Genomic DNA, 115,343 nt, shown 5'->3' with positions numbered 1-115,343 from the left:
AGTCGCAAAGGCATCAAGCAGTGGTGCCGGTGGTGCGGAAGCTCAGCTCAGCACCATTGGCCTTGCGCTGGCGCGCGTTGGACTTGATGTACACTTCATCGTTGCCGACTGTGGCCAGGCCGAGCAGGTGGAGGTAGGCGGCGTGACAGCCCATCGCGCCACTTTTCGGTATATGGGGGGAAGCAAAAAATATGTTCTGCCCGATTGGCTGCGATTGTGGCGGATTCTCCGCAGGATCAGGGCGGATTACCATCTCATCAAGGTGCCGCGGCATTTGTTGTTCCTCCTGGGATTATTTTGTCGCGTGCATGGGGGTCATTTGATTCTTATCGGACAGAAGGATTCTGACCTCGTTGAGAGCATTATCCGATCGAATGAAGGGGCAAAGGGTTGGTGGTTGTACGTGGTCGGGATGCGGTTTGTCAGCGCGGTTGCCGCGCAGACCGAGGTCCAGCGCTTGGGTTTCCAGAAAATGTTCGGGAAGGATGCGGTGGTCATTCGGAATGTGTTGACGCTCCCTGATGATAATGACATCAGAAAAGAAAATTACGTCCTGTGGGCGGGTAACAGCAGTGATGACAAGCAGCCCCATCTGGTGCTGGAGTTGGCGCGGGCTCTACCAGACGTTCAGTTCCGCATGATCATGACACTGACTTTGCGGCGTAACGATGACTCATTTATACGGGATCAATTGAGCACACTGCCCAATCTCGAGTACCTGGGTGCCGTGCCGTTTGGCGAGATTGCCGGGCATTACAAGCATGCGCGGTTGTTCATCAGCACATCGAAATGCGAAGGGTTTCCCAATACGTTCCTGCAATCCTGGCAATACCGGACGCCCGTGGTCAGCCTGCTGGTGGATCCCGATGGCGTGATTGAGCGCCATAATCTCGGCCGGCTTTCCGGGAGCCTCGAAAATATGGTGGCCCATATCCGTGAGTTGTATGACGCTGCCGCCCTGTGTGACAAGCTGGGTGACAACTCCCATCGCTATGCGTACGAGTACCATTCGCTGGAATCCGCGGTGAATGGCTACCGCAACCTGTTGGCAGGGCTGGACAGGCAGCGTTAGCCGAAATGTATATGGGGTTGTTGTCGTTTATTGCTTGATATGCCAGAGGGGCGCGAAAAGTGCTTAATAGAATCGTCAGGTCTTTGATTAACTCGCTCGGCTACGATTTCCACAAAATAAAGAAACAGGAGCCCAAACATCCATTCAGTGTACTCAAGTACATCATTTTTGAGCGGATGCAAAACAACCCTGATTTTTATTTCGTACAGATAGGTGCAAACGATGGGTTGGCAAACGATCCCATTCGCCCTTTGGTCAAGCAGTTCCACATGAAGGGCTTGCTGGTGGAGCCTATGCCGGACTTCTTCGCCAAGTTGACGAAGAATTACGCGGATGAGCCGCAACTTGGTTTTGAGAATTGTGCCATCGGGGCCAGGGATGGGGAGGTGAGCCTGTTCCGTTTCAAGCCGGATGCGCCGTTGCCGAATAATTTTTTCCATGGGATGGCGAGATTCGACAAGAGCTATATGTTCGCCAGAGCCAGGAGTATGGGGCTGAATGATGCGATTGAAGAGATCAAGGTTCCGGCGCTGACATTCCAGACGCTTGTGCGCAAGCACAATATTCGGAAAATAGATTTCCTGCAGATTGACACGGAAGGCTTTGACTTTGAAATTATCAAGATGGCGTTTTCCTTGAGCGTGTTGCCGGAAATCATCAACTACGAGTGGACCGAGCTGTCTGCGGAAGATCGTTATGCATGCAAGACGTTGCTTGTAGAGAAGGGGTACAGTTTTGTGGATATCGGCCCAGATGTCTTATGCGTCCTGAATCCATAGGTCATGTCAAATTCATCGACTTTTCCGCGCTATGGGATGCCAGGCAGTGCGTGAATCTTTTCAGAACCGAAATCAAGGCCGGGCTGATTCTCCTCAGGTGAAGTGTGGTCTGGGTCTGAGTGTGGGCATGACCTGATGCGCATCTTGCAGTCGCAGTTCGTGCACCATGTGGCGACGCTCTTGTCAGGCAAGGTGCTGGCCCAAGTGGTGTCGATAAGCATGGTGCCCATTGTCGCCCGGTTGTTCGATCCCGACGACTTCGGTGTGGTTGCCATTTTCATGGCGGTGGCGCAGGGCCTGGCTGTTGTGGCACCGCTGCGTTATTTCCGTGCTTCCCTGCTGATGGGCAACGATCAGCGTGCGAATATGATGTTGTCCATGTCGGCATGGCTGCTGGTGTTTTTTTGCGTGCTGGTTTTCGGAGTGGTGGCGGTTGTCGCACCGGGCGGCTTCAGTGCGGGGTTTCTGGAGCCTCTAGGCGTCTGGATATGGCTACTACCCGTGCAGGTATTCCTGCTCGCGCTGAGCCAGATTATGACAACAGCCCATACCCGCAATAAGACGTTTCGTCCGGTCGCGACCGCGGATGTCGGAGAGGCTCTGCTCATGAGTGGCGGCCGGATACTGACCGGTCTTGGCGGTTCCTCTGTATGGGGGCTCCTTGTGGGGCAATTCATCGGCAATGCGGGACGTGTGCTGCTGATGGCCCGTGAGAATGTAAGCGTGGCCAAGCTCTTCCGGCTGCGAATGTCCTGGCAAGAGGCCAAGTCACTGGCGATCGAGTACCGGGATTTCCCACTGCACGACACGCCCGCCGGGATGGTGACATTCATGGCGGAAAAGGTGCCGCTTCTGGCCATGGGCATCATGTTTGCTCCGGCCACTGTCGGGCTCTTTGCAATGGCGGACCGGTTGATTCGTATGCCGGTGCTCAGTGCCGGAATATCGATCCGCGAAGTGTTCCACAGAAGAATCGTGGGCGGCGACATGGGGCGGGAGTTACGCAAGCCGCTGACGGCACTGACACTCTGGATGCTGCTTCTGGGGGCTGTACCGTTTGGAGTCCTAGGTATCTTCGGGACCGAACTCTTGTCGTTTGTCCTGGGCGAGAAGTGGATCGATGCGGGCGTTTTCGTTCAGATACTGGCCCCCTGGTATTATGCGTCGTGGGTGAACACCGGTGTGCATCCGGTTTTAATGACAATTCGGCGGCAGGGATTGTGGCTGCGGATTCAATTCGGAACGTTGTTGGGACGAGTGATTATTTTTGGGATAGGTTACCTCACCGCGGCCGATGTGGTGACGACGCTGAAGTGGTATTCGGGCATCAGCGTGTTGGGTGCGTTAGCCGTGCTCGCTCGGGTTTACCATCTGCTGGGCACGCAACACAGGACGACACCTCGCCCTGGCGGGGGGGCGGATGGCGTGGCGTGAGTGCCGTAACTGCGTCGCTCGCCGTTACCGGGTATCAAGGAAATCCCGATGCCATAGCTCGACAATGGTGAGCAAGTGCAACAGCGTGTTCAGCGAATGCCGCCCGCGCGCGTGTTCATCGAGCAGGCTGGAGATCCCACGGGGATTGAAGTATCCCCGATCCAGTGTCATGGGGTCCTGAAGGATGCTGCGGAAGAAGTTCGTGTCCGCATTGGCCGCGAAGTAATGTTCAGGCACATCACGTTTGAACAGCCCCAAGCGTGTGGCGAGCTTATAGGGCAGGCCGCGGAACAGACGTTCCGCAGCGCTTGGGAAGGGTCGCATGCGAGTTTCACTGAGTACGATCTCCAGCAACTCGGGGCGATATCTCTTGATGATGTACCGGTGGATTTTGTAGCCGGTCCGTAGGCTCAAAGGTGTTGTAACAACAGTCGCCAGGAAGTCGTCGTCATAAAACGGAACGCGTATTTCGACGCGTGCACGTTGTACCGCAAGAGCATACACCGCCCGCTTGCGGAACAACTCATTCAGAAACAGAAATGATACGAGTTGCTCGGGGGGCAGGTTGGCATCGACCTGCTCGATGATGGTCTGTAAGTGGTGTCTGGGCGCATCCGCAAAGACTTGCGCGAGTCCACCGCTGTAGAGGCTCGGCGTGTTGAAACGCGGTGCGTTTGGCCGGAATAGCCTGTTGTAGGTCCAATCGACCGGCTGTGTTCTGATCCGGTGCAGGTCATCCGGTGTGTTGATCGCGAAATTGTAGGCCTCGTCAAGCTTGGCGATCTCGCCGCCGTGCCCGGTGATCATGACATCCAGACCGAGGCGGCGGTTTTGCCGGGCGGAATAGGCAGTCAACGCGCTGGAGGCGGTGCCGCGCATGCCGTCGGTGAGGGCGACAGCCTCTCGAACCAGATCCATATGTTCCGATTCCGACTGCGTGAACTGCGATTCGTCAAACGCATGAAAGGAATGCTCGACACCAATAGTGGCCGCGACGGCGGATGTTACCTTGCGCTCATAACCGCCCTTAAAGCCGAGGGTGATGGCTTTCACGGTGGCGTTCGGGGTGCTGTTTATCACAGAGGCAATGGTGCGTGAGTCCATTCCCGCGGAAAGGGACAGCCAATTGACATGGGATGGTGAGAGCCTGCGCTCGACAGCGGTGCTGAAGGTTTCGGTCAGGCGGTCAAGGAGGACGGCTTCGGACTCCGCGGAGGGCTGGAGGTGGAGTCTCAGATCCCAGTAACGGCTAGTGGCCAGCTCCCCGGAACGGAGGTCGAATTCCAGCAACCCGGCAGGCGGCAGCATTTGAACCTGGCGCAGCAACGTTCTTTCACCCGGAATGAGCCCGAAGGTCAGAACATCGGCAAGGGCTTCTGGATCGACATCGGGGCGGATGGCGCCCGATGCCAGGAGCGCCTTGATCTCGGAGGAGAAGACAAGTTGACCGTCATGGGTCGAGTAATAGACGGGACGCCGACCGTAGCGGTCATTGGCCAGGATGAGACGGTGTTGCCCGTGGTCGAGGATAACCAGAAAGAATTCGCCCACGAGATCGTTGAGGAAGGCCGGACCCTTGTCGCGGTAGGCTTTCGCAAGCACGGCTAGGGTAGTCGCTGGGTCGGTCCGTGGTGAGTAGATATCTCCGTATAGGCAGACGGTGACAGACCGGTCGGGAGTCGAGTACGGATGGATTCCACGGTCGACGATGCCGAGGTCGGCACATCCCAGGGCAATCGTCCCGGACTCATCGGCGTACTGACCGACCTTGTACCCGGGGCGGGACAATGCATTCAGCATCGGCTGCAGCGGTATAGGCGGTGAAGGGTGATTGGCGTGTCTCGCCCATCCGGCTATTCCGGGCATCGGTTGGCCTCGCAACTGATTAGATCGTTACCGGGGTCATCCTGCAGTCCGACAGGATGCCGTGGTCACAATGATGATTTTATTAACTGCTTCAGGCTGACAGATGAACATCCAAGCGACGTTGCGACGGGACGCAGCGCAGCGCAAGAGGAGCAAACACAATGACGGCACCACCATGCGCGAGCCTGCTATTACGCCTGAATATCCTGTAACGACGAGGCAGGACCGATGGCCAAGGCCCTTGGATTACACGTCAAACCTGGGCTAGTATACACCACGTATGCGGTCGCCAGGCATCAGTCTGCATCGCCGCGGTCGATACAGATTCTGCTGGCCTCATCACTTCGCAATATTTATGAGAATGATGATGGGGCGTCCTACCGTGACGGCATGGCTGGGGCGCCCGGATCATCCAAACCTTTGGGAACTTCTGAAAAACGCCCTCTCCCCCATTTTCGGGGGAGAGGGTTGGGGAGAGGGGGAAAGTAAGGCGCTGATCTTTATCCCCTCTCCCAGAGGGAGAGGGGATTTGTTTTGCCGTACTGGATTTGACCCGCGGAACGCCGTATGAAATTCGTGATTCGCGATGACGACGCCTGCGGGTTCACTTCTCCGGAGGAGATACGAGCCTGCTACGAGCGTATTTGGCCGGATATCCCCGTCAGTTTGTCCATGACGCCGTTTCGTGTGCCGGGGCGTGACAGGAATGTGCCAAGCCGCTATCAGGGCAGTATGGACGTGTTGCCTCTGGAGCGGAATAGGGAAATGGTTCAGTTCGTCCGTGAGGGCGTACAGGGCGGGCGGCTTGACGTCACGCTGCATGGTTACCATCACTGGTGCTGCGAGGGGCTCCCGGAATTCATCGCCGGGGATGGGCTTGCGGAGAAGGCCCGTGAAGGTAAGGCCTACCTGGAAAACCTGCTCGGCGTCGACATTCGGACTTTCGTGCCGCCCAATAATGGTATCAGTCGTGATGGGTTGACCGCGATTATTGACGCCGGCATGAATCTGGCCGGCATGCCGCGATTGTGGTTACCCAAGGCACGGCGCGTCACCCTCAAATCACTTTCCCTTTATCCTCAAGTGATGTGGCATCAAAAGATCCGGGGCAGACATTACCCCTTCATGCTCGACCTCGGGGATCACAAAGAAATCTCCTGTCATACGGTTGGGCCGCGCTCGAACTTTGCAAAGCTGCGTCAGGAACTGAACTACTGTCATGACGCCGGTGGCATATTCGTGCTGGCCACCCATTATCATGCGTTCGAAAGACAGACCGAGGACGGGTTCAAGGTCAGCAGGGTTGTCCACGAGCTGGTCGACAGGGCCGCTGCACTTCCCGGTACCGAGTTCGTCGGTTTCAACGCGATATGGTAATGCCGCTCAAAGTAGGCCTGCTCATCAACGCGATGATCGGTCCCGATATCGGCACTGGTCCAGGACAGGAGGGGTATGAGGTAGCGAAAGGCCTTCTTAAAAGGAATGCGCTGGGCAAGGTCTTCTGTTTCAGCGTGACGGATGATTGTGATTTGCCTGCGGACAAGGTGGTGCCGTTCTGTCGTACATGGATGAAGTCTCGTGCATTGGGGCTCCTTAACCGCGTCCACAGGCGCTATCCGGCAGTCAGGGGGCGGCGAAGAATCGAGCAGTGGATGGATGCGGCGTTCGCGCGCATGCTCACCCGAGAGGCCGGCGATGTTTTGTACTGCCCCAAGCCGCTTTATCCCCGGACGATTCGCCGCGCCAGGGAATTGGGGATGATGGTCGTGGTTGAAACCTCCGTGCTCCATCCCCGCTTTAATCTTGAAGTCGTCAGCGCGGAGCGGGAGCGCCTTGGGATACGTGGTGCCGCAGGGTACACGGATGAACAGAGAGTGCGGAACATTGAAGCGGCGCTCGAAGGATGCGACAGGATCTTCGCCTGGAACGCATTTGTGCGCGACAGCTATGTAAAATATGGCGTTCCGGAAAGCAAGTTTCTTGGGGGAGGTGAATTTGCCCCGCCAGGCATTGATACAGACAGATTCAGTCCCGGTGCCAGCCAGCAGGACGCTATATTCACGGTGCTGCATGTTTCGTCGATTAGCGTCATAAAAGGTGTTCAGTACCTGCTCGATGCATGGGAAAGTCTGGCGGATGAGATCGAAGGGCGTCTGCTCATCGTTGGGCCGGCGGATCGCGATATGCGACGTCTGTTGGCGAAACGCAAAATCAAGAACTCGGAATGGGTGGGCAGAGCGCGCGATCCGGTGGCCTATTACCGGCAGGCGTCGGTATTCGTGAGTCCCTCGATCTCCGACGCGGGTCCGCGCACGGTCCTGGAATCCATGGCTTGCGGTGTGCCGGCAGTCGTATCGGATCATTGCGGCGTATCCAGGTCGATTACGCAGGGCGATAACGGCTTTGTATACCATTACAATGACGTGGCGAAACTGGCGTCACTTCTCAAGTGGTCCTGCCAGAATCGCGAACAACTGCGGAGCATGGGTCAGAGGGCGCGCGAAATGGTTCAAGGCTATAGCGTAACGAACTACAGTGGCGAGATCGAGCAGCGGATTGCCGCTGTGGCGGCAGCGGTGAAAGGCCCATGACGACGCCGGTGATAATTGCCGGATCGGGTCGCAGTGGCACGACATGGGTTCTGGATTCCTTGGCCGAGGCGAACCGGATGCGCACGGTGTTCGAGCCGCTGCATCCTGTTGGCGTGCCTGCGGCTAGCCGCTTCGCGCATCGGTACATCAGACCCGAGGCGCAAGAGCCGGAGCTCAGGGCGTTCATGGATCGGGTGTTTTCAGGAAACATGCGCAGCCTCTGGGCGAATTACCGGATTCGGCCCGATCGCTTCAATCCGTTGCGTCATGGACCCATTCCCATCTACCTCCATATACGGAAATCCATGCAGCTTCTGAGAAAGTATGTATTCCGGAGAGACCTGTCCGGCCTGATCGTCAAATTTATCCGCGCAAACCTGATGCTGCCCTGGTTGGCCAGGCAATACGGTTTTCCGATTATCCTGGTGGTTCGCCACCCGTGCGCGGTGGTGGCATCTCGACTCAATTTATCGCCCGCCGATTGGAGCGCAGAGAAAGCGTTAGCCCGCTACAGGGATGACAAGTCTGTTTATGAGTTGATCGGGGAAAGGTTCGGTGTGGATCTGGCCATGCCGATGTCAGCGGCGTCGGCGTTGAGCTGTGTGTGGTGCATAGAGAATGTATTGCCGCTGGAGTGGGCCGCACGGGAGAATTATGGAGTTGTGGCTTACGAAAGTCTGTTGATGCATCCGGAAACGGAATGGTGGAGGGTGGCCCGTCACCTGGGGTTGGAAAAGATTCCGACAACAGAGCTGCTTGCTGCGCCCTCGCAGCAGTCCGCGCTGGATATGCGTGGTCGTGAATTCACGCCTGAACATATAGAGCGGTGGAGGACGCAACTGAGGCCTGACGCGATCGATGCGGTTGCCGATATGATGGCACGGTTTGGCAGCGATCTGTATTCGGTTGACAGCGCGATGCCGGCGAGAAGCGTTGCTGTGGCAGGAGGCTGACACCGTGATATATGTCGTGCTGGGTATGCACAAATCAGGTACCACGCTCGTCGCGCGCGCGCTGCATGAATCGGGCATCGTGATGGGGCAGGAATTTCCCCGGGATGCGGATTACGCGAAGGTCAAGTACGAGGCGCGTTGGGCGCAGGAGATCACCGATGAAATCCTGGAGCTATCCCGCAAGTGCTTGAGCCTCGATGTGACGTCGCGGTCGCTCCCGCAAGATGGGGTCGGCGATGCGTTGCTGCAACGCATGCGGCGTATGGCAACGGAGTTGGATAACCGCTATGGGGACTGGGGGTTCAAGGACCCGAGGGCCGCCCTGACGTATCGTTACTGGAAACAGGCGTTGCCTCCGCATCGGGTGATAATGATCTATCGTGATCCCGTAGAGGTTTGGCGGCGCTATGCGCGCGTCAATCACAAATGGTGGTCCCGGAAGGCGTTCCGGGTCTGGTGCGATTACAACAAGAGTATCCTGTCATCCGTTCCGGCATCCGGGGATCCAAACGTTCTGGTCCTGAAGTTTGAAGACTTACTTTCTGGCGCTGAAGAATGGCAGCGTCTGGAGAAATTCACCGGGAGGAAACTTGCCGATGTCCGGGATCCCGGGCAATCGAGGTACCGGGTCGGCGCCGACCAACGCGGAATGGCACGTTACAGGTTTCTGCGTAGCGTTTCGGGTGCGGAGGTGCAGAAAGTCTACCGCCAGTTGGAGTCTCTGCATGCCGGGTGATGGAAATGTAATGCGGTGGTGCAGGCAATGAATATCTGCATGTTCGGATCCAGCTTTCTCCCGCGACGCGGGGGGATGGAGTTCGTGATCCATCACTTGGCGAATGCGCTGGTTCAGGAGGGGCACGATGTGACGGTGATCGCGGAGCGCACCGCATGGCGGGGCATCGGTGTGGCTCACGATTACGACTTGGTCCGGTACGGTGTTCCCACTCGTGGGTTAAGGAGTCTTGGGCTGTCCGGCCCCGGGTCGTTGTGGGCGATATGGCGCAGGCACCGGCATGTGCCATTCGATATCCTACATAGTCATGGTGTGTCGTATGCCGGCTGCAGAGCGGTGCGCGCCAAGCGGCTGCTGGGGATTCCCGTGGTCATGACACCGCATGGCGAGGATATCCAGCGCGTACCGGAAATCGGCTACGGACTGCGGCTCGACAGCCGGTGGGATGCGAAGATTCGCCGGAATCTGCGCTATGCGGACGCCGTGACGGCCATCAGTTTGTCGGTACAGAATGAACTGGATGGCGTGGATCCGTCGAAGATTGTAAGGATCCCGAACGGTATCCATATCGGAGAGTACGGGAAGCGGCGCAGCCGGTATCTTCGGGATCGCTTGGGGTTGGGTGATGATACCGTCTTGATCTTGTCGGTCGGGCGGAACCATGTAAAGAAGGGATACAACTACGGCATCAGGGCGATGGCCGCGCTGCGCGACAAACACAGCGTGAACAACGTGCGTTATGTCATCGTCGGAAAACAGGTATCGGCGCACGCGGGTCTGGTATCGCAACTGTCGCTCGACGACAGGGTTACGCTGATCGAGGAGCTCAAGCCCGGGGAAGTGACAGAGTGTTATCACTCGGCGGATATTTTCTTCTCGCCCTCGATCATCGAGGGTCTCAGCCTGGTCAGCATAGAAGCGCTGGCGTGCGGATTGCCGCTGGTGGTGACCGATGTGCCGGGTAATGAAGACGTAGTGCGCGACACAAACGCAGGGGTGATCGTTCGTTCGAAAAATCCGGAGCAGATGGCACAGGGCCTGAGCGAACTGGTCAACGACGCCGGGAGACGCGAGACATTGAGCGCTATTGCGCTAGCGAAGTCGGTTGATTATGACTGGCGTGCCGTGGCGAGGCGCTATGCGAAGGTGTATCGCAACGTTCTGGCTGGGCGCCCTGCTGCCTCCGGTCTCGAATCCGCGTAATTGAACATCGCCGCATCCCGCACCAGAAGATTCCTGGTCTCCAGGACAGATGGTGTTCTGGCTGTTCATCTTTAAAGTGTCCGCGCAGGTAGGCCAGGCTGAGCTGGTTTGCTGGTGTGTCTATTGAGAATATTCGACCGCGCCAGCATCCCGCGCTGTTCCTGCAGGTGCGGCGCCCGTGAAATCATGCAGGTGGGGGCCGTTGAACTCCCACGCGTACAGTTCCTGAATGGTTGTTTCGGCATCCGCGAGGGTGCCTTTGGACAGGCGGAGAAAATCGAGTCTGCCGCGGAAATATCCCGCAGCGGATCTGCCGACCAGAAAGTCGCCATCGTTGGACAGACTGTAACCGATTTTGGCCGGACTGGCTTCCACAGTGGCGTCCTGTTTTCCATCTATATAGAAAGTGATCCTGTTCCGCTGCCGGCGGTCCACTTCCACAATAATATGATGCCAGTTGCCATCATTGATCCGCGCATGGCTCTTGGCCTGGAAGCGTGCGGTTCCATTGTTCAGGGACAAGAGCAGGGTACCGGTCTGATCGACATCGAGGCTGTAGCCCCGGTTGAGATGTTTGGCGAGGATGCCAAAGGCGGAGGCGCGCGGTTCGGTTGCAAGTACCGCTTCGATCAGGAAACTTTCTGTGCCGATATCGACCGTGTCCCGGTCGCTGCCATTGAATGAGCCCGATTCCTTTGTTTCCGTGTCATGCCAGGTAAAGCCCGCCATAAGACGGGCATTGTCGATTTTGCAGTATTGAGTCCGGCCATCGAAGCTTAATGCCCCGGGTATCCAGTTTTCGAGTTCGCCCCGGACGTAGTCGGATTTTCCGGTCTGCGGGCATTTCAGGTCGTGTCTTGGAATATCCTGGAACATGGAACGCCTGACCCAGGTCGCGTTCATGTTCAGGCTTTCGTCCCGCACCCGATCGGGTGCCGGTGACCTATAGAAATGCCATTCTCCAACGACTCTCGCCAATGCCCAGGGCACGAAAACCTTGACGCCGTTGTCGATGGCCAGGGAGTCGCGAGCCAGCCGGAAATCCAGGGCGCCTGTATTCCGGATAACAGGCGAGGTGCTGACTGTGCCTGTGCCGGATGCCAAAACGTTCTTTCTACCCAGAAACGCGCGCCATTCGGCTAGGGAATGTGATGGGCGCTCCTTGCGGCCGAGTTGGCCGAAGGACTCGGGTTTGCCGTGGAATATATTGTTGGCGTAGGCGAGGGATTCATATTCGATGTACTTGTCGCGTGGTTCCTGCAGGATGAAGCTGTGCCCCATGTCCAGCAGCAGGTTGCCCAGATAGTAGCTGCGGTTGTGCTGGTCCATCCCCTTGTGCAGGCCGACGCCAAAGCGCATGAAGGTGTTGTTGAACACGGTGTTCAGGAACCCCGTGGCCTCATTGAAGGCGGCGGCGTTGTATCTTCCCGAGCGGACGTCGTTGTTGTAGCCCCAGACAATATTGTTAAAAACGTAACTCTTGTACTGGCCGTCAAGATAGATGCCGACCCCGTAGCTGCCATTCCTGAATGAGCCTCTGTTTTCGTTGCGCTTGTAAAGGCCATGCCCGTATCCAAGGGGGTTGATCGAGATATTGTCGTAGATGTACATCGGTCCGCCCAGCCATGATTCGATACCGCCAAAGTCCTGAACCCCAAGCAGGCTGTTGCTGACCTTATTATGATGAATCTTGCCGCGCAGGAAGGGATGTGGGATTCCACTTTTGCCGGAGGCGCTGCCCAAGTACACGTTGATACCCGCGCCGCCGACATCCTTTACATGGTTGTAGGCGACTTCGGTGACCTCGGCGCCGGTGATGTCAATGCCATGGCCTAAGGCCCCTTGTCCCCAGTGGGTCAGCGGAAGTTCTCCTGTTGAGAGAACGCGGTTTCGCAGCACGGTGGCGTGTATCAGCCGCCCCTTGCCGCTGTAGCCAACGCGATCCTGGCCGCTGCCGAGTATGATTGCCGATCCATCAATGTTGCTGAACTCGTTGTCTGTCACGATGAGGTGATCGAGAACCTCGCCGACACGCTTCCCGGTCGGGTAGGCCACAATCCCACTTTCAAGGTGTTCGAAGCGGCAATGATGCATGTTGATGTGCGCGGCGTTGCCGCGTATCTGGATTGCCGCTGAGTAGAGTGCGGCATTCCGTGCTTCTACCGTGCCTGGTACCGGCAGGGCGGTAAATCGGAAAGCCAGCCCGGAAATTTCAATGTGCCGCTGATGTTCTATCTCGATGATTGAAGATCGTGCGGGTACCTCCAGTGCTACGCTGTTGGGGTCGCGATCTCCAGGTAGGCGCAGGTAGAGCAGATCCCTCCCGTGTGCGTCCGGGGTGCGGGCGAATTCGCCAGGCTGGTCGAGAAACCGGGGCAGACCTTCAAGATAATAGCGATCGTATTCGCGCGGGCCCTGCCCCGGCGCGAGTCGCAGATCAGCGCGGAGAAAGCCGTGGCGTGAATTATTGCCGAGCACTATCCCGGTGGCGATTTGCTGTGTGTACGGCACTTCAATACGGATTACGGCGCCGGTCAGGTCACCCAGATCCTGCTTGCTCAAGATATCTTTGTCATACAGGCGGCGTATCAGCGAGTGGGTTCCCGAAGTACGGGTAACGGAAGCTGTGACCGCGCCATTGGTCAGTTGGGTACCGTTTTTTAGACCACCACTTGGCCAATCGGATGTCAGCACGGTTGCCTGGTTCCTGGCAACGTGATGCACAATCCATCGGAATCTATTGTCCGTTCGTTTGAGCAAGGTGGCTGCTCCGGGGCTTTCTTGCAGCGGCATCAATGGATCACCGGGTTTTATCCCTGCGGTGCTGGAAAGGCCGATTTCCATCTCCATCTCGGCTCCGTCTATCTCAAGCCATTGGGCTCGCTGATCGGTCGAGACGCCGGGTGACCAGTTGGGAAATCGTGCGGGGTGGATGGGGGTGATCGACTCGCCGGTCAGCCATAAACGCGAGAGATGTTTTGAGTCCGGAGTCTGTGCGCAGAAGGCTGTTTGTCGAGACGGCGCCGGGAGCGCTGTGGCCTCTTTTGCGGTACAGGGTCGCCATTGCGCCTGAAGCGCATCGGCCCCGGTCAGAATGGCCTCGCCGTCTCCCCAGGTTGGGTCAACGGTCAGGCGAATAGGTCTTTGTGTTGTCCCAGACTCCCTGGCTTTCAATTGTCCACGATATACGACACCGCGTTTGAAAACGTATGTGACTACTCCCTGTGTCGCCGTGGCGCGGCCCTCGGCATTGTCGTCCCAGGGATGGTGTTGCCATGGCTGATTGCGTGTTCCGGGATTCGAGTCCTTGCCGTTGCGATAGTCGATGTAGCGCACCGGCTCCTGGAGGTTGGAGTTAAACGGGACCGGACTCCATGTCAGGTCCGGAATCTGGGTTGGTGCAGGCGCTGATGTTTCCTGGGTGGCCTGCGGGGTGGCGGGCGGCGACAGCGTGAGCAGCAGGGCAGAGAGAAGTAAGAATGGTCTTTTGGGTGTATTTGCCATGCAGTGAGGCCTGTAAGATATGTATAATCAGCAAGTTACTATTACTTGGCCTGCGTGTTCAGGAATCTTATACCAGCGTCTATCAATATTCAGCTACCGGCTGCTTCTGCCGATGAACCCGTGTCTATGATAAAAGACGGGCCTGATTATCCCGGGATATGGCAGGGGGCGTTTCTTCCGCCTGTAGCAGCTCCTAAATAAAAATTATTTGGTATCCATTAACGATGCAAAAGGTGACTCATTCATCGGCCAGGCTTCCAATCTGGCACAAGATTTATCAGTTCTATCTGCTGCTGTGTGCGCAATTTCGACGGGTTAAGGGCGCTGAGTATGCAGAAAGCCTGTTCAAAGACATCGATGAATACCGTCATCTGTATCTTAAGTACACGGGTTCGCCGCTGGAAACGGCGAAAATATTCGAGATAGGGTACGGGGCCCGTCCCTATCGTTTAATGGCATTAATAAGCCTGGGTTACGAGGCATCGGGAATCGATCTCGACTCTCCCATCCTCCGGTTCCGTCTCAAGGAGTTCTTCAATATATATAGAAGGAATGGCATTGAGCGGGCCGTGAAATCGGCCATCAGGTATATTTTGTTTGATGGAACGGACAGGCGCCGCCTGACGGCAGAGTTATCGAAGCGGGGTCGGGGTCTTCAGATTGCTGAAAGCAGGTTCCTGGTTGGAGATACCGCAGACGTGGCGCTTGGGGAGAATTCCCTGGACGTGGTTCTTTCTGAAGATGTATTTGAGCACATTCCTGTTGAGTCGTTGCAGATTTTGACCAAAAAGATGGCAAAAGCAGTAAAGCCGGGGGGTTTGTGCCTGATACGCCCGAATGTATTTACCGGGATCACCGGTAGCCACCTGGTGGAATGGTATCCGCAGAATTTGCACAACCCCGGTATCCGGAGAAAAAGCGAGCCATGGGAGCATCTCAGGAAGAAACGGTATGCAGCAGATACGTATTTGAATGAGATGAAACGTTCAGATTATCGGGCAATGTTCCTGGAGGACTTCGATATACTGGAAGAGCGGGTTAAATTACCCACGTTGGGCCATGAATATCTGGCTCCGCAGATAAAGGAAGAGCTGAAGGATTTCGATGATGCCGAGCTGTTCAGCAATCAGGTTATGTTTGTATTAAGAAAGAAAAAAGTCATTCAAGCCGATCCAGACAATTGATCTTCCGCATAATAATTTCTGCCAGAATATAATTTCTTTGATTATCGCCAATAATGGTCTCAAGAAAACCATGAGACCGACAACCTGCGTGGGGCATAGAGAATGAATAGATGGAACATGCTGAAACCCAAGTTGCTCAAGCAGCTGCTGCCCAAGCCGGTCAAGGCTGAGCAGGTGGAAGTATCCATGGTCGCCTCCATGCACGATGAGCCCGCGGTGCCCACGGCATGGCTGCTCGATGCATGTCTCCATGCCGCCGAAGCGGCCAGAACGGCCAATCTGGGCGAAGTGTCACAGCGGATAAAAGACGGGCCTGATTATCCCGGGATATGGCCGGGGGAACATTACAAGTTGCTGGCCGGGTTTGTGAAATACCTGAAACCGAAGGTTGTCATCGAGATCGGCACTTTCCGCGGCATCGGTACCCTCGCTCTCGCCAAATATCTGCCGGAAACGGGGATGATCGCGACCTTCGACCCGGTTTCCTGGGACAAGGTGACGACCACCGCTCTCAGACAATCCGATTTTGGCGACCGATTCGTTCAATTCAACGATGATCTGGCGGACATGCGTGTTGTTGAAAAATACCAATCGTTGCTCAGAAGTGCTGACCTTTTCTTTATCGATGCCGCAAAAGACGGTGTAATGGAGAGGGATTTCATCCGGAATCTGAAAACAATCGGCTTGAAGCCGAACGCGCTCGTGCTTTTTGACGATATCCGCCTGTGGAACATGCTGGATATATGGCGCTCCATTGATTTCCCGAAGCTCGATCTTACCTCCTTCGGGCACTGGTCCGGCACCGGGGTTGTCCAGTGGAACCCGACCTAGTCCATGCTTGCGACATCACTTTCGCTGCATGTCGAACATAACGCGAGCTTGTCTGGATCGCTCTGGTCGGAGATATGATGCAGGCTGACGGGCGTACGCGTGTGTTGAGTCTCTTCTGGAACTTTATCGTGGGTGGTGTCGCCCAGTATGCCACCCTGCTGGAAGGCGTGGCGGCTTGCGCGCCGATTTCGATACGCTCCTTCTGTGTGTTGGGCCCCAAGCACCATGTTAACCAAGCCTTGCTCGGTCAGCTTGGAGACAGGGTGGTCGTTCATCGCGCCACCCCTTGGGACATGGGGTGGGTTCACCGCTTGCGCGAGGAATTGCGTGTCTGGACGCCGGATATCGTCATGAGCCACGGGTTCAACAGTCATTTCATGGCGCGAATCGCCGCCACGCTGTCAAATACGCCGTTTCGGACTGTCTGTTCGTACCACGGCCTGTATCATGCGCCAACACCGGCACACCGCATGATCGGAGCTATCTACAACCGGTTCACGGAACATTACATCCGTCGCCGGGCATGCTCGACCGTCGCCGTGGCGGAGTACTCTCGACGCTATCTGATCGAGAAAGGAACGGATCCGGCGCGTGTTGAGGTGATCCATAACGGTATTTCCGATCTTGAGCAAAATCTTTTAGCGCGTGAACGTCTGCGCGAAGAATGGGGCATCCGTTCTGGAGAGGTTCTCGTCGGTATTGCCTCGCGGTTCGATCCCATCAAGGGTATTGCCTGCCTGGTAGATGCGTTCGGCCGTGTCGCAGGCAACTATCCGCAAGCCAAACTTGTCTTGATCGGGGCGGGATCGCTCGACGATGCGCTGCGTACGCAGGTAAATGCCCTCGGCCTCTCCGACCGCGTGGTTTTCACCGGATTTCGCACGGATATTGCCGCCTGTCTCGAGGCCATGGACGTCTTCGCGCTCCCATCGCTCGCCGAATCCCATTCGATCAGCCTGCTGGAGGCGATGCGTGCAACAAAGGCGATCATTGCCACCGATGTCGGGGGCAATACCGAATCGGCGCGTCACGAGCAGGAGGCGCTGATCGTTCCTCCCGCCGACGCCGCCGCGCTCGCCGCCGCGCTGGAACGGCTCTTCGATGATCCGGTGTTGCGCAACCGGCTTGGCCAAGGGGCGCGTGAAAGATTCCTCGCGGAATTCACGGTTGGCCGGATGGTAGGGCGCACCGCCAAATGGCTGGAGCGTATCGCGGCGCAGCCGGTTCCGTGCCGTTGACGGTTACGTCAAATAACAGGCTATTGGTCGGCGCAGGATATTGACAGATGAGAGTGATGTTCTGTGTCTATGGATATAGTCCAGAGGTAGAGCGCTTGCAGCCATGGCTCACCGTGCATCAGGTCGCGTCGGTCCTGATCGCCTCCGGGTGGGAGGTGCATCTGCTCACCGACGTGGACAAACGCCCGACCCTCGCGGGCATGCAGCATCACTATGTGCGGACCATGCGCCCCTCGAACGCGGCGGCAGTGCGCGCGGTCCTGGATGCAGTCGCTCCGGATCGCGTCATCGTGCTGACGACGCCGCTGAACCTTATGTTTTCCAGCTGGTATCAGTTTGTCCGGTGCGAACTGATCGCCTTCCTCACCTATCCGTTTTATACGCACGCCGAACTGGTCAGGGCATTGCCGCATCTGCGCCGCGAGGATTTCGTCACCTATGGGCGGCATGCGTTGGTGCCGAAGTTTCTCTGGGCGCGAACGCTCAGAAAATACTATTCCGCCGTGATTGCGCAATCGCATAGAACGGCAACGCGCGTGGCTTGCGCAGCAGGCCCGATGATCAAAGCGCACAGTCTTCATGCCGGGCTGGATCTGGATTTCTGGGCGCCGGCGAAGGTCGGTACAACTCCCACAAGATCCGTCGTTCGCTTTCTGTATGTCGGCTCGGCCAAGACGATCCGAGGATTCAATGTGCTGCTGGATGCGTTCAGCCGTCTTGGCGACCACGACATTGAACTCAGAATCCTGGCAAGGGGCAGCCCCCCCGATGAAGTGGGTGAACTGCGGCGCAGGATCGATGCCCGTGTGGTTGGCATGCGTGATCGTGTCGAGATTATCGGCGGCTGGATGGAGCGGGAAACTTATCGGGAGGAACTGCGCGCGGCCGATGTGGCGGTGCTGCCGTTCGTGCTGGTGCCGTCGGAACTGCCGGTCTCGGTTATCGAGTGCATAGCCTGCGGCACCCCGGTGATTGCCACCGATATAGACGGCCTGCCCGATGCTGTCGGTGACGCAGGCGTTATTGTGCGTTCCGGGAGCGCGGACGCCCTTGCCGCGGCCATGCGCGATCTGGCCATGGACCCGGCGCGGATCGAGCAGTTGCGTGCGTATTGCATCGAGGCCAGGAAGAGCATGCTGGACTGGCCCGGTGTCGGACGCGAATGGCTGCGGGTGTTGTCCGCTTGAACAGGTCGTCCGCCGTGCCAAGGATTATTGCCGTTACCGGTGTCGATGGCAGCGGCAAGACTACCTTGACGGACTGGCTGCGGCAGGAACTGCGTGCCAGAGGCCATGCGCCGGAATTTATCTGGTCGCGGTTCAACAACTACGTTTCCCTGCCGTTCCTGGCCGCCACGCGGCTGAGTGGGCACAATGTCTATCGTGTTCATGCCGGCGTCCGCATGGGTTTTCACGAGTTCGAGCGCCTCCCGCTGCCGCTGCGCTATCTGTTCGTCGGCTTGCAGGCCGTGGATGTGAATATCGCCACGCTGCTCAAGATACGCCTCCCCAGCCGTCATGCTCCCGTGACCATCTGTGAGCGCGGTCCCTGGGATACGCTGGTGGATATCGCCGCCGATACCGCGCTCGATGCATTGGCCGGGTCGTTTTTCGCCGGGGTGTTCTGCGGTCAGGTGGCGAAACGTACCGATATGGTGCTGGTCGAACGTGACGCCGGTCTTATCGAGAGTTCGCGTCCCGAGCTGGAATTCGACGGCAAACTGCGCCGGCGCCAGCGGCTTTATCGCCGCCTCGCGGACATCGGGGGCTGGAAGATTCTCGACAACAATGGCGATCTGAACGAAACCAAGCGGAACTTTTCGGCATGGCTGACCGCTCGAGGTTATTGAAGGTGATGAAATGATCCTGAGCTCGCCCTTGCCGGTGCTGCTGCGCTACTGGCTGGTCCAGGGCGTTCTGTACATGAATTGGATGGAGCGTCTGCACCGTTTTGCGCTGGAGGCGTTGCTGATTGTGCCGCTTGCCTGGCTGTTCGGCTTGCTGGGCGGCGGAATGTGGGCATGGATTGCCGCCTTTCTGGTCGGCCATACCCTGAGCGCGATATTCAATGGACATCCTTTCGCAGTGCTGGTGCATGATGCTGGCGTCCGGAGCGTTTGTTATTACCGGGACCGAGGCCGTTTCCTCGCCTACGTGGAAGACATGCAGGCGCGGTTGGAGCGCGGCCGGCCGGACTGTCTGGCGGGTGCGCTGGTGTTTGGCAGCATCGTGCGTGGTGTGTTTCGGCCGACCTCGGATCTGGATGCACGTTATATCCCCATGCCCGGCGCATGGAACGCCCTGAGGACGGCACATCTGGTGTTTGTTGAACGTCTGCTTGCCACCCTGAAAGGTTTTCCCATGGATATCTATATGTTCAGGGGGGCGCGGGAGACGGCCGCCAAAATGAATGTATCGGATGAACCACCACTCGTGCTTTATTCGCGTGGCAGCCTCATGGCGGAAAAGTTCGGCAAGGTCTTGTCGTTCGACGACATGAAGGACATGCTGGCGAGAAATGTGCCAGAGGTGGAGGATGTCAAGCCGCCGCGCGCCATCGTGGTCGCCTCCGGCGGCGGCCATCTAGCCGAGGCGCTGCTGGCGATCGAGGGCGTTCCCCTGCGGGCGATCATCGTGACTTTGCGGCTGCCGCATACCGAAAAGACCTTGCAGGGTGTCGGCTGGAAACGCGATTATCTGATCAACCCGCACGGTGATCCCATCAAGTATCTTATAAATATGTGGCAGAGTTTCTGGCTGGTGGTGAAGAACCGGCCCGAGCTGGTCATCAGCACCGGTGCCGGTATGGTGGTACCCACCTGCCTGATCGCCAAGTTTTTCGGCGCCAAGCTGGTGTTCATTGAAACCGCTGCGCGGGTAACCACACCCTCACGCACCGGCAAGTTCCTCTATCGGTTCGCCGATGAGTTCTACGTACAATGGGAGCCCCTGCTGAAGGTGTATCCCAGGGCGAAGTACGGGGGGGTGCTACTATGATTGTGGCGCTGGTTGGAACCGGGCCGGATTCCTTCGACAGACTGGTTCGCCCCCTGGACGCGCTGGCGGGAAAGAACGGATTGGATGTTTTCATTCAGCTTGGACATACCCGTTATGAGCCGAGTCACTGCCGCTTCGAGCGTTTCGTGGAGCGGGATGAATTGCTGAGACTGATTGAAGGCGCGGAAATTGTTATCACCCAGGGTGGCTATGGCGGTATTCGTGATGCCCTGTCGTTCGACAAGCCGATTCTGGCGGTCCCGCGGTATCCCGCCCTGGACGAGTCCCCCGACTATCAGGATGAAATGGTGCGGGCGATGGAAGAGAAGGATTACCTGATCGGCGTCTACGACATCGGGCAACTGGAGGGGGCAATCCGGCGGGCGAGAGGGTTTGTCCCGGCGGTCAGAAGCCCCAGCAAAATCCCCGCGATGCTGGCCGAGTATGTTGCGAAATACGATACCTGATATTGTCCGATGATCCAGAGAAAGCAATGAACCGGCAACGTGTCGCGATTATCGTCCCCACTTTGAATGCGGCGTCGTTGTGGAACCGTTGGGTGGAAGGGATGCGGATACAGACCTTCATGCCGGACGTGGTCCTGATCGTTGATTCTGCTTCCGATGACGGGACCGCGGAACTGGCGTTGGCGGAAGGCTATCGGGTGCACCGCATCGCCAGAATGGATTTCAACCATGGCGGCACGCGACAATTGGCGGTGGATCTCCTGGGCGACATCGATATCGCGGTTTTCCTGACGCAAGACGCGATACTGGTGCACAAGGATTCGATCAGGAATATCGTCGCATCGTTCGATACGGGCGACGTGGGCATGGCTTATGGGCGGCAGTTGCCGCGCAAGTCGGCCGGCCACATCGAGGCGCATGCCCGGTTGTTCAACTACCCGGAACAATCGAGGCAGAGGACGGCAGCCGATATACCGGCGTTGGGAGTGAAGACGGTCTTCACCTCCAATTCCTTTTCGGCCTACCGGGTGGCGGCACTCAAGGCGGTGGGAGGATTCCCGGACAACGTGATCGTTTCGGAGGACATGTACGTTGCCGCGCGGATGATCCTGGCGGGGTGGAGGGTCCACTATAATGCCGAGGCTGTGGTGGAACACTCGCACGGCTATACGTTCCTGCAGGAGTTCCGGCGCTATTTCGATATAGGCGCCTTTCATGCCCGTGAGCAATGGGTGCCGCGCCGTTTCGGCACGCTCAGTGGAGAAGGGCTCAGATTCGTGCTGTCGGAATGGCGCTATCTGGGGGCGAGGCGTTTTTATCTGTATCTGTCCTCCATCGTAAGGACGGCCATGAAGCTGCTCGGGTTCCGCCTGGGCCTGCTGGAATCGAAACTGCCCCTTTCGTTCAAGCGCGCCGTGAGCATGCAAAAGGCATACTGGAAGTAACATGGCTGAACTGCAAGTGTCGGCATCTGCCGCGGAATCAGCCGTTACCGATGAGGCTTGATTTCGGAGTTATCTATATAATTATGATAATGCTGATTGCCGGCCCGGCGGAACGTAAGAACCGAGGCGGGCAGGAAATATGCCAGGGCGTATTGGAGCCCGGAAGGGATTTTGCAGCAGGTTTTCGTAACATGGACAGTTTGATCGTGAAACGGTTGTTACAGAGGTTAATTGCATGACTTCGACTGTAGGAGAGAAGCTGACAGTGTGGAAAGAAACCCCATGGATATGGGGCTCGTTCATATTCATGGCCGCACTGCTTGGGTTTGTCTATTTCGACGGGCTGAAGGATCTCGTGCGGATGTGGAATACCAAGGAAGAATACAGCTACGGTTACCTTATCCCGGTTATCACGCTCTTCCTGATATGGCAGAGGAAAGATAGCCTCGAACGAATACCCTTTTCGGGTTCGTGGGCCGGGGCGTTCATTACCCTGCTCGGCATCGGACTTTTTGTCATTGGAAATCTGAGCACCATCTATCTGGTCATCCAATATTCTTTCCTGACTGTGATCGCCGGCCTTGTGCTGGCCTTCACGGGCTGGCGGGGGTTCCGGCTGGTTCGGGTGCCGTTGCTGTTTCTGTTGTTCATGATACCCCTGCCGCCATTCCTCCTGACCGAACTCTCCGCGCAGTTGCAGTTGATCTCATCTGAGATTGGGGTCTGGGTGATCCGGTTATTCGGCATCAGTGTTTTTCTGGAAGGCAACGTTATCGACCTGGGAATTTATAAATTACAAGTCGTCGAGGCCTGCAGCGGGCTGCGTTACTTGTTTCCTCTCATGACGCTTGGGTTCATATCCGCCTATTTCTTCAAGGCGGCGTTCTGGAAGCGCGCTGTACTGTTTCTGTCAACGATTCCCATCACTGTTCTGATGAACAGTTTTCGCATCGGCGTCATCGGTGTCTTGGTGGAGTATTGGGGCCCAAAGATGGCCGAGGGATTCCTCCACGATTTCGAGGGGTGGGTGGTGTTTATGGCCTGCACCGCGGTGCTTGTCGTTGAAATGTGGGTTCTGATCAGGATAGGGAAAGACCATCGCCCTCTGCAGGAAGTTTTCGGTCTGGAGTTTCCCGCACCGACACCGAAGGATGCCCAGGCTCAATATCGCCCAATCCCCAAGCCTTATGTGGGCGCCGCGCTCCTGATGGTCGTCGCAGCAATAACATCGGTTGCCATGCCGCAGCGGGTCGAGATCTCGCCGCCAAGGCAGGATTTCTCCCATTTCCCGATGAAACTGGAGGGATGGCAGGGAAAGAGCGAGCGCATGGAGCAGATTTATATCGATGCGCTCAAGTTTGACGATTATATTCTCGCGGATTTTGCGAACAACGACCGGCAGTTGGTTAATTTTTATGTAGCCTATTACGCCTCGCAGCAGAAAGGCGAGTCGGCGCATTCACCGCGCACTTGTATACCCGGCGGGGGTTGGCGGATTATGTCCTTAACTCCACATCTAGTGGATGGGGTTAAATTCGGTGATGCGCCTCTCCGGGTTAACCGGCTCGTGATCCAGAAGGGAGAGCATAAGCAGCTGGTGTATTACTGGTTCCAGCAGCGCGGTCGGGTGATTACCAATGAGTACATGGTGAAGTGGTATTTATTCTGGGATGCATTGACGCGCAACCGCACCGACGGCGCCTTGGTGCGTTTGACCACGATAATTCCGCCGGACGGGGATGTGGTCGCAGCGGACAAGCAGCTCGCGGAGTTTTCCGGGGAGGTTGTAGGGAGGCTGAAGGAATATATTCCGGACTAAGAATCAAATATTCGTTTTCACTACAAAGACACAAAGAGCGCCAAGGAAAATTCAATATAGTGATAGCGGTCAGTACGTGTGCGGGGCGCACCCTACGGTGCTGGATTCTGACCACGTGCAGGGGATTTTGAAATGTAGCCTGGATGAAGGCGCGCAGCGCCGGAATCCGGGAAATATTATTGCCCCGCATTGCGCTGCGCTTCATGCTGGCTACATGAGGGGCATGTGATTGTGGTAACCCTCTCCCCCTAGCCCCCTCCCGCGAGGGGAGGGGAAAAGTCCCGGTGTTCCCGTCCGGGTGCACGAAAATCACGTGCACCCGTTCGGCGGGCATAAGGCCCAGGGCCCTTTTGCAATGCTCCGCCTTACCCCGCGAAGGGGGGGGGGCGGGGAAGATCCGGTGACTATACTTCGAAGGGCATGCCCGAGAACAAGATAATCGAATGACTTATCTGCTTACCTTTATCACCGCCATGGTCGTCAGCATGGTGCTCATTCCGCTCATGGCGCGGTTGGCGCCGCGCATCGGGATGGTGGACCGCCCCGAGGCGCGCAAGGTGCATGTGAAACCGATCCCGCGCGCCGGCGGGGTGGGGATCGTGCTGGGGGCGCTGCTGCCGCTGGTGCTGTGGCTGCCGTTCGACGATCTTTTTGTCGCCTATCTTTTTGGCGCGCTGGTGCTGCTCGCCTTCGGTGCGTGGGATGACATCCAGGAGCTGGGCCATTACGTCAAGTTCATCGGCCAGTTCGCCGCGGTGATCGCGGTGGTGTTTTACGGCGATCTGTATGTCACGCGCCTGCCGTTCATGGATGCCGAGCTTTCGGGATCGGCCGGCAGGATCTTTACCGTCGTCGCCATGGTGGGGATGATCAACGCGGTTAATCATTCCGACGGGCTCGATGGACTGGCGGGCGGGATGTCGCTGCTGAGCCTGAGTGCCATGGCTTATCTGGCCTACGCATCGAACGGGGAGGCGGCGTTCCTGATCATTGTCGCGCTGGCGGCGCTTGGCGGGATCGTAGGTTTCCTGCGTTACAACACCCATCCCGCAACGGTTTTCATGGGCGATGGCGGCAGCCAGTTTCTGGGTTTCACGGCGGGGTTTCTGGCCGTGTATCTGATGGAGCATGTCAACACCGCCGCCAGTCGCGCGTTGCCGGCGCTGTTGCTGGGACTGCCGATCGTGGACATCCTGGCGGTGTTCGCCCAGCGCATCTATCACGGCATGAACTGGTTCCGGGCGAGCAAGAATCATATCCATCACCGCCTGCTGGCGCTCGGCTTCGATCACTACGAATCGGTGGTGATCATTTATTCGATCCAGACGTTGTTCGTCGTGAGCGCGATTTTCATGCTGTACGAGTCATCCGCACTGATACTGTCGCTCTACCTCGGTGTCTGCGTGTTGGTATTTGTTTTTCTTACCGTCGCGGAAAGGAACAAGTGGCGCGCGCACCGGTTGAAGCGCCGGACGGGGCTGGGGAAGATTGTGGCCTCGATCAAGAAACACCAGTGGTTCAACACTCTGCCGATGCGCTTCGTGTCCGTGGCCATCCCGGTATTTTTCGTGCTCATCGGGCTCGTGGCAACGCAGGTGCCGCGTGACCTCGGCGTGGTATCGGCCATTCTGGTGGGTATTCTGCTGTTGTATCTGGCGTTGCGGCGCGACAAGGACACCACCGTATTGCAGGTTGTCACCTATGTGACAGCGGCCTTTGTCGTTTACCTCCAGACCCGTTATTGCACTCACCTGGAACCGGTTCTGAATACGATCGAGATCGTGTATTTCGTCCTGCTGGCGGTGGCGATCGGGATTACCGTCCGCTACGGGCGCAAGGGCGAGTTCATAACCACGCCGATGGATTACCTGGTCATTTTCGTGGTTCTGTTTGCGGGATTTTTGCTGCATAATTTGCCCGAGAAGGCCGATCTGGGGGCCATGGCCGTGAAACTCATGGTCCTTTTTTACGGTTGCGAGCTGATCATCACGCGCATGCGCAAGCTGGTGCATCTCTTGACTGTCGCGACCTTGGTGACGCTCACGATATTCGCGGTGAGGGGGTTGGTGTAGCAGGATGGCGGATTGGCGCTGCGCGCCGAATCCGCCCTACGTGAACTACATGATCAAAGTAGGGTGGGTTAGGCGCGCCGTTTGTGCCGTAACCCACCAGCCGTGCCGTCAGGCACTCATTGAATAAGGTATTGTGTTGCTGCGCAATGTTTGGGGTTACGCGAAAACCGCTAACCCACCCTACGTAATAGGAGTTGCCGCAAATCGCCGGAGGATTTGGCAGGAAGGCGGATTAGCGCTGACGCGCCGAATCCGTCCTGCGAGTATTTTGGTAATATGCTGGAGAAATCGGGGTCAGAGAGGGATTTTCTTTGATGCACATTTAATAGGAACATGGGGCCAGAAAATCCCTCTCTGTCCCCAATTTCTCTGAATGACAGAACGTGAATTAAACGTAAACACCTTGGGGTATGTAATGAATCACAAATCTTTCATCGTCAAAACGATTGCGCTGCTGCTGGCGGCGCTTATTATTTCCGGTTGCGGCGGCGCCGAAAGTCGCAAGGCGAAATATCTGGCGAAGGGCAAGGCCTATATCGATGAAAAGAATTACGACAAGGCCAAGATCGAAATCAAGAACGCCTTGCAGATAGACCCCAAGTTTGCCGAGGGGTATTACCGCATGGGTATCGTGGAAGAGAAAAAAAAGAACTGGCAAGCCGCGTTCGGTAACTATTCCAAGACGCTGGAACTCGACCCGGCCCATGTGGAGGTCAAGGCCAAGCTGAGTTTTTTCCATCTGATGGCGGGCAACACAGACAAGGCCAAGGAGTTGATAGCGGAAATTCAGGCGGCGCAGCCGGATAACTTGATGGCCAAAACGCTTACTGCCGCGGTTTTGGCCAGGCAGGGCGATCAGAACGGCGCCATCCGCGCGGCCACCGAGGTGATCAAGAAAGATCCCACGCAGACCGAGGCCGTTGAGCTGCTCATGGGGCTGTACAACAAACAGGGCAACACGGCCAAGGTGGCTGAATTGCTGAATGATGCTGTAGCGGCAAATCCCAAGAATGTCTCCCTGCGGCTGCAGTTGGCCAAGGTGGCGGCGGCGGAGAAGGACATGCCGCGGGCCGAGCGATTGTTGCAGGAAATTATTTCCCTGGAGCCCGAGGTGATGGAACACCGCCTGACGCTGGCAGTGTTCCTGGCGCAGCTTGGCCAGAACGACAAGGCGGGAAAAGTCCTGCGTGATGCCATTCAGGAAAATCCCGACGATCCGCAGCGCTATCTTGTGCTTGCCGATCTGCTTGCGAGACAGGGCAAGATGGAACAGGCGGAGAAGGAGTTACGGGCGGCGATTGATGACAAGCCGAAGCTTTACCCGCTTTATCTCGGGCTGGCGAAATTCCATGAAATGAACGGTTCGCTGGACAAGGCCGAGGCAGTTTATCGTGAGGCGATAGATGTTGCCGGCACCAGACCGGCGGGCTTGACCGCCAGGAACCGGTTGGCGGAGATCAAGATACGCCAAGGCAAGCGGGACGAGGCGCAGAGTCTGACGGAAGAGGTGCTGAAGGAAAACGCCCGCGACAGCGATGCCCTCATGATGCAGGGCAAGCTGGCATTGTTGAAACAGGATGCCCAGAATGCCATCGTCGCTTTCCGGTCCGTGCTGCGCGATCAGCCAGCTTTGGTGGAGGCCCATTTACTGCTGGCAGACGCCCATGTCATGAACAAGGAAATCAACCTCGCCAAGGAAAGTATCGCCAAGGCCGTTGAAATGAATCCCGCAGATGTCCGGGCGCGTCTTGCCATGGCCAAGTTTCATGCCAGGTCTGGCGATACCGATACGGCCATGAAGAAAATCGAAGAGGCCCTCAAGATTGAGCCTGCTGATATAGAGGCGCTTGAGGCGAAACTGGAATTTTTGCTGGCCAAAAAAGACGTTAAGGGGGCACAGGCGCTGCTGGAAAAGATCAAGACGGCGCATCCGGACAAGGCCCTTGGGTACTATCAGCTGGGCCAGCTTTACCTGGTTCAGAAAAAATACGACAGCGCCGTTCAGGAGTATGAGCAGGCGCTGACCAAAACGCAGGATACCTATCTGATATTGACGGCGCTCGTTAAGGCCAGATTGGCGCAAGGCGTGCCTGACAAGGCGATTGGCCGGCTGAATGACCTTCTCAAGGAGAAACCGGATCATTCCTTTGTGCATGAGTTACTGGGCGAAGTTTATCTTATTCAGAAAAAATATGATGAAGCAGAGAAATCTCTGCTGAAGGCCATCGAGCATAATCCGAAATGGAATGTTCCATATCGTAATCTGGCGAATCTGCATATGTTGCGTGGCAATAACAGTGCAGCGGCGGAAACCTATCAGAAAGGGCTGGAGGCGATTCCGGATGATCCGCAATTGTTGCTCCATATCGCCGAGATGTACGAGCGAACCCGGGATTATGACAAGGCCATTTCCGCGTACGAGCATGTGTTGAGCAAGGATCCCGAGTCGGACATGGCGCGCAACAATCTGGCCTCATTGCTCACGGATCACAAGGGCGATGCCGCCAGCCTGAAGCGTGCCCGAGAGATGGCGCAGAAATTTGAGACGTCACGGCAGCCGGCCTACCGTGATACGCTGGGTTGGGTGCACTATAAGTCCGGCGAGAACGACAAGGCGGTTGAAATTCTGAAAGAGGTCGTGAAGCAGGCGCCTAATGTCCCCATCTTCCGGTATCACCTGGGGATGGCCTACCACAAGCAGGGCAACCTGGCCGAGGCCAAGGTTCATCTTGCCAAGGCGGTGGATGTCAAAGGCGAATACCTTGGGCTCGTTGAGGCGCGGGAGACGCTGAAGAAGATTCCGTAGCGTCTTGCGATCCCCCTCCCCCTGCCCCTCCCGCGAGGGGAGGGGGGTAATATTCCCCCGGATTCCGCTACGCTCCATCCGGGCTACAGGGGCACGGGAAAACTTGTAGCCCGCATGAAGCGCAGCGCAATGCGGGGAAATAATATGCCCACCGTTTTTCTCCTTCCCCCTCGACGGGGGAAGGGCGGGATGGGGGCGGCAGGAATCATCTGCAATTAAATCCCCCGGATTCCGCTACGCTTCATCCGGGCTACAGCCGCCGTAGGGCGGTTTCGCGGCGCAGCCGCAAACCGCCGGATGTTTTATCCGGATGGCGGATTGGCGCTGGCGCGACGAATCCGCCCTACGTGTACTGACCCCTCCTGGCATCCGACGACTCAGTGCGGTTGTCGGGGATAGCTTTCAACGCCCTGAAACCTATGGGGAATTATTCCCCGAATGACACTTTGTCGGGCTGGGTTTTGGGGTGTATTATTCAACATTAGAGAAGCAAAAGCAGTGGTTGTTGCCAGGCAGGCTCGGGCCCGGTGAAGTGGCAGGAAGGATGGCAGGAAGGCCCCCTACGAGCGCATTATCGCACAGCAACTCCTGGAAAATTAAGCATAGGGTTGTTCCGCATGGATCGCCAGCCAGTATTGGTGCAGGCTGGTTGAAGCTATTAAATGACGAACGACAGAATTTTCAATTTTGACCAGGACTGTAATCCTAGACGTCAGACATATATTGATGGATTTGTGATTGTGATTTTCTTCCGGTTGTTATCCATGAGCTGGTGCTGATCGGGCATGATTGTCGGCGTGATCAGCTACATATCCGCGGCGGGCATTTTTTTCGTGCTCATGGCGGTATTGCTGATCGGCCGCACGGACGGTTCATTCAGGCGACTGCTGGCAGCGGCCTGTGCGACCAGCGCATTGTGGGCCGCCAGCGCTGCCTATCAGGCCGCCTATGACACTTCTCTGATTGTTCCCCAACTCCTCGAACTTTTGCGTGATTTCGCATGGCTGACTTTTTTGTTGCACATGCTGCATGTCAAGACGGGGGAAAAGGGCGCGTTGTCCACCTGGCTCACCCTCACGCGTCATGGCCTTTATGTGGTGACAGCGGTAACAATGCTGTTTGCCCTTCATCTCCACTTCAACGTTACCGGTCTGTCTTTACTGTCTGGATTTGATTTTCAACTGGCCGGTCACTTGACGCTTGCGATAGCAGGTTTGGTGTTGCTGGAACATATCCTGCGCAATACGCCAGCGGATCTGATGCGTGCCATCAAATACCTGTGTTTCGGTATCGGCGGCATGTTCGTGTACGATTTTTATTTGTATTCCGATGCCCTGTTGTTTCAGCGCATCGACCCTGCGCTATGGGAGGCGCGGGGATTCATCAATGCCACCGTAGTGCCGGTGATTGGCATTGCGTTGGCCAGGAACCCGCAGTGGTCCCCGGGTGTTCTGGTTTCCCGAAGAATGGTTTTTCATACCTCCGCGTTGCTCGGAAGCGGGATTTACTTGCTTGCCATGGGGGTCGGTGGTTATTACGTCCGCGACTATGGCGGTACCTGGGGCATCGTCGCGCAGACTATCTTCATGTTCGGTGCCGCCCTGCTGCTTTTGATCCTGCTATTCTCGGGACCGTTGCGTGCGCGTTTGAGGGTATTCATCAACAAGCATTTTTTCCATTACAAGTATGATTACCGCGAGGAATGGCTGAGATTCATCCGCACCCTGTCGTCGAATGAAACGGACATTTCGCTACCGGAGCGTGCCATCCGCGCGATAGCCCAGATGATCGACAGCCCCGGCGGGGTACTGTGGATGCGCCGGGAAGACGGCCAGTACGAGCCCGCCGCCAAGTGGAACATGGAGCCCCCGCTTTCCGCCAACGAACCGGCGGGCAGTTCGCTTATCCGGTTTCTCGAAATCCAGAAATGGGTTATTAATCTGGATGAATACCGACGCGATCCCGGCCTGTATCAAAGTTTGGGTGACCTTGTGATGCCGAGTTGGCTGCGGACCTTGCCCGACGCCTGGTTGATAGCGCCGCTGATATTGCAGGAGAAATTGCATGGTTTTGTGGTGCTGGCGCGCTCTCCCGCTGTGCGGCGTCACTTCAATTGGGAGGACTGCGATCTGCTCAAAACCACCGGAACCCAGGCGGCCAGCCATCTGGTCCAGCACGCCGCTTCCCAGGCCCTGGCGGAGGCCCGGCAGTTTGAGGCATTTAACCGTCTTTCCACCTATGTCGTGCACGATCTCAAAAACCTGATTTCCCAGTTGTCGCTGGTGGTGTCCAACGCCAGCCGGCACCGGAATAATCCACTCTTTGTGGAGAACGTGATCAGTACGGTGGAAAACTCGGTTTCGAAAATGAATCGCCTTCTAACGCGCATGCGTGAAGGCGCGCACGCCGATTCCAAGCGGATGATTAATCTGGCCAACTTGCTGGAAGAGGTGGTGCATGATGCGCGGGCGAGCAAGCCGGCTCCTGTTCTGGAGTGCGCCATCGGTGACTTGGCGGTCACGGCAGACCGCGACCAGCTGGCGTCGGTAATGGGCCACGTGGTCCGCAATGCCCAGGACGCGACGTCAGACGATGGGCGCGTAACCGTCAGGCTGCAAAAGGTCAATGGCCATGCGGTAGTGGAGGTGGAGGATACCGGTTGCGGTATGGACGAGGCTTTCATTCGCGCCCGCCTGTTCCGGCCGTTCCAGACGACCAAGGGAGATTCCGGCATGGGCATTGGCGCGTATGAAGCACGCGAGTTTGTGCGTTCTCTTGGGGGAGATATCGAGGTGGAGAGCAAACCAGGCAAGGGGACTATTTTCCGTATCCAATTACCGCATCAACCCGCCCTTGAACCGGTGCGATATCAGCAGGGCCAGCATTGAGTATTACCAGAATATTTAACATTTTCCCTTCCCTGCCTCCCCCCCTCGCAAGAAGGAAGACATCCCTGCCAGTGGGTCGACATGGCGAGGAAAACAGTTCCCCCTCCCCTCGCGGGAGGGGGCAGGGGGAGGGGGGAGAATGGGGTGCGACGGTATGTTCGCGCCGACTCTCGCGCGGCACCCCCATCCCAACCTTCCCCCGTCAAAGGGGAAGGAGAACAGATAAGCCGACATTATGCCGATGAACAACAAGCTGCTGGTGGTGGAAGATGACCCCGGCCTGCAGGACCAGCTGCGCTGGTGCTTCGACCGTTATGAGGTCATCGTCGCCGGCGACCGCGCCACTGCCATGGAACAACTACGAAAGCACCAGCCGCCGGTGGTAACCCTGGACCTGGGTTTGCCACCCGATGCTGACGGCATCAGCGAAGGTCTCGCGACCCTGGAGGCAATCGTCTCACAGCGTCCCGACACCAAGGTGATCGTGGTCACCGGACAAAACGATCGCGAAAATGCCGTGCGTGCTGTTGGCTCTGGTGCCTATGATTTCTATCACAAGCCGATTGACGCGGAGATTCTCGGCATGATTGTCAACCGCGCCTACCGCCTGCGCGAACTGGAGCTGGAAAATAGCGCGCTCATGCAGCAGAAAAGCGATCATTCCGTGGAAGGCGTGGTGGCCTGCAGCGCGGAAATGGTCAAGGTATGCCGCACGGTGGAGAAGGTCGCCCCCTCGAATGCCTCAATTCTGCTTCTGGGCGATAGCGGCACCGGCAAGGAACTCTGCGCGCGATCCCTGCATGATTTGAGCCCACGGGTCAGCGGCCGTTTCATCGCCATCAACTGCGCGGCGATCCCCGAGAACCTGCTGGAGAGCGAGCTCTTCGGATATGAAAAAGGCGCCTTCACCGGCGCCGTCAAGCAAACCCCCGGCAAGATCGAATACGCCAGTGGCGGAACGTTGTTTCTGGATGAGGTGGGCGATTTGCCCATGTCCCTCCAGGCCAAGCTTTTACGGTTCCTGCAGGAACGTGTAGTGGAGCGGGTCGGAGGGCGCGAGGAGATTCCCGTCGATGTGCGCGTTGTCTGCGCTACCCATCAGAACCTCCCGGAGAAGACCAGCTCAGGGACTTTCCGCGAAGATCTCTACTATCGCATCAGCGAGATAGCCATCCAGATTCCACCATTGCGGGAAAGAGGCGGCGATATTCTGCTGTTGGCCCGCATGTTTCTTGAGCAGTTCAACCGTGAACAAGGACGAAACCTGCGCGGCTTCAACAAGGAAGCATTGACCGCCATGGAGTCATATACCTGGCCAGGGAATGTGCGCGAGCTGAAAAATCGCGTCAAGCGCGCGGTGATCATGGCGGAAGGCAAGCAGATAGTGGCCGGGGATCTTGAACTCGACGAGGTGGCAATAGATGAGGTGGGTTTAAGCCTGCGTCATGTACGCGAACAGGCAGAACGCCAGGCGATTCAGCGGGCCTTGAGCCACTCCGCCGGAAAAGTCAGCGCCGCGGCCGACATGCTCGGCATCAGCCGGCCCACCATGTACGACATGATCCGTAAATTGAATCTTAAGGTATAAATACGCCCGGCGAACGTAATCTCCTTCCCCGCTTGACGGGGGAAGGTTGGGATGGGGGTGAGCAGATAGCCCAATGGGATGGGTCCCTCGCGTCCGGCTAATCGCGAAGGATCTCAACGATTCTGTCAACCACTTGATCCAGGGTGGCGGGAGCGAGCCGGCCCACGCGATAGAGGACGATTTGGGAGTCGGCGGTAAAGAGGCGGTTGGGTCGAATGTGACTCGGCTGTTTCAGCCCGCCTTCGGCGAAATCCGCATCCGCAATCGCCATGGTATAGCTGTCCTTGACCGCTTGGCTCGTGATCTGGCAGAGAATGAGGTCACGCCGCGAAGGTTGGCCATGACGAGCGCCGGGCGGCGTTTGGCCTGACTGAGGTCCGAGAAGGGAAACGGAACAACCACCACATCGCCTTTTACAAATCGCGCCATGCCGCCTCTTCCTCAGACAACAACCAGTCTTTCTTCAGCGACGACTCGCTCGCGAGCGCGGTGTCCATCCGCGCGCGCGCGATCTTCGCCTTCAGAAAGCCCACGAAATCGTGGATCTCGTCGAGGAGGGGTTCGGGCATTTGTTCGATTTCTTGGATCAGTTGCTTGCGGTTCATGCGCATGTATCCTGTCAGGGCGAGACAATAGTTACAGAATATACCGATCTGGCCTGCATGCAAATCCGCCCAAGCAGTCAAATGACAGTCAAGGGGTCATCAGCCCGCGTAGCCGGGATTAGCCGTGCGGTAGTGGCGCAATTCGACGTTTGGTAATATTTCCCCGGATTCCCGTCCTGCGGGACTGCATCCGGTTATATGTGATGTCTTGCTAATCCCGGCTTACGGCACGACGACAATATCGCCGCCTTGCAGGATGATGTTCTGTTCCAGGTCTTCACCTTTCTCCACCCGCGAATATTTGAAATAAAATATTTTCTGCTCGCCGTTAACTCGACGGATAATCTTTATTTTGTTTACTGAGGCATAAGGATTCGGCCCACCCGCCATGCTGAGCGCCTGCATGACGTCAATGGTACGGTTAGAGACAAATTCGCCCGGCTTGTTTACTTTGCCGACGACATAAATCTTGTTGCCCTGGCTTTGCTTGACGCTGGCTGTGACAACCGAATCGGGGACATACTTGATCAGCTTGGCGGCAATATCCACTTGTATTTGCTCGATGGTTTTACCGGCAACAACGATATCGCCCGCGAGAGGGAAATTAATCCCGCCATCGGGGCGGACTGCAAACTCGCCCTGCAGATCTTTCTCTTTCCACACAGAAATGGCAAGAATATCGCCGGGCTGGATGATGTAGACATCACGGGGAGCAGCGACTTTTTCCTCGTTTACGGGTGTCGTGCCGGTATTGGATACAGGGACCGTGGCCGTATCCTTCATGTCCGCCGTAGCTGCTTCCGGCGCGGATGTCTTAGCGTCATTCGCATCCGATTCGGCGACGGCGGGCGGGGTAGTGCCGCAGGAAGCCAGGACCGCCACTATCAGAATGGACTGAAACAGTTTTTTGAGTCTCTGCATGGATCTGCTCGCTTTCTTCATGATCTGGGTTGAAATGCCGGTATATTTTAGCGCAAATCGGGCACCCAAGTCGCCACGAAACCGGCCAGGAACATGACATAAACAAGATTGGACAGGGCATGCGCCAACACCAGCAACGGCAGATCGCGTGTGCGCTGGTACAGCCAGCCGTAGAAAAGGGACGGCACGAGCACCAGCAGGGCGGTATACCAGTTATGGGTCAGCCCATGCAGGAGTGAAAACAGGACCGAGGCGACCAGATTTGCATGCCAGCCTTGTCCGATTTGCGTCATGAAGTAGGCGCGAAAAAACCATTCCTCGGGCAAGGCCGCCGTCAAAAGCGCGGAAAACGCAAAAGACATTTTCGACGGCTGCCAGAGCAGCAGCGCCATGCCGGCAATCAGCAAGCCGGCCCAAATCAGGCGATGTGACCGGGAGCGGGGCAGGGCCGGAATCTTCCAGCCGCGATCGAAGAACGGAAGAAACAACATCAGGCCGACCAGGACGTAATCACGCCCCGGATACGAAAAAACGGCGCCAACCACGAGGACAGCGCCGCAGATCCATGGGAAAACTCGCATGTTTAACTGTTCAACAAATCAACTCTGTGCTGGTTTTCCGTTCCGCAATGGCGATCAGCGTTGATAACGCAAACGTGACAGCGTGCCCTGCGTTTGGCGGTGGTGAGCGGGGGAGGTGCAGGGTTGGTCCACCCGGGATTTGGAGGTTATCAGGAACCCCCGTGACGGTCGATTCGTATCCTGCGGACGGTTTCTCCCGTCCCGGTCACGGCCGCGAGGTCATTCGCTAAATGCATGGTTTGTCAACCGCCATTCCTGCCGCCAACAATGGAGCCGGATTCATGGCACAGGCCGCAGCGCACAAATGCTGGCCGTTGGAGAAATGTATATTATAAAGCTGAATAAGACGATCAGGCACCATTGCAGGATAGCCGCCTGGCTGCATGTGTAAGAGTTTGCTTACAGATTTTTGATGTTGTCTTGGCAAAAAAATCCCCCGGAGGGAACACCATATATAAGCAGTATAACCAGCTTGACAATTATAAATTTCAAAGTGCACCATGTAGGTGAATTTAAGTCGCATGGGTAGGGGGTTTCACCAGGGATATGGCCATGAAGCCATATCTGCGAACGTAGGGAATTTTCTAATACTGATAACGATATTATCGTCATTAAAATAAGACGATGTCATTGGTATTATTCCGCTAACGTAATTTCCCCCATCAAGCGAAAAAATCTTTACAAGGACTTGTAGAGATTGTCCATTCTGAACATGGCAAGAGCCGCGTTACATAATGGAAAACAAGAACAGATTTACATGCGTGTATTTTTCTAGGATCAGGAGGAGAGTAATAATGAACGAAACGGCATCAGCCGCAAAAATGGTATGGCGGGCAACCTGTCTGGTATTGGCGGCAATGACGGTATCTATTCCCGCCCATGCTACTAACGGCATGTGGATGATCGGTTACGGCGCCAAGGCAACATCGCTTGGCGGCGCCGGCGTGGCGAATCCCGTGGACGGCATGGCCGCCGCCTACAACCCGGCGCTGATGACGGCAGTGGGGGAGGCGCGTATGGATTTGACAATCGAACTGTTCCGGCCGCCACGCAGGGTCAGCCATGAGAGTTCCGAGTTCCCGGCGGATTCTCGCAGTAAAGATGATTTCTATCCCATTCCCTCGCTTGGTGCCGTGCTCTCCTCCCCCGAGACGCCCTTCGCCATGGGCATGGCCGTCATCGGCGCCGGGGCGGGAACCAATTATCCGCAGAACTTCTTCAACAAGAGCGGCAATGCTTATGACCGTGTCGGTGTATTCGTGATGCAGATGCAGATGTTGCCGAGCATCGCTTACAGAATCGACGAGCATAATAGTCTTGGCGCGTCGCTTTCCATCGCCATGCAGACCTTCCGGGCCTTCGGCCTGGAGGATTTTGGCTCGCGCGGTTATTCGTCTGATAGATCGAAGCTTACCAACAACGGTTACGACTGGAGTTTTGGCTGGGGTTACCGGCTCGGTTGGCTTGGTACCTATTTGAATGAGAAATTCCATCTTGGTCTGGTATATGCCCCCCGGGTCGAGATGCAGAAATTCAACCGTTATACCGGGCTCTTTGCCAATCATGGCGAGTTCGACATCCCGGAGAGCTATGCGGTGGGCATGTCTTTGCAAATGACCCCAAAGACCAAGGTCGTCGCTGACATCCAGCGCATCATGTGGAATGACGTGGATTCCATCGGCAACCCCGGTCCTCTGGCGAATGACTCCGCGAAGTTCTTCCCCAGTTGTACGGGGGGGCTGAACGTCTCTGGAAACAGAGAGCTCTGCGGGACGGGCGGCGATCTCGGGCTCGGTTTCGGTTGGAGAAATCAGATCGTGTACAAAATTGGCGTCGAATACAAATATAACAAAGATTTGACGGTCCGCGGCGGGTTGAATTACGGCAAAACGCCGATCCAGAGAGATGAGGTATTGTTCAACATGCTCGCCCCGGCTACCACCGAGAAGCACGTCACCGCCGGATTCACCAAGGCGATGGACAAGGACAGTGACTTCACGTTCACTTTCATGCATGCCTTCAAGAACACCATTTGCGGGCCCACGGCATTCTCGCCTTACCCTTATGACCAGGAGAATGCCTGTATCGCCATGGCCGCGACGTCGCTCAGCTTTGCCTATGGCCTGCGCTTCTGATTCAGGCATGCTTTGAATTTACGAATGATTTTGGAGGAGTAATACAATGAAATTTTCCATGAAAAAAACGGTCTTCGCGGCGAGCCTGGGTCTGGCTTTTGGCGCAGCGGTACCGGTGGCCAATGCGGGGCTCACGCTGACATTCGTCAACGGCACTGCAGCGACCGCGATCGCTGGCAACTGCAGCGCTATTGCCTGGACTGCCGAAGCCGAATTCCGCATGTGTAACACGACTAATATTGCGCTCGGCGGTGGTTTCCCGTTGCACAAGGACACAATCATCGGCGGCGAAACCTTCAGCTTTGACGATACGAACGTGATGACCGCTGTCACCGGCACCCCGGGCAACCCCGGAGCCGCAAGCCATCCAGGCTCCGCGGCGCCGACTGCCGGCACGAACGATTCGTGGCAACAGCCAGCCGGCTTCTTCGGGTCGGACTTTAACTTCCTGGCCCCGGTATCCGGTTCTCTGGCAGGTACGGCTTACAGCACCGCCAGGTATATTGGCGGCACCCCGACGAATGGCACCCAGGTTCCGTTCATCAAAGCGCCGGTGCTGGAAGCGCAGTGGGCTGGCACCTGGTTCCCGCTGGGTCAGGCGAGCGGCGGCATCACCTTCTACGCCAACATCACCAACGCCGTGACCGTGGGCAATACCACCACGTTCGACTTCGAGATGTTCGCGAACGAGGTGATTGACGTTTCCGAAGATCCGGGTAGTGCCGGCTTCGCGGGTTGGACCGCCCAGTGGCATATGCAGGGTAGCGGTGTTTATACGGTTCCCGCGAACCCCAGCGTGGCCAATACCAGCCCAGCCCATGCGGCAACTGGTGTAGGCACTAATATCATTAAATATCAAGTCGCTTTTAGCAGACCGATGGATACCTCCACAGTTGTCTTCGGGTCTATCAGTATAGGAGGAGTAACGGTTGGACCACCGACAGCGAGCAACAACGATACTATATTCAGTTTCCCGATAACTTCCGGTGCTCTCACGGGTTCCACGACCTACACGGTCACATTCAACTCCGGCCCCGAGGATGTGGCGGGCAATGACATAACACTGCCCGCGGACAAGACTTTTATCACTGCAGCAGGCGCGGATAATACAGCACCAACAATTAGCACCCAATCCCCCTCTGATGGCGCCACGGGTGTATCCGTATCTACGACGATTGCAGTTACGTTTAGTGAGCCAATGTTGCTCACCGCCGCGAATTCAATCACGGTTGTGAAGACCTCGGACAGTTCTTCGGTGAGCGGTACTGTCGCGACCACCGACAACACGACCTTTACGTTCACACCATCATCACCCCTTACGAATGATACGCAATACACGGTGACAGTGGCTGCGGCGACGGCCCTGGATTCGTCGGGAATAAATGCACTGGCAGCGGATGCGACATGGTCGTTTACCACAGTGGCGCTAACAACATCTACACTCGTCCCGCTTAAAACCGACCCGCTCGGCAGCGGCTGCGCCATCAACCCGCGCGCCAAGTTCGACCCAACCTTGCTGGCCATGTTGCTCGGCAGTTTCGGCTGGTTGGCCTGGCGCCGCCGTCGCAATCACTGAAACCGTAATTGCTCGATAGTCTGAACCCCGCCCCTCTTTAAGAAAGAGGACGGGGTTTTTCTTTTTTAACCGGGCGAAGAACGCGTTTGCAATGAGCGCGGTCTTTTATCCGCTATCGAGTCGCGAAATGTACTTTTACATTGACCGCGCTATCCCACCCTCCATCAGTAAATCCTAATACACTAGTTCAGAACCTGCGCACTGCTTCGGCGTTCAAGTAACAGCAATCGCGGATAATTCCACGTGCCACTCAACGTTATGTCCTTGCACCGTTCCGGTGCATCGCCGTTCGCTTGACAATTATCACTCCCGGTGAAATTCTGTCCAGCGCTTGTCTCACCATGAATCCTCACTATCGAGGTTAAGAAGAAAGCAAGAAAAGTTAACGCCACAAAAATCAAAAAGTGGCCAAGAGTCATCCCAATAAAAAAATCGCTGGGATCGCTCCTGGACAAAGGAGGAGGCTATGACATCACCCGCCACCGGGCTAGGCAAGCCCCGCGCCGGCATGACGCATTAATCAAACTGTCCTTAGCGCGGAGGAATGCACCGGAGGAATCAAGGAGATTATTATGAAAAATAAACTTCGCATTATTGCCATTGTCATCGCACTGGCCATAAATCTAGTCGCGGTCAGCAGCACCACGGCCCAACCCCTGGACGATGCCGCTCGGGCAAAAATCCTCCAGCCCGCACTCTTCGACCGGTTGGACCGCGGCGAGCCGACGGTCGATGTCATCGTGCTTCTGAGCGGACATAAAAACTACGTCGGCAAGATCAACGCCGACAAACCAGCGGAAATGCAGGCGCTGCACGCGCAGATTCATCAAAACCAAAACGCGGTCCTGGGAAAGCTCAACCGCGCCCACTTCACCTCCAAGCACGTCTTCGACAACATCAACGGCTTTGCCGGCAGAGTCAGCCGCGCCGGCCTCGAGGCGCTCGCGGCCATGCCCGAGGTTGAGTTCATCGAAGAAGATCAGATCGTCACGGCCCAGTTGGCCCAGGGTATTCCGCTGATGAACGGCTCTGGAACCCGGTCGACCTACAACGGTTCCGGCGTATCGATTGCCATCGTCGACACCGGCATCGACTACACGCACCCCATGCTCGGCGGCGCTGCCTTCCCCAACACCAAGGTGATCGGAGGTTATGACTTCGGCGACAACGACGCCGATCCGAGTGACTGCCATGGGCACGGCACCTCCGTCGCCGGGATCGCCGCCGGCGCCCTGGCAACGTTTGGTGACTATATCGGCGGCGTGGCCTACAACGCGAAACTCTACGCCCTGAAGATCGTTGCCGGCTGCGCAGGTTCGTCGAGCGATTCGATCATCGCCGCCGCTTGGGACTGGGCCGTCACCCATAAGAACGACAACCCCGTCAACCCGATCCTGATTATCAACACCAGTTTTGGCGGTGGTTCGTACACCGCAGCTTGCGATGTCTCGAAGCCCTCGCTGGCGGCCGCGGCCAACAACGCCGCCGCCAATGGCATCACGCTTTTTTCCGCGGCCGGGAACGACGGGTTCACGAACGCCCTCAGCGCGCCGGCCTGCGTATCGAATTCACTTTCCGTGGGCGCCGTGTACGATGCGAATATTGGTTCCGGCAACTGGAGTGTCTGCACCGATCCGGTAACAGCGCCTGATCAGGTGACCTGTTATTCCAACAGCGCCAACTTCCTGGATATCCTGGCGCCGAGCAACAGTGCCTACACCACGTATCTCTACCAAGCGTATCTGCCATCTTTCGGCGGCACCTCGGCCGCCTCGCCCTACGCGGCCGGCGCCGGGGCGGTCTTACAGAGCTACGCCAAAGCCACGACCGGACTATTTTTCAGCAAGACGGAACTCACGCGGCGTCTGGTGAACGACGGAGATCCCATCACCGATCCGAAGAGCGGGATCACAAAACCGCGCGTGAATATCGGCGCGGCCATGGAAGGACGGATGATAACAATTTCTCCGTATGCATATGATTTTGGCAATGTTGTTGCGGGGAGTTCCGCTTCGCAAACTTTCTCAGTTTCTAATAGAGGGGCGGTAAACCTGTCCCTAGGCACGATTACCTCAGCTGGCTCCTATGCATTTGTAAAAAGTGTCGACAATTGCTCTAACCACGTCATCGCGCCGTCTGGCAGTTGCACCATACAGGTATCATTTTCTCCGACTTCGCTGGGGCTACTAGGTACAAACGTAAACATTCCCTCAAGCGATCCTCAGATCCCCGTATTAGACCTGCCGCTCAGCGGTACGGGAGTCGATACACAACTCACTGTAAACAAAGCGGGCACGGGAGCGGGAACCGTGACCAGCGCTGGAATAAACTGTCGTGCTCTCTGCACGGCGTCCTATGCGCTGGGCACGGTAGTAACCCTGACGGCCACGCCGGATCCCGGTTCATCCTTTAGCGGATGGTCCGGGGCGGGGTGCAGCGGAACGGGTACGTGCACGATTACGATGAATGCGAATACAACGGTAACGGCAAGCTACACTGCTGCTGTACCCACTGCACCCTCGGGTCTCACGGCTACCGCGGTTTCCGCGACTCGGATCAATCTTTCCTGGGTGGACAATTCCAACAACGAGACCCGGTTTGCGATTGAAAGGAAGACCGGCGCCGGGGGCACTTACGTACAGATCGCCGCCGTCGGCGCGAATGTGACGAGCTACGCGAGTATGGAGTTACTGCAGAACACGAATTACTACTATCGGGTGCGAGCGTACAACGCCGGTGCGCCCTCGCTCTATACAAACGCGGCTAACGCGACAACGTTACTTCCTTCACAAGCGGTCCTCTCACAAATCAAGCCAGGATATGCTCATACCGTAGCCTTGAAATCAGACGGGACCTTGTGGGCGTGGGGGCAGAACAATTACGGTCAATTAGGCGACGGCACCACTGTCAGAAAGTACGCGCCTGTACGGATAGGATTTGAAAATACATGGGCCTCGATCGCCGCGGGAGGGGGTTTTCATAACGTCGCCCTGAAGTCAGATGGAACCTTGTGGGCGTGGGGGCAGAACAATTACGGTCAATTAGGCGACGGCACAAATGTTGATAAGAACGCCCCTGTCCAGATCGGCACCGGGAATACTTGGGTGTCGATTGGGGTTGGAACACTTCATACCATGGCCCTGAAGTCGGATGGGACCTTGTGGGCGTGGGGGAATAACGCTGAAGGCCAATTAGGCGACGGCACCAAAACCGATAAGAACACCCCTGTCCAGATTGGAACCGGGAATACCTGGGTCTCGATTGCGGTAGGATATTATTACACCGTGGCCCTGAAGTCGGACGGGACGATATGGGCTTGGGGAAATAGTGCTGGTGGCGCGTTAGGCGAGGGCGACCCTTCCTATGTCGACAAGAACGCCCCTGTCCAGGTCGGAGCAGGAGCGAACACATGGGTTTCAATTGCAGCGGGAAACGGCCACACCGTGGCCCTGAAGTCGGACGGGGCTCTATGGGGGTGGGGGATTTTTTTCTTAGATAACGGCAGCTTCGAAGTTAAGAACACCCCGGTCCAGATCGGAACAGGGAATACCTGGGCCTCGGTTGCGGCAGGAGCAAACTTCACTGTAGCCCTGAAGTCGGATGGGACCTTGTGGGCATGGGGGTATAACAATGCAGGCCAGTTGGGTGACGGCACCACCGTAATTAAGTCCACCCCTGTTCAGATAGGATTTGAGAATACTTGGGCTTCGGTTGCGGCAGGAGGTGCGCACACCGAAGCTCTGAAGTCGGACAGCACCTTGTGGGCGTGGGGGTGGAACACTGTTGGTCAATTAGGCGACGGTACCAACGTGGATAAAACTACACCGGTACAAGTGACCCTACCCCCAACCATCAACTACCGTACCTTGTCCGGAATGGTAACTCGCGTATCCACTGGTCAGCCTGTTTCAGGAGCGGCCATCAGCATTAATTTCGGCGCTGTTCCGGGAGTAACTACCGACTCCAACGGCTACTACACAGTACCCTGGTTGCAGGACGGCGATTATTACATCCAAGTGAGTAGGGTCGGGTACCAAAGCCAGGGTGCCCCCATCAGTATTAATGGCGCCAACGTTACTCGGAACTTCTCATTGACCTTCGTTGGCTATACCTTGTCCGGCACGGTAACTAACCCCGTCACCGGCCTCGGCGTGAGCGCCACGGTCTCGCTTAACTTTGGATGGAAAACCGCCACGACCAATCAGAACGGGGGCTATGCTTTTGCCGGACTGGATGGTACCGATTATTATCTCCGCATCATTAAAACAGGTTATTACACCTATACCGCTTTCCCTCGGATCAATGGCGCGAACCTCCTTTTCGATATCACCTTGTTTCCGATCGGCCCCTATACCATGTCCGGCCGCGTCACCGCCGCGGCCACCGGTTTGCCTTTATCCGGGGTTTCCATCAAGGAATATGCCTGTAATACCAGCCCACCTCAGTACCGCACCACGGATGCGAACGGCAATTATTCCATCAGCGGTCTTAATAATGATTGCTACTATGTCGTCGCGATAAAATCCGGCTATAACAACGCCTCGGCCTTCCCGACCATCAACGGCAGCAACATCACGGTGAACTTCAGCATGACAGCGAATCCGTAAAGGACGACAGGATCGAAAACCCCAAGCTAGCTTCTTTGGTCATGATCTTGAATGCAGCTTTACGGAATGATTGGCAAACGCCGGACGACGACATATACTTTTCCGGATTAATCCAGTCAATAGTCGGAGTCCGTCGTGCTTGACCGCATCACCATGATGGGCGCGCCTGTATTCGTGGAATGCGGGTCCCTGTATCGGTTATCGTGAACCAGATTGCCCATGGCGCGGCATTCGACGAGATTCTGGAGGGCTATCCCGACCTCAGCCGCGAGGATATCCAGCGGGCCGTTGAATGGGCGGCCTGGCTCACGGAAGAGCATGGCCGCGCCTCCCCTGAATGAATCGTGAACGTTTGCTCCAGCGATTGGCACAGGGCGCCTCACAGAATGTGCCATTTCGCGACATGGTCAAACTGGTGGAGGGTTTCGGCTTTCGGCTGCAGCGCACTAGCGGCAGTCATCACGTGTTTATCCATCCCAAAGTGCCGGAAATCGTCAATTTGCAAGATGTTCGAGGAGAAGCAAAGCCGTATCAAATACGACAATTTCTGCGACTGGTCGAACGCTACAGTTTGAGGCTAGACTAATAGCCATGAAGGACTATCACATCAACATTTTTTACAGCGAAGAAGACGGCGGTTTCATTGCCGATATTCCAGACCTCGATGCCTGCTCCGCCTTTGGGGCCACGCCCGAGGAAGCTTTGCGGGAAGTCGAACGCGCGAAAGCGGCATGGATCGAGACGGCAAAACAGACCGGCAAACCAATACCCCCACCGCGCTATCGACCTGTTATTTATCAAGTTGGCCATTGATAAAAATGTCGGAAAAAACCGGGTCAGTAATATTCCCGGCTGGTAGAGTATCTCCTAAGTTAAAGGCCTGCCCGTGTCTTGCTCGCTTTTCATTGTTAGACAGGGCGCTCAAAATATAGATACTGGAATAATACTTTCTGCCCCGATTTTCCATGCCCGCGCACAACGTATTGACGCAGTCGAAGAAAAAAAGAGCCCTGGATCTCGCGCGCAGTAACCGGCTCGGCGAGGCGAGGGCGCTTTATGCCGAGGTCTGCACCAAGGACCGGTCCGACGCCGAGGCGTGGTTCATGCTGGGCGCCATCTGTGGGCAAATGGGCCTCTTCGATGAAGCGGAGCAGGCATTGCGCCAGGCCATCTCCCTGCGGCCGAGCGCCGAGGCCCATGACAACCTCGGGATGGTGATGCAAGCCAAGGGAAAATTTGGCGAGGCGGTCGAGAGTCACCGGCAGGCGCTGAGATTGCGCCCGGACTTCGCGCGGGCCTGTTTCAATCTGGGCCATGCCTATCGTGAGATGAGCGATTTCGCGTCAGCGGCCGAGAATTTCCGCCAGGCAAGCCGGCTGCAGCCCGATTATTTCGAGGCCCATGCCAATCTCGGCGCGGCCCTGTTGCAACTGCAGCGCTTCGAGGAGGCGTTGCCCTGCTTCGAGGAGGCCGCGCGCCTCAACCCCGGCAATGCTGAAATTCACCGCACCCTGGGAAACCTGTATCGGCAGCTTGGCCGTGGCGAGCAGGCCGTGATTGCATTGCGACGCGCCACGCAGCTTCAGCCACAGGAGATTCAGGGTTGGACCATGCTGGGCAACATCCTGCTGGAGCAGGGGAATTATCGCGAGGCGCTGGCCGCCTACCAGCTTGCTCAAAGGTTATCGCCGGATGACCCCGAGATTCTGAACAAAACCGGGCACCTGCATCAATACATGGGCAACCTCGAGGAGGCGCTCGATTGTTTCCGCCAGGCGCTGAAGCGCAATCCCCGGCTTATTGAGGCAATTGCTCATCTCGGCAATACACTTGCCACGCTAACCCGATTCGACGAAGCCCGGCAATGCCTCGAATCCTCGCTGCGGGATAATCCCGGTGAGCCGCGTTTGCTGGGTGTTCTGGCGAATGTTTATGAGAAACTTGGTGAACCGGAAAAGGCGCATGAGGTGCTGCGCCCGCTGGTTGAGGCCCGGGTGCGCGAACCGACCGCGGCGGTTGTATTCGGGAATATCAGCAAGCACGTGGATCGCCGGGACGAGGCGATACAGTATATCGAGGAGTTGCTGCGGGATACGCAAATTTCATCGGCGGATCGCCAGCAAATGCATTTCGTTGCCGGCAAATTGTACGAAACCGGCAAAAAGTATGATGAGGCGTTTGAGCATTACAAGAAGGCGAACGAGGCCGTGAAGCAATCCTACGACCCCGCGAGTCAAGTCCGCCTGGTTGATGCGCTGATTTCGACCTATACCGCCGAATTCATGGCCGGCGCCCCGCGCGCCTCGATCGTTTCCGACCGTCCGGTATTCATCGTCGGCATGCCGCGTTCCGGAACCACGCTGGTGGAGCAGATTCTGGCCAGTCATCCGCAAGTGCATGGTGCAGGCGAGCTGATGTACCTGTTCGATCTTGCGGGAGAATTGCCCGGTATGCTGGGCACGAAGGAACTGCACCCGCATTGCATGAAACTGATCAATCAGCCTGCGCTCGACAAGCTGGCCCAAAGTTACCTCGGCCGGCTGACGACGATGTCGGCGGATGCCGCGCGCGTCACCGACAAGCTGCCGTCGAATTTCCTGTTGCTCGGACTGATCGAACTGCTGTTCCCGCAGGCCCGCATTATTCATTGCAGGCGCGATCCCTGCGACACTTGTTTGTCCTGCTATTTTCAGGATTTCGGCGCGCGCTATGCGTACAGCGCCGACCTGACGCATCTGGGATTGTATTACCGCGAATACCATCGTCTGATGCAGCATTGGAAAAAAACTATCCGGCTTCCGATGCTGGAAATCCGCTATGAGGAAATGGTGGACGATCAGGAAGCCTGGAGCCGCAAGCTGGTGGAATTTTGCGGGCCGCCCTGGGACGACCGCTGCCTGCGCTTTTACGAGTCCGGGCGCGCCGTCAACACCGCCAGTTACGATCAGGTGCGCCGGCCGATGTACAAGACCTCGGCCGGGCGCTGGCGGCGCTATGAGCGGCATCTGGGGCCGCTGCTGGCGGCGCTGGGGGATTTGGCAAAGACCGGGCTACAAGATGAGAGTGAAAAGCCGAACCACGATGCGGCCTTGCGCCCCTCGCCCTGACCCTATTGAGCTTTACGGAAATGATTGCCACATTTGCCGTACCCCCTCCCCCTAACCCCCTCCCGCGAGGCGAGGGGGGATGATCTTGAGATAGGTTTAACAGGCTGCTGAAAAAGTCTTTCCCTTCTCCCTCCGGGAGAAGGACAGGATGAGGGGGATATTAAAAACAAACGCTTACAAAATAAGATCGCCCTCACCCCGGCCCTCTCCCGCAGGGAGAGGAAGTTTTTCAGCAGCCTGTTAATGTTTGGCAGAGCGACCACGCGGTAAATAACATGCCGCCAGCGTACAGCCGGATCATTCAAGCCGGCGGAGCACATATACCGCGCCTTCGATCGGCTTTTTCAGTTCGGTGCGTATGACCGCCGGTTCCGCCACGAGGATCTCGAAGCCTGTGCTCGCGGCGAGTTCCTCGATATAGCGGGTGGAGTGGGCGTAGCGCCCGGTTGCCCGGAGCACCACCGGTCTGTCGCTGGAGGTCTCGACCGAAAACGCCAGCAAGCCCGCGGGCCGCAGACGTTGTTGCGCCAGCTCGAATACGTGTTTTACATCTCCAACATAAATAAAAACATCCGCGGCGATGATGATGTCGTAGCTTCGGGTATCGGCCGCGAGCAGGGGAGCGAAGTCACCCACCAGCAGATGGTCATAGACCTGACGGTTCCGGGCCTGTTCAATCATTCGCGGGGCAATGTCCATGCCCGTGAGATCGCGCGCCAGCGTTTTCAGCAGGCTGCCGCAGATGCCGGTGCCGCAGCCGATATCGAGAATATCCAGCGTTGCGGGCGCATCGCCGATGATTTGCCGGATATGCCGGTCCAGTGTCTCGGGAATCCTGTAACCCAGACCCTCGACGAGGTGTTGCTCGAAGCTCGACGCATGCGCATCGAACAGCTCCTTGACGTGCGATAACGCCAGCTCGTCCGCCGCGCGGTTGTTGGTGATGGCATTTTTAAAATAGTTAACCCTTGTTTGCAGCGACGGATCCAGGGTGGCGGCGCGGTCGAGGCTGCTCAGCGCCTCGCTGTTGTCGCCGAGCTCGGCATGGATTGTGCCAAGCGCGAACCAGGCCCAGGCATGATCGGGTTTGGCTGTAACGACATCTGCAAGCAGGGTCCGGGCTTCCTTGAATTTGCCGGTATCCTTGAGCACGAGGCCCATGCTGTATTTTGTTGCCACGCGGTCGGGTTCGAGCCGCAGGGCCGCGGCATAGCTGTCCGCCGCTTCCTGCGATTTGCCCTGCCGGGCCAGCGACATCCCCAGATTGTGGTAGATACCGGCGTTGCGGGGGTCGCAAGCCAGGGCCTTGCGGCAGTACTGCTCCGATTCGGCATGGTTTCCCATCTGGCCGGTGACGGCGCCAAGCTGCATCCATACCGCGGCATCGCGCGGATCCAGTCGGGCCGCCTGCTGGTACAACTCACGGGCCTGCGCGAATTGGTTCATGCGCAGATGTTGGATAGCGCGTTCTTTCAGCGCCTGAACTTTCATTTTTTTCGGTTTTCCGGCCATGCGAAGTTCTGACAGCCCGGGATTTTTAGGCCATGGGGTGGGGCGCTGTTTTATCACATTCTCGGCCGGCGATTGAGGGACAACCGGCGGGCCTGTACTCAGTGAAGGAATCTCTGATTAATTCGTCAATCCGGCCATGGGCTGCCGGCCCGTGAGCCGGGCGAGGCGGAGTTATCGTCAATGTCCAGTGGACATTGACGCCGCCGAGCGGGTGCAACGGGTTTTGTTGCACCCCAGGCAGCAACAGGAAAATCATATGCATATATTAACTGGCTACCGGCTTGCGCCGGTATGACGACAACCAAATTAATCAGACCTTTTTTAACAGGAATAACGGCGTAATCAGATTTTTTTCCTTAACAGGTTGCTGAAAAAGACAAAAAATTCCTCGAATCCGTCATTCCAGCGCAAGCCGGAATCCAGCATATTACTGATTTTGTTGGTTCTAATATCCTGGACCCCCGGTCCCGGCTTAGACCATGCCGGGCTGGTCCCCGCTGGGGTGACGATGCGTTTTTCAGCAATCTGTTAAGGGGAAGGAGAAAAAATTCGTTGCCTTCAGGCGGCTCACGGTTAGACTAACGCCTTAACTTATTGTTTTAATGAGATTATCATTCAATGAGCCGTCATTCATACTTTGCCTGCTTTCTGTCGAATATATTTACATTATTAAGTTTCATAAATCAGATAGTTACGTTAATTTTAATCTTGAATGCCGGGGAGAATAGTAAATCCAATCGAGAAAAAATCTATATGAATCAATAGATATATGCAGGAGCCGGCTCTGTTTTTAAGTCAGGGCCAGTTAGCGTGCTGCGGCGCATACATAAATGTCGGTACATTTTACATTCTATCTTTAAAATTCCAGAAATTATCGTAAAAAAACAGCATAACATCATGATAATAAATACGAAAAATTATATGGCACAGCGATTGCTTTATGGAAGCACAGTAACAATTTATGCCGTTGCAGATTTGTTGCTAACTGGGTCTCAAACGAAGTCTCTCTTTAATTAACTGGAGGAGTACAGATGAAGATTTCAATGAAAAAAACAGCCTTGGCGGCAACGCTGGGTCTGGCTTTTGGCGCGGCAGTACCGGCAGCCAACGCGGCACTCACGCTGACGTTCGTCGACGGCACTGCAGCGACCGCGATGACTGGCAACTGCAGCGCTATTGCCTGGACCGCCGGAAATGAATTCCGCATGTGTAATACGACTAATGTTGCGCTCGGCGGCGGTTTCCCGTTGCAGAAGGACACACTCGTCGGTGGCGAGTCTTACACTTTTAACGATGGTGGAGATATGACGGGTGTGAATACCAACACCCTCACGTTCCCCCTGGACAACAACCTGGCCATGGACAACCCTGGCGCCACCGGTTTCGCCGGCTCGGCTGCTCCAGGTGCTAATAGTAATGACTCGTGGCAACAGCCAGCCGTTTTCTTCGGGTCGGACTTTAACTTCCTGGCCCCGGTCGTCGGATCTCTGGCAGATACGGCCTACGGCAACGCCACCTATGTTGGCGGCGTCCCGACGAATGGTTCCATGACTTCGTTCATCTTCGCTCCGGTACTGGAAGCGCAGTGGGCCGGCACCTGGTTCCCGCTGGGTCAGGCGAGCGGCGGCATCACCTTCTACGCCAACATCACCAACGCCGTGACCGTGGGTACCATCACCACGTTCGACTTCGAGATGTTCGCGAACGAGGTGATTGACGTTTCCGAAGATCCGGGTAGTGCCGGCTTCGCGGGTTGGACCGCCCAGTGGCATCAGCAGGGAACAGGCGTGTACACCGCCGCAGTTCCGGTTCCGGCCGCTGTCTGGCTGTTCGGCTCCGGTCTGCTCGGCCTGGTGGGCATCGCCCGCCGCAAGAAGAAGGCCTAAGCAGTTAGTTTAGTTTGGGGAAGCGGGGCGGCGCCAGCCGCCCCGCCGAACCACGACAAATAAATCATCAGACAATGGTGTTTTCAAGCCAGAGCAGAACAAGAAAAATGTTCCAAAGGGGAATTAACATTCCCCTTTGTTTTTTGCTTCAACCGGGCGTTGAAACAAATCCGAAATTCATCTGGGCCCGTTATTCAGATGTATTCCGGATTTTATGCAATCGTTATGTATTGTTTTAGCTTGCCAGGTCTTTTAGGCAAACACGCAGCCCGTTAACGGGGTTCATCATTAAAATAGCGAAGGAGGAGCCTGTGGATAAAAAATTACTGGTTGTGGCGGTCGGGGTGGCGCTCAGTGGTTTCATGCAGACGGCTCTGGCGGAAACCTATAGCTACACGGGATCAAATACCTGGTTGCATACCGTTGATACGACCACCACCGGCGCGACCGGAACCATCACATTCAATGACTGGGGTTATACCGGCCCGACGGGTGTCGGGGTCAATGATTTTCAGGTGGGGTCCGGTTTTAATTCATCGAGCGTCGGCCAGGTACAGACGGTGACCACGGTTGCGCCGGACTGGCTCACGCCCGACCCGACCAGAAACGTGAAGCCGTACATCGGGTTCACGACCTATACGAACGCCAACATGGACGGGAACGTCAATTTTTACAAGATGGCCTACACGACGCCCACCAGCACGTTCAACAACATGCAGATTGACACGGCGGGGAACTACTACGTTCCCAAAGCCAATATGAGCTTCGGGTTTTACGACGATTTTCTCTACAACAATGGAATCACGGTGCAGAATGTAGATACCGATCTCAATTTCCAGCCCTACGCGATTTCCGACGCCAAGGGTTGGTGCGGTTCTGTCCTGACCTCCGACCCGAACTCGCTGGAGGTAATGGCGGGCCAGGTGACCTTCGATTTTGCTTTTGACGCCTATTTTACCGATAGCACTCCTGAGACGAGCTCCCCGGCCACGCAGATCGTGCCCGGTTTTGTCATGCGCAGTTATGGCGATTACTACGTGAATGTCACCAATGTTGGCAGCGGCTATAACATGAACTTCGAAGGGCATGCGGTTGGCAACAACACCAATCCCACCACGGTTGTGGCGGGCGTGGGCGGTTCGCTCGATTCCGCTTTCCAGAACAAGGTTTCATTCCTGGGGGCGGGGGTTGTGCCTCTGGGGGCATGGGTATTCAATCCTGGAACGCAAGACGTTACGGTGGCGGACGATCAGACTTATGTGCCGGGCACCCAGGCCGGTGACGTTCGTGAAACCGACGGAGCCACCTGGCATGCCAATGACTTTGCCGGCTTTGCCTTTCTGCTGCGCGCCGACGCCGGCCGGGTAGTTACCTATATCAACCCCGAGGGTTGGTCTGATTACACGGTGGTTCCGGTGCCGGCGGCGGTGTGGCTGTTTGGCTCGGGGCTGTTGGGCTTGGCGGGTTTGGCGCGGAGGAAGAAAAAGTAAACAGGTAGGCGGGTTAGGCGTTTTTTGCCGTAACCCGCCGGATGTGGAGTTTGTATAGGGCCAACTACATCCGGCGGAATACGCTGCGCTATTCCGCCCTACGTGACCTCTGAAAAGAATTTGGAGTTTGGAGGAAAGTTGCAGGAGAACCCGGATGGAACACAAAAATCCGGAGTAAAACCAAAAATGGATTCGGAGTTCGGAGGAGAAATTAATTAAAATTACTTGGGGAAAACTTTTAAATGACAGGGGGTATGAATATACCCTCTGCCGTTTTTTGTTCCGGTTCGACGGGTTTGGCGACTGAGCCGGAAGAAACAACGGGAGCGAATAAATATAAAATCAACAATTGTCAAACAGTGCGGAGAAATGAAACATGAAGATGACAGTCCCTAATTTGGTGCACGTTCATGGCAAGTCGTTCAGTTCGAAACTGGCATGTCTGTTGCTTGTCGCCGGACTTGTTGGCGCGGCCCCGGTGCTGGCTGAAACGCCGGATGGAATCACGCCTGCCAATGAGGGCGTGTGCGATGGATTGAAGACCAATGCAACGCCGGGCCTTTATGGACTATGTGTCGCCTACTGCGAGGCCCAGGACCTGGATATCGTTGGCGACAAGGAAACACCCAATAACAAGATTCTTGCCAACTACCGCAAAAAAATGCAGGCGGGCGATCCCGATATGCCCTGTTTCAAGGTGCCATGCCCCTGCTGGAGCGACGCGGAACTGGCCGCGATCACTAACCGTGCAACGGCGGTGCCGCCGGACTCCATTTCGTGCGCTTCTACCACGACCACGGCGCAGATTCGCAATACCACCAACTTGCAGTTCGCGACCGCTGATACCGGCCGCCAGCCGCCGCTTTGTCGCTTTACCGATACGATGGTGTCACCGCGGATATCAAGGCGATTTGAAATCACTGCCGTGGAAGCACAAAGTTGTTATGACCAGGTAAAGGCGGCATGCACGTCAATAGGAAAATAATCATTGCGCTAATGTGACCGGGTAAATATCCGCACGGAATTTGGAGGAGATTGAACAATGAATATCATCAAAAAATCAGGCTGTACGGTTTTGCTGGCTTTAGGCCTTCTTGGGTCGTCCGCCATAACGCATGCGGCGCTGGTCAACTATGAGCTGACGGGCACCGTGGATGGCTGGGCCGACACCCCCAACGACTTCGGCCTGAACATGGGGAGCACCATCTCCGCGACCGGTACATTCGATGACAGTATTTTGAGCGGCGGGACCGGTGTCGTAAGTTTTGGTTCCGGAAGCGGGAACAGCATGACATTGACTGTCGGCAGTTACACGTTTACGGCGGCCGACGATGTTAATCACCTGATCGGATATCCCGAATTGTCGCTGAACGGCGGTACCTTTGATGGGCTGAATCTCGCCATTGAGTTTGGATCCTTCGGTACATTTGACTCGCTGGATTTCTGGTTTGATGGCTTTGATGACGGCGGTAATCAGGTCTCGGGTACCTGGACCGGCTTCCAGATGACGCCGGTGCCGGTACCGGCGGCGGTGTGGCTGTTTGGATCCGGGCTGCTGGGTCTTGTGGGCCTGGCGCGTCGGAAGAAGTAATTACTGTAGGGCAGAATAGCGCAGCGTATTCCGCCGGATGTAGCTGAACGGCCCAACAAAATCCATTCGGCGGGTTACGGCAAAAAACGCCTAACCCGCCCTACGTGTTACGTGCGCAGATGTAGAACGAACTTGATGCCGCGTCCCTTCCGGCGGAAAATGCCGTGTAACCGGTTTTAAACAAAACATAATTATATTCACCCGGGTTTGTATCACGGGTGTTGACGGAGGAGGGAATGGCGCTCAAGGTTTCATGCCGGTTTTTCTGCGCCGCCGTTCTTGCCGCGGGCTTTGCGCTCGATGCCGTCGCCGACGCCCGCACTTCCCACGAAATCCAGCAGCGGGCGGAGCGCGCAGGACATGAGCCCGCCGCTGCCGCGCCGCTGGTGACTGTTATTGTCGAGGCTGATCCCGAGGCAACCTCTCCGGCGCTGATTGCGCGGCACGGCGGCGCCTTGCGCCATCGCTGGAACCGTTTGCATGAAGTTTCCCTTCCCGCCGGAAAATTGTCTGCGCTCATCCGCGCCCTGCCGGAGTCGGCGCTGGTGCGCCTGCCTTATCCGCATGAGCCCGCCGCCGTGACGGGACAGGGGGTGGCGCTCACCGGCGCGGCCGACATGCAGGCCCTCGGCCAGTCGGGCGCCGGCACGACCACCGGTGTTATTGACCTGTCATTCTCCAACTACACTAATTCCCAGGCCTCGGGCGATCTGCCGTCGAACCTCGTCATCACCGATTACACTGGCAGCGGCACCGGTGGCGGTAACCATGGCACCAACGTTGCCGAGATCGTGCACGAAATGGCGCCGGGGGCTGCATTGCGCCTGGCGAAGATCGGTTCCGAACCCCAGTTGTCGCAGGCGGTGGATGACATGATCGCGGCGGGGACGGATGTCATCGTGCATTCGGTGGCCTGGTTCAATGTCGCCTTTTACGACGGTACCGGCGCCCTGTGCGACATTACCGCGCGCGCCGAGGCGGCCGGGGTGCAATGGGTGAATGCCGCGGGCAATTACCGCAACACGCATTATCTTGGCACCTTCACGGACTCCAACGGTGATCTGCAGCATGAGTTCGCGGCCGGGCAGAATTACAACACCGTCAGCCTGACCGCGGGCAGCAAGGTTTCGATTTATCTGAACTGGGAGGCGTATCCGACTACGACCATTGACTACAACCTGGAGCTCTATAATGGTGTACCCGGTGCCGGCGGTGTTCTGGTCAAGTCATCGGAGAACAAGCAGTCGGGTACTGGCAGAAACTGGTACCCCTATCCCGATGAGGCAATCAGGGATTACGTGCCGGCCGTTACCGGCACCCATTACATCGTGGTGCGCAAGACCAGCGGCTCGACTGCCAATCGGCGTCTGACCCTGTTCACAACCGGCCCGGCATTGGGGTCCAAGACCACCGCCACCAGCCTGGCGCAGCCGGCCGATTGCGCTAATGTGCTGGCTACGGGCGCGACGAACCTCAGTGATGTTCCCGAAAGCTACAGTTCGGAAGGGCCGACCACGGATGGCCGCGCCAAGCCGGAAATCAGCGGCCCGGATGGTGTGCAAACGTCTTTATCGTCGGCATTCTATGGCACATCCGCCGCTGCACCGCATGTAGCTGGGGCGGTGACGCTGCTTCGAGCGCAGAATCCGTCCATGTCGCTGTCCCAGATTCGCTGGCTGCTGACCAGCACGGCGAAAGATGTGAATACCACTGGTTTCGATTACCGCACTGGCAACGGCCGCATCAGTCTGGATGCGGATGGTGATGGTTATAACCACGATACCGACAATTGCCCGCTGGTTTCCAATCCGACACAGACCGATCTCGATGGTGACGGATCGGGCGATGCCTGTGATGATGATATTGATGGTGATGGATTGACTAACGTGCAGGAAGTCGCGCTTGGGACCGATCCTTATAATTCCGACACCGATGGCGATGGTTTGACGGATAACGCCGAGGTGAATACATACGGCACGAATCCTCTGTTGGCCGATACCGATGGCGATGGTTTGTCTGACGGGGCGGAGATTGCCTATGGCACGAACCCAGCGGTTTCCAACAAGGGTGATCTGGCTCCGTCCGGCGTGCCGGACGGCCAGGTTAATGTGTCTGATCTGATGATGCTGATGCGTTTTGTGGGACAGTTACAGGTCCCGGCCGCGCAGGACTTGATTCTGGGCGACATGAATAATGATGGTGTGCTGGATGTGCGCGATGTGTTGCTGTTGCGGCGGCAATTGGGGTATTAAGAGGAGATTCGTTATGAATGTGACATGTATACGAAAATATGGAATTTCACTTGCCGGGATGTTGATCATGCTTGCCAGCCTGCCTGCCTGCACTGGCGTCAATACCTTTCCCACCATTGCGCGGGCGGGAGACACGGTGTCGGTGATGGTTGGCGGCTCGGAGAACGCGCGCAAGGAAACGATTGACGTCACCTTGACGGATGCCAGCAACCAAACTTGGGACCTGAAATCCATGGGGCTTGTGCGCTCTGTTTTTAATTTACGCACCGATGGCCGCGCGAATGGCATGCATTATTCGCCCTATGTTGATTCCAACATCTCCTGGTGGCTTGGACACGAACCGTTGCAGACGGTGCTGGTGGCCGATATTCCGGCGGGTGCCGCGGCCGGCATGGCATCTCTGACCATATCGCTGAATGCCACGGACAACAGCTCCGGGGTGGCCGACCCTTTTGCGGTGAACCTGGAAATTATGCCGGGCACGGGCAGCTCCAATCAGTTTTTGCGCCAGGACCTGTCGGGTCCGGGCGCCATCGTGGATTTCAGCAGGCTGGAGGCCGCGCCCTATGCCAAAATAAACTTTGGCGCCGGCGCGACTGAAATTGGGGCGGCCTCTCTGGTCGTGGATTTCAATGAGACAGTTCTTGCTCCGGGCGATATCAATGTCTACGCGCCGGAAGCGGTGATGCGCGATACGAGTGTGACGCCCGTTGCCTTCGGCAAATATCAGCGAATGGTTTACTGGCGTCAGGATGGACAGCGACTTTATGTGGATATCGTTGCCCCGCAAGGCATCATGCCGCGTTACTTGCAAGTGTTCGTAATACATCCTCGGGGCTTGACTGCTTCGCCAAACTTCCAGATCACGAGCGCATCTGTCTATGATGTGAACGGAAGTTTGCTCAGCATCCAGCCAAGTCTGGTGTATTTCCCGTAGATGCTGTTCGGCGCTGGAAACCTGGATTAGCTGCCCGATAGTTTCAGCAGGGGATAGGAAGAGTTCATCATCAGCGCGCGTTTGCCGCCACCTTGATCGGTACCGATCATTTTAAGTAAAGAGTCGAGCTCGTCGGCGCGGGCGCGTGGTGTGGCGGAACCGGTTATCTGTACCTGTCCTGTTTGGGGTTGCCACTGTCCCTGACCCGTGAATTCAAGATCCCCGCGCAGAGTGGTGAGCTTGAGATTGGCGTTCATTTCCGCACCCGTGATATCCAGACGATAATCACCGAGTGGTTGGACGTTGGAAAGGCTGCTGCCGGCGTTCAGCCATTCCAGCGTCGCGGTGCCTTCCACCCTGTCCGGCGAAAGCGTCAGACCCTCCGCGCTTATCCTGACTTTTCCCTGCGGGCTGATCAGTGATAAGGGCGCATAGAGCTGGGCGACAAATGAAGCAGGCAAAGCAATATCGGTGTCCTTAAGAGTGAAACTGTTTCTGGCTATCCCGATGGTTGTTTTTATTTGTCGGTCCTGATTGCTGGTTTGCAGAGAGAGTTGAACGCGTCCGGTCAACAGCCATAGAGGGTTAATGCCCCATTCAGCCTGCCCAAAGTCGTGTGGCGTAGTTGTTGGATAATAGATCACCAACCGTCCATTCCCACCCCACAGACTGCCGGCAATGGGGTCCAGACGCACAGCGCCCTGGGTGTATCGGTTCAATCCCCATGCGAACCAGGAAGCCGGCAACTCGATCACAAGAAATATAAGATAAAAAACCAGGCCGAAGATGCTGTACAGGAGCCAGCGATTTTTACTCATCCACCGGCGCTCCGCAGCACCAGGCGCGCATTCACCGTGCCGGCCGCCGGTTGTGCCTCGAACGTGGCCTTTTCGATACGCACGCCGCCCTGATTCTGGAGGCTAGCGAGCCAGCCGATCAGCGCGTTGAAATGCACGCCTTCCAGCGACAGTCGCGCGCCGCCGTTTCCTTCCGGTTCCATGCGAATGATGCGGCTACGTATGCCATTGGCGGTGGCGGACTGTTCCAGGTTTACCAGCAGATTGCCACCGGCCTGAGGCACGCGTCCGCTGGCGCGCAACTGGCTGATTTCCATGGCCTGCACCCGCATCTGCGCCAGCTGGATTTTTCCCTGCGGCACGGACGCGCGCAGACGCGAGAGTTCGCGCTGCATCGGCAGCCACAGGGAAAGATATACAACCAGCAATAACCCGACGGCACCACCGATGAGCAACCAACGATCGCGTGGCGGCAGAGCGCGCAGCCGTTCGAATGTGAAATTTCGTAATGTGTCTTTGAAGATCATGTCAGCATGAATTCGGGAGTCTCTGATTGGTCTCCCTCCCCCTTGACGGGGGAGGGTTGGGGTGGGGGTGTTAAATATTTTTTTACGCAGCACACCCCCATCCTCTCCTTCCCCCGTGAAGGGGGAAGGGACGTTCTTTTTTGGTTGCTTGTCAGAGTTTCATTAATCACGTTCCCGCCTTGCCAGTCTGGCTCAGGCGCAAACGGCCCTCAATCCCGGCCGCCGTGCTGTTGGCGCCGATCACTTCCACCTGCATGCCGCGCGCCGTGAAAGCGGTCTTTACTGTTTCCATGGTCTGGAAATCCGGCAGCGTAATATCCACCGTTAGTTTTGATTCCCCGTATTGGATACTGCGAAGTTTTATCTGAGGATGTGCCTGCATTACAGGTGCGACGCTGCCCAGCAGGGGCAGGGCATCGGCTTGGTTGGACTTGCCGCTCTTACCCTGCAACTCGCCCAAAAGCCGCTGCATTTGCAGTGCCGGGTCGACTATCACTTGGGCGTCCGGGAAAGCCTGGCGAAACACCTTGGTCATTTCCTGCCGCTGGTTTTCATGGGCGCTTTTCAGGTTCCACCATTCCCACAGGTTGAAACCCAGGCTGCCGACAAGCCAGATCGCCAGCATGATCGCCGCCGGCCTCAGGCCGGGCAGCATTTCCTGCATCTGATGCGAGGGCGCGAAACTTCCTTGCAGAAGATTTAACGCCGGACTGGATTCATGATAACCCGTCCAGAAGTCCTGCTTCTGGATATTCACGGGTAATTTAAGCAGTGCCGCCCATGCGCCTGGGTCGAAGCCGGCGGGCGGGTGGATCACCGTCAGGCCCACGGGCGCATTCTGCTTCACATGCGCCTCGCGCAGCGCCATCTCCAGCATGGATGGCGGGGTATTGTCGTTCGACGCGCAGGTAAATCCGGAACTGGTTCCCGTGCGAACCCAAATGTTGTTCTCATGGAAGGCCATCGACCAGGAACCGGCATCCAGTGGCAGCGCGAGCAGGGCGGGGCAGAATCCGGTGGGCCGCAGGCCGGCGGCAGTTAGCTGTGCAAGCCATGACTGCATGCGCTCGCGCGACGTCACCGCCACGGCAAGACTGTTGTCATCCTGTATTCGATAGGCGAAATGCAGCTTTTCCGGTTCGCCAATGATTTGTTCTTCGAGCGCGAAGGGCAGCGCCTGCTGGATCTTGGTGCGTGAACGGGTGGGCAAGGTCACCCGCGTCAGCAAGCTGTCGGAAGGCGGTGTCCATACCTGCACGCGCGTCATGACACTGACACCCGGGATTTGATTCAGCTCTGCCACCTTACCGTGAGGCGCCACTCCCGGTCCTTCACGCAGGCGCCATTGAACCATGCCTTGGCTTTCCGGCCAGCCGCGCGGGAGCAGTAATTCCAGAGTACCGCCTTTGCGCGACAAGGCCTGCCGCAGGGATTGCAGCCAGGGCGCTGAAGTAAATTTGCGCATAGTGCGGGAAGTTTGTGGGGCGGCCATTTTTATCGGGTCGAGCTATTTCTGTACATCATTATATATTCCCACCCGTGGCGGTATCGGGGTTTTCATCAAGGCCTGACTCTGAACTGGCAAATCCAGCGAACAGGCGCTGGCTGTGCCACAGAGCGCGAAAACCCGCCTCGCCCGCGGAACGCTGGATCAAGGCCTGCGTGGTGCGCTGGTAGCGGCCGAACAGGGTTGTCACTTCAACTTCGAAATAACTGCTTTTGATGCCATAGAATGCCTGCGGCAGGGTGGTGCCGGCCGCCAATTTGACAAGTTCCTGTCCCATCTGCACTTGATTCTTGTATGGGCGCTGCGCCATGAATGATTCAATGGCCGATATTGGAAGCGTGTAGAAAACAGCGCTCAGCACCTCCTTGGGCGCTGTGTTGAGATTGGTTTCCGTGGGTTGCGGCAGGGCACTGATCCAGGGGCGGAGCTTATCGACGAGCTCCTTGGTAAAGCCGCGCACCAGGCGCAGTTCCTCCACGCTTTGCAGCGGCTGATTGGCGGCGCGATAGGGGATTTTCATCTGAAGATAATCAATGTCCTCGGCCCCGGCGGAGCTGGCATTGCTATCGGCATCGATCCAGTCGATCACGGCGTCGCTAAGGTTTGGATCAATCGAAAATGATTCAAGAAGATGCTTAAAGGCTCCGATGTCAGCTGGACTGGGTGCTCCTCCGCGAACCAGATTGTTGAGGTTGAATTTCCCCTGCGCATCGAAGATGCGGCCCGTGACCTGACCACCCTCGACCGCGAGCGGCGGCAGCGGCTTGGCCCAATCCTCGGTCAGATCGTCGTTCTTGCTGTCCTTGGCGTCCTTCGCCAGTATCGTGATGGCCCATTCCTGCGCGCCGGCGCGCACTACTTCTGCCTGGGCACGATCAGTCAGATTTTGCGCCTGGCGCAGCCAGATCTGTTGATCGAAGCTCAGATATGCCGCCGTCGTGGCGGCAATGGCGACCACCAGCATGGCGGTGATTAGTGCCAGCCCGTGTTGTCGTGAGGCTGGAGTGAATGTTTGCCTAGCCATTGACCAGAAACAGACGCGTGAACTCGCCGCGCCCCTTGAGTGTCATTTTAACTTCAATGCCGCGAGGCAATATTTCACTGATGCCTTCGACTGGCCACAGATCGAGCCAGGCTCCGGCGGGGGCATAGAAACGCACGCGAAATTCCTCGACGTTGTTCAAGATCGGGGATTCAAGCGGGACGGTTTGTGGACCCATATCGAGCACGGGCCAGGTGAGCCGCTTCAGTGTTCCGTCAACGAGGCGGTAGGCGACGCGCTGCAAATCACTGCGCGCCCCGTCGCTGAATGTCAGCACGCCTCCGCGCGTGAACTCCACGCTGGGTGTTCCTGTGGAACGTGTGTCCGTGGGTTGTCCGCGGAACGCGGGTTGGGCGAAGCCGATGACATCGCGCACCGAGCGCTCACGCGCCTGCGACAGATCTTCTTCGAGGCGCGCGAAGGTGAGCGACAGGCTGCGCCAGAAATTATGCTCGACTTCCAGACGTTGGCGATCGGCCATCAATCGTGTGAGGCTTCCGTACGCTATTCCGGAGATCAGGGCGAAAATCCCGATCGCTACCAAAAGTTCAAGAAGTGTGAAGCCACGGTTGCGATTCATGTGCCGGCCGCTTTTGTGTCAGTGGTGTTGCGCAGGTAACCCACCAGCCTGGCTTGTGTATTCTGGCTGTCGGCGATGCGCCGGACGGTTATTTCAATGCGCCGGATTCTGGGTTCAGGCGTGGTGGAGACTTGTTCCCGCCAATACCATTTCACGCCGCCGATCTCGGCGTCGCCATCTTTCGTGTCAGCGGCTGGCCAGTCACGTCGCATTTGATGCTCGACCAGCCGATTTTGTGCCACCCAGAGCGCGATATTGCGCTCACGTAACGTGCTGGTGGCATCTATCGCTTGACCCATGGCTCGCAGGATAGCGGCGAGCGCTATTGCCAGCACGGCCAGCGCCACCAGCACCTCGACCAGAGTAAATCCACGGCGAAGTCGGTGCATTATGTCTTTACCGGTGTTGAAGCAGCTTGTGACGAAATTTCACCCGTGAGTGTTCCTTCCACCTGCCATCGAATGTCACCGTGTGAGAAAATAACGGTGAACGGAGGAAGTTCGCCGGTTGGCAGCAGGATCAAACGCGGTTTTTCGTTTTCCGGCAGACCTTCAATATCGATAGATGAGATAACAATGCCGGCAGGCAGTGGACGGGCGTGGAGCACCTCATCATCTGTCATTGGCTTGAACTCGTTTTTATCGTTCAGCATCAGGAAATAATAACCCTCGCGCTCGATGGACACCGCCAGGATCTTTCCCTGCAAAATGGCCTCTTCTTGTGCGGTTTGCAGCAGTAGCGCCATGCGCCGGGCTTCGTCGCGTACCGGGGTTTCCCGGTCAGGTTCAAGGTTAACGCTGACAATGCCGAGAACAATGACAATAACCAGCATCACCACGGCAACCTCGATCAGCGTGAAGCCCTGTTGCGAACGCGGCGGATTCATGGTCCAGACTCAGGAATCGATATTCCACGACCCGAGGTCGGCATTGATGCCATCACCGCCGGGCTGTCCATCGGCGCCGAAGCTGAACACGTCGATTTCACCGTGCAGGCCGGGGTTCAGGTACTGGTAATCGTTTTTCCACGGGTCCTTGGGTAGTCGGTCGAGGTAGCCACTGGATTTCCAGTTACGCGGGACCTCACCGGTTTCCGGTTTCTTGGCCAACGCCTGTAAACCCTGTTCGGTCGTGGGATAAGTCCCGTTGTCCAGACGATAAAGTTTGAGCGCATTGGTGATGGCCTGAATGTCGCTTTTGGCCGCGACCATACGCGCCTGATCCGGACGGTCCATGATGCGGGGAACAATCAGCGCCGCGAGGATGCTGAGAATTACCACGACAACCAGGACTTCGATGAGTGTGAAGCCTCTTGCGGCGCTGTTGATCCGGACCATGCGTTTCATAAACATCCTCATTTGATGAGTTGATTCATTTCAAAAATAGGCAACAGGATGGCAAGCACGATAAATAACACGATCGCGCCCATCACCAGGATTAACATCGGTTCGAGCAGGGCGGTCAGCGCCCGTACCCAGTTCTCCAGTTCCCGCGTCTGCGCGGCGGCGGCGCGATCCAGCATCTGGTCGAGCTTACCGGTGGCCTCGCCGCTGGCGATCAAATGGATCACCATGGGCGGGAAAAGTTTGGTTTTGCCGAGTGAGCGTGCGAGACTCCCGCCTTCGCGCACCTGGCGCAGCGCATCTTCCACGGCGGCGCGCATGGGAAGGTTGGTCACGGTATGCACCGCCGACTGCATGGCATTAAGCAGTGGTATGCCGCTGGATGTCAGGATACCCAGGGTGCTGGAAAGACGTGCCGCGTTGGTGCCGCGCAGCAGGCGCCCTACCAGCGGCATCCTTAATAACAGGTGATGCCAACGCAGGCGTAAATGTGGTTCACGCAGGGCAACACGGAACGCAAAGAATGCAACCACAGAGCCAATCAACCACCACCAGCCTCCGGCACGCAGAAAATTACTGGTGGCAATGAGTATTTCCGTGGCGAGCGGTAATTGTTGTCCGGTGTTTTCGAAAACACGCGTGACCTGCGGTACGACATAAACGACGAGGCCAATTACCACCGCGAGCGCTACCAGCGTGACCAACGCCGGATAAATGAAGGCGAGTAAAACCTTTTGCTGAAGCGATTGCCGATTCTCGGTGTAATCCGCCAGGCGTTCGAGAACCTCGCTGAGTTTGCCGGACTGTTCGCCGGCATCCGCCATGCTGCGGAATATGTCCGGAAAGGAATCGGGAAACTGCGCCAGACTGCGCGCCAATGACTGGCCCTCCAGCAGGCGCGTGCGCACCCCGGCCAGCACGGCGCGGGAGCGCGCGGTATCCGTTTGTTCAATGAGGGCGTTGAGACATTCTTCGATGGTCAGGCCTGCGTTAATAAGGGTGGCAAACTGGCGCGTGATTAACGCCAACTCGGCACCGGGAATGCCGCGACGCAAGGAGAATTGCCAACCGCTGCGTTTGGACTCGGCGCGCTGGTCAATAATCTCGACCTGCAGCGGAGTGAGCCCCTTTTCGCGCAGGGTTGCGCGCACCTGGCGCTCGGCATCGCCTTCCATCACGCCCTTGACGGCGTGTCCCATGGCATCCAGCGCCTGATATTCAAAGGCCGCCATGTGCTACGGCCCTCCGATGTAGCCCGGGTGCAGGCGCGTAGCGCCGGAACCCGGGGAAATCTTGACGAGCCCCCGGATTGCGCTGCGCTCCATCCGGGCTACTGATCTTAAAGATAAGTTCCCTCCCCCTTGACGGGGGAGGGTCAGGGTGGGGGTGAGAAATGTCACCGGAAAATTCAGTTTCGTATTCCGTCTGATTTCTCCCCCTCCCCCCAGCCCCCTCCCGCGAGGGGAGGGGGAAATGATTTTGAGACAGGTTCTGATCATTCGCGTGTCACGCGCAACACTTCTTCAAGACTGGTTGCGCCCGCATGGACCCAGCGCAATCCGTCGTCGCGAATGGTGCGCATGCCGTGCGCACGCGCATACTCACGCAATCTCCCCTCGGACGCGCCGTCATGGATGAGGGTGCGCATACTCTCGTCAATGCTCAGTAACTCGTATATTCCGGTTCTTCCCTGGTATCCCGTGTTGGAACAGGTGGCACAAGTTCCGGGCATGTATATGGACCTTGTGCCTTTACCCTGGCTGTCTTCGAGCATTTTCATTTCCGCCGTGTCCGGTACATGCTCCCGACGACAGACTGGGCAGAGCTTGCGTACCAGTCGCTGCGCCAGCACACCGAGCAGGCTCGACGCTACCAGAAACGGCTCCACGCCCATGTCCACCAGACGTGTCACGGCGCCGACGGCGTCGTTGGTGTGCAGCGTGGCCAGCACCAAGTGGCCGGTCAGGCTCGCCTGTACCGCGATCTGCGCCGTTTCGAGATCGCGAATTTCGCCAATCATGATGATGTCCGGGTCCTGCCGCAGAATGGAGCGCAGCGCCCGCGCGAACGTGAGATCGATTTTGGCGTTGACTTGCATCTGCCCGATGCCGTCAAGGTCGTATTCGACAGGATCCTCGACCGTGAGAATATTGTGTTGAGTACTGTCGAGCTTGCCCAGTGCGGCGTAAAGCGTGGTGGTTTTGCCCGAGCCGGTGGGGCCGGTGACGAGAATGATTCCGTGCGGCTGGTTAATCTGCGCTACCAATATTTTCAGGGTACTGTCCGACATGCCCAGTCCGGTCAGGTCGAGGCGACCGGCCTGCTTGTCCAGCAGGCGCAGGACGACGCGTTCGCCATGGCCGGTCGGCACGGTCGAAACACGCACATCCACCGGCCGGCCCGCAAGACGCAGCGTGATACGGCCGTCCTGCGGTAGGCGTTTTTCGGCGATATCGAGGCTGGCCATGATCTTGACGCGCGAGACGATCACGCCGTGCAGGGCACGTTGCGGCTCGATGATATCCCGCAGCACGCCGTCGATGCGGTAGCGCACCACGGTGCGGGTCTCGAACGGTTCGATGTGGATGTCAGAAGCATTCTCGCGCACCGCCTGGGTCAGGAGGGCGTTAATCAATCGCACGATCGGCGCATCGTCTTCGCTCTCCATCAGGTCCGTGGCCTGCGGGAGGTTTTGCGTCAGCTCCGCCAGATCCAGGTCTTCATCGAGGTCGTCGACAATATCCATGGCCTGCGACACGCCGCGCTCATAGGCGCGGTTGAGGGCGGAATCGAAGAGCGCCGCGCTCAGTTCGCGTACTTGAATGGGTTGCCCGAGGGCGCGATCCAGCTCCGCCAGGGTGGCACTCGACACGCCCGGTTTGGCCCAGACTTCCAGCAGACCGTCACGCACGCAGGCGCTAATAACGCCGTGGCGGCGCGCAAAATGGTAAGGCAGGCGCTGAGTCCAGGTGGGGTCCAGGGTTTGCAGGTCGGGCGCGTTGTCCATGGCGGCCGTCAAGAGTGGTTAAGGCGTTGCGCGATCTGATGACGACGTCGAGTCTGAAATACCGGGCGGCCCAAATATTTTGTCCGACGGAATTTCATCGGAAACGTTTACGTCCCTCTTCCCCTCGGATGGAGCAGGCGGTAATGGCTCCCTCGGCTTGAATTCTTCAAGAATGGGAGCCGGCTGCTTGATGATTTTCTTTTGTTCGGCGCGAATGTGCGCATAGCGGCTGGAAGTAAAACTGTAACTGTCTTCAGGACCGCGGACGATGACCGGACGCAAAAAAACCATAAGATTAGTCTTGGTTTTAGTTTCGGTCCGGTATTTGAACAGCCAGCCCAGGAGTGGAATGCGGCCCAGAAAGGGAACGGCCTGGGTGTTTTCCCTCATGCTGTCCTCGATCAATCCTCCCAGCACGATGGTGTTGCCATCATCCACCACGACAGTCGTATCGAGAGATCGTTTATTCGTGATCAGATCCGAGGCTTGCACACCCGTGGCCTGAGAGACGCTCGAACTTTCCTGGGAGATCTGGAGTTTGACGGAGCCACCTTCCGATATCTGGGGCTTGATTTTCAGGGTGAGGCCGACATCCTTGCGTTCGATAGTCTGGAACGGATTAACGGTACCGCTGGTGGAAGTCGCCTGCGAGAAACTCCCTGTTACGAATGGAACATTCTGGCCAACGACAATTTTTGCCTCCGCATTATCCAGCGTGAGAATATTGGGCGTGGACAGAATGTTGCCGATACTCTTTTCTTCGAGCGCGCGAGCCAACGCTCCGAGGCTGCGCACTTCTGTACCGTCCGACAGGGTGATTTTTTTGCCGAGATAGGCCAACGACAACCCACCCACAGAGCCCAGCGACGTAGGATTGGCAGCTACCCCGGCGATCGAGGCGCCGGAATTCGGGAAATTGGCCAACCCGGCAACAGCTCCACTTCCAGCCTGTGTGCCCGTTGCCCACTGGAATCCGAATTGCGATGCCTTGTCGGTGGTAATTTCTGCGATGAGTGCCTCGACATACACCTGTGCGCGCCGCACGTCGAGCTTTTCAATCACGGCGCGCAAATTGTTAAACACCGCATCCGGTGCACTGATGATCAGTGAGTTGGTGGCCTCGTCCGCCTGGATTTGCGACGACTCCACACCGGATCGTGCTGCCGCGGGTCGTCCCGGTATCGCGGGCGCAGCCGTTTGTGAGCGAGCCTCACCCGACAACAAGCCGCGAAGTATTTCAGCGAGTTTGGTGGCTTCGGCGTTGCGCAAATACACCACGCGGGTATTGCCCGAGACTCTGGCCGGCACGTCGAGTTTCTCGACAAATTCACGCAGATCTTTGATGGCGCCCTGGTTTTCTGCGCGTACCAGCAAACTGTTGGTACGAAGATCGGGCAGGATGTTGACGCGATCCGCCTCTCCCGTGGCAGCCTGAGCCGGGGTGGGGATTCCGGATGATTGTGAAATATTGGGATAAAGCCGGACGACCATGTCCGCGATGTCCAGCGCCGAGGCGTGCTTCAAAGGGATGATGGCAAACTCTGCCCCGCCCCGCTGGTCAATGATCTCGACAATGCGCAACAGATTACGAATGTTGTCGGCGTAATCCGTGACAATCAAGGTGTTGCTGGGTGGGTAAACCGAAAGCTGACTGGTCGGCGCCATCAGCGGACGCAGCAGCGGTACCAGTTGCGCGGCGGAACTGTGCTGGACCGTGATGACGTGCGTGATAGTCTGCTCGCCGGGACGTGGCATGACACCAGTGCTGACATCGGCGTTCTGCTTGGCGTCCCCGAGCGGAACCAGTTTGATGAAACCGCTGGCGCTATCGACGGCGGTGTAGCCCTGCGCTTTCAGTGACGCGAGAAATATCTGATAAATGGCATTCTTGGAAACCGGTTGGGTGGAGATAATCGTCAGCCTGCCTTTGACACGTGGGTCGAGCAGGAAATTCTTCCCGGTGATCTGTGACACGGTTTTCACCACGGCCTGAATATCCGCTTCCTGGAAATTGAACATCATTTCACCGGGACGAAGCGCTGGTCCGGTGGGTGCCGTGGCCGTTGGCATCGTTGCCGATGGCCGGGAAGGTGGCATGGGTGTAGTCGGTCGTGCCGAGGGCGCGACCCCCATTGGCGTCAGGGGTGACCCGGGTTGGTGGCTTCCAGGAGGGGCAGGGGGCGGAACGGCCATCACAGGCGGTTCATCTTGTCCGGCTTCCTCTCCTGGTTGCTGTGCATGCAATGCATGGGGCGTGGCCAGCAATACACCGACCAATAGGCTGCCTAGGCTTGCTGCCAGATAATGGCGGGAAATATTCATTCTGAATCCAATCATATTATTGAAGTAATGCTCATTTGGAAGCGGCTCTAGTTTTGCGCAAACTGATAAAAAAGTGACTCACTTTTGCCGCTGCGAGCGATTTCCAATTGCACAGAATTGATGCTGGACAACTGCTGGTAAAGCTTGATCGCATCTTCCGCCGTATTGATCGGTTGCCCATTGACGGACTTGATGACATCCCCCGCGCGCAGCCCCAGTTTTTCGTAGAGGCTGTTCGGCTGAATTTGTCGCACCAGAAATCCACCGCCACTGGAGGGGGCTAATGTTGCCTGCTTCAGGAACTCCGGTGTGCGTATCTGGGCGGCCAATTGATCGCGCTCTACCATATATTGGTTGGCCCCTGTTTCCCGTACGACACCAGTGGCATCCTTGGCCGGCCTGTGAGTGGTGCGCGCCACCATCTCTTGCGGTGATTGTGAATTATCCGCCCCTTCCAGCAGCAGGCTTTCGAGCGTGCCATTGCGTCCAATCACGACCCGGTCCGAGTAAACCGCCTGTAATACTGCCCCACCCGTGATCGTCTGGCCGACTGCAAATGGTTCTTGCGATTGCCCGTTGACCGCTATCAGCGCGTAACCGCCGGTGCCCGAGGCGATCACCCCGGCCAGAACCAGATTCAGGCTGCTGATGGGGAGGTTGTCCAGGCGCCCACCGGTCAGCTCCTGGCTGACCTGACCGAACAAATGCGCCGCCAACAGGGGCTGTAATGAAAAAGTATTGGCAAGCGTCGGGGGCGGAGGTGGCGCCATCATGAGTGGCGGCAAGGGAGGCTTAACCAGCAGCCATGTCCATTGGGCCAGACTTGCCGTGAGGAGTAGCAGCATCCCGCCATTGAGAACTCCGGGGAGCCACTGCCTGACACGGGGATTTGTAATGACTTCGGTAATGCTCATTTATTGAGTTTCAGCCGCTTGCACCGCAGATTAGATGTGCCTGATTAACATTATATCTTGACGTTTGAAAAAACCTAATGAATCAGGCCAATTAGGCGCCGGAGCAACAGGTTTTTACTGCTTCCCTGACCCTTGGATTTACGGTCAAATACCGGGCGTGACCCGGCCTTTCGTTCATCTCAGAGTCCATACCGAATTTTCCCTGGCGGACGGCATCGTCCGCACGGACGATCTGGTAAAAACCGCCGTCCGTCATGGTATGCCGGCCGTGGCGGTTACGGATTTGGCCAACCTTTTTGGGGTGGTCAAGTTTTACCAGGCCGCGTGCGCTGCTGGAGTGAAACCCATCGTCGGGGCGGACGTCTGGCTGGAAAATCCCGCCGACCCGCATAAGCCTTATCGGTTGGTGCTGCTGTGTCAGAGCACGGAGGGTTACCGTCGGCTCTGCCGTCTGCTGACGCGCACCTATGTTGATGGACAGCAATCGGGCAAGCCTTGTCTCAGTAAATCGTGGCTTGAGGCGCCGATGTCTGGGCTGATTGCCCTGTCGGGCGCAATCGAAGGTGAAATCGGCCAGATGTTGTTGTCCGGCAACGCGATACAGGCGGAAGAACAGGCGCGCGTCTATCAACAGTGGTTCCCTGACAGCTTTTATCTGGAACTTCAGCGTACCGGCCAGGCGTTTCAGGAAGATTACAATCATGCCGCCGTGGATCTCGCGCAACGATTGTCATTGCCGGTGGTGGCGACAAATCATGTGGTGTTCCTGCAGCCAGACGACTTCGATGCGCACGAGGTGCGGACCTGCATTCAGGACAGTCGCGTGCTGACCGACACCCGCCGGCCGCGGCGCTACACGACACAGCAATATTTCCGCAGCAGTGAGGAAATGGGCGAGTTGTTCCAGGACATCCCCGAGGCGATTGAAAATACCGTCGAAATAGCACGTCGCTGTAATTTGCGCCTTGAGCTGGGAAAATATTACCTGCCGGCCTACCCGGTGCCGGAGGGAATGACAATCGATACCTTGTTGCGTCAGCAATCGCATCAAGGCCTGGAAGCACGATTGCAATTGATGCCGGAGGACAAACGCGAAGCCAGCCGCGCCGCTTATTCCGAGCGCCTGGAGTTGGAGTTGTCCACCATCACCAAGATGGGTTTTCCCGGTTACTTCCTGATCGTGGCGGATTTCATTCAGTGGGCCAAGCAGAATGGCATCCCGGTCGGGCCGGGGAGAGGCAGCGGCGCCGGGTCGCTGGTGGCCTGGTGTCTCGGCATTACCGAGCTCGATCCGATCAAATACGAGCTGCTGTTTGAGCGTTTCCTCAATCCCGAGCGTGTCTCGCTGCCGGACTTCGATGTGGACTTTTGCATGGAGCGGCGCGATGAAGTGATCGAATACGTTACCAAACGCTATGGCCAGGACCGGGTGGCGCAGATCATCACCCACGGCACCATGGCGGCCAAGGCGGTGGTGCGCGATGTCGGACGCGTCATGGACCAGCCTTATGGTTACGTGGACAAGCTGGCAAAACTTATCCCCTTTGAAATCGGCATTACCCTGGAGCGCGCGCTCGAAATCGAGCCGCAGTTGGCGGAACGTTACAAGAAGGAAGAGGATGTGCGCGAGCTGCTCGACACGGCGCGCACGCTGGAAGGATTGGCGCGCAGCGCCGGCAAGCACGCCGGCGGCGTGGTGATTGCCCCCGGACCGCTCACCGACTTCATGCCGTTGTACTGCGAGCAGGGCGGCAAGCAGACGGTGACCGGGTTTGACATGGAGGACGTCGAGAAGATCGGTCTGGTCAAATTCGATTTTCTCGGCCTGCGTACGCTTACGATCATCGACAAAGCCGTCAAGACGATCAATATCGTGCGTGAAAAAAATGGCGAACCGCCGATTGTCATCGAACAGCTTCCTATCGACGATCCGGCGACGTTTGCGCTGATCAAATCCGCGCGCACCACGGCCATGTTCCAGCTGGAATCGCGCGGCATGAAGGACCTCATTCTGCGCCTGCAACCGGACAATTTTGAAGAAATCATCGCCTTGGTGGCGTTGTTTCGTCCGGGACCGTTGCAGTCGGGAATGGTGGATGACTTCATTAATCGCAAGCACAAGCGCACAGCGATCAAATACCTGCACCCGAGTCTTGAACCAATCCTGAAGCCTACCTACGGGGTGATTCTGTATCAGGAACAGGTCATGCAGATCGCGCGGGTGCTTTCGGGTTATACGCTCGGCAGTGCTGACTTGCTGCGCCGCGCCATGGGCAAGAAAAAACCGGAAGAAATGGCCATGCAGCGCGAGGGCTTTGTCCAGGGCGCGGTGGCGCGTGCTGTGAGCGATAAGCTGGCCACGCATATCTTCGACGTTATCGAGAAATTTGCCGGCTATGGATTCAACCGCTCGCATTCGGCGGCCTACGCGCTGATTGCCTACCAGACGGCCTGGCTCAAGGCGCATTACCCGGCGGCCTTCATGGCGGCGGTGCTCTCGTCGGACATGGACAAGACCGACAAGGTGGTGACCATGATGGCCGAATGTCGTGACATGAAGCTGAATATTCTGCCGCCCGACATCAACCGCTGTGAATACCATTTCGTTTCGGTGGATGACGAAACGATTCTTTACGGGTTGGGTGCGATCAAGGGATTGGGTGAAGCGGCTATCGATACAATCTTGCAGGAACGCAATCGCGAAGGGTCTTTCAAAGATCTTTTTGATTTCTGCCAACGCATCGATTTGCGCAAGGTCAACCGCCGGGTACTGGAATCGCTCATCCGTGCCGGTGCGCTTGACGGCCTCGGTACGCACCGGGCCGCGCTGATGACCTCGCTCAATACCGCGCTGGCCGCGGCCGATCAGCACAGCCGCAACCTCGAAGCCGGGCAGGAGGATATTTTCGGTGCCGCCGCGGCGCCCACGGAGGCTCATGTTTACGAAATTGTGGCCGAGTGGAGCGAGGAACAGCGTCTCGATGGCGAACGTGAAACATTGGGACTGTATCTCACCGGACACCCGATCGCGCGTTACGCCGAGGAACTCCAGCACATCACGGACGCCACGATCGCCGAGCTCAAGCCTTCTGCGAACAGCACCGTGGTGGTAGCGGGGTTGGTGGTGGCAAGCCGCACCATGCAAACTCGTCGCGGTGACCGCATGGCCTTCGTGACGCTCGATGATCGTACCGGACGCTTGGAGCTGGCGGTGTTTTCCGATCTGTATGCACAGAGCCGGGAGCTGCTGGCCAAGGACACCTTGCTCGTCGTGGAAGGTCAGGTCAGCGTGGACGAATATACGGGCGGATTCAAAATGTCCGCCGAGAAGCTCTATAATATTGACCAGGCCCGTGCCGCTTTCAGCGCGCGCCTGGTGATCGATGTGAATGCCGATGAGGCGGGCAACGGTTTCGTTGAGGAGCTGAAGGAAATTCTCAGCCCCGCGGGCCAAGGAAAGTGTCCGGTGTTTCTGCACTATCAGGGCACCTTGGCGGAAGCCGAGATCGTTTTGGGCGATGAATGGAGAATCAGTCCGACGAACACGCTGCTGGAGCGTCTGTCACACTTTGCCGGCGAACGTAACGTGCATCTTATCTATCGTTAATATTAATTCTTGTCGCAAAGACGCAAAGAAAGGCATGATCAAAAATATCAAAAACTTTGCGTCTTCGCGTCTTCGCGTCGAATAGTCATATAAATCCTTATTCAATATTCATGAATCAAAACTACCTCGACTTCGAACAATCCATCGCCGATCTGGAAGCCAAGATCGAAGCCTTGCGTTACGCCGATAAGGGCGGGGCGATCAACATCAATGATGAAATTAACAAGCTCAGCGCCAAAAGCCGCAAGCTGACCGAATCGATTTTCCATTCACTGACTTCGTGGCAAATCTCGCAGCTCGCGCGCCATCCGCTGCGTCCTTACACGCTGGATTACCTCGCGCGTGTTTTCACTGAATTCGAAGAGTTGCATGGCGATCGTACTTTTTCCGATGACCCGGCGATCGTCGGTGGGTTGGCGCGACTCGACGGACGTCCGGTGGTGGTGATTGGGCATCAGAAAGGGCGCGATACGCGCGAAAAGGTGCGGCGTAATTTCGGCATGCCGCGACCGGAAGGTTATCGCAAGGCCTTGCGTCTCATGCGCATCGCGGAACGTTTCCATTTGCCCCTGATCACGCTGATCGATACCCCGGGGGCCTATCCCGGTGTCGGCGCGGAAGAACGCGGCCAGAGCGAGGCCATCGCGCGCAATCTCTATGAAATGGCGCGGCTGCACACTCCTATCGTGAGCGTTGTTATCGGTGAGGGAGGGTCGGGCGGGGCGCTTGCCATTGGCGTGTGTGACCGGTTACTGATGTTGCAGTATTCGACATATTCCGTGATATCACCCGAAGGTTGCGCCTCGATACTGTGGCGTTCCGCCGACATGGCCGCGGAGGCGGCACAGGCCATGGGCATTACCGCTGAAAGTTTGAACCGCCAGGGCTTGGTGGATGAAATCGTGACGGAGCCGCTGGGCGGTGCGCATCGTGACATGGACGAGATCGCCAAGACCCTGAAATCATCCCTGATTGCCACTCTCAATAATCTGGGTTCCGTGCCGCTCGAACGCCTGCTCGAAAGGCGCTACGACCGCTTGATGCATTACGGCGAATATGAAGAGCATTGAAGACGTGCAGGGACGCACTAATGTCGCGGGAGACAGGATGTCGGGGGCGAAGCCCATCTTTTCTCCCTCGACATTGGCGGATGTCCTGCACCGCCTGGGCCTGTCCTCCGCTACACCACTGAAAATCGCTTTCAGCGGCGGTCTTGATTCCTGTGTGCTTCTGCATGCGCTGGGTGCCTTGCGCGCATCGCTGGACTTGCCTTTACACGCGATCCACGTGGACCATGGGCTGCACCCCGATTCTTCCAGTTGGGCGCAGCGCGTGCAGCAAACCTGCGAACGTCTGCAAGTTCCTTGCACGGTGGAACGCGTGCAGGTCACGCAAATCCGCGAGCATGGGCTGGAAGACGCTGCACGTCGTGCGCGCTATGCCTGTCTGGCGCGGAATGTTGGAAAAGGCGAAGTATTGCTCACGGCCCACCATGCCGATGACCAGGCCGAAACCGTATTATTACAACTGCTCCGTGGGGCCGGTGTGCCCGGCCTGGCGGCCATGCCAGCCATGACAGCGTTTCGCGCCGGCCGCCTGGCGCGACCGTTACTGGGTTTTACCCGGGAACAGCTGGCCAATTATGCCCGACAGGAAAATCTGCAATGGATTGAGGACGCCAGCAATAGCGACTTGCGGCTCTCGCGGAACTATCTACGCCATCAGGTATTTCCCTTGCTGGAGGCGCATTGGCCTGAGGCATCGCGCCGAATCTCACGTTCGGCGGGCATGGCGGCGGAGGCGGGAGAGTTGCTGGACGAGCTGGCGGAATCAGATTTGAAAGTGTGCGGTGGCATGGAGAAGGCTAAATTATCGGTGGCAGCGCTACGGGGATTGACCCCTCCTAGGCAGCGCAATCTTGTCCGCTATTGGCTGCGTCGCCAGGGTTTTCAGGCACCGTCCGCCATGCATCTGGATCAAGTGCTGATGCAGGTCATGCGGGACCCGCGCTCAAACCGGGCCGTGATTCGCTGGCCTGGAGCCGAAGTGTGCCGCTATCGTGATGAGCTCATTGTGTTAAGACCGCGTGGCGCAACGAATTCCGGCTGGAGAAATCACTGGAAGCTGACAGATCCTCTGGAAATCCCGGGCGTGGGATTATTACGCGCCGAGAAATCACAGGGTGACGGCCTGTCGCATGACCGCATTGGCCAGTTCCCCATTATTGTTGGACTGCGTCAGGGCGGCGAAATTTGCCGCCTTCCCGGTCGCGCGCACCATCACAAGCTCAAGAAACTCCTTCAGGAAGCTGGCATCCCGCCATGGGAACGCAATCGTCTGCCGCTGGTTTATGTCAATGGAGATCTCGCCGCCATTGGCGATCGCTGGGTGTGTGAACCGTATGTGGCGCGAGCGAACGAACCGGGATGGAAATTGCGGCTTGATCCCGTGCCCTAATTTCGTGGCTTTTAAGAGGCCTGAAAAAAGGGAAATTTCACCGCAAAGACGCAAAGAGCGCAAAGGAAAAAGTAAGTATTTTGTAATTTGAAATTCGCCTTTCTTTGCGTCCTTTGCGCCTTTGCGGTGAGCTATTTTTTGTTTCTATATAAATCGGTTGTGCAAAGCACCGTCATCTGGTAGCTTGTGTTTCCGTTCTGCGGCGTTACTCAACTCCTGCTAAACGGGCCGAAATGACTAAATTTGTCTTTGTGACCGGCGGTGTCGTGTCCTCTCTGGGCAAAGGCATTGCCTCCGCGTCGCTGGGTACCATCCTCGAAGCACGCGGCCTCAAGGTTACCCTTCTCAAGCTGGACCCCTACATTAACGTCGATCCGGGCACCATGAGCCCGTATCAGCATGGCGAGGTGTACGTCACCCAGGATGGCGCTGAAACCGACCTTGACCTCGGGCATTACGAGCGCTTCGTGCGCACGAAAATGAGTAAGCGCAACAATTTCACCACCGGCAAAATTTACGAGAATGTTATTCGCAAGGAGCGCCGGGGTGATTACCTGGGCGCCACCGTGCAAGTCATCCCGCATATCACGGACGAGATAAAACGTTGTATCCAGCAAGGCGCCAACGACGCCGACGTGGCGCTGGTCGAGATCGGCGGCACGGTGGGCGATATCGAATCGCAACCGTTTGTCGAAGCGATACGCCAACTGGGAGTTGAGCACGGACACAGTAATGTCGTGTATCTCCATTTGACGCTGGTGCCGTACATCGCGGCGGCCGGTGAACTCAAAACCAAACCCACACAGCATTCGGTCAAGGAACTGCTGTCACTCGGCATTCAGCCGGACATCCTGTTGTGCCGCGCGGAGCGTCCGCTGCCAGAGGACGATCGCCGCAAAATAGCGTTGTTTACCAACGTGCCCACGCGTGCGGTTATCACGGCACTCGACGTGGACAACATCTACAAGATTCCGCGACTGTTGCACGAGCAGGGGCTGGATGAGATCGTCGTGGAAAAGCTGCACCTCAATGCGCGTCGGGCCAATCTGTCAGAATGGGACAAGGTTGTGCATGCCATGGAGCATCCGACCGGAGAAATTACCGTGGCCATGGTTGGCAAGTACGTGCACCTCACGGAATCCTATAAGTCATTGTCCGAGGCCCTGAAGCACGCCGGACTGCACACGCTGACGCGGGTCAATATTCGCTACGTGGATTCCGAGCTGATTGATTCTCAGGGAACGGCGCAACTGGAAGATGTCGATGCGATTCTGGTGCCAGGCGGCTTCGGCGAGCGTGGGATCGAGGGCAAGATCAAGGCGGTTAACTACGCGCGCACGAAGGGAATTCCCTATCTTGGCATCTGCCTCGGCATGCAGGTGGCCGTAATCGAATATACTCGTAACGTGGTTGGCCTCAAGGGCGCGCACAGCACCGAGTTTAACTCCAAGACGCCGCATCCCGTGATTGCCATGATCACGGAATGGATTACGGCCGAAGGTGAGAAAGAGAAGCGTCGCGAGGGTGACGATCTCGGTGGCACCATGCGTCTGGGTGGCCAGGAATGCAAGTTGATGCCCGGAACTCATGTACGAGGCTTGTATGGCAAAGATTCCATCGTCGAGCGGCATCGTCATCGTTATGAATTCAACAATCACTACCGCGATATGTTGCAGGAGAAGGGCTTGGTGATTGCCGGGACCTCCATGGATAATATGCTGGTGGAAATTATCGAGCTCAAGGATCATCCCTGGTTTGTTGGCGTGCAGTTTCATCCTGAATTCACCTCGACACCCCGCGATGGCCATCCGCTGTTCATTGGGTATGTCCAGGCCGCGCGCGCACGCCATTCCCAGGACGTGCCACGCACGCAGGCCGCCGCGACATGAAGCTCTGTGGTTTCGAGGCCGGGCTGGACCGGCCGTTTTTCCTCATTGCCGGACCCTGTGTCATCGAAACCGAGCAGCTGGCGCTGGATACCGCCGGCCAGCTCAAGGAAATCACCCACAGCCTCGGCATCCCGTTTATCTATAAATCGTCCTATGACAAGGCCAACCGCAGCTCCTCGAAATCCTACCGTGGGATGGGCATGGAAAAGGGCCTTGAAATTCTGGCCAAGGTGCGCAAACAGATCGGCGTGCCGGTACTGACCGACGTACACGAGGTCGATGAAATTGCGGCTGTAGCCGCCGCGGTGGACGTCCTGCAAACCCCCGCGTTTCTGTGCCGCCAAACCGATTTCATCAGGGCGGTCATGGGCGCCGGCAAGCCGGTTAATATCAAGAAGGGCCAGTTCCTCGCGCCGCATGACATGAAGAATGTCGTCGACAAGGCCGTCGAGGCCGGTGGCAAGGGTCGTGTCCTCGTGTGCGAACGCGGTGTTTCCTTTGGATACAATAACCTGATCTCGGACATGCGTTCGCTTGCGATCATGCGCGAGACCGGCTGCCCCGTGGTGTTCGATGCCACGCATTCGGTGCAATTGCCCGGCGGGCAGGGAAACAAGAGCGGTGGTCAGCGCGAGTTCGTACCGGTGCTGGCGCGCGCGGCGGTGGCCACGGGTGTCGCGGGCCTGTTCATGGAAACCCATCCGGATCCGGACAAGGCGCTTTCTGACGGGCCGAATGCCTGGCCGCTGGGGCGCATGAAGGATTTGCTTGAGACGCTGAAGGAACTCGATGCCGCGGTCAAGCGCCGCGGCTTCGCCGAAATGTCGTATATGCCAAACTGAAAAACCAAATATCACCGCAAAGGCGCAAAGGACGCAGAGAAAGACAAGTTTAAAATTTCAAGAATGTTCTACCTTTGCGCTCTTTGCGTCTTTGCGGTGAATTTCCTTTCATTTAAGAAATAACAACCATGCCTGTGATTACTGATATACGTGCGCGCGAAATTCTGGATTCGCGCGGAAACCCCACTATTGAGGCGGATGTCATCCTGAAATCCGGCGTCATCGGCCGTGCCGCTGTGCCTTCCGGCGCTTCGACCGGTGCGCGCGAGGCCATCGAACTGCGCGACGATGATACCCGGCGCTATGGCGGCAAAGGCGTGAAGAACGCCTGCGCCCATGTGAACGGTGACATTCGCAAAACACTCCTCGGCAAAGATGCGCAAGACCAAACCGGCGTAGATCGAGCCATGATCGAGCTCGATGGCACGGACAACAAATCGCGCCTTGGCGCCAATGCGCTGCTTGCCGTATCGCTCGCCTGCGCGCGCGCTGTGGCGTCCGATATCAAACAGCCGCTTTACCGATATCTCAATGGGCTGGCGGGTAATGTGTCCATGCAAATGCCGGTGCCGATGATGAACATCATTAACGGCGGCGCCCATGCTGACAACAATATTGATTTTCAGGAATTCATGATTCTGCCAGTGGGTGCAAACACATTCACTGAGGCCTTGCGCTGTGGCGCGGAGGTGTTTCATGCCCTGAAAAAAGTATTGCACGGCATGAAACTCAGCACCACGGTGGGCGATGAGGGCGGGTTCGCGCCTGATCTCAAGTCCAACGAGGAAGCACTACAGGTCATTCTTCAGGGCATTGAGAAGGCTGGGTACAAGTCAGGCACGGATGTATGTCTCGGCATCGATGTGGCCAGCTCCGAATTCAATAAAAACGGAAAATATTTATTGGAATCTGAGAAAACGAGCCTGACGGCCGAACAGTTCGTCGACAAACTGGTCGTTTGGACAGACAAATATCCTGTTATTACTATCGAAGATGCCTGCGGCGAGGAAGATTGGGCTGGCTGGGAACTGCTGACGAAAAAGCTAGGGAAGAAAATTCAGCTCGTGGGTGATGATTTGTTCGTTACCAATACCTCCATTCTGGAGCGGGGCATCAAGCAGGGCGTGGCCAACTCCATCCTGATCAAGCTGAACCAGATCGGCACACTGAGCGAAACTCTTGCCGCGATCGCCATGGCGCGCCAGGCCGGCTATACCTCGGTCATTTCACACCGTTCCGGCGAAACCGAAGACAGTTTCATCGCTGATTTGGCGGTGGCGACCGGCACCGGCCAGATCAAGACCGGCTCCCTGTCACGCTCGGACCGCGTGGCCAAGTACAACCAGCTTCTGCGCATCGAGGAAGAAATGGGCTCGAAGGCCGGATATCCAGGCCGCCGCGCGTTTCCCATGCTGGCAAATTGAGACGCTCAGTTGGCAGATGTTCAGTAGGCTAGAATGAGTTTGTGAAATTAGCCGCCTATGCCCTTCTGGGGCTGCTGGTCCTGTTGCAATATCCGCTGTGGTTTGGCGATGGCGGAGTGATAGCCGTGTGGCGACTCAATCGGGAGATTGCCGCACAACAGAAAGAAAATGCTCAGCTCAAGGAGCGTAATCAGACGCTCGAGGCGCAGGTTAACGACCTGAAGCAGGGGCTCGAAGTCATCGAGGGGCGCGCGCGATCTGAGCTTGGCATGGTGAAGAAGGGGGAGACTTTTTACCAAGTCATCGACCCCAAACCGGAGGCTGCACCTCCGAAAAAAACCCAACCCGAGAAAAAGTGATGTGCGTGATCAGCGCTAGGGAAGGTCTGATTTATATGATTATCTACCGCAGAGAGCGCGGAGTACGCAGAGAAAAATCATGAAAATGAACTGGAAAATCTCTGCGATCTCTGCGTACTCTGCGGTGAAAACTCATAAATCAGAGATTCCCTAGTTAATTATTCTGTTCGATCAGGTAGATCAGCAGGACGAACAGAAAAAAGAAAAACTCCGCCACGGTAATCAGGTAGATAAACCACACGATGCGGCGGGCGGAGGGTTTCATGGGAATCCAGACCCGGCGCATATACCAGCGCCATCCCGGCAGCCATGACCAGCGCTTGAGCCGCACAAAATACAATCGCAACGATTCCGCCCAGGCCTTGAGGCTCTTGTCCACCTCCGCCTGGCGTTGTTCGCGTTCAGCCACCGGCAGCAGATTGTAGTCGTCGGTAACGGTCAGGCGACTTCCGCCCGTTGCCGGTTCGATCGTGAACGCGGTGTATTTCTTGATTCCGCCGGAATAGGCCACGGTCAGCCCGCGCCCGTCCTCGTGAGCGACATGCAGGTCGAGCGACTGGCGCAACTGGTTGCTCTTGTTCTCGAACTCGACGTGAAAGGTGTCGGGCCCGGTCTGGCGCCAGACGTTGAAATAATAATAGGGATTGAGGCGGAACAGGACCTCGACGTCGCGGCTGAGGTCGCTCAATTCCTCTGGACGGAGCGTGGTGTGGATGGTGGCCCAGGCCCTGTCTTCATCCGGGCTGGATTGCGAAGCGGCGGTCACTTCGGGCGCGGAACAATCAGCAGGGGTACGCGCAGGGCGCGAGTCAGTTTCTCGGTGTCCATGCGTGAACGCAGCCCGGCCTTGCTGCGTGGCCGGGGCGAGCCGATCACCACCAGGTCGATGCCGGTGCGTTTGGCGCGCTCGATCAGGCAGTCAGTGGGTTTGCCGAGCGTCATGTCCGGGCGGTAGCGAATGCGGCGTTTGGCCGCCAGCTTTTGCAGACGCTGCACGTGGAGACGGATTTCATCTTCCAGCTGGTTTTCGACGTAGCGCCCGAAGATATCGCGCGTCGAGGCATTGTTGAGCCAGTCGTCGCCCTGCATGCCTTTCCAGAAATCCGGTACCACGATCAGGTGGTGCAGGGTGCCGCCAGGCGGACATAGCGCCAGCGCGGTCTTCTCGGCGGCGCGCGCGCCGTCGGTGTCATGGCTGGCGAGGAGGATGTGTCGGGTCTTGAACATTCACTGTAACCCTCAAAGAAAACCCGGTGGGGCGCTGGGGCGCACCACCGGGTATGGTTGCAAGACGATACCTGTTATACGTGTGTTACGCGATGAACACGTAGACCAGGAAGGCGATGGCCAGCGAGATGATCAGTGCCGTAAAGTCCTCGTGGCGGTCGCTTTTGAAAATGGTCAGCGCGCTACCGCGATCGAATTTATCTTTCATGGTTTTGTCCTCTCGTAGACGTTAAATGGTTTCGTGCACGAACATCATGACCACGATCAGGGCGCCGATTGCCTTGGTCGCGCCCACGACGGTGCCGATGATCAGCGGCTGGCCGCCGGCCTGCTTGATCGATGCCATGGTGATCTGCATGCCGAGGCCGACCAGACCGAAGGTGAAGAACCAGGCAATGAGATTACGGAACATCTTGATCTTACCCGCGGTGTGATAAACGGCGCCATGCGCCTTCTTCAATATTGCATTGCCATCCTTGGACAGGATCTTGGCATTGGCCACGCCACGCAACAGGGTATCATCATCGATTGACATGGTCTTCTTGTTCTCCATCAGGCGGGCGATGGCGGCCTTCTGGTCTTCACGCTGGACCTTGCCGACCTCGGCCTGCAGGGTGGCGACTTCCTCGTCCTTCAGCAGCTTGCTGTGGACCTTGCCTTCCTTGTCAGTCTTGACCAGCTTGGCCTCGCTGTTGTCGAAGAACTTGCCCTTGTAGTGCTGGGCCGGCGCGAACACGCCGGTGGAAGACAAAGCGAACATCAGGATGAAGCCCAAGACGAACACCGGGAACTTGCCGAGGACCACTTCGCCGAGGTTGACCTTGAGGTCGGTCTGCTCGCGTTTCACGTACCACACCGCCAGCCACAGCACGATGATGGGCAGGAACAGCACGCGCGTGATGTTGAAGATTTCGGCGACCTTGAGGGTCTCGATGCCGTCCGGCTGGAAGGCCAGCGCGGCACCCGCCACCTGCGCCGAGTTCAGAATGCCGGTGCCGGCCCAGGCGCCGAACTGGATCGGGCCCATGTCCATCGCCTTGCCGACGATCGGGAAAATGAACATCATCAAGATGCCCCACAGCAGGATGGTGCCGATGGTGTAGGCGATTTCGGTTGATTTCGCCTGCACGACCGGGGCCGCGGCGACCGCAGCGGATACGCCGCAGACACCGAGACCGGCCGAGAGCACGCCACCCATGGAGTTCGGGATGTTGCGCCGCGCGCCCATCCACAGCACCAGGCCGACCGAACCCAGCACGAAGAAGCCGATCAGCACGACCGACAGCTTGCCGAGCTGCGCCAGCTCCGCGAGGCTGTACAGGGTGCCCAGCAGGATGACGCCGGTTTTCAGGCCGAGACGCGACAGGCGTACGCCGTTCTGCGCCCATTCAGGGATCTTGAATACGTTCACCACGATAATGCCGGCGATGATGCCCATCACCACGTAGTTCAGGTTCAACATCTTGGCGAAATTAAAACCCAGGGCGGGCTCGGCGTTCTTGCCCCAAAGCCCCATCATCGGATCGAGCCCCCACTTCACCACGAACGCGATCAGCATGATGAACATGAGGCCGCCGATGGTGGAGATGTAATAGTCTGCCTGACCTTGTTTCGGCGTGGCCAGCAATTGCCACAGGCCGACCACGACTGCGATCCCGCCGAACCAATATCCGAGCGTGACCATCTCGCCGGCGTGTTTGCCCGTGTGAAGCAATTTAATAAGCGGCTCCATCATGCCGGCCGACACCATGTAGGCGTAGGCCACCATGATGACGCCCATGATTAACGTCCACGGAGTTTTCTTGGTGTATATCATATTGCTTGTCTCCTAAACTGGTTGTAAGGCAACCACTTGTGCAACATCCCGGACTTTATAAGAATTTACTTATATAGCAGCAATAGACGCAAACGATTCAAGCACAAGCCTAGACACCACACAAGCGATGTCAATGCGACCAACACCGTGACGGCAAGCGGCGGACGTTTATTCCGCGCGGGTGGCGGGCGCGACAGGGTAGGGTAAGTTTTGCAGTGAGAGCCTCGGACCGTTTTCGCTCCCGTGATGGAGTTTGCCCGCCTCGGCGCTGCTGATCTGGATCACGGCCAGCAGGTCGAAACCGTTATCCGGCGCGGGTTGGGCGGCAACAACCGTTCCCGCCGATTGCCCCGGAAAGTCCGGCGCGAAAATGGCGTCACCCGGGCGGGGCAAGGCGTCGTTTTCAACATGCGCGCGGTACATGCGCTGTTTGAGCTTGCCGAGATACTGCATGCGCGCCACGATTTCCTGACCGGGGTAGCAGCCTTTCTTGAAATTCACGCCGCCCACGATTTCGAGATTGGCCATCTGCGGCACGAAGACGTCGCTGGTTTCCGGATGCACGCTGGGAATGCCCGCCATGATGTCGAGCCACGCCCAAGCCGACGGGCCGACGGGCGTCGCTTTGGCTTTCAGGCTATTCCACAATTTTGTGGCAACATCCGTTGCGGCGATAATTTCAAAACGGGGATGCGGGCCGGGAAGTCTTGCGATAGTTATTTCATCGCGCGTCTCGCAACCGTCGACGCTGCCAGGCGCGAAACCTGTGGCATCGTGCAACAGTTTTTCCGCATCCGGTCCTGAAATGCCGAAGCCGACCAATTCGTCATTCACGGGGTCGAGTGTTACTTTCGCGCGCATCACAAACATTTTCAGGCGTTTGAGCGTTGTTTCCAGCAGGGCAGCCGGTAATTGCAGCAGGGTGTCGTCACCGCGCCGGAACAGGCGGAAGATGACCAGCATCCGCCCTTTGGGGCTGCACCAGGAGGAGAGCTGGTTGTGTGTCGCGTCCAGACTGCGCAGGTCATTGCTGAACTGACCGTTGAGAAAATTCTGCGTGTCCGCGCCGCGCGCGCGGATCAGAGACAACTCTGACAAATCAACCAGCACGTTGCCCTGGGCGGCTGCGCGGCGTTCTATCGCGGGGTTGCCAAAGTGTTGGACGCGCTCGTCCTCGAGGATTGCCCCCTGGCTCTGAATGAATGATTTCCACGCATTGATCACGGCTTGGCTTCCATCGATAACTGACCGGGATGCGCATGATAGCGGAATCCCGGCGGCGGTGAAAAACGGCTGGACGCCAATAATAACGGGATTACACTATAGCCAGCTTGAGATTCCCTCCCTTTGGGTGCGGGTTAACAGGATGAACCGAGACAGGGAAGTACGGATTTAGAAAATATTATGGGGAAAAACAAAAAACGTCCCGTATACCTGAATCTCTTCAAAATCCGCCTGCCCGTGGGCGGCATACTGTCCATCCTGCACCGCGCCACGGGCGCGCTGTTGGTTCTGTTGCTGCCGTTCGCCCTCTATATGTTGGATCGCTCACTGCAAGACCCCGCGGCCTTTGCCGAAATCAGCGCACGCGCTACCAGCCTTGAGGGCCGGATTGTCATCCTTATAACAGTATGGGCCTTTGCCCAGCATTTCATGTCCGGCATGCGCCACTTGTTACTCGATGTCGGTATCGGCGACTCCAAATCGACCGCGCGCCTGAATGCCTGGCTGTCCTTTGCCGCTATAGGCGTTATTGTGATTCTGACGGGGGCCTGCCTGTGGAACGCATGAGAGCCACCGGCAGTGCTCACGCCGGCATGCTGCAATGGCTGTGGCAGCGCGTGACCTCGATTTACATGGCGGGCTTCGTGGTTTATGTCATCGTGCACCTGAGCCTGGCGCCGATCCGTGATCACGCCGCATGGCAGGCCTGGTTTGACGTCGGTTATGTCCGCATGGCCTGGGCGATATTCATTCTGAGCATCCTGGTGCACGCCTGGATCGGCATGCGCAGCATCTATCTCGATTATCTCCATCCGCTATGGCTGCGCTTCAGCGTTTCGCTGTTCACGGCCCTCGGTTTGCTGGCCTTGGGCCTGTGGGCAGCGCGGGTCCTGCTCGCATGAAGAATATCGCGCGCCGGCGTTTCGACTGCCTTGTCATCGGCGCCGGGGGCGGCGGATTGCGCGCGGCGCTGCAACTGGCGCAGGGCGAGGCCCATGTCGCCGTGGTGTCCAAGGTGTTCCCCACGCGCTCGCACACCGTGGCGGCGCAGGGCGGCATCAACGCGGCGCTCGGCAATACACAACCGGACAACTGGCACTTTCACATGTACGACACCGTGAAGGGTGGCGACTATCTCGGTGATCAGGACGCGATCGAATACATGTGCCGCGCGGCGGCGAATCTGGTGATCGAGCTCGAACATTACGGCGTGCCGTTCTCGCGCCTGGAAAATGGCCGCATCTACCAGCGCGCCTTTGGCGGCCAGAGCCTGAACTTTGGTGGCGAACAGGCGATGCGCACTTGTCCGGCGGCCGACCGTACCGGCCACGCCATGCTGCATGCTCTCTATCAGCAGAACCTGAAGGCACGCACGCACTTCTTCGATGAATTCTTTGCCGTCGATCTGCTGATGGACAAGGACGGTTATGCCCTCGGCGCGCTGGTGATCGAAATCGAAACCGGTGAGCCGTTAATCATCGAGGCCAAAACCACGCTCATCGCCACCGGCGGGGTGGCGCGCGTCTACCGCACCACCACCAATGCGCTCATCAACACCGGCGATGGCATGGCCATGGCGCTGCGCGCCGGCGTTCCATTGCAGGACATGGAGTTCGTGCAATTCCATCCCACTGGCATCGCTGGCAAGGGCATGCTTATTTCGGAAGCCGTGCGCGGCGAGGGTGGGTATCTGATCAACGGCGAGGGCGAGCGCTTCATGGAACGCTATGCACCCAAAGCCAAGGACCTCGCCAGCCGCGACGTGATCAGCCGTGCGATCTACGAGGAAGTCCACGCCGGGCGCGGTTGCGGCCCGAAGAAGGACCATGTACTGCTGAAGGTCGATCATCTCGGTGAGGAAATCATTTCCAAGCGCCTGCCGGGCATACGCGAATTGGCTATCCGCTTCGCACATACTGACCCGGTGGAAAAACCTATCCCGGTGTATCCCACGGCGCACTACACCATGGGTGGCATTCCTACCAACCGCCACGGTCAAGTCGTGGTGCCGGTGCACACCGGGCCGGAAGAGGAAGTACCGGGCATGTACGCCGTGGGTGAATGCGCCTGCGTGTCGGTGCACGGCGCCAACCGCCTCGGCGGCAATTCACTGCTCGATATCATTGTCTTCGGCCGCGCTGCCGGCAATCACATCCTCCAATATCTCAAGGAAAATCCCCGCCATCGCGCCATGCCGGAGGAGGCCATTGACCGCGCCATGGCGCGCCTGACGCGCTGGGACAAGCAGGGCGAGGGCGAATCCGTCGATCTGATCTGTGACGAGCTGCGCCTGGTCATGGAAGAACACTGCGGCGTGTTCCGCGAGCAGAAAATCCTCGATGCCGGTATCAAAAAGGTCGCGGAGCTGCAAGCGCGCCTGAAACGGGCCACGTTGCGCGACCACAGCAAGGTGTTCAATACCGCCCGGATAGAAGCATTGGAACTGGAAAACCTGATGGACATCGCGCTGGCCACGATCCATTCCGCCGCCGCGCGCCACGAATCCCGCGGCGCACATTCAAGAACCGATTATCCCGAGCGCGACGACAAGAACTGGCTCAAGCACACGCTTTACAGCAAAGAAGGGAACAAGCTCGATTACAAGCCGGTGCGGTTGAAGCCGCTTAGCGTTGAAACTTTTCCGCCGAAGGAAAGGGTGTATTAACGCCGCTAAATTAGCCCTTCTACCCAAAATACGCTCAGTCCGCTTTCGACCCGAAGCAGCCGTAGCCAAGAAGGGCCAGTACAACGCAACCTCGCACCCACCGGTCCGTATAACATAATCAGGATACACGGACCGGAGAAGAATAATTTCCAGACTGAACAGGTGTTTAGATCATTCGTATCGACACTATCAGTACTGAGGATATCCTGAGAAAATTGCCCTTATATTATCTGTTAGCTCTCACAAGAACATGCATTCAACCTTACTAGAGCGCTTTGCAACCCTGCTCAAGGCCGACTCCGCTAGCGTACGTTCCTATTTGCTAGATTCGGAGCGTGAGGCAGAGGTCTATTACGTGCCGTTTGAAGAAGTGAACATTGACGCGAAGCTTGTCCTCGTCGGCATCACTCCCGGACCGACCCAGATGAATACTGCCCATAGAGTTGCGGGCGTGGCTTTACGGGGTTCACTACCCGCTGCTGGGGTTTTGAGAAAGGCGAAGCAAACAGCAGCTTTCGACGGAATGAGGCCTCGGATCAATGAAATGTTGGACCATTTCATGATCCCCCAAAAACTTGGCCTGAACAGCGCGGCGTCGCTATGGGGCAGCAATTACGATTTCTTTCATCCCACTTCCATCATTCCAAATGCTGCTTTCAAGGCTGGCAAATACTTCAATGGTCCATTTAACGACGTACTTTCCAGAACGATATTCCGTCGTGAATTCGAGAACGGGTTTGTCACCACGTTCGCTCAGCTCGCAAAGAAGCCATTCGTCATTGCAATGGGGCCCGTCGTTGACGAAGCGATGAAGTGGTGCATAGCGAATGGTGCAGTTGCGGCGAGTCAATATCTTGGCTATCTGCCGCATCCTTCCGGCAACGCAGGATCGCAGTTCTCGTATTTCATGCGCAAAAAGCGTATTGATGATCTAAAGCCAAAGGATCCGGTACGTCATCGCGCAGCCGATCTGGACGCGGCATATTTCGTCATGGCACAGAATGTCCGTGAGCGGCTTGATTTCACTAAGAGCTAACAAATTGCTGCACGCGACGTGCGAAGATGCACGCGCGTGAGCAATAGCGTTGAGACTGTAGGAAAACCCCAAATCGACACCGATTTGCACAAACAATAGGTAGTGGCAAAAGTACTGGATCGAAATGGAAATACAGACAGAAATGCGCCAGAGCCTGCGTGACGAGTATTTGCACACATCGTTGAAATCCGTCGACACAACGGCACTTTCATCGCACTGTGTCGCATCTGGTAAGTTGGGGTCCGAAAAGGAACTTTTCCTACAGTCTCGTTAGGTTTCAACGTAAGGGAGATGTGGTGAAGGAATACATTGTCGTTTTCGTAAGTATTCTCGCTGGTGCTGGCGGCTATTTACTTACGACGTTCTGGTTTCAACCGATACTTCGATACCGGGAAATAAAACACCAAATCTTTACGGATCTCATCTTTTATGCCAATGCAATTAATGCTGATGGTCTAATTGAGCTAATGAAAGACCGAAAGGACCAGCGAGTCGAGGCCAACCGCCGCCACTCCGCCGAGCTAAGGGCTTCTTATAAAGATCTTCCTTTTTGGTACAGGAAATGGTTGGGCCGTAATGGCGAAGACCCAATGGAAGCGGCTACTCATCTGATGGGACTGTCGAACACGATAGACTACGACAAAGCAGATAAACGGATTGAAAGAATCAAACAACACCTAAGGATTTACACTGATATTGTCTAATTTGAAACCTAACACTTTGTTCGTGCCGACGCCGGGGACGACGCACCATGTTTCCTGATGCTTTTGCGGCCGGCGCGGCACACCTCAATCGTTATGCGGAAATGAAATGAGAATACTACGAGGATGGTTCGGCGAAAAGAAAACAGCTTTCAATATGTGGCTGTCCCTTAATGCCGATATTTATCGGAGATTTCATGATGTCATTATACCCACAAAAAACGGAACAACTCAGATAGATCATCTTTTAGTGTCACCATATGGGGTATTTATAATAGAAACAAAAAATATAAAGGGATGGATATTTGGATCTGAGGATCAGTCAAATTGGACCCAATCACTATATGGCAAAAATTATTCGTTTCAGAATCCTATTCGACAAACCTTCAGACAAAAGAAGGTCCTCTCTGAATATCTTAGCCTTGATGAATCCATCATTCGTACAATTATCTATTTCGTTGGCAACTGTAAGTTCAAAACCGAATTGCCAGATAACGTAATAAGATCTGGTCTGAGTTCATACATAAAACAATATCGTGATCGCGTACTTTCGGCAGAAGAAATTAGTCGCACATTAAAAATAATCGAAAAACTTATTTCAGAGTCTACACTTACAACCAAAGATCATATGCAGTCTTTGCGCGAACGGCACAGCTCTACAACAGTTTGCCCGAAGTGTGGTTCTAACTTAGTTGAACGAACGGCGAGAAAAGGTCTTAAAGCAGGTTCGAAATTTCTAGGGTGTGAAAACTATCCGAACTGTCGATTTACAAAAAACGCATAACAATGTGCTCGTGTGGGACGCTTGCTTCGCTACGCGCCCCACAGCTTAAACGTTGAATGTCCGTTTCCGAATACTGCGACCGTCCGCTTTTGGGAAAGGTAATGACCGGAAGTGGCCGTTAACCGACCGTCAGAATTCGACCCATAGCAGTCAGTCACAAATCATAACAATAGCTATGTTATTGATACGCCAGCAGAGACGAACATCTATCCAGCCTCACAGCAGCATGCTCAGTTATTGTTCGTAGGTGCAATTGGTGATAGTGACAACACTTAACCGTATTTCACAAACAGCACTGCATACAGTATGCTCTCTTTGCGACTGGCAAAAAGAATCAGACAGGCCAGTTTGTCGTTATGTGATAAGTAGAACTCTCTAAAGTGAAAGGAGAATCGTATGGCTTCCTGTCGTTATTGCTCTACTAGTGGTTGTAATATGAGGCAGTGTACTAAATGTAAACAAATTTGGTGCGAGAATTGCATTCAGCAGCCCGGCAAGGTTCCTAATTATCCTTCTTTCCCCGGGGCTGTAAACGTCTGCCCGTTTTGCAATTCTCTGGACACCGTCACTACCGCTGACTGAGAAAATCTGTAATTACAGGCCAAACTAGATGTATATCTGGTGGCTTAAATCCTTTCCGGTAGCTTCAAGCCTCTCACTCAAATCGACCTTAGCGAGGACTTTGACAATGAGATACCGGATAGCGCTTGCTAGCGCATATGGAAGTATTGATGATACCTAAGAATTTTCAAGAGTGGGTTTGTTCTTTGTCGGGCTGTGATGGTGGAAATATAGAGGCCGACACTTGGCTTTGTGGAATTGAATGGGGAGGCGGCAGTTACGAAGACGGAATTTACTATGAAAAGCATTTGCCTGAAGAAATCAGTAAGGGCAAGTTCACTCCAGAACAAAACCTGTTTAAATGGAAAGACAGCATCACATATCCATATGGCAGGAGCTTTGCGAAGCTTTACGCGGCCATGCAGGGAGAAAGTGGCGAAGATTACAGGGATCTTGCTCTAAATAAATGGGATGGATCAGAATTGTTCAAATTGAATCTATACCCAATAGCATTTGATTCAACAAACGAATCTCTCTGGCAAAAATATAAATTAAAAGAAATCACCGGGTTTGATGAAAAGCACTTATTTCAAACTTGGTGCTTTATGAACAGATTCCCCGCCTTATCCAGGCTCAGAGAAGAGAAAGCGCCTAAATTAATTATTTGCACAGGAGTAAGTTATCTACGCGAGTTCTTTATGTGCTTCGGTGGGGGCCAAAGTACTAGTGGACTTATTAAATATGAAGACATTACTCCTACCTCGGAAAACAATAGACAATATAAAAGACGCTACTATTGGGTCAATATTGATGAGCAGACTAAATTAGTAGTCATTCCATTCTTCTCTGGTCCTTCCGGTCTAAATAGCAATTATTTATTGAAGTTGATGGGAAATAAGATTCGAGAAATATGCACTTAACAACGCGTCAATTAGTTTGCTCGCAAGCTCGCGCATTTTACGTGAACGTTGAGTGTCAGGTTTTTAAGGATAACCCGACCGGCTGCTTCTGGCCGATAGCAGACAGGTTACAGCTTCTTGTAAAAAGAGGTTAGATAATTACTCGCTGCAGATGCGCTTTTGTCACAACACCGAACTCATAGGACATTTCTTATCCTCGGCCCTTAAAGATGCGCTCCAGATGCTCCAGATCGTTCACCACCTTCCAGTCTGAAGCCCCGGCGTCGCGGGCGCGCTTTTCCCACCATTCCAGACGCCCCATATAACGTCGCGGATCAACGTTGTCGGTGGTGAGCTTGGTGACGTTCAGCGCGATGATGCGTATGCCTTTTAAATCGATCGGAAAATCGCGCACGGTTTTGTAGTCCAGCTCTTCCTGCATGTCGGAGAAAATCAGGATGGTTTTCTGTCCGGCGCCGGTCTCGTTCAGGAATTCCGAGGCCTGGATCATGCCGCCGGTGATGTCGGTGTAGGCGCTGCCTTTTTTGAGGTCGGCCTTGAAGGTGCCGACCTTGTGCGCGAACTCGCGCTTCTGGTTGTTCATCTGCATCGGGTCTTTGCCCAGAGACACCTTGGCAATAATATCTTTCTCGGAAAAGCTGCGGCTCTTGACCCGCGCCACGGCGAAGGAATCACCGGCCTTCAGCGTGCCCAGCATGTAGCTCACGACGCGCTGGGCCTTGTCGAGTTCTTTGGAGTAAGTCCCCGAGGTGTCCACCAGCATGTAGACCGCTTGTGCGTGGGTACGTTGGTCAGCGCAGGAGATGGCGAACAGGCTTAACGCCAGAACAGGAATAATCCAGAAGCGCCGGCTCACAGTACATGCTCCCCGTGTTTGGATAAGGCGGCCATGCCGCCTGAACTGCCCGGTGGCAGTGTGGCTTGGCGTGGGCCACGATTCATCACAGCGCGCTCAATGATCAGTGGCAGAAAGATGATGGCATCATAAAGGTACCCAGTGCCCTTGCCGATCTGGTGCACCATCGTGGAAATGAAACGCATGGCAAAACCCAGCGCACGGATGGAAAGTACCAGCAATGCGCCGAACACCGTGCGCCCGGAATGGATAAGGTACTCCAGCGGGATGGCCACAAAGGCCAGCGCGAAGGGCAGGGTGAAGCCGAGGATCATCTGAGCCGCCTTGGGAATATCGAGCGCCCAGGAATTGGCTACTGCGGCGGTAACAGCGCTGCCACCGGCCAGTTCCTGTTTCAGCGCGATATCAGCCGAAATGATCAAGTCGCGCATGACTGCCAGCGCTACTTCCACGCCGGCAAGAATCAGCAGGATGCTGAAGGAAATCCATACCAGCCAGCGCCGCATGCGATTGTTGAGGTTGTTGAGCGGGAACAGATGGGTGTAGCCCAGCGACTCCATCAGGAACAAACCCATCAGAGTCTCGAAGAAGATAATCACCATAGCGGCGAGATAAGATGCCTGAATATCGCCGACGATGTATTCGGACCCGCCGACCATGGCGGCCATCGGACGCTCGATGAGCCAGAAGTTCACGAACGCGCCACCGGCGGCGATCGTGATCGCCAGCAGCGAAATCACGAACAGGATTGTGGAGGAGGAGGTCAGCGAATGTTCGGCATTTTCGCTCTTGGCATGGATCTGTTTGAACTTCTCAACCTGCTCGTCGATCTTGGCGGCGCTCTGCTGCATGCCGGTGAGATCCTTGTCGACCCGTTTCAGACTGCGGTCGACTGAGCGCCAGAACGGCATGAAGTTCTTGAGAATATTATGGCGTTGCTTGGATGACTCGCGGTACTCGGCGACAACTTTGTCGTAGACATCATCAATAGAGTTACTGATGTCTTCCAGTATCCGTTCCACCAGCCCATCGCCAGAGGGTTTGATCTTGGCGATGGCGGCCACGGCCTTGGTCCATTCCGGAGGCGGCGGCGGTACTTCACCGCATTTCTGGAATTCCTCCTCGATGCGCGTGATCTCGTCCATGAGCTTGCGCTGCAGCGCCGGGTAACCGTGCAGGTCGCGTTCGACCAGGCTGGTGACGCGGTCGAATTCCTTGACGATGTTGAGCGAGACCTCTTCGCGTCCGCGTGACAACAGCACGAGCTTGTTGCGCTCACGTAGCGCATCGGCTGACTTGAACAGCCAGCGTGACATCAGGCGCAGCGGATTGCTGACCGCGCGGAACATGGCATGCAGCAGGCTGTGCATCGCCTGGCGCGCGCCGTAGAGTATTGGGACAGCGATGAAAAACAGAAGCAGCAGGGACAACAACAGCTGGTCCGGCCAGACGATTAAGGCGTGCAGAATTTCCATGGCTCTCTCCCAATGTGAAACACGGAAACGCTCTCTCTGGAGCTGTTTCCGTGTCTGATGTGTTAATTATTAGCGTAGTTCCGGGAGCGAGCCGCCTTGGGCCGACCAAAGGCGGGAAACATGGGGATTACTGGTTGGTATTCCGGGCTGTTTCGGGTAGTAAATGCCGGGTTTTCCGGTGTTTCACAGGGTAGGACAAACGGCTAAACTCAACGCATGCGATTTTCGATCTATCGCTTCAATCCCGAAACCGACAAAAAGCCGCGTATGCAGGCCTACGAGCTGTCCGATGACAGTGGGGCGGTCATGTTGCTGGATGCGCTGCTGTTGCTCAAGCAACAGGATGACAGCCTCGGATTCCGGCGTTCCTGCAGAGAGGGGGTCTGTGGGTCAGACGGAATGAATATCAATGGCCGCAACGGCTTGGCCTGCATCACCCCGCTGGATAGCCTGAGGCAGCCGATTGAGCTAAAGCCGCTCTCGGGTGTACCGGTAGTGCGTGACCTGATTGTGGACCTGAGCCAGTTTTACAGCGCCTACCGGGCGGTGAAGCCTTGGGTGATCAATCATGATCCGGAGCCGGAGATTGAGCGGCTACAGGCGCCGGAAGACCGCGACAAGCTGGACGGTCTTTACGAGTGCGTACTTTGTGCCTGTTGTACAACGGCTTGCCCGTCATTCTGGTGGAATCCCGATAAGTTTCTGGGGCCGGCGGCCTTACTGCAATCTTGGCGTTTTCTGGCGGATAGTCGCGACCAAGCCACCGGCGAGCGCCTCGACGATCTGGAAGATCCTTATAAGCTGTTCCGTTGCCATACCATCATGAATTGCACCGAAGTCTGCCCCAAGGGACTGAACCCGGCCAAGGCCATCGGGCATATAAAGATGATGCTGGCGAAGCGCGTCTTGTGACGGAAAAGTCTCCTTCCCCCTCATCCCCACCCCTTCTCCCGCCGGGGGAGAAGGGAGCAAGCCGAAGCGCAAACGACGCGCGTCGATATGACCGGTTGCGCTGGCGCTCCCGGCGAGGATTGCTGGAACTGGACGTGGTCCTCAAGGAATTCCTCGACCAGCGCTATGCCAGTCTCACCTCCGACGAGCAGGATGCTTTTGAAAAACTTTTGACCACATCGGACCAAACCCTCCTTGCCTATCTGCAAGGGAGCCAAAAACCACCTGAAAAAGAGTTAATGCAACTTGTCGCAAAAATCAGAAACTAACCTGATTTTAAACATAAAAGTTTCCTATCTATTGGCCGGGATATTTTTGGCTGCGCACTTGGGTGCGATGGCTTTAGTGGCTGCCGTACCTGTTCCCTGGTGGTTGCGCATGGTTCTTTGGGCCCTACTCGGATCGAGCCTTTATTATTCTTTGATCACCCATGCTTGGCGCTCTGGGCCCTTGAGCATCCAGGCGATCGAACTGGATAATGAAGGCATGGCCTCGGTTCGTATGGCGGGGAGCGATACATGGCTGCCGGCCCGGATCACAAGCCGGTTGGTGCACCCCGGGGTAACACTGATGAGTTTGCGACTGGAAGGTCACCGCTGGCCGGTGAATCTGGCGATTGCCGCAGATGCGGTCGAGCCGGAGTCGTTCAGGCGTTGGCGCGTCGCCCTGAAACTTCAGGCGGTGGCGGCGTAAGTATGGTGTCTTGTGGGGCGCCCGATCTGGGCTGAGGAAAGTCACGCGTGAAATGCAGCCCGCGCGATTCGCGGCGCGCGAGTGCAGACTGGATGATCAATTCCGATACCAATAATAAATTACGTAATTCAATAAGATCGTTGGTAACTTTAAAGTTACTGTAGAACTCCCGTACCTCTTCTTTCAGCATGTTCACCCGGTGTTGCGCGCGCTGCAGGCGCTTGGTGGTGCGCACGATGCCGACGTAACTCCACATGCCGCGACGCAGTTCATCCCAGTTATGTGAGACCACGACCTGCTCATCGGGATCGGTGACGCGACTTTCGTCCCACGCCGGCAAGCCTTCCGGAACCGGGCCGGCGGCGGGTAGTTGCTTCAGGATGTCGTCGGCCGCCGCTTTGGCGAACACCAGACATTCCAGCAGGGAGTTGCTGGCAAGGCGATTGGCCCCGTGCAGGCCGGTAAAAGAGCATTCACCGACGGCATAAAGCTGTGCCAGGTCGGCGCGGGCGGACAGGTCGGTCATGATTCCGCCGCAGGTATAGTGCGCCGCCGGCACCACCGGGATCGGCGCGCGCGTGATGTCGTAACCGTAATCCTTGCAGCGTTGATAAATCGTCGGGAAATGCTCCTTGATGAAATCCGCCGGCTTGTGACTGATATCCAGGTGCACGTAATCGAGACCGCCACGTTTCATCTCATAGTCGATGGCGCGTGCGACGATATCGCGTGAGGCCAGTTCACCGCGCGGATCGTGATCCTGCATGAAGGCCGTGCCATCGGGGAGCGTAAGCTTGCCACCTTCGCCGCGGACTGCCTCGGAAATGAGGAAAGACTTGGCGCGCGGGTGATAGAGACAAGTCGGGTGGAACTGCACGAACTCCATATTGGCCACGCGGCAGCCGGCGCGCCAGGCCATGGCAATGCCATCGCCCGTGGATGTGTCCGGATTGCTTGTATATAGATAGGCCTTGCACGCTCCGCCCGCAGCCAGCACCAAAAATCGGGAACTGTAGGCCAGGATATGGCCGCTTTCCTTGTCGAGCGCGTACGCACCCAGACAACGATTGCCCTCCGAGCGACCGAGTTTCTGGCTGGTAATGAGGTCAATGGCAATGTGATTTTCACGCAGCGTGATATTGGGGTGACGGCGCACCAGACCTTCCAGCGTGGTTTCCACGGCGCGGCCGGTGGCGTCAGCGGCATGGATCACGCGGCGGTGGCTGTGACCGCCCTCGCGTGTCAGGTGATATTCGAGGCCATTGTGCGGATGTTCCTCGCGACTGAAGGGCACACCGCGCTCGATGAGCCAATTGACCGCCGCCGGTCCTTCACGCACGGTGAATTCCACCGTGTCCCGGTGACACAGGCCGGCGCCGGCGTTGATCGTGTCCTGGATGTGAGAATCAAAGCTGTCTTCTTCGCCGTTCAATACCGCGGCGACACCGCCTTGGGCGTACAGGCTTGAGCCTTCGGTGAGCGCGGCCTTGGCCAGAATGGTGACGCGTGCCTGATCCGCAATTCGCAGGGCGAGGCTCAGGCCGGCAACTCCGCCGCCGATAATCAGGACATCGGACGACTGCGATGTGGTCATGCGGGATGTGGGCGAGGGGAGGACACGTTGGTGACGTTTACGATATCCTATCACACGAGTCGGCCCGCACTGATCGGGCCAACGCAGCTTCAGGGACGGAAAATTGAACAAGAAATCCCCTTTTTTTCAGGCTTTGCCAGCGAACTTCGGCCATTTCTGGCAGTCAATCAGTTTCGGTATGCCCCGTCATGCGCAGGGGGTTCAAACCCCATGAGCGAGCGAAGCATTGACCAGAAGCTGGTCGTACGGGTGCAGAAGGGCGACAAAACCGCCTTCGACCTGCTGGTCCGGAAATACCAGCACAAGATTGCCAAGCTGATCTCGCGTTACGTGCGCGATCGGCATGAGGTGGAAGACGTGACGCAGGAGGCCCTCATCAAGGCCTACCGCGCCATCGGCGGGTTTCGAGGTGAGAGTGCGTTCTATACTTGGTTGTACCGCATCGCCGTGAACTCGGCGAAGAATTATCTGGAGTCGAAAGGACGTCGCCCGCCCGGAACGGACATGGAAATTGAAATTGCGGAGCTGGCCGACGGCGGTTCCAGCCTGCGCGAGCAGGCGACACCGGAGCGACAGATGCTGACGGACGAAATTGCCAATACCGTGCACCGGGTAATCGAAGGGCTTCCGGAAGACCTGCGCACGGCGATCACCTTGCGCGAGATTGATGGCATGAGTTACGAGGAGATCGCACAGGTCATGGATTGTCCGATCGGCACGGTGCGCTCGCGCATTTTTCGCGCGCGCGAAGCGGTCGATCAGGAATTGCGTCCTTTGCTGGAGAGATGAATATGAGCAACACCGAAGACATGAAAGAAAAGTTGTCCGCACTGGTGGATAACGAACTCGATGATCTGGATGAACGCCGCGTCATGGCGGCTCTTGAAAAGGATGCCGACTTGCGCCGGACCTGGGAGCGTTACCATCTGCTGCGCTCAGCCCTGCATCAGGATCTGGACGTGCTAATCCCGCGCGACATGGCGGAGCGCGTGGCGGTGCAAATCGGCATGGAGCCCGCCGGCACCGGTTCCTTCCCGCGCCAGAAAATTACCCGCTATGCCGGAACATTTGCCATCGCCGCCTCCGTGGCAGCCATCGCTATCGCGAGCGTTCAGTGGTTTAACCGCCCCGCATCGTCACCGGTGACGCCGCTGGCGGCCGTTCAGCCTGCGCCGGAAAATATCATCCGTGCCGGTACCACGCGCTGGGACATGCAGCAAAAGGAACCGGAAGCGGTGAGCGCGTTGAACGCCTTCCTGGTCGAGCATAATGAATTTGCCTCGTCCTCCGGCATCGGTGGAATGATGCCTTACGTGCGCGTCGTTGGTTATGATAATCCTGCTAAATGAACCTCCGTACGCTCTCCCGTCACCTCTTTTTTCCTGTCTGTCTGGTTTTCAGCACCGCCGCCCTGGCCGGTGACACCGCGCATGACTGGCTGATGAAAATCAACCAGGCGGCCCGCATGCTCGATTACGAAGGCGTTTTTGTTTATCAGCACGAGACCCAGCTTGAGGCCATGCGCATCATCCACAAAGTGGAAAATGGAGCAGCCCACGAGCGGCTCGTGTCCCTTAACGGCGCGCCGCGTGAAATCATCCGCAACCAGCATGAAGTGACCTGTTACTGGCCGGACAAAAACTCGGTGATGGTGGAATTCCGCAAGGCAGACAAGCAGACCTTCCCGGCCATATTGCCGGAGCGCATCCAGGACCTTGATGATTACTATGCAATACGACTGGGCAACGTGGAGCGCGTTACCGGCCGGCCGGCCCAACTCGTGATTGTTAAACCGATCGACCAGTATCGCTATGGATATCATCTGTGGGCGGACAAGGAGACCGGTCTGTTGCTGAAAGCCGATCTCCTTGATACCCAAGGCAAGATTCTCGAGCAATTCATGTTCACGCACATCAATATTGGAACAAAAATTCCCGCCTCGGCGCTCATGCCCGGTGTGGCCGGAAAAGACATGGTCTGGCACCGGGAAGAGGAGGATCTTAAAACGATTCCGGCCAAACCCGGTTGGATGGCGGCGCAGTTGCCCAAAGGCTTCCGGCTTTCCGCTCACATTTCGCGCCAGACGCTAATGCGAAAACGCCCGGTAGAGCATCTGGTGTACACGGATGGACTGGCGGCGGTGTCTGTGTTTGTGGAGAAGCGCGGCGAAGACACCAAGCCTTTCATGCTGGGACCCAGTCGCATGGGTGCGGTGAACGCGCTGGGCTCACGCATTGATGATTATCAGGTTACGACGGTCGGTGAGGTCCCGGCGGAAACCATCGCCCTGATTGGCGGATCGGTGACACCGGTGGCGAATCAATAGAATAGACAGGATTAACAGGACTAAGCAGGATTACAGAAATACAAATGTGAGGATTTCTTACTACTATAAGAAGGATCGTGGTTATATTGAAATCCTGTTTAATGACAAGTTTTCGTTTTTCAGCTCTTCTCCTTCTGCTCCTCTCGGCTCCGCTGGCGGCCGCACAGCGTGGGCTGCCGGATTTCAGTCGGTTGGTCAGCCTGAACGGTACCACAGTAGTGAATATCAGCGTCACGCGCGAGCTGAAGCCAGCCGGTTTTTCAGCGGAAAATCCTGCGCCAGAGGACGGCAGCGCGCGTGATTTTACTCGCCGTAATTTCGGCGAGGGCGCGGCACCTACCGAGGAGAATTCATTAGGGTCGGGATTCATCATCAGTTCTGATGGTTACATCATTACCTGCGCGCATGTCATCGAGAACGCGCGTGAAATACTGGTGCGCTTGAACGACCGGCGTGAATTCAGCGCACATCTGGTGGGTTCCGACCGACGCAGCGACATCGCGTTGTTGAAAATCGAATCCACCGGATTGCCCACGATCGTCATCGGTGATGCCAACAAGCTTCAGGTGGGTGAATGGGTGTTGGCCATTGGTTCGCCCTTTGGTTTCGACAGTTCAGCCACCGCCGGCATCGTTTCCGCCAAAGGGCGGACACTGCCGAATGAAAATTATGTGTCATTCATCCAGACGGATGTGCCCATCAACCCCGGCAACTCCGGTGGCCCGCTATTCAACCTGAAGGGCGAGGTTGTCGGTGTGAATTCACAGATATACAGCGGCACCGGAAGTTTCACGGGTGTGTCGTTCGCGATTCCCATCGATGCCGCCATGACCATTGGCTCGCAACTCAAAAGCGAGGGCAGGGTGCGTCGCGGATGGCTCGGCGTGAGTTTGCAGGATGTGTCGCGGGCATTGGCAAGCGCTTATGGTCTGAATACACCACGTGGCGCCCTGGTGGCGGATATTCTTCCCAAAAGTCCGGCGGCAAAGTCCGATCTGCGCGCCGGCGATATTGTGGTGGAGTACGAAGGCAAGGTCGTTAACCATTCTTCCGATTTGCCGGCCCTGGTCGGACTTTCAATGCCGGGTACGCATGCGCGTTTTCGCGTGTTCAGACGTGATCAGGCCTTGCAAACCGTTGTCGTGACGTTGGGTGAGCTTAAGGAAGAATTTCCGGCACGGCCAACAGTCAAGAAGGACCGCCCAGAGCGTCAGTCGCGATTTGGGCTTTCCTTGGGGGATATCACGGGCCAGCAACGGCGAGAGCTGGATATCGATCACGGCGCGAGCGTGAATGACGTCGAGGAAGGTCGTGCGCGCGATACCGGTTTGCGTCAGGGCGATGTGATTCTGGAAGTAGACGGCAAACGTGTCACGGATGCTGACGGGTTCCGCCGGCTCCTGGCGCACATGCGTCCCGGGCGACCCGCGGTGTTGCGGGTGCGACGCGGGATGGCGACGCTGTTTCTGGCCCTGGACAGTGCTGGACGGCCTGCACCCTGAAACATTTATGCCGCCCCTGAAATAGGGTATGCTACGCCGAACAGGGCGGACGTGAACAACTGACCACGGCCCTGATCATATTGACACAGACCCTAATCCCGGGCGCCTTTGGCGCCTTTTTCATATCCTCGCCACGGATGGTTTCCACCGGAGACTTTCCGTGGGGGTAGCGCGACTTTCATGAGCTGGAACCAGGAACTCATCCGGAATTTTTCGATCATTGCGCATATCGATCACGGCAAATCCACGCTGGCGGATCGGTTTATCCAGACTTGCGGTGCACTGGAGGCGCGCGAGATGCAGGCACAGGTGCTGGACTCCATGGACCTTGAGCGCGAGCGCGGTATTACCATCAAAGCCCAGAGCGTCGCGCTCGACTACAAGGCGCGTAACGGCCAAACTTACCGCCTGAACATGATTGACACTCCCGGCCACGTGGATTTTTCCTATGAGGTGTCGCGTTCGCTGACCGCTTGCGAAGGCGCTTTGCTTGTTGTCGATGCCTCCCAAGGTGTGCAGGCGCAGACGGTGGCGAATTGCTACACCGCGGCCGAGCTTGATCTGGAAATCCTGCCGGTATTGAACAAGATTGACCTTCCTTCCGCTGATCCCGCGCGGGCAATCGACGAAATCGGGGATATCATCGGCATTGACGCCAAGGAGGCGATCCGCACCAGCGCCAAGACCGGTGAGGGTGTGACGGATGTCCTGGAGGCCATTGTCCGGCACATTCCGGTGCCGAAGGGCCGTGCCGATGCGCCGCTCAAGGCGCTGATCATTGATTCCTGGTTCGACAATTACCTCGGCACGGTATCGCTGGTGCGCGTCATGGATGGAAGGTTGAAGCCCAAAGAGAAAATCCGCCTTATGGCGATGCAGCGCGATCATCTCGTTGAGCAAATCGGTATTTTCACACCCAAACGCAAGCTGGTGGAGGAGCTGGGTCCCGGGGAAGTGGGCTACGTCGTTGCCGGCATCAAGGACGTACGCAGCGCACGCGTCGGCGATACCATCACGCACGTGGATCGTCCGGCGGACAAGCCATTGCCAGGCTTCAAGGAGATCAAGCCGCGCGTCTTTGCCGGGCTGTACCCGGTGGAATCCTCGGAATACGAGAACTTTCGCGATGCGTTGGAAAAGCTTCAGCTTAACGATGCCTCGCTGCACTACGAGCCGGAAACATCGCAGGCGCTTGGTTTTGGTTTCCGCTGCGGGTTTCTCGGTATGCTGCACTTGGAGATCATCCAGGAGCGGCTTGAGCGCGAATACGGGATTAACCTTATCACCACTGCTCCGACGGTGGTCTACGAAGTGGTGACGGCGAACGAGGCGCTGCTCGTGGAAAATCCGGCGAAGCTGCCGGACCCGTCCCAAATCGTTGAAATCCGCGAACCCATTATCCGCGCTACCATTCTTGTGCCACAGGAATATGTCGGCAATGTCATCGGGTTGTGCGTGGAAAAGCGCGGCATCCAGAAGGACATGACCTATCACGGACGTCAGGCGATGTTGATATACGAATTACCACTGAACGAGGTTGTGCTGGATTTCTTTGACCGGCTTAAGTCCGTCAGCCGCGGTTACGCTTCGTTCGACTACGATTTCGTCGAGTTTCGGCCTTCTGAACTGTGCAAACTTGACGTGCTGATCAATGGCGATAAAGTGGATGCCCTGTCGATGATTGTACATCGTGAGCAGAGCCAGTACCGTGGACGTGAGCTGGCTAGCAAGCTGCGCGAATTGATTCCACGGCAGATGTTTGATGTCGCCATTCAGGCGGCGATTGGCTCCAAAATTATCGCGCGCGAGACGGTCAAGGCGCTGCGCAAGAACGTGACCGCCAAATGCTATGGCGGCGATGCGACGCGCAAACGTAAACTGCTGGAAAAACAGAAAGAAGGGAAGAAGAGAATGAAACAGTTTGGCACCGTGGAAATCCCACAAGAGGCTTTTCTCGCCGTTTTGCGTGTGGACCGGAAATAATCCCATGGACTTCGCGCTAATCATGCTGCTGATTCTGGTGGGCACCGGGACTGTCTGGGGTCTCGACCGTTGGTTGTGGTCGGCAGGTCGCGAACAGCGTGCCAGAGCGTTGTCAGAGGCCGGCAAAGCCGAAGCAGCGGAATTGGCGCGCAAGGAGCCTATATATGTGGAATACGCGCGCGCCTTCTTCCCCGTCATCCTGATCGTATTCTTTATCCGTTCATTTCTGGTGGAGCCCTTCCGCATTCCCTCCGGCTCGATGTTGCCCAGTCTTTATATCGGTGATTTCATTCTGGTGAACAAGTTCTCCTATGGGGTGCGCCTGCCCGTGGCCAACAACAAGATTCTGGAAGCGGGCCAGCCGAAGCGGGGGGAGGTAGCGGTTTTCCGGTTCCCGGGAAATCCTTCGATTAACTATATAAAGCGCGTCATTGGCGTTCCTGGCGACCATATCCTATATAAGGATAAGAAGATCTATATCAACGGCAAGCTGATGGAACAGTCTGATGGACGGCCGTACTTTTTTGCTTCGGGAGGAGACGCCCAGGGTGAGGCGCTGCGGTTGACGGAGAGCCTCAATGGCGTGAAACATGACATCCTGACGACAAACCGGCTGGATCCTCCACTGCCGGAGATTGTGGTGCCCGAGGGGAAATATTTCGTCATGGGCGATAATCGCGATCACAGCAACGACGGCCGTTATTGGGGTTTTGTGCCAAACCAGAATCTGGTGGGCAAGGCTTTCCTGATCTGGTTCAGCTGGGACATGGCTGCACAGGACAAATGGTTCTGGGAACGCGTTGTCTGGAACCGTATCGGCAATTCGATTAATTGAATTCTCTTATCTGACTTGATATTTCTGAAGGAGATGAAGATGCAAGTTCCCAAACGCCAATCGGGCATGAGCATGTGGAGCATGTTGTTCGTGCTCGGCACCATGGCTTTTTTTCTTTTCCTGCTCTTCAAAATGATTCCGCCCTATCTGGGCGATTTCAAGGTGAAAAGTGCGCTGGAAAGTCTGGGTCGGCAACCCGATGCCGGTACGATGACTATGCGGGATATCCAGGAAGCCATCCGCAAACGGCTTGAAATTGATAGTGCGGATAATTTCGATCTTTCTAATTCACTCACTGTTACAGCAAAAGGAAGAAACAAGGTTATACGCATCAATTATGAATCGGTGACTCCTATTGCGCTGAATATATCCGCGCTACTTACTTTTGATCACAGCATCGAGGTCCGTGGCTCAGAATAAGACGTCTGTCGAGCTCGCGCGCCGGCTGGCGTACACTTTCCAGCAGCCCGAGCTGCTCGAGCGAGCCTTGACCCATCGCAGCAAGAGCGCTGCCAACTATGAACGACTCGAATTTCTGGGCGACAGCATTCTGGGTTTTGCCATCTCCTCCGAGCTTTATAATCGTTATCCGAACCTGTATGAAGGCGAGCTGACGCGTTTACGCGCCAGTTTGGTCAAGAAGGAAACGCTGGCGGCGCTGGCTCGCGACCTCGATCTTGGAAATTACCTCAAGTTGGGCGAAGGCGAGCTCAAGAGCGGTGGATATGACCGCGATTCGATCCTGGCAGACGCTCTCGAGGCGGTATTCGGCGCTATCTGCAAGGATGCATCGATAACTGAAGTCACACGCGTCATTCTGCATCTCTATCGTGACAAACTGGCAGTGCTGGATCCGCATTCCATTCCCAAGGATCCGAAGACGCAGCTGCAGGAATATTTGCAAAAACTCTCTCTGCCAACACCCACCTATTTAGTCCGGAATGTGACCGGCGAACCGCACAATCAGAGTTTTGTGGTCGAATGCCAGGTAACGTTGCTCGATCAACCCGTGCGCGGCGAAGGCAACAGCCGCCGTCATGCCGAGCAGGAAGCAGCGGCTCAGGCCCTCGACCAGCTGCGCCAACTCTGATGTCTGACGCAGCCACACGTAGCGGTCTTGTGACGCTTGCAGGACGTCCGAACGTGGGTAAATCCACGCTCTTGAACCGTTTGGTTGGGCAGAAAATCAGCATTACCTCATCCCGGGCCCAGACGACACGTCATCGGTTGCTGGGCATCAAGTCTACTGACCATACACAAATTGTGTATGTGGATACGCCGGGTTTGCACGCGGATAATAAAGGTGTGATGAATCGCCATATGAATCGCGTGGCCGGTGCCAGTTTGCAGGGCGTGGATTGCATTGTGCTGATGATTGCCGCCAGCGGTTGGACCAAGCAAGATGAATACCCCCTCCAATTGGTGGTCAAGCAAGGCATCCCCGTGATCCTGGTTATCAACAAACTGGATCAACTCAAGGATCGCTCCAAGCTGCTGCCACTCATGGAGCTATCCAACCGTAAAGCGGAGTTTGCCGAGATCGTGCCGGTTTCGGCGCGTACCGGCGCCAACGCTGACGATCTGGAGAATGTCATTCTCAAGCATCTTCCGCACCAGCCTTTCTTGTATCCCGCGGATCAAATCTCTGATCGTGGAGAGCGTTTTCTGGCGTCGGAACTCATCCGCGAACAGATATTCCGGGGATTCCAGCAGGAAGTGCCTTATGCGACGGCAGTGAGCATTGAACAATTCAAACGCACGAAAGGGGCGCTTCATATCGATGCGACTATCTGGGTGGAAAAAGAGGGACAGAAGCCCATCCTGATCGGGAAAGACGGTCAGCGTCTTAAAACCGTTGGCAGCCGTGCGCGCTTGGCGATGCAGAAGCTTTTTGGCGCCAAGGTGCACCTTCATCTGTGGGTGAAAGTGCGTGAGGGCTGGTCTGACAGCGCGCGCGCTTTGCACAGTCTCGGTTACTCTGACGAGACCTGATCGATGCGTGTTCAACAGCAATCTGCCTTTGTCCTGCACCAGTATGACTATAGCGAAACGAGCCTGCTGTTGGAGGTCTTCACGGCCAACCATGGGCGCATCGGATTAATCGCCAAAGGAGCGCGACGCGCCAGCAACCGGCTGCGCGGAGTCTTGAAGCCTTTTCAGCGATTGCTCATCGGCTGGAGCGGTAAGGGCGAGCTTGCCGTGTTGACGGGCGCCGAAATGGATGGGCCGGGCTATTCGCTCGAAGGTTCCGCGTTGTACTGTGGTTTCTATATGAATGAAGTATTGTTGCGACTGTTACACCGCCATGATCCGCACAACTCATTATTTGACGCGTATCAAGCGGCACTGCAACAGTTGAGGATGGACGACTCGAATGAACCCGTGCTGCGAATTTTTGAAAAAAATCTATTGCGCGAACTGGGATACGGGCTTGTTTTGGATCAGGACATCGATGACAGAACTCCGATCGATAAGCAGGCCATGTATGATTACATTCTTGATCGCGGACCGGTTCGCCTGGCATACCCGGAGCTGAATCGGCCTACGGAAGGTGTGCCGATACGGGGGTCCAGTCTGTTGGCGCTGGCACAGGAAAGCCTGGGTGATCCTGTAACCCTGCGTGACGTTAAAGCGCTTATGCGCGCGGCGCTGGCGCGCCATCTGGGCGACCGACCGTTGCACAGCCGAAAACTGTTTCGGCGTGTTGTTCCCCTGGTTGCCGTGGAGATGTGACTTGATAAAGCTGGGCGTTAACATTGATCACGTGGCAACCTTGCGCCAGGCGCGCGGCACGCAGTATCCCGACCCTATTCAGGCGGCGATGGAAGCAGAGCAGGCGGGCGCTGACGCCATCACGCTGCATTTGCGTGAGGATCGTCGGCATATTCAGGAGCAGGATGTCGAGTTGTTGCGGCGTCTGATCCAGACACGCATGAATCTCGAAATGGCAGTAGTCGACGATATCGTCACGTTCGCCTGCCGCATCCGCCCGCACGAGATTTGCCTCGTTCCTGAAAGACGTCAGGAGCTGACGACCGAAGGCGGATTGGATGTCGTCGGCGGTCTTAAGAAGATTACGGGTGTCTGTGCCAAGCTGGCCGATGCCGGGATACGCGTGTCGCTATTTGTGGATGCGGATTCGGACCAGATCGAAGCGGCGGTCAAAACCGGTGCACCGGTAATAGAAATTCATACCGGCCGTTATGCGGAAACAGACTCCAGCGAATCGGGCCAACAGGAACTGGTGCGTATCGAGCAGGCGGTGCAGCAAGGACTCGATCTCAAGTTGCAGGTTAACGCCGGTCACGGCCTCAATTATCGCAACGTTCAGGCGGTTGCCGCGATTCCGGGTATTACGGAACTGAATATCGGTCACGCCATCATTGCCCGCGCTCTGTTTACCGGTTTGCCGGAGGCCGTTCGCGAAATGAAACGTTTGATGCATGAGGCTGTGGCGCAATGATATTTGGAATCGGCACCGACATTGTGCGTGTGGCGCGCATGCAAGAGGACCTGGACCGCTTCGGCGAACGGTTTGCCGAGCGCATTCTTACCGCGAATGAGTTGCGCGAATATCACCAGAACAACAATAAGGCCAATTTTCTGGCGCGCCGTTTTGCTGCCAAGGAGGCGGCTGCCAAGGCCCTGGGCACGGGATTCAGCAATGGTGTGCAATTGCACGACATTGAAGTTGCCCATGATACGCAGGGGAAGCCACTGTTGGAGTTCCGCGGACGGGCGCGACAGTTCATGCAGGAAAAATCCATTGGTGTCGCCCATATCAGTCTCGCGGACGAACTGGATCATGCGGTTGCGTTTGTGACGCTCGAAACTGGTTGATCTATTTCAAGCAGGATTTTCTCACGCGCCTTTGCGTGACAAAATACTCTGTCAGAGAATGCAAGGCGCAGGGACCTCATGAGCGACGAAACTATCCATCTTGGCATGAAAGTCATCAAGGTGTGGCCTGACGACTGCAAATCGGAAGTCTGCGGCGATCCCACTATCCACAAAGTCAGCTTTGCGGACACCCAGGAATATCACCCGCGCCTTATCGCCAAGATTCTCGAGCTCGAGGAAAACCACCGTTTGCGCAAACGCTATTTTCGCGGCGCGTGTGGCACGAAAATCCATAACCTGGAGCAGTGGGTCAGTACCGAGGCCGAGTTGATTACCGCGCGGGCGAAGGCGCTGTTCCGCAAGGCGCTCGACTGCGAGCAATCGGTTGTCGATTTGAGCTGGGCTAACGTTTATAGAACAGGCGATTACTGCCTGCCGCACAGTCATCTGCGCTCAACGGCAAGCGTGGTCTATTGTCTGGACACCGGCGATGAGGATCCGGAAGATCCACATTCAGGCCGTTTTTGTTTTGTGGACCCGCGGTTGCGTAATTGCTGTCAGCATCAGGAGGGTTGCATGACCACGCCGTTTTTCCCTGGCATGGTGGCCGGGACCATGCTGATATTCCCCAGCCAGCTGGTGCATTCCGTCAATCCCTATGCGGGAAAGCGACCGCGTATTACTTTATCGTGGAGTATAAACAAGAACATGTTGCCGGGATCTCCGTTCCCCGCGAACGCAGGGAACGGCCCGTAAAATCTAACCTGAGATGCGTTTTTTGGTGGTGTCAGGCGAGGCCGGCAAATCCACCGAAGTATCACGAGCCTTTTCTTTGTTTCTGCGAATATATTTGATCGTGCCGGCGGAGGAGGCGAGGCCCTCATCTTCGTCCGGCGAAGTTTCCCGAATGGTCTTGCCGAAGGCAATGGCTGCCAACAGTCCAGCCACTGACCATGCCAGCAGGATAACGAGAAGCGTATCAGTGCTCATTAATCACCCTCCGTAGTAATTATTGCGACAACAGAATTGCCCAAAGCTTCGTGAATAACAACTAATCCGACCGTATTTCTGCACCAGCGGTATCCATCTGCTGACGGACGGCGGCTTACAAGAAGTATATGGGGGTTGAGTAAAAAAGGCCCAGGTTTTCCGTTCTAACCATTTCACACCCAGTGTGCCCTGGGCAATAAATGGCGCCAGTGGCGGATAGCGGGCCGATCGACAGGGTATGAACCCTTGCTTATATATGACAGTAGACGGCAACGAGGGCGCCTACCCCTCTCAACATGGCCCTGCCTGCGAGATGGTTCGATTGGAGGTCATTCGAGATATTTGATCGCCTTGGCGCGGACAACCCGATAAGAATGTCTTACGGGCCGATAGCGCGGCCAGTGCGCTTCGTGGGGATAATAATAGTGATCATCGAGCAGCCATTGGGTGGCAGTCTTGTCATGGACGCTGACGATGACAATGGCGTCTGCGCCGATTTCCCGTGCTTTGCGCGCAAGCCGCTCGTTCACTTCTTCCGGAGCACCTCCATAGATGTCTCCCAGAATGGCGATGGTTTTGTGCGGTCGCGTGGGGCGGTCCAGCAACACTTCAACGCTGAGCGTGGGCGGGAACGATTCAGCTTTGCTCAGTACTTCCGCTTCCGGCGTAGCGCAACCCGTCAGAAAAAGAAACAGCACGAGCAGCCAACAGAATCGAATCATTGCATAATTTTATGGCAAATACGGAATTCGAAACAACGCAGGCACAGAATTCAATTGATATGGAGTGGAAATGTCGGCATTAGTTTCGTTGCGTGGCCGCTTTGTCGAAGGCTGCCTGCGCACCCTGGTGATCGCCGCGTTTGAGGCGCGCTTCACCGATAATACGCCAGTTTTCGGCCCGTAAAGCCTTGTTGCTTCCTGCCCAACCGTTAGAGCGAGCCGCCAAACCTTCCGCCTGTTGATACTGCCCTTGTTGCAAGCGCAGCTTGGAGAGTCCTTGCCACAAGAGAGCATTGTGCGGTTCTATGCGCAGCGCCCGTTCCAGGGGCGCCACGGCGGCATCAAGATTTCCCTTGGCGATGTCGGCTCTTGCCGTGTCCATCAAAGCCACCACGGCGCTGTTATCCGACACGGGTTGGTCCTCCGGTGCCGGAAGAAATCCGGCGCAGCTCGTCAGAAACACCGACGCGATAAAAAACAGAATTTTTGAAAACTGTTTCTTCATTCAAATAACCTCTCGAACCAGCTTTTGAGGGAACGTGCAGGTGCGTGCGCGGCACAGGGCGCCGCTTCTGTCGGTCCCGAGCCGCGGATGAAGGGTAGCTCGACAGATCCCTGGCAACCCCCGTCCGCGCGCAGCCCGGTGACGGAATCGACCTGTATCATTTCAATGTTCTCCGGCATCGGCGGGGTGAGAGGGTCTGGATCCAAGCGTGCCATCATCTCACCCCACACTGTCATGGCGCCACCAGCGCCGGTAATGTTAATCGGTTGATTGTCGTCACGGCCTACCCACACGACTGCCAAACGATCGCCGGTGTAACCTGCGAACCAGCTGTCACGCAAGTCATTGGTGGTGCCGGTCTTTCCGGCCAGACGCAGATCAGGGGACAGATATCTTTTAAGCGCGTCGGCTGTCCCTTCCTGCACCACCATCTGTAGCGCATGGGTCACCAGATAGGCCGGCCCCGGTTCAATTACCTGTTCCACCGAGAGCGGATAGCGTTGCAATGGCTGACCGTCCGACATCAGCACCTCGCGAATTGCGCGTAATGGCACACGAAATCCGCCGCTGGCAAATGCCTGGTACATTTGGGTAACTTCCAGCGGGCTCAGGCTGTCTGCGCCCAACAGGCTCGATGCGTAGAAATTCAGGTCGCGTTCAACGCCGAGTCGATGTGCATTTTCCATGACTTGGCGTACTCCCAGCGCCAGGCCCAGGCGTGCCGTGGAAACATTATAGGAATTGGCAAGTGCCACGCGCAGCGGCACCTTACCGTGAAATTCCTTGTCATAGTTTTGCGGCTCCCAGTCGCTGGTCCCACGTTCGCGCCAGACGAGCGGACTGTCGTCGAGCAAGGTCGCCAATGTGTAGGAGTCCGGACGTTCAAGCGCAGTCAGGTAAATCACTGGCTTTATTAAAGACCCGATCGGGCGCGTGGCATCGAGTGCGCGATTGAAACCTTCGAATCGTGTGTTGCGGCCGCCCACGAGCGCCTGCACCTCGCCATTTTGCGAATGGCTGACCACGACCGCTCCTTCCAGTGTCCTCGGCGGAATACGTCGGTCTCTTTCCAGTTGTGACAGGCGGACGGTGAGCGCGCGTTCGGCGCTGGTCTGCACCAGCGGGTCCAGCGTGGTGAATATCTGTAAACCCTCGGAACGCAGGTCTTCCTCGCGATAGTCGCGCCGCAACTGGCGATGCACAAGTTCTACAAAAGCGGGATAGAGCGACGTCCCTTCGGGGGCCTTTTCCACCACTCCCAGCGGGGTGGAGCGGGCCGCGATATATTGTGCCTGGGTGATGAAATCCATTTTTCGCATTTCCTGCAGCACCAGGTTGCGCCGCGCCAGTGCGCGGGCAGATTGGCGGCGCGGATCATAATGAGAGGGTCCTTTAACCAAACCCACCAGCAGCGCGGCCTGCGGAAGATCAAGGCGTGAAAGCGGGCGGTCAAAATAAAAGTGGCTGGCAAGCCCAAAACCATGAATGGCGCGATTGCTGTCCTGACCGACATAGATTTCATTCGCGTAGGCTTCCAGGATTTCGTCCTTTGAATAATGCAGTTCCAGAAGCATCGACATCATCACTTCCGTGAACTTGCGTCGTAGCGTGCGTTCGGGCGTCAGAAAGAAATTCTTCACAAGCTGTTGCGTCAGGGTGCTGCCTCCCTGCACACCACCGCCACTTAGTATTGAGACCAGCGCGCGCGCCGTGCCGCGCGCGGAAAATCCATGATGCGTATAGAATTGCCGATCTTCGATGGCGATCAGGCCTTTGATCAGATGCGGCGGTATTTCATCGAATTTCACCAACACGCGATCTTCGTTGTGTGCCGGATAAATGCCGCCAATCAACACGGGATCCAGTCGCGCCAATGTCACCGGTTTGCCGGTTGCACGATTTGTTAAAGCACTAAGGCGGACGCCGTTGAAATCAGCCTGCAACGGTAAGCTTGCCTGGGATTCATCCCAAAACGTGAACGGACGCGTGATAATGGTGAATTCGTCACCTTGACGCCGGTAACTCCCGGGGGTTTGAGGGTCGTCCACCGCACGGTAATCCAGCATGGCCAATTCCATCGCCAATTGCTCCGGTCGCAGTTTCATGCCCGAATAAAGCTCGACAGGACGTGCGTAGACCCGCGCCGGCATGGCCCAGCGTTTACCTTCGAACTGCATGCGCACGCTAATGTCGAGATAAAGCGCAAACCCTGACAACAGCAGGGCCAGAGACAACAGAAAAAGACGCAAGCGCTTGCGAGTAAAAAAATTCCTGAAATTGTTTAAGTATGGATTTTCCATTTGTTATACAGACGGCAGGAACAGTCAGCAGTGTGCAGATTCCCTGACAAGCGGCGCGTGATTATACCGAAGAATTTTCTCCCATGTGCGGGCCGTTCTCTTTGATATTCAGGCGTGTGACAGGCTCAAGCCATGCGCCAGGGGCGGCAATGTTGACATGGGTCAAAGTCGCTATTTGTGGATAAACGATCATGTGCCTTAGATTAGGTATATCCGTGCTGCAGGTATGGATAAAGCGGAGGAACTTGAGGCATGTGTCTGGCGATTCCGGCGAAGGTAGTGCAAAAACTCGACAATGACTGTGCCGAGGTGGAGGTTGGTGGTGTTCGTAACACCATCTCGCTCATGCTGGTGGATGATGTGGCTGTTGGTGATTATGTCATCGTCCACGTTGGTTTCGCCATCACGCGCCTGAACGCAGAAGAGGCCGAAAAGACGCTGGAGCTTTTTGACCAGATTGCCCGCCATCTTGACGCAAGGCCGTATGAAGTACATCAATGAATTTCGCGACAGGCGCGTAGCCACCGCACTGGCCGCCGATCTCGCCGCGGAGGTGGACCCGGCGCGCGAGTACAGCCTCATGGAATTTTGTGGCGGCCATACCCACGCCATCTTCCGTTACGGTGTTCAGGATTTGCTTCCTTCCAACGTGCATCTCGTGCACGGTCCTGGCTGTCCGGTATGCGTGCTGCCGATCAGTCGCCTGGACATGGCGATCGAGCTGGCCGAAGTGCCGGATGTAATTCTTTGCAGTTATGGCGATATGTTGCGTGTGCCGGGCTCGCGCAAACGCAGTCTTTTGAAATCAAGGGCACAGGGGCGCGATGTGCGCATGGTGTACTCCTGCGCCGAGGCCATCCAGATTGCCCAGGACAATCCTGACAAGGAAGTGGTTTTTTTTGCTATCGGGTTCGAAACGACAACACCGCCGACAGCCGTGGCCATCAAGCAGGCGGAAGGCTTGGGGCTGAAAAATTTCAGCGTATTCTGCAATCATGTGCTGACGCCGTCCGCCATCCAGAGCATCCTGGACTCACCTGACGTGCGCAAACTCGGGAATGTGCGCGTGGACGGTTTCATCGGGCCTTCCCATGTGAGCACCATCATCGGCAGCCGGCCCTATGATTTTTTTGCGCAGGAATACCAACGCCCCGTGGTGATCGCCGGTTTCGAACCGCTCGATGTGTTGCAGGCGATCGGCATGCTCGTGCGACAACTGAACGAAGGTCGTGCCGAGGTGGAAAACCAGTTCACCCGCGGCGTTACGCATGCAGGCAATATCAAGGCACAAACGTTGGTGGCCGAGATCTTCGAGCTGCGGCGCTCTTTCGAATGGCGCGGCCTGGGAGTTGTTCCTTATAGCGGTTTGCGCATCAAAAAAGACTATGCTGCCTTCGATGCCGAAGTCCGATTTCCGTTAGTGCAAAAACCTGTTCATGAGAACAAAGCTTGCGAATGCGGCGCCATTCTGCGCGGCGTGAAGAAGCCCACTGACTGCAAGATATTCGGCACGGTCTGCACGCCGCAGAATCCGATTGGTTCCTGCATGGTGTCTTCAGAAGGCGCCTGTGCGGCCTATTACAAGTATCGTCGCCATGAGGCGGTGATTGGAGCAGAAGAGAAGAATACCTCGGCGAATGTTGTTGTGGGCGGATGATGCATGCGTATCCTTTTCCTCACGCACAGTTTTAATAGTCTTACGCAACGTTTGTATGTCGAGTTGACGGAACGCGGACATGACGTATCGATTGAGTACGACATCAATGATGTCGTAACAGTCGAGGCGGTACGTTTGTTTCAGCCAGACCTTATCTTCGCTCCGTATCTTCGTCGTGCCATTCCGGAGGAAATCTGGCGCAACCACCTGTGTCTGGTGGTGCACCCTGGCATTGTCGGTGATGGTGGTCCCTCGGCACTCGATTGGGCGATCCTGAACGGGGCGACGGAGTGGGGCGTCACTGTGCTGCAAGCCAATGGCGAGATGGACGCCGGCCCGGTTTGGGCCTCGGTCAATTTCAGGATGCGTGAAGGACGCAAAAGCAGCTTGTACCGGAATGAAGTAACCGAGGCCGCTGTCACGGCAGTGCTGCTGGCGATTGAGCGCTTTAGCCGTGGTGATTACGTACCTTTATCACCCGGTGCCGGGCAAGCAGATGTCCGGGGACAATGGCATCCGCTGATGAACCAGTCTGACCGTCAAATTGACTGGTCAACGGATGATGCCCGAACTGTGTTACGAAAAATTAACTCTGCGGACGGCTCGCCGGGCGTGACTGACAGGCTCGGTAAAGAGCTTTTTCATTTATATGATGCCTGCGAAGAAGACAGCCTGCGCGGCAAAGCCGGAGAGATTATTGCGCGCCGGCATGGCGCCTTCTGCCGCGCGACACGCGATGGGGCGATATGGATAGGTCATTTGAAAAAGATCGCCCCAGGAGAAAGAACTTTTAAGCTCCCTGCCACGCTTGTTCTGAATGAAATATTAGCGCATGTGCCAGAAGTTTCACTTTCGCTGGAATTCTCTCGTGACCGCAAAACATATAAGGAAATCTGGTATGAAGAGATGGGCGAAGCAGGTTATCTGTATTTTGACTTTTACAACGGTGCGATGAGCACCGAGCAGTGTCGGCGCCTGCTCGAGGCATACAAACAGGTTCGTCAGCGGCCAACCCGGGTGATTGTCCTGATGGGCGGGCATGACTTCTGGTCGAACGGGATTCATCTCAACAGTATCGAAGCCGCCAGCAGCCCGGCCGATGAATCCTGGCGCAATATCAACGCGATGGATGACCTCGTGGAGGCCATTATCATGACTGACACGCACCTGACCGTTGCTGCCTTGCGCGGCAATGCCGGTGCCGGCGGCGCCTTCCTGGCCCTGGCGGCGGATCGGATTTATGCGCGCACGGGCGTGGTGCTCAACCCGCACTACAAGAACATGGGAAATCTTTACGGATCTGAATACTGGACTTATCTCCTACCCCGGCGTGTAGGGGAGCGAGGTCGTGAGATCATGGAGAACCGTCTCCCGCTCGGTGCCAAAGCGGCCAAACGTTGCGGCCTTATCGATGATTGTTTCGGCAAGGATGCGGATGACTTTGTCGCGCAAGTAGAGTCCATCGTGGCGGCGCTTGCCGAAGATGTGTCACATGAAACGCAGCTAAAGGAGAAACAACTGCAACGCACGAAGGATGAAACAAGCAAGTCACTTTTACATTATCGCACCGAAGAGCTGGAGCGCATGAAACTTAATTTCTATGGATTCGATCCAAGTTACCACGTAGCGCGTTACAACTTCGTATTCAGGGTTCCGAACTCCTGGACACCGCTGCATCTCGCGCGGCACCGGCGTGTAAGTCGAAAAATCGCGGTTTCGACCAATGAAATTTAAACCACGGGGAGCACGGGGAAAAATATTCAAAGATATGAATAGCTTCTCGTTTTTTCTTGCTGCTTTTGTTCCCCGTGTCCCCCGTGGTTTCAGATTTTTGTCTTGTTTATGACAGCGCGAAGGCCAGCGCGATCGGCAAACTGACAATACCAGCAAGGTTACCAATCAGCACAATGGAGGCAACCTTGCCTGGTTCCTGTTGATATTGTTCGGCGACCAGATAATTGAGTACGGCCGGTGGCAGAGCGCCGAACACCAGCAACAGGCTTGTCTGTAGCGGCGTCAAATCCAGGAATGGCCGTACCAGCAGAACTATTACTACGCCGGTCAGTGGGCAGAGAACGGCCCCCAGTAAGCCGATGCGCCATTCCGTGAAATCAATCTGCGTGAGTCGTGCGCCGAGGGCAAACAGCAGCAATGGAATGGAAGCCTGGCCCAACATGCGGATGGTTTCGCCCAGTGGCTGGGGAACTCCCCAATCCATAAGACTGAAAGAAATACCGGCGAGTGTGGCAATCACGATCGGTTGCGCCAGCACCTTCATGAATGACGCGCGGTGATTCATGATGTAAGCCCCGAGGGTAAAATGCAGGCCGTTCTCGACCAGAAACAACACTACCGCTGCCGGCAGGGCTTTCTCGCCGAAGGCAAAAACCGCCAATGGCAGTCCGATGTTGCCGGCGTTGGAGAACATCATTGGGGGCACGAAGGTTTTGTAGGAGAGGCGCGCGGTCTTCGATACCAGCAGCGCCAAGAGGCCCGAGCCCAGGACCACGGTAACGCCACCCAGTGCCAGCCATCCGTACTCGCCGAGCTGAAAGTCTTTACTGGAGAGCACGTGAAATAATAGTGCCGGCAGCAGGATCATCATATTGATCTGGTTCGCCGTGGTCATGTCCGGCTGACGCCAGCGGCTGTAGAGATAGCCAATCGCGATGATGGCGAATACCGGAAAGATGATGCCGATTAGACGGATGATGAGCATGTTGTGGCAGTTATACTCGATTGAGAAATCAGGCAACGGCAGGACAGAAATTCACAAACCCGGAGGTTTTGCGCTGCACCGGTTGCATCGCCTCTTCTTCCCGGTATCTTATCCGTTATTCATAAAGGAGAAGAGCAATGCCGGACAATAATTTGCTTGTTGAAAAAGCCGCATTAACACTTGCAACTGCCAAGAAGATCGTCACAGCGGCGGAAGCCGAGGCATTAAAACAAGGCTGGCCCGTCGTCATCGCCGTGGTTGATGACGGCGGCCACCTGATTTGTTTGCACCGTCTCGACAACACCCAATTTGCCAGCGTTGAAATTGCCATTCAGAAGGCCAAGGCGGCCATCGCATTCAAGCGACCAACCAAAGAATGGGAAAAGATGCTGGCCGATGGTCAGCAGCGCGTGCTCAATCTGCCTGGTGTCCTGGCGTCGGAGGGGGGCGTTCCGTTGATCTGGAAAGATCAGATCGTCGGAGCCATTGGCGTGAGCGGCGTCAAACCATCCGAAGATGGTCAAGTTGCCCGTGCCGGTGCGGGAATTCTGGGGTAATGAAATAAAGGAAATGGCTCCCCGGGACGGACTCGAACCGCCGACCCAGTGATTAACAGTCACTTGCTCTACCGACTGAGCTACCGGGGAATGGTCAGAAGGGCGCGTATGTTATGG

General features: G+C 56.4%; 98 protein-coding genes, 1 tRNA gene and 2 pseudogenes (1 of these 101 running past the window's edge). 68 read left to right on the top strand and 33 right to left on the bottom strand.

The genetic code is table 11. From position 1 onward, the window contains the following. The 3 genes from NUV55_RS09005 to NUV55_RS08995 all read left to right on the top strand — a co-directional run. On the top strand, window positions 1-1,072 hold the 3' portion of the coding sequence (locus NUV55_RS09005; protein WP_296672219.1) for a glycosyltransferase family 4 protein. Its footprint begins 104 nt before the window's first position; 1,072 of the gene's 1,176 nt are visible here — the last part of the coding sequence; its start codon lies beyond the left edge, outside the window; its stop codon occupies window positions 1,070-1,072. A 59-nt stretch (window positions 1,073-1,131) separates the two neighbouring features. Continuing rightward, window positions 1,132-1,851, top strand: a complete 720-nt coding sequence (locus tag NUV55_RS09000; protein WP_296672217.1) for an FkbM family methyltransferase — start codon at window positions 1,132-1,134, stop codon at window positions 1,849-1,851. 135 nt (window positions 1,852-1,986) lie between these two features. Next, window positions 1,987-3,285: an oligosaccharide flippase family protein gene (locus NUV55_RS08995; protein WP_296672216.1), complete on the top strand. Its 1,299-nt coding sequence runs from the start codon at window positions 1,987-1,989 to the stop codon at window positions 3,283-3,285. A gap of 24 nt (window positions 3,286-3,309) precedes the next feature. Here the strand turns inward: NUV55_RS08995 and NUV55_RS08990 are convergent, their stop codons facing one another. Further along, a complete protein-coding gene (locus NUV55_RS08990; protein WP_296672214.1) occupies window positions 3,310-5,085 on the bottom strand; it encodes an asparagine synthase-related protein in 1,776 nt (591 codons plus the stop codon). Between the two features lie 633 nt (window positions 5,086-5,718). On the opposite strand from NUV55_RS08990, the gene NUV55_RS08985 reads away from it, so the two are divergent. Genes NUV55_RS08985 through NUV55_RS08965 form a run of 5 tightly spaced genes read left to right on the top strand, consistent with a single transcriptional unit; the run spans window position 5,719 to window position 10,634 of the window. Next, window positions 5,719-6,528 carry a DUF2334 domain-containing protein gene (locus NUV55_RS08985; protein ID WP_296672212.1) on the top strand — a complete coding sequence of 270 codons (810 nt, stop codon included), beginning with the start codon at window positions 5,719-5,721 and terminating at the stop codon, window positions 6,526-6,528. Beyond that, the gene (locus NUV55_RS08980) at window positions 6,528-7,742 is read left to right on the top strand and encodes a glycosyltransferase family 4 protein (RefSeq protein WP_296672210.1); all 1,215 of its coding nucleotides are present in this window, start codon (window positions 6,528-6,530) and stop codon (window positions 7,740-7,742) included. The genes NUV55_RS08985 and NUV55_RS08980 overlap by 1 nt, the downstream gene beginning before the upstream one ends. Continuing rightward, window positions 7,739-8,695, top strand: a complete 957-nt coding sequence (locus NUV55_RS08975) for a sulfotransferase domain-containing protein (RefSeq protein WP_296672208.1) — start codon at window positions 7,739-7,741, stop codon at window positions 8,693-8,695. Before NUV55_RS08980 ends, NUV55_RS08975 begins: the two co-directional genes overlap by 4 nt. A 4-nt stretch (window positions 8,696-8,699) precedes the next feature. Further along, the gene (locus NUV55_RS08970; protein ID WP_296672206.1) at window positions 8,700-9,431 is read left to right on the top strand and encodes a sulfotransferase; all 732 of its coding nucleotides are present in this window, start codon (window positions 8,700-8,702) and stop codon (window positions 9,429-9,431) included. 27 nt (window positions 9,432-9,458) lie between these two features. Next, entirely contained in the window at window positions 9,459-10,634 is a 1,176-nt protein-coding gene (locus tag NUV55_RS08965) for a glycosyltransferase family 4 protein (protein WP_296672204.1), read from the top strand. Between the two features lie 120 nt (window positions 10,635-10,754). Here the strand turns inward: NUV55_RS08965 and NUV55_RS08960 are convergent, their stop codons facing one another. After that, entirely contained in the window at window positions 10,755-14,138 is a 3,384-nt protein-coding gene (locus tag NUV55_RS08960) for a LamG-like jellyroll fold domain-containing protein (RefSeq protein ID WP_296672202.1), read from the bottom strand. Window positions 14,139-14,362: 224 nt separating this feature from the next. On the opposite strand from NUV55_RS08960, the gene NUV55_RS08955 reads away from it, so the two are divergent. From NUV55_RS08955 to prsR, 13 genes are all read left to right on the top strand, one after another. Beyond that, window positions 14,363-15,322, top strand: coding sequence for a class I SAM-dependent methyltransferase (locus NUV55_RS08955; protein ID WP_296672200.1), 960 nt, complete (start codon window positions 14,363-14,365; stop codon window positions 15,320-15,322). A gap of 117 nt (window positions 15,323-15,439) precedes the next feature. After that, window positions 15,440-16,153, top strand: coding sequence for an O-methyltransferase (locus NUV55_RS08950; protein WP_296672199.1), 714 nt, complete (start codon window positions 15,440-15,442; stop codon window positions 16,151-16,153). 74 nt (window positions 16,154-16,227) lie between these two features. Beyond that, entirely contained in the window at window positions 16,228-17,391 is a 1,164-nt protein-coding gene (locus tag NUV55_RS08945; protein ID WP_296672196.1) for a glycosyltransferase family 4 protein, read from the top strand. 56 nt (window positions 17,392-17,447) lie between these two features. Further along, a complete protein-coding gene (locus NUV55_RS08940; protein ID WP_296672194.1) occupies window positions 17,448-18,578 on the top strand; it encodes a glycosyltransferase family 4 protein in 1,131 nt (376 codons plus the stop codon). A gap of 14 nt (window positions 18,579-18,592) precedes the next feature. After that, window positions 18,593-19,240 (top strand): hypothetical protein, encoded by a 648-nt coding sequence (locus tag NUV55_RS08935; protein ID WP_296672192.1) that lies wholly within the window; start codon window positions 18,593-18,595, stop codon window positions 19,238-19,240. Between the two features lie 10 nt (window positions 19,241-19,250). After that, window positions 19,251-20,387 (top strand): PssD/Cps14F family polysaccharide biosynthesis glycosyltransferase, encoded by a 1,137-nt coding sequence (gene pssD / locus NUV55_RS08930; protein ID WP_296672191.1) that lies wholly within the window; start codon window positions 19,251-19,253, stop codon window positions 20,385-20,387. After that, complete coding sequence (locus tag NUV55_RS08925; RefSeq protein WP_296672189.1) at window positions 20,384-20,854, top strand: glycosyltransferase; 471 nt, start codon at window positions 20,384-20,386, stop codon at window positions 20,852-20,854. Before pssD ends, NUV55_RS08925 begins: the two co-directional genes overlap by 4 nt. Before the next feature lie 26 nt (window positions 20,855-20,880). After that, complete coding sequence (locus NUV55_RS08920; RefSeq protein ID WP_296672187.1) at window positions 20,881-21,798, top strand: glycosyltransferase; 918 nt, start codon at window positions 20,881-20,883, stop codon at window positions 21,796-21,798. A gap of 235 nt (window positions 21,799-22,033) precedes the next feature. Further along, complete coding sequence (gene xrtD / locus NUV55_RS08915; RefSeq protein WP_296672185.1) at window positions 22,034-23,617, top strand: VPLPA-CTERM-specific exosortase XrtD; 1,584 nt, start codon at window positions 22,034-22,036, stop codon at window positions 23,615-23,617. Between the two features lie 443 nt (window positions 23,618-24,060). Continuing rightward, window positions 24,061-25,689, top strand: coding sequence for a glycosyltransferase family 4 protein (locus NUV55_RS08910; RefSeq protein WP_296672184.1), 1,629 nt, complete (start codon window positions 24,061-24,063; stop codon window positions 25,687-25,689). 415 nt (window positions 25,690-26,104) lie between these two features. Continuing rightward, entirely contained in the window at window positions 26,105-28,495 is a 2,391-nt protein-coding gene (locus NUV55_RS08905) for a tetratricopeptide repeat protein (RefSeq protein WP_296672183.1), read from the top strand. A gap of 785 nt (window positions 28,496-29,280) precedes the next feature. Next, the gene (prsK, locus tag NUV55_RS08900) at window positions 29,281-31,383 is read left to right on the top strand and encodes an XrtA/PEP-CTERM system histidine kinase PrsK (protein ID WP_296672181.1); all 2,103 of its coding nucleotides are present in this window, start codon (window positions 29,281-29,283) and stop codon (window positions 31,381-31,383) included. A 241-nt stretch (window positions 31,384-31,624) separates the two neighbouring features. Further along, complete coding sequence (prsR, locus tag NUV55_RS08895) at window positions 31,625-32,971, top strand: PEP-CTERM-box response regulator transcription factor (protein WP_367280390.1); 1,347 nt, start codon at window positions 31,625-31,627, stop codon at window positions 32,969-32,971. Window positions 32,972-33,068: 97 nt separating this feature from the next. Here the strand turns inward: prsR and NUV55_RS13835 are convergent. From NUV55_RS13835 to NUV55_RS08875, 4 genes and pseudogenes are all read right to left on the bottom strand, one after another. Next, window positions 33,069-33,400, bottom strand: a pseudogene (locus NUV55_RS13835) (type II toxin-antitoxin system PemK/MazF family toxin). Beyond that, window positions 33,385-33,576: a DUF2281 domain-containing protein gene (locus tag NUV55_RS08885; protein ID WP_296672177.1), complete on the bottom strand. Its 192-nt coding sequence runs from the start codon at window positions 33,574-33,576 to the stop codon at window positions 33,385-33,387. The pseudogene NUV55_RS13835 and the gene NUV55_RS08885 overlap by 16 nt, the downstream one beginning before the upstream one ends. 222 nt (window positions 33,577-33,798) lie before the next feature. Beyond that, window positions 33,799-34,497, bottom strand: a complete 699-nt coding sequence (locus NUV55_RS08880) for a polysaccharide biosynthesis/export family protein (protein ID WP_296672175.1) — start codon at window positions 34,495-34,497, stop codon at window positions 33,799-33,801. A gap of 47 nt (window positions 34,498-34,544) precedes the next feature. Beyond that, on the bottom strand, window positions 34,545-35,078 hold the full coding sequence (locus NUV55_RS08875; protein WP_296672174.1) for a JDVT-CTERM system glutamic-type intramembrane protease: 534 nt from the start codon (window positions 35,076-35,078) through the stop codon (window positions 34,545-34,547). A 794-nt stretch (window positions 35,079-35,872) separates the two neighbouring features. Here NUV55_RS08875 and NUV55_RS08870 point away from each other — a divergent pair. From NUV55_RS08870 to NUV55_RS08840, 7 genes and pseudogenes are all read left to right on the top strand, one after another. Continuing rightward, window positions 35,873-37,213, top strand: a complete 1,341-nt coding sequence (locus NUV55_RS08870; protein WP_296672172.1) for an OmpP1/FadL family transporter — start codon at window positions 35,873-35,875, stop codon at window positions 37,211-37,213. A gap of 46 nt (window positions 37,214-37,259) precedes the next feature. Beyond that, window positions 37,260-38,789, top strand: coding sequence for an Ig-like domain-containing protein (locus tag NUV55_RS08865; protein WP_296672170.1), 1,530 nt, complete (start codon window positions 37,260-37,262; stop codon window positions 38,787-38,789). 572 nt (window positions 38,790-39,361) lie between these two features. Further along, window positions 39,362-43,396: a S8 family serine peptidase gene (locus tag NUV55_RS08860; RefSeq protein ID WP_296672169.1), complete on the top strand. Its 4,035-nt coding sequence runs from the start codon at window positions 39,362-39,364 to the stop codon at window positions 43,394-43,396. A 155-nt stretch (window positions 43,397-43,551) separates the two neighbouring features. Further along, window positions 43,552-43,737: pseudogene (locus NUV55_RS08855) on the top strand (DUF433 domain-containing protein); the annotation flags it as partial. Then, window positions 43,734-43,982 carry a type II toxin-antitoxin system HicA family toxin gene (locus NUV55_RS08850; protein WP_296672168.1) on the top strand — a complete coding sequence of 83 codons (249 nt, stop codon included), beginning with the start codon at window positions 43,734-43,736 and terminating at the stop codon, window positions 43,980-43,982. The pseudogene NUV55_RS08855 and the gene NUV55_RS08850, both read left to right, overlap by 4 nt. Before the next feature lie 5 nt (window positions 43,983-43,987). After that, a complete protein-coding gene (locus NUV55_RS08845) occupies window positions 43,988-44,209 on the top strand; it encodes a type II toxin-antitoxin system HicB family antitoxin (protein ID WP_296672166.1) in 222 nt (73 codons plus the stop codon). A 152-nt stretch (window positions 44,210-44,361) separates the two neighbouring features. After that, the gene (locus NUV55_RS08840; protein ID WP_296672165.1) at window positions 44,362-46,503 is read left to right on the top strand and encodes a tetratricopeptide repeat-containing sulfotransferase family protein; all 2,142 of its coding nucleotides are present in this window, start codon (window positions 44,362-44,364) and stop codon (window positions 46,501-46,503) included. A gap of 297 nt (window positions 46,504-46,800) precedes the next feature. On the opposite strand, the gene NUV55_RS08835 is transcribed toward NUV55_RS08840, so the two are convergent. Next, complete coding sequence (locus NUV55_RS08835) at window positions 46,801-47,994, bottom strand: tetratricopeptide repeat protein (protein WP_296672163.1); 1,194 nt, start codon at window positions 47,992-47,994, stop codon at window positions 46,801-46,803. A 1,064-nt stretch (window positions 47,995-49,058) separates the two neighbouring features. Between NUV55_RS08835 and NUV55_RS08830 the strand changes: the two genes are divergently transcribed. The 6 genes from NUV55_RS08830 to NUV55_RS08805 all read left to right on the top strand — a co-directional run bounded on the left by NUV55_RS08830 (window position 49,059) and on the right by NUV55_RS08805 (window position 56,171). After that, on the top strand, window positions 49,059-49,901 hold the full coding sequence (locus NUV55_RS08830; RefSeq protein ID WP_296672161.1) for a VPLPA-CTERM sorting domain-containing protein: 843 nt from the start codon (window positions 49,059-49,061) through the stop codon (window positions 49,899-49,901). A 311-nt stretch (window positions 49,902-50,212) separates the two neighbouring features. Then, window positions 50,213-51,391 (top strand): VPLPA-CTERM sorting domain-containing protein, encoded by a 1,179-nt coding sequence (locus NUV55_RS08825; RefSeq protein ID WP_296672159.1) that lies wholly within the window; start codon window positions 50,213-50,215, stop codon window positions 51,389-51,391. A gap of 376 nt (window positions 51,392-51,767) precedes the next feature. Beyond that, window positions 51,768-52,376: a hypothetical protein gene (locus tag NUV55_RS08820; RefSeq protein ID WP_296672157.1), complete on the top strand. Its 609-nt coding sequence runs from the start codon at window positions 51,768-51,770 to the stop codon at window positions 52,374-52,376. A 57-nt stretch (window positions 52,377-52,433) separates the two neighbouring features. Beyond that, window positions 52,434-52,982 (top strand): VPLPA-CTERM sorting domain-containing protein, encoded by a 549-nt coding sequence (locus tag NUV55_RS08815; protein WP_296672155.1) that lies wholly within the window; start codon window positions 52,434-52,436, stop codon window positions 52,980-52,982. A 236-nt stretch (window positions 52,983-53,218) separates the two neighbouring features. Then, window positions 53,219-55,234: a S8 family serine peptidase gene (locus tag NUV55_RS08810; RefSeq protein WP_296672153.1), complete on the top strand. Its 2,016-nt coding sequence runs from the start codon at window positions 53,219-53,221 to the stop codon at window positions 55,232-55,234. 13 nt (window positions 55,235-55,247) lie between these two features. Further along, entirely contained in the window at window positions 55,248-56,171 is a 924-nt protein-coding gene (locus NUV55_RS08805) for a hypothetical protein (RefSeq protein WP_296672151.1), read from the top strand. A 26-nt stretch (window positions 56,172-56,197) separates the two neighbouring features. Here NUV55_RS08805 and gspN read toward each other — a convergent pair whose 3' ends face one another. The 12 genes from gspN to NUV55_RS08745 all read right to left on the bottom strand — a co-directional run bounded on the left by gspN (window position 56,198) and on the right by NUV55_RS08745 (window position 68,209). Then, window positions 56,198-56,989, bottom strand: a complete 792-nt coding sequence (gene gspN / locus NUV55_RS08800; protein ID WP_296672149.1) for a type II secretion system protein N — start codon at window positions 56,987-56,989, stop codon at window positions 56,198-56,200. Further along, complete coding sequence (gene gspM, locus NUV55_RS08795; protein ID WP_296672147.1) at window positions 56,986-57,495, bottom strand: type II secretion system protein M; 510 nt, start codon at window positions 57,493-57,495, stop codon at window positions 56,986-56,988. The genes gspN and gspM overlap by 4 nt, the downstream gene beginning before the upstream one ends. A gap of 166 nt (window positions 57,496-57,661) precedes the next feature. Continuing rightward, complete coding sequence (gene gspL / locus NUV55_RS08790) at window positions 57,662-58,960, bottom strand: type II secretion system protein GspL (RefSeq protein ID WP_296672145.1); 1,299 nt, start codon at window positions 58,958-58,960, stop codon at window positions 57,662-57,664. Between the two features lie 58 nt (window positions 58,961-59,018). Beyond that, window positions 59,019-60,026 carry a type II secretion system minor pseudopilin GspK gene (gspK, locus tag NUV55_RS08785; protein WP_296672143.1) on the bottom strand — a complete coding sequence of 336 codons (1,008 nt, stop codon included), beginning with the start codon at window positions 60,024-60,026 and terminating at the stop codon, window positions 59,019-59,021. Beyond that, the gene (gspJ, locus tag NUV55_RS08780; RefSeq protein WP_296672142.1) at window positions 60,019-60,624 is read right to left on the bottom strand and encodes a type II secretion system minor pseudopilin GspJ; all 606 of its coding nucleotides are present in this window, start codon (window positions 60,622-60,624) and stop codon (window positions 60,019-60,021) included. Before gspJ ends, gspK begins: the two co-directional genes overlap by 8 nt. Next, window positions 60,621-61,013: a type II secretion system minor pseudopilin GspI gene (gene gspI, locus NUV55_RS08775; RefSeq protein WP_296672141.1), complete on the bottom strand. Its 393-nt coding sequence runs from the start codon at window positions 61,011-61,013 to the stop codon at window positions 60,621-60,623. Before gspI ends, gspJ begins: the two co-directional genes overlap by 4 nt. Continuing rightward, the gene (locus tag NUV55_RS08770) at window positions 61,013-61,510 is read right to left on the bottom strand and encodes a GspH/FimT family pseudopilin (protein WP_296672139.1); all 498 of its coding nucleotides are present in this window, start codon (window positions 61,508-61,510) and stop codon (window positions 61,013-61,015) included. Before NUV55_RS08770 ends, gspI begins: the two co-directional genes overlap by 1 nt. Window positions 61,511-61,519: 9 nt before the next feature. Continuing rightward, window positions 61,520-61,969 carry a type II secretion system major pseudopilin GspG gene (gene gspG / locus NUV55_RS08765; RefSeq protein ID WP_296672137.1) on the bottom strand — a complete coding sequence of 150 codons (450 nt, stop codon included), beginning with the start codon at window positions 61,967-61,969 and terminating at the stop codon, window positions 61,520-61,522. A gap of 8 nt (window positions 61,970-61,977) precedes the next feature. After that, complete coding sequence (gspF, locus tag NUV55_RS08760) at window positions 61,978-63,198, bottom strand: type II secretion system inner membrane protein GspF (protein ID WP_296672135.1); 1,221 nt, start codon at window positions 63,196-63,198, stop codon at window positions 61,978-61,980. A 263-nt stretch (window positions 63,199-63,461) separates the two neighbouring features. Further along, a complete protein-coding gene (gene gspE, locus NUV55_RS08755; protein ID WP_367280389.1) occupies window positions 63,462-64,973 on the bottom strand; it encodes a type II secretion system ATPase GspE in 1,512 nt (503 codons plus the stop codon). Window positions 64,974-64,991: 18 nt separating this feature from the next. Further along, window positions 64,992-67,043 carry a type II secretion system secretin GspD gene (gene gspD / locus NUV55_RS08750; RefSeq protein ID WP_296672133.1) on the bottom strand — a complete coding sequence of 684 codons (2,052 nt, stop codon included), beginning with the start codon at window positions 67,041-67,043 and terminating at the stop codon, window positions 64,992-64,994. 299 nt (window positions 67,044-67,342) lie between these two features. After that, window positions 67,343-68,209 (bottom strand): type II secretion system protein N, encoded by an 867-nt coding sequence (locus NUV55_RS08745; RefSeq protein WP_296672131.1) that lies wholly within the window; start codon window positions 68,207-68,209, stop codon window positions 67,343-67,345. A gap of 157 nt (window positions 68,210-68,366) precedes the next feature. On the opposite strand from NUV55_RS08745, the gene dnaE reads away from it, so the two are divergent. From dnaE to ftsB, 7 genes are all read left to right on the top strand, one after another. Next, entirely contained in the window at window positions 68,367-71,816 is a 3,450-nt protein-coding gene (gene dnaE / locus NUV55_RS08740) for a DNA polymerase III subunit alpha (protein ID WP_296672129.1), read from the top strand. Window positions 71,817-71,926: 110 nt separating this feature from the next. Then, window positions 71,927-72,886 (top strand): acetyl-CoA carboxylase carboxyltransferase subunit alpha, encoded by a 960-nt coding sequence (locus tag NUV55_RS08735; protein WP_296672127.1) that lies wholly within the window; start codon window positions 71,927-71,929, stop codon window positions 72,884-72,886. After that, on the top strand, window positions 72,873-74,273 hold the full coding sequence (gene tilS, locus NUV55_RS08730; protein WP_296672125.1) for a tRNA lysidine(34) synthetase TilS: 1,401 nt from the start codon (window positions 72,873-72,875) through the stop codon (window positions 74,271-74,273). The genes NUV55_RS08735 and tilS overlap by 14 nt, the downstream gene beginning before the upstream one ends. Window positions 74,274-74,506: 233 nt before the next feature. After that, window positions 74,507-76,162, top strand: a complete 1,656-nt coding sequence (locus tag NUV55_RS08725; RefSeq protein ID WP_296672123.1) for a CTP synthase — start codon at window positions 74,507-74,509, stop codon at window positions 76,160-76,162. Continuing rightward, the gene (gene kdsA, locus NUV55_RS08720) at window positions 76,159-77,004 is read left to right on the top strand and encodes a 3-deoxy-8-phosphooctulonate synthase (protein ID WP_296672121.1); all 846 of its coding nucleotides are present in this window, start codon (window positions 76,159-76,161) and stop codon (window positions 77,002-77,004) included. The genes NUV55_RS08725 and kdsA overlap by 4 nt, the downstream gene beginning before the upstream one ends. Window positions 77,005-77,132: 128 nt before the next feature. Further along, window positions 77,133-78,428, top strand: a complete 1,296-nt coding sequence (gene eno / locus NUV55_RS08715) for a phosphopyruvate hydratase (RefSeq protein WP_296672120.1) — start codon at window positions 77,133-77,135, stop codon at window positions 78,426-78,428. A gap of 41 nt (window positions 78,429-78,469) precedes the next feature. Then, window positions 78,470-78,787, top strand: a complete 318-nt coding sequence (ftsB, locus tag NUV55_RS08710) for a cell division protein FtsB (RefSeq protein WP_296672118.1) — start codon at window positions 78,470-78,472, stop codon at window positions 78,785-78,787. Window positions 78,788-78,941: 154 nt separating this feature from the next. Here the strand turns inward: ftsB and NUV55_RS08705 are convergent, their stop codons facing one another. The 5 genes from NUV55_RS08705 to NUV55_RS08685 form a co-directional block, all read right to left on the bottom strand. After that, window positions 78,942-79,553 (bottom strand): hypothetical protein, encoded by a 612-nt coding sequence (locus NUV55_RS08705; RefSeq protein ID WP_296672116.1) that lies wholly within the window; start codon window positions 79,551-79,553, stop codon window positions 78,942-78,944. After that, on the bottom strand, window positions 79,550-80,014 hold the full coding sequence (locus tag NUV55_RS08700; protein WP_296672114.1) for a universal stress protein: 465 nt from the start codon (window positions 80,012-80,014) through the stop codon (window positions 79,550-79,552). The genes NUV55_RS08705 and NUV55_RS08700 overlap by 4 nt, the downstream gene beginning before the upstream one ends. Before the next feature lie 85 nt (window positions 80,015-80,099). Then, a complete protein-coding gene (locus NUV55_RS08695) occupies window positions 80,100-80,222 on the bottom strand; it encodes a hypothetical protein (protein ID WP_296672112.1) in 123 nt (40 codons plus the stop codon). A 21-nt stretch (window positions 80,223-80,243) separates the two neighbouring features. Further along, window positions 80,244-81,830 (bottom strand): putative sulfate exporter family transporter, encoded by a 1,587-nt coding sequence (locus NUV55_RS08690; RefSeq protein ID WP_296672111.1) that lies wholly within the window; start codon window positions 81,828-81,830, stop codon window positions 80,244-80,246. A gap of 168 nt (window positions 81,831-81,998) precedes the next feature. Beyond that, the gene (locus NUV55_RS08685; RefSeq protein ID WP_296672109.1) at window positions 81,999-83,054 is read right to left on the bottom strand and encodes a folate-binding protein YgfZ; all 1,056 of its coding nucleotides are present in this window, start codon (window positions 83,052-83,054) and stop codon (window positions 81,999-82,001) included. A 180-nt stretch (window positions 83,055-83,234) separates the two neighbouring features. Between NUV55_RS08685 and sdhC the strand changes: the two genes are divergently transcribed. The 7 genes from sdhC to NUV55_RS08650 all read left to right on the top strand — a co-directional run bounded on the left by sdhC (window position 83,235) and on the right by NUV55_RS08650 (window position 89,721). Then, complete coding sequence (gene sdhC / locus NUV55_RS08680; protein WP_296672108.1) at window positions 83,235-83,621, top strand: succinate dehydrogenase, cytochrome b556 subunit; 387 nt, start codon at window positions 83,235-83,237, stop codon at window positions 83,619-83,621. Next, a complete protein-coding gene (sdhD, locus tag NUV55_RS08675) occupies window positions 83,618-83,956 on the top strand; it encodes a succinate dehydrogenase, hydrophobic membrane anchor protein (protein WP_296672253.1) in 339 nt (112 codons plus the stop codon). Before sdhC ends, sdhD begins: the two co-directional genes overlap by 4 nt. After that, a complete protein-coding gene (gene sdhA, locus NUV55_RS08670) occupies window positions 83,953-85,719 on the top strand; it encodes a succinate dehydrogenase flavoprotein subunit (RefSeq protein ID WP_296672106.1) in 1,767 nt (588 codons plus the stop codon). The genes sdhD and sdhA overlap by 4 nt, the downstream gene beginning before the upstream one ends. A gap of 250 nt (window positions 85,720-85,969) precedes the next feature. Beyond that, window positions 85,970-86,755 carry a hypothetical protein gene (locus NUV55_RS08665; protein WP_296672104.1) on the top strand — a complete coding sequence of 262 codons (786 nt, stop codon included), beginning with the start codon at window positions 85,970-85,972 and terminating at the stop codon, window positions 86,753-86,755. A 296-nt stretch (window positions 86,756-87,051) separates the two neighbouring features. Continuing rightward, a complete protein-coding gene (locus NUV55_RS08660; RefSeq protein WP_296672103.1) occupies window positions 87,052-87,459 on the top strand; it encodes a hypothetical protein in 408 nt (135 codons plus the stop codon). A gap of 106 nt (window positions 87,460-87,565) precedes the next feature. Next, window positions 87,566-88,240, top strand: a complete 675-nt coding sequence (locus NUV55_RS08655; RefSeq protein WP_296672101.1) for an NERD domain-containing protein — start codon at window positions 87,566-87,568, stop codon at window positions 88,238-88,240. A gap of 719 nt (window positions 88,241-88,959) precedes the next feature. Further along, window positions 88,960-89,721: a hypothetical protein gene (locus NUV55_RS08650; RefSeq protein WP_296672099.1), complete on the top strand. Its 762-nt coding sequence runs from the start codon at window positions 88,960-88,962 to the stop codon at window positions 89,719-89,721. 190 nt (window positions 89,722-89,911) lie between these two features. On the opposite strand, the gene NUV55_RS08645 is transcribed toward NUV55_RS08650, so the two are convergent. Continuing rightward, entirely contained in the window at window positions 89,912-90,577 is a 666-nt protein-coding gene (locus tag NUV55_RS08645; RefSeq protein WP_296672098.1) for a hypothetical protein, read from the bottom strand. Then, window positions 90,574-92,052, bottom strand: a complete 1,479-nt coding sequence (locus NUV55_RS08640; RefSeq protein ID WP_296672095.1) for a hypothetical protein — start codon at window positions 92,050-92,052, stop codon at window positions 90,574-90,576. The genes NUV55_RS08645 and NUV55_RS08640 overlap by 4 nt, the downstream gene beginning before the upstream one ends. Window positions 92,053-92,268: 216 nt before the next feature. On the opposite strand from NUV55_RS08640, the gene NUV55_RS08635 reads away from it, so the two are divergent. The 3 genes from NUV55_RS08635 (at window position 92,269) to NUV55_RS08625 (ending at window position 93,696) form a co-directional block, all read left to right on the top strand. Continuing rightward, the gene (locus NUV55_RS08635) at window positions 92,269-92,964 is read left to right on the top strand and encodes a succinate dehydrogenase iron-sulfur subunit (RefSeq protein WP_296672093.1); all 696 of its coding nucleotides are present in this window, start codon (window positions 92,269-92,271) and stop codon (window positions 92,962-92,964) included. Continuing rightward, complete coding sequence (locus NUV55_RS08630; RefSeq protein ID WP_296672091.1) at window positions 92,961-93,272, top strand: succinate dehydrogenase assembly factor 2; 312 nt, start codon at window positions 92,961-92,963, stop codon at window positions 93,270-93,272. The genes NUV55_RS08635 and NUV55_RS08630 overlap by 4 nt, the downstream gene beginning before the upstream one ends. A 67-nt stretch (window positions 93,273-93,339) precedes the next feature. Further along, the gene (locus NUV55_RS08625) at window positions 93,340-93,696 is read left to right on the top strand and encodes a hypothetical protein (protein ID WP_367280388.1); all 357 of its coding nucleotides are present in this window, start codon (window positions 93,340-93,342) and stop codon (window positions 93,694-93,696) included. Here NUV55_RS08625 and nadB read toward each other — a convergent pair. Beyond that, the gene (gene nadB, locus NUV55_RS08620) at window positions 93,650-95,290 is read right to left on the bottom strand and encodes an L-aspartate oxidase (RefSeq protein ID WP_296672088.1); all 1,641 of its coding nucleotides are present in this window, start codon (window positions 95,288-95,290) and stop codon (window positions 93,650-93,652) included. The genes NUV55_RS08625 and nadB overlap by 47 nt on opposite strands. Window positions 95,291-95,500: 210 nt before the next feature. Between nadB and rpoE the strand changes: the two genes are divergently transcribed. The 13 genes from rpoE to NUV55_RS08555 all read left to right on the top strand — a co-directional run bounded on the left by rpoE (window position 95,501) and on the right by NUV55_RS08555 (window position 106,532). After that, complete coding sequence (rpoE, locus tag NUV55_RS08615) at window positions 95,501-96,079, top strand: RNA polymerase sigma factor RpoE (RefSeq protein ID WP_296672087.1); 579 nt, start codon at window positions 95,501-95,503, stop codon at window positions 96,077-96,079. 2 nt (window positions 96,080-96,081) lie between these two features. Further along, window positions 96,082-96,639 (top strand): sigma-E factor negative regulatory protein, encoded by a 558-nt coding sequence (locus NUV55_RS08610; protein WP_296672085.1) that lies wholly within the window; start codon window positions 96,082-96,084, stop codon window positions 96,637-96,639. Next, entirely contained in the window at window positions 96,636-97,616 is a 981-nt protein-coding gene (locus NUV55_RS08605) for a MucB/RseB C-terminal domain-containing protein (protein ID WP_296672083.1), read from the top strand. The genes NUV55_RS08610 and NUV55_RS08605 overlap by 4 nt, the downstream gene beginning before the upstream one ends. A 101-nt stretch (window positions 97,617-97,717) precedes the next feature. Next, the gene (locus NUV55_RS08600; protein WP_296672081.1) at window positions 97,718-99,118 is read left to right on the top strand and encodes a Do family serine endopeptidase; all 1,401 of its coding nucleotides are present in this window, start codon (window positions 97,718-97,720) and stop codon (window positions 99,116-99,118) included. A gap of 180 nt (window positions 99,119-99,298) precedes the next feature. Beyond that, window positions 99,299-101,101, top strand: coding sequence for a translation elongation factor 4 (gene lepA, locus NUV55_RS08595; protein WP_296672080.1), 1,803 nt, complete (start codon window positions 99,299-99,301; stop codon window positions 101,099-101,101). A gap of 4 nt (window positions 101,102-101,105) precedes the next feature. Continuing rightward, window positions 101,106-101,936 (top strand): signal peptidase I, encoded by an 831-nt coding sequence (lepB, locus tag NUV55_RS08590; RefSeq protein WP_296672078.1) that lies wholly within the window; start codon window positions 101,106-101,108, stop codon window positions 101,934-101,936. Window positions 101,937-101,975: 39 nt separating this feature from the next. Continuing rightward, a complete protein-coding gene (locus tag NUV55_RS08585; protein WP_296672077.1) occupies window positions 101,976-102,356 on the top strand; it encodes a DUF4845 domain-containing protein in 381 nt (126 codons plus the stop codon). Further along, on the top strand, window positions 102,343-103,026 hold the full coding sequence (gene rnc, locus NUV55_RS08580) for a ribonuclease III (protein ID WP_296672075.1): 684 nt from the start codon (window positions 102,343-102,345) through the stop codon (window positions 103,024-103,026). The genes NUV55_RS08585 and rnc overlap by 14 nt, the downstream gene beginning before the upstream one ends. Further along, window positions 103,026-103,928: a GTPase Era gene (era, locus tag NUV55_RS08575; protein WP_296672074.1), complete on the top strand. Its 903-nt coding sequence runs from the start codon at window positions 103,026-103,028 to the stop codon at window positions 103,926-103,928. The genes rnc and era overlap by 1 nt, the downstream gene beginning before the upstream one ends. Window positions 103,929-103,931: 3 nt before the next feature. Then, window positions 103,932-104,669, top strand: a complete 738-nt coding sequence (gene recO, locus NUV55_RS08570) for a DNA repair protein RecO (protein ID WP_296672072.1) — start codon at window positions 103,932-103,934, stop codon at window positions 104,667-104,669. A gap of 1 nt (window position 104,670) precedes the next feature. Next, window positions 104,671-105,399 (top strand): pyridoxine 5'-phosphate synthase, encoded by a 729-nt coding sequence (gene pdxJ / locus NUV55_RS08565; protein WP_296672071.1) that lies wholly within the window; start codon window positions 104,671-104,673, stop codon window positions 105,397-105,399. Further along, window positions 105,396-105,776 carry a holo-ACP synthase gene (gene acpS, locus NUV55_RS08560; RefSeq protein ID WP_296672069.1) on the top strand — a complete coding sequence of 127 codons (381 nt, stop codon included), beginning with the start codon at window positions 105,396-105,398 and terminating at the stop codon, window positions 105,774-105,776. The genes pdxJ and acpS overlap by 4 nt, the downstream gene beginning before the upstream one ends. Before the next feature lie 78 nt (window positions 105,777-105,854). Beyond that, window positions 105,855-106,532: a putative 2OG-Fe(II) oxygenase gene (locus NUV55_RS08555; RefSeq protein WP_296672068.1), complete on the top strand. Its 678-nt coding sequence runs from the start codon at window positions 105,855-105,857 to the stop codon at window positions 106,530-106,532. A gap of 3 nt (window positions 106,533-106,535) precedes the next feature. Here the strand turns inward: NUV55_RS08555 and NUV55_RS08550 are convergent, their stop codons facing one another. From NUV55_RS08550 to mrcB, 4 genes are all read right to left on the bottom strand, one after another. Continuing rightward, window positions 106,536-106,766 (bottom strand): hypothetical protein, encoded by a 231-nt coding sequence (locus tag NUV55_RS08550; protein WP_296672066.1) that lies wholly within the window; start codon window positions 106,764-106,766, stop codon window positions 106,536-106,538. A 329-nt stretch (window positions 106,767-107,095) separates the two neighbouring features. After that, the gene (locus NUV55_RS08545; protein ID WP_296672064.1) at window positions 107,096-107,488 is read right to left on the bottom strand and encodes a DUF1471 domain-containing protein; all 393 of its coding nucleotides are present in this window, start codon (window positions 107,486-107,488) and stop codon (window positions 107,096-107,098) included. A 79-nt stretch (window positions 107,489-107,567) separates the two neighbouring features. After that, window positions 107,568-107,993 (bottom strand): tetratricopeptide repeat protein, encoded by a 426-nt coding sequence (locus tag NUV55_RS08540; RefSeq protein ID WP_296672062.1) that lies wholly within the window; start codon window positions 107,991-107,993, stop codon window positions 107,568-107,570. Beyond that, the gene (gene mrcB, locus NUV55_RS08535) at window positions 107,990-110,293 is read right to left on the bottom strand and encodes a penicillin-binding protein 1B (protein ID WP_296672060.1); all 2,304 of its coding nucleotides are present in this window, start codon (window positions 110,291-110,293) and stop codon (window positions 107,990-107,992) included. The genes NUV55_RS08540 and mrcB overlap by 4 nt, the downstream gene beginning before the upstream one ends. Window positions 110,294-110,545: 252 nt before the next feature. On the opposite strand from mrcB, the gene NUV55_RS08530 reads away from it, so the two are divergent. The 3 genes from NUV55_RS08530 to NUV55_RS08520 are packed head-to-tail and all read left to right on the top strand — an operon-like array spanning window position 110,546 to window position 113,684. After that, window positions 110,546-110,794 (top strand): HypC/HybG/HupF family hydrogenase formation chaperone, encoded by a 249-nt coding sequence (locus NUV55_RS08530; protein WP_296672058.1) that lies wholly within the window; start codon window positions 110,546-110,548, stop codon window positions 110,792-110,794. Continuing rightward, on the top strand, window positions 110,778-111,950 hold the full coding sequence (gene hypD / locus NUV55_RS08525) for a hydrogenase formation protein HypD (protein WP_296672056.1): 1,173 nt from the start codon (window positions 110,778-110,780) through the stop codon (window positions 111,948-111,950). The genes NUV55_RS08530 and hypD overlap by 17 nt, the downstream gene beginning before the upstream one ends. A 3-nt stretch (window positions 111,951-111,953) precedes the next feature. Beyond that, window positions 111,954-113,684, top strand: a complete 1,731-nt coding sequence (locus NUV55_RS08520; RefSeq protein ID WP_296672054.1) for a hydrogenase maturation protein — start codon at window positions 111,954-111,956, stop codon at window positions 113,682-113,684. Window positions 113,685-113,790: 106 nt separating this feature from the next. Here the strand turns inward: NUV55_RS08520 and NUV55_RS08515 are convergent, their stop codons facing one another. Beyond that, the gene (locus tag NUV55_RS08515) at window positions 113,791-114,669 is read right to left on the bottom strand and encodes an AEC family transporter (protein ID WP_296672052.1); all 879 of its coding nucleotides are present in this window, start codon (window positions 114,667-114,669) and stop codon (window positions 113,791-113,793) included. A 137-nt stretch (window positions 114,670-114,806) separates the two neighbouring features. Between NUV55_RS08515 and NUV55_RS08510 the strand changes: the two genes are divergently transcribed. Continuing rightward, a complete protein-coding gene (locus NUV55_RS08510; RefSeq protein WP_296672049.1) occupies window positions 114,807-115,226 on the top strand; it encodes a heme-binding protein in 420 nt (139 codons plus the stop codon). A 14-nt stretch (window positions 115,227-115,240) separates the two neighbouring features. Here the strand turns inward: NUV55_RS08510 and NUV55_RS08505 are convergent. Then, window positions 115,241-115,316 (bottom strand) — tRNA-Asn (locus NUV55_RS08505). Window positions 115,317-115,343 lie beyond the last annotated feature (27 nt).

The sequence above is a fragment of the Sulfuricaulis sp. genome, assembly GCF_024653915.1.
GTDB lineage: Bacteria > Pseudomonadota > Gammaproteobacteria > Acidiferrobacterales > Sulfurifustaceae > Sulfuricaulis.
This window is presented reverse-complemented; position numbering and strand designations above follow the sequence as displayed.

Coding starts and splice junctions, on each gene's coding strand:
- NUV55_RS08925 (WP_296672189.1), top strand. CDS start 20,384: ATGATTGTGGCGCTGGTTGGAACCGGGCCGGATTCCTTCGACAGACTG.
- mrcB (WP_296672060.1), bottom strand. CDS start 110,293: ATGGAAAATCCATACTTAAACAATTTCAGGAATTTTTTTACTCGCAAG.
- NUV55_RS08585 (WP_296672077.1), top strand. CDS start 101,976: ATGCAAGTTCCCAAACGCCAATCGGGCATGAGCATGTGGAGCATGTTG.
- NUV55_RS08830 (WP_296672161.1), top strand. CDS start 49,059: ATGAAAAAAACAGCCTTGGCGGCAACGCTGGGTCTGGCTTTTGGCGCG.
- NUV55_RS08600 (WP_296672081.1), top strand. CDS start 97,718: ATGACAAGTTTTCGTTTTTCAGCTCTTCTCCTTCTGCTCCTCTCGGCT.
- NUV55_RS08640 (WP_296672095.1), bottom strand. CDS start 92,052: ATGGAAATTCTGCACGCCTTAATCGTCTGGCCGGACCAGCTGTTGTTG.
- NUV55_RS08820 (WP_296672157.1), top strand. CDS start 51,768: ATGAAGATGACAGTCCCTAATTTGGTGCACGTTCATGGCAAGTCGTTC.
- NUV55_RS08860 (WP_296672169.1), top strand. CDS start 39,362: ATGAAAAATAAACTTCGCATTATTGCCATTGTCATCGCACTGGCCATA.
- recO (WP_296672072.1), top strand. CDS start 103,932: ATGCGTGTTCAACAGCAATCTGCCTTTGTCCTGCACCAGTATGACTAT.
- NUV55_RS08960 (WP_296672202.1), bottom strand. CDS start 14,138: ATGGCAAATACACCCAAAAGACCATTCTTACTTCTCTCTGCCCTGCTG.
- gspG (WP_296672137.1), bottom strand. CDS start 61,969: ATGAAACGCATGGTCCGGATCAACAGCGCCGCAAGAGGCTTCACACTC.
- lepA (WP_296672080.1), top strand. CDS start 99,299: ATGAGCTGGAACCAGGAACTCATCCGGAATTTTTCGATCATTGCGCAT.
- gspN (WP_296672149.1), bottom strand. CDS start 56,989: ATGAGTAAAAATCGCTGGCTCCTGTACAGCATCTTCGGCCTGGTTTTT.
- NUV55_RS08955 (WP_296672200.1), top strand. CDS start 14,363: ATGCAAAAGGTGACTCATTCATCGGCCAGGCTTCCAATCTGGCACAAG.
- NUV55_RS08845 (WP_296672166.1), top strand. CDS start 43,988: ATGAAGGACTATCACATCAACATTTTTTACAGCGAAGAAGACGGCGGT.
- sdhC (WP_296672108.1), top strand. CDS start 83,235: ATGGGGAAAAACAAAAAACGTCCCGTATACCTGAATCTCTTCAAAATC.
- NUV55_RS08690 (WP_296672111.1), bottom strand. CDS start 81,830: ATGATATACACCAAGAAAACTCCGTGGACGTTAATCATGGGCGTCATC.
- gspI (WP_296672141.1), bottom strand. CDS start 61,013: ATGCACCGACTTCGCCGTGGATTTACTCTGGTCGAGGTGCTGGTGGCG.
- NUV55_RS08995 (WP_296672216.1), top strand. CDS start 1,987: ATGCGCATCTTGCAGTCGCAGTTCGTGCACCATGTGGCGACGCTCTTG.
- NUV55_RS08870 (WP_296672172.1), top strand. CDS start 35,873: ATGAACGAAACGGCATCAGCCGCAAAAATGGTATGGCGGGCAACCTGT.
- gspF (WP_296672135.1), bottom strand. CDS start 63,198: ATGGCGGCCTTTGAATATCAGGCGCTGGATGCCATGGGACACGCCGTC.
- gspJ (WP_296672142.1), bottom strand. CDS start 60,624: ATGAATCGCAACCGTGGCTTCACACTTCTTGAACTTTTGGTAGCGATC.
- xrtD (WP_296672185.1), top strand. CDS start 22,034: ATGACTTCGACTGTAGGAGAGAAGCTGACAGTGTGGAAAGAAACCCCA.
- NUV55_RS08985 (WP_296672212.1), top strand. CDS start 5,719: ATGAAATTCGTGATTCGCGATGACGACGCCTGCGGGTTCACTTCTCCG.
- NUV55_RS08650 (WP_296672099.1), top strand. CDS start 88,960: ATGGAAGTATTGATGATACCTAAGAATTTTCAAGAGTGGGTTTGTTCT.
- NUV55_RS08735 (WP_296672127.1), top strand. CDS start 71,927: ATGAATCAAAACTACCTCGACTTCGAACAATCCATCGCCGATCTGGAA.
- NUV55_RS08880 (WP_296672175.1), bottom strand. CDS start 34,497: ATGCAGAGACTCAAAAAACTGTTTCAGTCCATTCTGATAGTGGCGGTC.
- gspK (WP_296672143.1), bottom strand. CDS start 60,026: ATGGCTAGGCAAACATTCACTCCAGCCTCACGACAACACGGGCTGGCA.
- NUV55_RS08635 (WP_296672093.1), top strand. CDS start 92,269: ATGCGATTTTCGATCTATCGCTTCAATCCCGAAACCGACAAAAAGCCG.
- NUV55_RS08695 (WP_296672112.1), bottom strand. CDS start 80,222: ATGAAAGATAAATTCGATCGCGGTAGCGCGCTGACCATTTTCAAAAGC.
- NUV55_RS08815 (WP_296672155.1), top strand. CDS start 52,434: ATGAATATCATCAAAAAATCAGGCTGTACGGTTTTGCTGGCTTTAGGC.
- lepB (WP_296672078.1), top strand. CDS start 101,106: ATGGACTTCGCGCTAATCATGCTGCTGATTCTGGTGGGCACCGGGACT.
- sdhA (WP_296672106.1), top strand. CDS start 83,953: ATGAAGAATATCGCGCGCCGGCGTTTCGACTGCCTTGTCATCGGCGCC.
- NUV55_RS08810 (WP_296672153.1), top strand. CDS start 53,219: ATGGCGCTCAAGGTTTCATGCCGGTTTTTCTGCGCCGCCGTTCTTGCC.
- NUV55_RS08980 (WP_296672210.1), top strand. CDS start 6,528: ATGCCGCTCAAAGTAGGCCTGCTCATCAACGCGATGATCGGTCCCGAT.
- NUV55_RS08835 (WP_296672163.1), bottom strand. CDS start 47,994: ATGAAAGTTCAGGCGCTGAAAGAACGCGCTATCCAACATCTGCGCATG.
- NUV55_RS08520 (WP_296672054.1), top strand. CDS start 111,954: ATGCGTATCCTTTTCCTCACGCACAGTTTTAATAGTCTTACGCAACGT.
- NUV55_RS08875 (WP_296672174.1), bottom strand. CDS start 35,078: ATGCGAGTTTTCCCATGGATCTGCGGCGCTGTCCTCGTGGTTGGCGCC.
- NUV55_RS08905 (WP_296672183.1), top strand. CDS start 26,105: ATGAATCACAAATCTTTCATCGTCAAAACGATTGCGCTGCTGCTGGCG.
- rpoE (WP_296672087.1), top strand. CDS start 95,501: ATGAGCGAGCGAAGCATTGACCAGAAGCTGGTCGTACGGGTGCAGAAG.
- NUV55_RS08745 (WP_296672131.1), bottom strand. CDS start 68,209: ATGAGCATTACCGAAGTCATTACAAATCCCCGTGTCAGGCAGTGGCTC.
- NUV55_RS08965 (WP_296672204.1), top strand. CDS start 9,459: ATGAATATCTGCATGTTCGGATCCAGCTTTCTCCCGCGACGCGGGGGG.
- NUV55_RS08530 (WP_296672058.1), top strand. CDS start 110,546: ATGTGTCTGGCGATTCCGGCGAAGGTAGTGCAAAAACTCGACAATGAC.
- NUV55_RS08665 (WP_296672104.1), top strand. CDS start 85,970: ATGCATTCAACCTTACTAGAGCGCTTTGCAACCCTGCTCAAGGCCGAC.
- NUV55_RS08940 (WP_296672194.1), top strand. CDS start 17,448: ATGTTCTGTGTCTATGGATATAGTCCAGAGGTAGAGCGCTTGCAGCCA.
- nadB (WP_296672088.1), bottom strand. CDS start 95,290: ATGACCACATCGCAGTCGTCCGATGTCCTGATTATCGGCGGCGGAGTT.
- NUV55_RS08850 (WP_296672168.1), top strand. CDS start 43,734: ATGAATCGTGAACGTTTGCTCCAGCGATTGGCACAGGGCGCCTCACAG.
- NUV55_RS08840 (WP_296672165.1), top strand. CDS start 44,362: ATGCCCGCGCACAACGTATTGACGCAGTCGAAGAAAAAAAGAGCCCTG.
- NUV55_RS08545 (WP_296672064.1), bottom strand. CDS start 107,488: ATGATTCGATTCTGTTGGCTGCTCGTGCTGTTTCTTTTTCTGACGGGT.
- NUV55_RS08655 (WP_296672101.1), top strand. CDS start 87,566: ATGAGAATACTACGAGGATGGTTCGGCGAAAAGAAAACAGCTTTCAAT.
- NUV55_RS08885 (WP_296672177.1), bottom strand. CDS start 33,576: ATGAACCGCAAGCAACTGATCCAAGAAATCGAACAAATGCCCGAACCC.
- NUV55_RS08950 (WP_296672199.1), top strand. CDS start 15,440: ATGCTGAAACCCAAGTTGCTCAAGCAGCTGCTGCCCAAGCCGGTCAAG.
- kdsA (WP_296672121.1), top strand. CDS start 76,159: ATGAAGCTCTGTGGTTTCGAGGCCGGGCTGGACCGGCCGTTTTTCCTC.
- era (WP_296672074.1), top strand. CDS start 103,026: ATGTCTGACGCAGCCACACGTAGCGGTCTTGTGACGCTTGCAGGACGT.
- NUV55_RS08605 (WP_296672083.1), top strand. CDS start 96,636: ATGAACCTCCGTACGCTCTCCCGTCACCTCTTTTTTCCTGTCTGTCTG.
- NUV55_RS08725 (WP_296672123.1), top strand. CDS start 74,507: ATGACTAAATTTGTCTTTGTGACCGGCGGTGTCGTGTCCTCTCTGGGC.
- NUV55_RS08610 (WP_296672085.1), top strand. CDS start 96,082: ATGAGCAACACCGAAGACATGAAAGAAAAGTTGTCCGCACTGGTGGAT.
- NUV55_RS08945 (WP_296672196.1), top strand. CDS start 16,228: ATGATGCAGGCTGACGGGCGTACGCGTGTGTTGAGTCTCTTCTGGAAC.
- NUV55_RS08550 (WP_296672066.1), bottom strand. CDS start 106,766: ATGAGCACTGATACGCTTCTCGTTATCCTGCTGGCATGGTCAGTGGCT.
- pssD (WP_296672191.1), top strand. CDS start 19,251: ATGATCCTGAGCTCGCCCTTGCCGGTGCTGCTGCGCTACTGGCTGGTC.
- gspE (WP_367280389.1), bottom strand. CDS start 64,973: ATGGACAACGCGCCCGACCTGCAAACCCTGGACCCCACCTGGACTCAG.
- acpS (WP_296672069.1), top strand. CDS start 105,396: ATGATATTTGGAATCGGCACCGACATTGTGCGTGTGGCGCGCATGCAA.
- NUV55_RS08515 (WP_296672052.1), bottom strand. CDS start 114,669: ATGCTCATCATCCGTCTAATCGGCATCATCTTTCCGGTATTCGCCATC.
- gspD (WP_296672133.1), bottom strand. CDS start 67,043: ATGCCAACGGCCACGGCACCCACCGGACCAGCGCTTCGTCCCGGTGAA.
- NUV55_RS08805 (WP_296672151.1), top strand. CDS start 55,248: ATGAATGTGACATGTATACGAAAATATGGAATTTCACTTGCCGGGATG.
- sdhD (WP_296672253.1), top strand. CDS start 83,618: ATGAGAGCCACCGGCAGTGCTCACGCCGGCATGCTGCAATGGCTGTGG.
- NUV55_RS08865 (WP_296672170.1), top strand. CDS start 37,260: ATGAAATTTTCCATGAAAAAAACGGTCTTCGCGGCGAGCCTGGGTCTG.
- hypD (WP_296672056.1), top strand. CDS start 110,778: ATGAAGTACATCAATGAATTTCGCGACAGGCGCGTAGCCACCGCACTG.
- gspM (WP_296672147.1), bottom strand. CDS start 57,495: ATGATCTTCAAAGACACATTACGAAATTTCACATTCGAACGGCTGCGC.
- NUV55_RS08625 (WP_367280388.1), top strand. CDS start 93,340: ATGGCTTTAGTGGCTGCCGTACCTGTTCCCTGGTGGTTGCGCATGGTT.
- eno (WP_296672120.1), top strand. CDS start 77,133: ATGCCTGTGATTACTGATATACGTGCGCGCGAAATTCTGGATTCGCGC.
- prsK (WP_296672181.1), top strand. CDS start 29,281: ATGATTGTCGGCGTGATCAGCTACATATCCGCGGCGGGCATTTTTTTC.
- NUV55_RS08990 (WP_296672214.1), bottom strand. CDS start 5,085: ATGCTGAATGCATTGTCCCGCCCCGGGTACAAGGTCGGTCAGTACGCC.
- NUV55_RS08920 (WP_296672187.1), top strand. CDS start 20,881: ATGAACCGGCAACGTGTCGCGATTATCGTCCCCACTTTGAATGCGGCG.
- NUV55_RS08910 (WP_296672184.1), top strand. CDS start 24,061: ATGACTTATCTGCTTACCTTTATCACCGCCATGGTCGTCAGCATGGTG.
- NUV55_RS08510 (WP_296672049.1), top strand. CDS start 114,807: ATGCCGGACAATAATTTGCTTGTTGAAAAAGCCGCATTAACACTTGCA.
- gspL (WP_296672145.1), bottom strand. CDS start 58,960: ATGCGCAAATTTACTTCAGCGCCCTGGCTGCAATCCCTGCGGCAGGCC.
- NUV55_RS08770 (WP_296672139.1), bottom strand. CDS start 61,510: ATGAATCCGCCGCGTTCGCAACAGGGCTTCACGCTGATCGAGGTTGCC.
- NUV55_RS08540 (WP_296672062.1), bottom strand. CDS start 107,993: ATGAAGAAACAGTTTTCAAAAATTCTGTTTTTTATCGCGTCGGTGTTT.
- NUV55_RS08700 (WP_296672114.1), bottom strand. CDS start 80,014: ATGTTCAAGACCCGACACATCCTCCTCGCCAGCCATGACACCGACGGC.
- NUV55_RS08555 (WP_296672068.1), top strand. CDS start 105,855: ATGAGCGACGAAACTATCCATCTTGGCATGAAAGTCATCAAGGTGTGG.
- NUV55_RS08975 (WP_296672208.1), top strand. CDS start 7,739: ATGACGACGCCGGTGATAATTGCCGGATCGGGTCGCAGTGGCACGACA.
- prsR (WP_367280390.1), top strand. CDS start 31,625: ATGAACAACAAGCTGCTGGTGGTGGAAGATGACCCCGGCCTGCAGGAC.
- tilS (WP_296672125.1), top strand. CDS start 72,873: ATGAAGAGCATTGAAGACGTGCAGGGACGCACTAATGTCGCGGGAGAC.